The 110,953-nt window shown below is 65.4% G+C and carries 119 protein-coding genes and 2 pseudogenes (2 of these 121 only partly in view); 64 read left to right on the top strand and 57 right to left on the bottom strand.

Annotated features, from left to right (window positions below):
- The 9 genes and pseudogenes from BLU38_RS02395 to BLU38_RS31300 all read left to right on the top strand — a co-directional run.
- A protein-coding gene (locus BLU38_RS02395) for a DUF1206 domain-containing protein (RefSeq protein ID WP_091519291.1) crosses the window boundary here: on the top strand, positions 1-168 show its 3' end. The gene continues 690 nt to the left of window position 1, outside the view; 168 of the gene's 858 nt are visible here — the last part of the coding sequence; the start codon falls outside the window, past its left edge; the stop codon is at positions 166-168.
- 275 nt (positions 169-443) lie between these two features.
- Positions 444-1,706: an ergothioneine biosynthesis glutamate--cysteine ligase EgtA gene (gene egtA / locus BLU38_RS02385; RefSeq protein ID WP_091519285.1), complete on the top strand. Its 1,263-nt coding sequence runs from the start codon at positions 444-446 to the stop codon at positions 1,704-1,706.
- Positions 1,699-3,054: an ergothioneine biosynthesis protein EgtB gene (egtB, locus tag BLU38_RS02380; RefSeq protein WP_091519281.1), complete on the top strand. Its 1,356-nt coding sequence runs from the start codon at positions 1,699-1,701 to the stop codon at positions 3,052-3,054. Before egtA ends, egtB begins: the two co-directional genes overlap by 8 nt.
- Entirely contained in the window at positions 3,047-3,742 is a 696-nt protein-coding gene (egtC, locus tag BLU38_RS02375) for an ergothioneine biosynthesis protein EgtC (protein ID WP_091519278.1), read from the top strand. The genes egtB and egtC overlap by 8 nt, the downstream gene beginning before the upstream one ends.
- Positions 3,742-4,698 (top strand): L-histidine N(alpha)-methyltransferase, encoded by a 957-nt coding sequence (gene egtD, locus BLU38_RS02370; RefSeq protein ID WP_091519274.1) that lies wholly within the window; start codon positions 3,742-3,744, stop codon positions 4,696-4,698. Before egtC ends, egtD begins: the two co-directional genes overlap by 1 nt.
- 16 nt (positions 4,699-4,714) lie before the next feature.
- Positions 4,715-6,628: a potassium transporter Kup gene (locus BLU38_RS02365; protein WP_091519270.1), complete on the top strand. Its 1,914-nt coding sequence runs from the start codon at positions 4,715-4,717 to the stop codon at positions 6,626-6,628.
- Between the two features lie 127 nt (positions 6,629-6,755).
- A complete protein-coding gene (locus tag BLU38_RS02360) occupies positions 6,756-7,922 on the top strand; it encodes an AI-2E family transporter (RefSeq protein ID WP_157683170.1) in 1,167 nt (388 codons plus the stop codon).
- A pseudogene (locus BLU38_RS32255) lies at positions 7,919-8,299 on the top strand (EamA family transporter); the annotation flags it as partial. The gene BLU38_RS02360 and the pseudogene BLU38_RS32255, both read left to right, overlap by 4 nt.
- 19 nt (positions 8,300-8,318) lie before the next feature.
- Positions 8,319-8,750, top strand: a complete 432-nt coding sequence (locus BLU38_RS31300) for an EamA family transporter (RefSeq protein ID WP_197679955.1) — start codon at positions 8,319-8,321, stop codon at positions 8,748-8,750.
- A 36-nt stretch (positions 8,751-8,786) separates the two neighbouring features.
- Here the strand turns inward: BLU38_RS31300 and BLU38_RS02350 are convergent, their stop codons facing one another.
- The 11 genes from BLU38_RS02350 to BLU38_RS02300 form a co-directional block, all read right to left on the bottom strand.
- The gene (locus BLU38_RS02350; protein WP_231920147.1) at positions 8,787-9,077 is read right to left on the bottom strand and encodes a gas vesicle protein K; all 291 of its coding nucleotides are present in this window, start codon (positions 9,075-9,077) and stop codon (positions 8,787-8,789) included.
- Positions 9,067-9,309, bottom strand: a complete 243-nt coding sequence (locus BLU38_RS02345) for a gas vesicle protein (protein ID WP_091519263.1) — start codon at positions 9,307-9,309, stop codon at positions 9,067-9,069. The genes BLU38_RS02350 and BLU38_RS02345 overlap by 11 nt, the downstream gene beginning before the upstream one ends.
- A complete protein-coding gene (locus tag BLU38_RS02340; RefSeq protein WP_091519260.1) occupies positions 9,306-10,178 on the bottom strand; it encodes a GvpL/GvpF family gas vesicle protein in 873 nt (290 codons plus the stop codon). Before BLU38_RS02340 ends, BLU38_RS02345 begins: the two co-directional genes overlap by 4 nt.
- Positions 10,171-10,596 (bottom strand): gas vesicle protein, encoded by a 426-nt coding sequence (locus tag BLU38_RS02335; RefSeq protein ID WP_091531701.1) that lies wholly within the window; start codon positions 10,594-10,596, stop codon positions 10,171-10,173. Before BLU38_RS02335 ends, BLU38_RS02340 begins: the two co-directional genes overlap by 8 nt.
- Positions 10,580-10,900: a gas vesicle protein GvpO gene (gene gvpO, locus BLU38_RS02330; protein ID WP_091531697.1), complete on the bottom strand. Its 321-nt coding sequence runs from the start codon at positions 10,898-10,900 to the stop codon at positions 10,580-10,582. Before gvpO ends, BLU38_RS02335 begins: the two co-directional genes overlap by 17 nt.
- Positions 10,901-10,905: 5 nt before the next feature.
- Positions 10,906-11,136 carry a gas vesicle protein GvpG gene (locus BLU38_RS02325; protein WP_091519256.1) on the bottom strand — a complete coding sequence of 77 codons (231 nt, stop codon included), beginning with the start codon at positions 11,134-11,136 and terminating at the stop codon, positions 10,906-10,908.
- Positions 11,137-11,142: 6 nt separating this feature from the next.
- Positions 11,143-11,919, bottom strand: coding sequence for a GvpL/GvpF family gas vesicle protein (locus BLU38_RS02320; protein ID WP_157683169.1), 777 nt, complete (start codon positions 11,917-11,919; stop codon positions 11,143-11,145).
- Entirely contained in the window at positions 11,916-12,392 is a 477-nt protein-coding gene (gene gvpJ / locus BLU38_RS02315) for a gas vesicle protein GvpJ (RefSeq protein WP_091519249.1), read from the bottom strand. The genes BLU38_RS02320 and gvpJ overlap by 4 nt, the downstream gene beginning before the upstream one ends.
- A 35-nt stretch (positions 12,393-12,427) precedes the next feature.
- Positions 12,428-13,483 carry an SRPBCC family protein gene (locus BLU38_RS02310; RefSeq protein ID WP_091519245.1) on the bottom strand — a complete coding sequence of 352 codons (1,056 nt, stop codon included), beginning with the start codon at positions 13,481-13,483 and terminating at the stop codon, positions 12,428-12,430.
- A gap of 2 nt (positions 13,484-13,485) precedes the next feature.
- Positions 13,486-14,070: a hypothetical protein gene (locus BLU38_RS02305; RefSeq protein WP_091519241.1), complete on the bottom strand. Its 585-nt coding sequence runs from the start codon at positions 14,068-14,070 to the stop codon at positions 13,486-13,488.
- Positions 14,071-14,235: 165 nt separating this feature from the next.
- Positions 14,236-14,457, bottom strand: a complete 222-nt coding sequence (locus BLU38_RS02300; RefSeq protein WP_091519238.1) for a DUF2188 domain-containing protein — start codon at positions 14,455-14,457, stop codon at positions 14,236-14,238.
- A gap of 126 nt (positions 14,458-14,583) precedes the next feature.
- Between BLU38_RS02300 and BLU38_RS02295 the strand changes: the two genes are divergently transcribed.
- A complete protein-coding gene (locus tag BLU38_RS02295; protein WP_091519234.1) occupies positions 14,584-15,474 on the top strand; it encodes an SDR family oxidoreductase in 891 nt (296 codons plus the stop codon).
- Between the two features lie 103 nt (positions 15,475-15,577).
- Entirely contained in the window at positions 15,578-15,769 is a 192-nt protein-coding gene (locus BLU38_RS02290; RefSeq protein WP_091519230.1) for a hypothetical protein, read from the top strand.
- 77 nt (positions 15,770-15,846) lie between these two features.
- Here BLU38_RS02290 and BLU38_RS02285 read toward each other — a convergent pair whose 3' ends face one another.
- The 5 genes from BLU38_RS02285 to BLU38_RS02265 all read right to left on the bottom strand — a co-directional run bounded on the left by BLU38_RS02285 (position 15,847) and on the right by BLU38_RS02265 (position 20,597).
- Positions 15,847-16,173, bottom strand: coding sequence for a plasmid stabilization protein (locus BLU38_RS02285; RefSeq protein WP_091519226.1), 327 nt, complete (start codon positions 16,171-16,173; stop codon positions 15,847-15,849).
- Between the two features lie 136 nt (positions 16,174-16,309).
- Positions 16,310-18,496, bottom strand: coding sequence for a catalase (locus BLU38_RS02280; RefSeq protein WP_172836049.1), 2,187 nt, complete (start codon positions 18,494-18,496; stop codon positions 16,310-16,312).
- Positions 18,497-18,597: 101 nt separating this feature from the next.
- Complete coding sequence (locus BLU38_RS02275; protein WP_091519220.1) at positions 18,598-19,602, bottom strand: DNA topoisomerase IB; 1,005 nt, start codon at positions 19,600-19,602, stop codon at positions 18,598-18,600.
- Between the two features lie 14 nt (positions 19,603-19,616).
- Positions 19,617-20,066 carry an SRPBCC family protein gene (locus tag BLU38_RS02270; RefSeq protein ID WP_091519216.1) on the bottom strand — a complete coding sequence of 150 codons (450 nt, stop codon included), beginning with the start codon at positions 20,064-20,066 and terminating at the stop codon, positions 19,617-19,619.
- Between the two features lie 66 nt (positions 20,067-20,132).
- Entirely contained in the window at positions 20,133-20,597 is a 465-nt protein-coding gene (locus tag BLU38_RS02265; RefSeq protein ID WP_157683168.1) for an ANTAR domain-containing protein, read from the bottom strand.
- 279 nt (positions 20,598-20,876) lie between these two features.
- Between BLU38_RS02265 and BLU38_RS02260 the strand changes: the two genes are divergently transcribed.
- Positions 20,877-21,518 (top strand): response regulator transcription factor, encoded by a 642-nt coding sequence (locus tag BLU38_RS02260; protein WP_091519208.1) that lies wholly within the window; start codon positions 20,877-20,879, stop codon positions 21,516-21,518.
- A gap of 419 nt (positions 21,519-21,937) precedes the next feature.
- A complete protein-coding gene (locus BLU38_RS30715; protein WP_157683167.1) occupies positions 21,938-22,102 on the top strand; it encodes a hypothetical protein in 165 nt (54 codons plus the stop codon).
- Between the two features lie 39 nt (positions 22,103-22,141).
- Here the strand turns inward: BLU38_RS30715 and BLU38_RS30710 are convergent, their stop codons facing one another.
- From BLU38_RS30710 to BLU38_RS02225, 8 genes are all read right to left on the bottom strand, one after another.
- A complete protein-coding gene (locus BLU38_RS30710; protein WP_157683166.1) occupies positions 22,142-22,285 on the bottom strand; it encodes a hypothetical protein in 144 nt (47 codons plus the stop codon).
- Positions 22,286-22,532: 247 nt separating this feature from the next.
- A complete protein-coding gene (locus BLU38_RS02255; protein WP_231920144.1) occupies positions 22,533-23,054 on the bottom strand; it encodes a DUF5709 domain-containing protein in 522 nt (173 codons plus the stop codon).
- Between the two features lie 79 nt (positions 23,055-23,133).
- Complete coding sequence (locus BLU38_RS02250) at positions 23,134-24,036, bottom strand: DMT family transporter (RefSeq protein WP_091519204.1); 903 nt, start codon at positions 24,034-24,036, stop codon at positions 23,134-23,136.
- An 11-nt stretch (positions 24,037-24,047) separates the two neighbouring features.
- Entirely contained in the window at positions 24,048-24,281 is a 234-nt protein-coding gene (locus tag BLU38_RS02245) for a hypothetical protein (protein ID WP_091519202.1), read from the bottom strand.
- A gap of 183 nt (positions 24,282-24,464) precedes the next feature.
- Entirely contained in the window at positions 24,465-24,719 is a 255-nt protein-coding gene (locus BLU38_RS02240) for a hypothetical protein (RefSeq protein WP_091519199.1), read from the bottom strand.
- A 163-nt stretch (positions 24,720-24,882) separates the two neighbouring features.
- A complete protein-coding gene (locus BLU38_RS02235) occupies positions 24,883-25,515 on the bottom strand; it encodes a carbonic anhydrase (protein ID WP_091519195.1) in 633 nt (210 codons plus the stop codon).
- A 48-nt stretch (positions 25,516-25,563) separates the two neighbouring features.
- Positions 25,564-25,728 (bottom strand): hypothetical protein, encoded by a 165-nt coding sequence (locus BLU38_RS02230; RefSeq protein WP_157683165.1) that lies wholly within the window; start codon positions 25,726-25,728, stop codon positions 25,564-25,566.
- A gap of 106 nt (positions 25,729-25,834) precedes the next feature.
- Positions 25,835-26,377, bottom strand: a complete 543-nt coding sequence (locus BLU38_RS02225; RefSeq protein WP_091519189.1) for a cysteine hydrolase family protein — start codon at positions 26,375-26,377, stop codon at positions 25,835-25,837.
- A 212-nt stretch (positions 26,378-26,589) separates the two neighbouring features.
- Here BLU38_RS02225 and ligD (BLU38_RS02220) point away from each other — a divergent pair, with 212 nt between their 5' ends.
- Together ligD (BLU38_RS02220) and ligD (BLU38_RS02215) are read left to right on the top strand one after the other, a co-directional pair.
- On the top strand, positions 26,590-27,558 hold the full coding sequence (ligD, locus tag BLU38_RS02220; protein ID WP_091519185.1) for a non-homologous end-joining DNA ligase: 969 nt from the start codon (positions 26,590-26,592) through the stop codon (positions 27,556-27,558).
- Positions 27,555-28,439, top strand: coding sequence for a non-homologous end-joining DNA ligase (gene ligD / locus BLU38_RS02215; protein ID WP_157683164.1), 885 nt, complete (start codon positions 27,555-27,557; stop codon positions 28,437-28,439). The genes ligD (BLU38_RS02220) and ligD (BLU38_RS02215) overlap by 4 nt, the downstream gene beginning before the upstream one ends.
- A gap of 4 nt (positions 28,440-28,443) precedes the next feature.
- Here the strand turns inward: ligD (BLU38_RS02215) and BLU38_RS02210 are convergent, their stop codons facing one another.
- The 5 genes from BLU38_RS02210 to BLU38_RS02180 all read right to left on the bottom strand — a co-directional run bounded on the left by BLU38_RS02210 (position 28,444) and on the right by BLU38_RS02180 (position 33,762).
- A complete protein-coding gene (locus BLU38_RS02210; RefSeq protein ID WP_091519178.1) occupies positions 28,444-29,061 on the bottom strand; it encodes a DNA polymerase ligase N-terminal domain-containing protein in 618 nt (205 codons plus the stop codon).
- Positions 29,062-29,377: 316 nt separating this feature from the next.
- Positions 29,378-29,698, bottom strand: coding sequence for a hypothetical protein (locus tag BLU38_RS02200; RefSeq protein ID WP_157683163.1), 321 nt, complete (start codon positions 29,696-29,698; stop codon positions 29,378-29,380).
- Between the two features lie 834 nt (positions 29,699-30,532).
- Positions 30,533-31,117: a hypothetical protein gene (locus BLU38_RS02190; protein WP_091519163.1), complete on the bottom strand. Its 585-nt coding sequence runs from the start codon at positions 31,115-31,117 to the stop codon at positions 30,533-30,535.
- 397 nt (positions 31,118-31,514) lie between these two features.
- The gene (locus tag BLU38_RS02185) at positions 31,515-32,741 is read right to left on the bottom strand and encodes an IS256 family transposase (RefSeq protein WP_091519160.1); all 1,227 of its coding nucleotides are present in this window, start codon (positions 32,739-32,741) and stop codon (positions 31,515-31,517) included.
- A gap of 319 nt (positions 32,742-33,060) precedes the next feature.
- Complete coding sequence (locus BLU38_RS02180) at positions 33,061-33,762, bottom strand: GAF and ANTAR domain-containing protein (RefSeq protein ID WP_091531690.1); 702 nt, start codon at positions 33,760-33,762, stop codon at positions 33,061-33,063.
- A 534-nt stretch (positions 33,763-34,296) separates the two neighbouring features.
- Here BLU38_RS02180 and BLU38_RS02175 point away from each other — a divergent pair.
- The 11 genes from BLU38_RS02175 (at position 34,297) to BLU38_RS30690 (ending at position 40,599) form a co-directional block, all read left to right on the top strand.
- A complete protein-coding gene (locus BLU38_RS02175; RefSeq protein ID WP_231920143.1) occupies positions 34,297-34,848 on the top strand; it encodes a DUF4383 domain-containing protein in 552 nt (183 codons plus the stop codon).
- Positions 34,849-36,008: 1,160 nt separating this feature from the next.
- Positions 36,009-36,449, top strand: a complete 441-nt coding sequence (locus tag BLU38_RS32250; protein WP_407939639.1) for an ANTAR domain-containing protein — start codon at positions 36,009-36,011, stop codon at positions 36,447-36,449.
- Positions 36,450-36,692: 243 nt separating this feature from the next.
- Positions 36,693-37,019, top strand: a complete 327-nt coding sequence (locus BLU38_RS02165) for a hypothetical protein (RefSeq protein WP_172836048.1) — start codon at positions 36,693-36,695, stop codon at positions 37,017-37,019.
- 63 nt (positions 37,020-37,082) lie between these two features.
- Entirely contained in the window at positions 37,083-37,400 is a 318-nt protein-coding gene (locus BLU38_RS31535; protein ID WP_231920142.1) for an SDR family NAD(P)-dependent oxidoreductase, read from the top strand.
- On the top strand, positions 37,397-37,618 hold the full coding sequence (locus tag BLU38_RS31530; RefSeq protein WP_231920141.1) for an SDR family oxidoreductase: 222 nt from the start codon (positions 37,397-37,399) through the stop codon (positions 37,616-37,618). The genes BLU38_RS31535 and BLU38_RS31530 overlap by 4 nt, the downstream gene beginning before the upstream one ends.
- Before the next feature lie 41 nt (positions 37,619-37,659).
- Positions 37,660-37,893, top strand: coding sequence for a hypothetical protein (locus BLU38_RS02155; protein ID WP_091531686.1), 234 nt, complete (start codon positions 37,660-37,662; stop codon positions 37,891-37,893).
- 38 nt (positions 37,894-37,931) lie between these two features.
- Positions 37,932-38,432 carry a DUF4383 domain-containing protein gene (locus BLU38_RS02150; RefSeq protein ID WP_231920140.1) on the top strand — a complete coding sequence of 167 codons (501 nt, stop codon included), beginning with the start codon at positions 37,932-37,934 and terminating at the stop codon, positions 38,430-38,432.
- Between the two features lie 416 nt (positions 38,433-38,848).
- Complete coding sequence (locus BLU38_RS31980; protein WP_269458152.1) at positions 38,849-38,977, top strand: hypothetical protein; 129 nt, start codon at positions 38,849-38,851, stop codon at positions 38,975-38,977.
- A gap of 1,042 nt (positions 38,978-40,019) precedes the next feature.
- The gene (locus BLU38_RS32245) at positions 40,020-40,154 is read left to right on the top strand and encodes a DUF1264 domain-containing protein (RefSeq protein WP_407939728.1); all 135 of its coding nucleotides are present in this window, start codon (positions 40,020-40,022) and stop codon (positions 40,152-40,154) included.
- The gene (locus BLU38_RS32240) at positions 40,094-40,438 is read left to right on the top strand and encodes a DUF3072 domain-containing protein (RefSeq protein WP_407939727.1); all 345 of its coding nucleotides are present in this window, start codon (positions 40,094-40,096) and stop codon (positions 40,436-40,438) included. Before BLU38_RS32245 ends, BLU38_RS32240 begins: the two co-directional genes overlap by 61 nt.
- Positions 40,435-40,599 carry a hypothetical protein gene (locus BLU38_RS30690; protein ID WP_172836047.1) on the top strand — a complete coding sequence of 55 codons (165 nt, stop codon included), beginning with the start codon at positions 40,435-40,437 and terminating at the stop codon, positions 40,597-40,599. The genes BLU38_RS32240 and BLU38_RS30690 overlap by 4 nt, the downstream gene beginning before the upstream one ends.
- Positions 40,600-40,651: 52 nt before the next feature.
- On the opposite strand, the gene BLU38_RS02135 is transcribed toward BLU38_RS30690, so the two are convergent.
- Entirely contained in the window at positions 40,652-41,197 is a 546-nt protein-coding gene (locus tag BLU38_RS02135) for a hypothetical protein (protein ID WP_091519142.1), read from the bottom strand.
- A gap of 581 nt (positions 41,198-41,778) precedes the next feature.
- Between BLU38_RS02135 and BLU38_RS02130 the strand changes: the two genes are divergently transcribed.
- The 5 genes from BLU38_RS02130 (at position 41,779) to BLU38_RS32235 (ending at position 46,671) form a co-directional block, all read left to right on the top strand.
- Complete coding sequence (locus BLU38_RS02130) at positions 41,779-42,819, top strand: SDR family oxidoreductase (protein WP_091519138.1); 1,041 nt, start codon at positions 41,779-41,781, stop codon at positions 42,817-42,819.
- Between the two features lie 498 nt (positions 42,820-43,317).
- Entirely contained in the window at positions 43,318-44,310 is a 993-nt protein-coding gene (locus BLU38_RS02125; protein WP_091519136.1) for an IS481 family transposase, read from the top strand.
- Between the two features lie 202 nt (positions 44,311-44,512).
- Positions 44,513-44,932: a hypothetical protein gene (locus BLU38_RS30685; RefSeq protein ID WP_157683158.1), complete on the top strand. Its 420-nt coding sequence runs from the start codon at positions 44,513-44,515 to the stop codon at positions 44,930-44,932.
- Positions 44,933-45,060: 128 nt separating this feature from the next.
- A complete protein-coding gene (locus tag BLU38_RS02120) occupies positions 45,061-45,735 on the top strand; it encodes a DUF6766 family protein (RefSeq protein ID WP_091519132.1) in 675 nt (224 codons plus the stop codon).
- A 609-nt stretch (positions 45,736-46,344) separates the two neighbouring features.
- Positions 46,345-46,671 (top strand): DUF2188 domain-containing protein, encoded by a 327-nt coding sequence (locus tag BLU38_RS32235; RefSeq protein ID WP_091519129.1) that lies wholly within the window; start codon positions 46,345-46,347, stop codon positions 46,669-46,671.
- Between the two features lie 131 nt (positions 46,672-46,802).
- Here the strand turns inward: BLU38_RS32235 and BLU38_RS02110 are convergent.
- Positions 46,803-47,973: pseudogene (locus BLU38_RS02110) on the bottom strand (IS3 family transposase).
- 464 nt (positions 47,974-48,437) lie between these two features.
- Here BLU38_RS02110 and BLU38_RS02105 point away from each other — a divergent pair.
- From BLU38_RS02105 to BLU38_RS02090, 4 genes are all read left to right on the top strand, one after another.
- Positions 48,438-48,659: a DUF2188 domain-containing protein gene (locus BLU38_RS02105; RefSeq protein WP_091519125.1), complete on the top strand. Its 222-nt coding sequence runs from the start codon at positions 48,438-48,440 to the stop codon at positions 48,657-48,659.
- 2 nt (positions 48,660-48,661) lie between these two features.
- Entirely contained in the window at positions 48,662-49,675 is a 1,014-nt protein-coding gene (locus BLU38_RS02100) for an ATP-dependent DNA ligase (RefSeq protein ID WP_157683156.1), read from the top strand.
- 13 nt (positions 49,676-49,688) lie between these two features.
- Complete coding sequence (locus BLU38_RS02095; RefSeq protein WP_091519119.1) at positions 49,689-49,874, top strand: hypothetical protein; 186 nt, start codon at positions 49,689-49,691, stop codon at positions 49,872-49,874.
- A 1,052-nt stretch (positions 49,875-50,926) separates the two neighbouring features.
- On the top strand, positions 50,927-53,647 hold the full coding sequence (locus tag BLU38_RS02090) for a phosphoenolpyruvate carboxylase (protein ID WP_231920139.1): 2,721 nt from the start codon (positions 50,927-50,929) through the stop codon (positions 53,645-53,647).
- Positions 53,648-53,720: 73 nt separating this feature from the next.
- Here BLU38_RS02090 and BLU38_RS02085 read toward each other — a convergent pair whose 3' ends face one another.
- Positions 53,721-54,485, bottom strand: coding sequence for a GAF and ANTAR domain-containing protein (locus BLU38_RS02085; protein ID WP_157683155.1), 765 nt, complete (start codon positions 54,483-54,485; stop codon positions 53,721-53,723).
- Between the two features lie 676 nt (positions 54,486-55,161).
- On the opposite strand from BLU38_RS02085, the gene BLU38_RS02080 reads away from it, so the two are divergent.
- On the top strand, positions 55,162-55,842 hold the full coding sequence (locus BLU38_RS02080) for an esterase/lipase family protein (RefSeq protein WP_157683154.1): 681 nt from the start codon (positions 55,162-55,164) through the stop codon (positions 55,840-55,842).
- 1,109 nt (positions 55,843-56,951) lie between these two features.
- On the opposite strand, the gene BLU38_RS02070 is transcribed toward BLU38_RS02080, so the two are convergent.
- Positions 56,952-57,941, bottom strand: coding sequence for an L-threonylcarbamoyladenylate synthase (locus tag BLU38_RS02070; protein WP_091531676.1), 990 nt, complete (start codon positions 57,939-57,941; stop codon positions 56,952-56,954).
- Positions 57,942-58,395: 454 nt separating this feature from the next.
- On the opposite strand from BLU38_RS02070, the gene BLU38_RS02065 reads away from it, so the two are divergent.
- Together BLU38_RS02065 and BLU38_RS02060 are read left to right on the top strand one after the other, a co-directional pair.
- The gene (locus BLU38_RS02065; protein WP_172836046.1) at positions 58,396-59,088 is read left to right on the top strand and encodes a GAF and ANTAR domain-containing protein; all 693 of its coding nucleotides are present in this window, start codon (positions 58,396-58,398) and stop codon (positions 59,086-59,088) included.
- Positions 59,085-59,468: a hypothetical protein gene (locus BLU38_RS02060; protein ID WP_091519100.1), complete on the top strand. Its 384-nt coding sequence runs from the start codon at positions 59,085-59,087 to the stop codon at positions 59,466-59,468. The genes BLU38_RS02065 and BLU38_RS02060 overlap by 4 nt, the downstream gene beginning before the upstream one ends.
- 7 nt (positions 59,469-59,475) lie before the next feature.
- On the opposite strand, the gene BLU38_RS02055 is transcribed toward BLU38_RS02060, so the two are convergent.
- A complete protein-coding gene (locus tag BLU38_RS02055; RefSeq protein WP_091519097.1) occupies positions 59,476-60,951 on the bottom strand; it encodes an MFS transporter in 1,476 nt (491 codons plus the stop codon).
- 116 nt (positions 60,952-61,067) lie between these two features.
- Between BLU38_RS02055 and BLU38_RS02050 the strand changes: the two genes are divergently transcribed.
- From BLU38_RS02050 to BLU38_RS02000, 11 genes are all read left to right on the top strand, one after another.
- Positions 61,068-61,676: a flavodoxin family protein gene (locus BLU38_RS02050; RefSeq protein ID WP_091519094.1), complete on the top strand. Its 609-nt coding sequence runs from the start codon at positions 61,068-61,070 to the stop codon at positions 61,674-61,676.
- Positions 61,677-61,726: 50 nt separating this feature from the next.
- A complete protein-coding gene (locus tag BLU38_RS02045) occupies positions 61,727-61,924 on the top strand; it encodes a hypothetical protein (protein ID WP_091519091.1) in 198 nt (65 codons plus the stop codon).
- Between the two features lie 217 nt (positions 61,925-62,141).
- Complete coding sequence (locus BLU38_RS02040) at positions 62,142-62,678, top strand: hypothetical protein (protein WP_091519087.1); 537 nt, start codon at positions 62,142-62,144, stop codon at positions 62,676-62,678.
- A gap of 132 nt (positions 62,679-62,810) precedes the next feature.
- A complete protein-coding gene (locus BLU38_RS02035; protein WP_091519084.1) occupies positions 62,811-63,392 on the top strand; it encodes a hemerythrin domain-containing protein in 582 nt (193 codons plus the stop codon).
- Positions 63,393-63,432: 40 nt separating this feature from the next.
- Positions 63,433-63,795: a YtxH domain-containing protein gene (locus BLU38_RS02030; RefSeq protein ID WP_091519081.1), complete on the top strand. Its 363-nt coding sequence runs from the start codon at positions 63,433-63,435 to the stop codon at positions 63,793-63,795.
- Positions 63,792-64,250, top strand: coding sequence for a phage holin family protein (locus tag BLU38_RS02025; protein ID WP_197679954.1), 459 nt, complete (start codon positions 63,792-63,794; stop codon positions 64,248-64,250). Before BLU38_RS02030 ends, BLU38_RS02025 begins: the two co-directional genes overlap by 4 nt.
- Complete coding sequence (locus tag BLU38_RS32230; RefSeq protein WP_091519079.1) at positions 64,228-64,650, top strand: DUF3618 domain-containing protein; 423 nt, start codon at positions 64,228-64,230, stop codon at positions 64,648-64,650. Before BLU38_RS02025 ends, BLU38_RS32230 begins: the two co-directional genes overlap by 23 nt.
- Positions 64,651-64,669: 19 nt before the next feature.
- Positions 64,670-64,924 (top strand): hypothetical protein, encoded by a 255-nt coding sequence (locus BLU38_RS02015; protein WP_091519076.1) that lies wholly within the window; start codon positions 64,670-64,672, stop codon positions 64,922-64,924.
- A gap of 11 nt (positions 64,925-64,935) precedes the next feature.
- Positions 64,936-65,838, top strand: a complete 903-nt coding sequence (locus BLU38_RS02010) for an SDR family oxidoreductase (protein ID WP_091519073.1) — start codon at positions 64,936-64,938, stop codon at positions 65,836-65,838.
- A gap of 11 nt (positions 65,839-65,849) precedes the next feature.
- The gene (locus BLU38_RS02005; protein ID WP_091519070.1) at positions 65,850-66,230 is read left to right on the top strand and encodes a VOC family protein; all 381 of its coding nucleotides are present in this window, start codon (positions 65,850-65,852) and stop codon (positions 66,228-66,230) included.
- Between the two features lie 56 nt (positions 66,231-66,286).
- Positions 66,287-66,469 (top strand): hypothetical protein, encoded by a 183-nt coding sequence (locus BLU38_RS02000; protein WP_091519066.1) that lies wholly within the window; start codon positions 66,287-66,289, stop codon positions 66,467-66,469.
- 103 nt (positions 66,470-66,572) lie between these two features.
- Here the strand turns inward: BLU38_RS02000 and BLU38_RS01995 are convergent, their stop codons facing one another.
- Positions 66,573-66,848 (bottom strand): GlsB/YeaQ/YmgE family stress response membrane protein, encoded by a 276-nt coding sequence (locus BLU38_RS01995; RefSeq protein WP_091519061.1) that lies wholly within the window; start codon positions 66,846-66,848, stop codon positions 66,573-66,575.
- 25 nt (positions 66,849-66,873) lie between these two features.
- Entirely contained in the window at positions 66,874-67,350 is a 477-nt protein-coding gene (locus tag BLU38_RS01990) for a DUF6789 family protein (protein ID WP_157683153.1), read from the bottom strand.
- A 124-nt stretch (positions 67,351-67,474) separates the two neighbouring features.
- Here BLU38_RS01990 and BLU38_RS01985 point away from each other — a divergent pair, with 124 nt between their 5' ends.
- Entirely contained in the window at positions 67,475-68,845 is a 1,371-nt protein-coding gene (locus tag BLU38_RS01985) for an APC family permease (protein WP_091519053.1), read from the top strand.
- On the opposite strand, the gene BLU38_RS01980 is transcribed toward BLU38_RS01985, so the two are convergent.
- Together BLU38_RS01980 and BLU38_RS01975 are read right to left on the bottom strand one after the other, a co-directional pair.
- Positions 68,842-70,062: a metal-dependent hydrolase family protein gene (locus tag BLU38_RS01980; protein ID WP_091519049.1), complete on the bottom strand. Its 1,221-nt coding sequence runs from the start codon at positions 70,060-70,062 to the stop codon at positions 68,842-68,844. The genes BLU38_RS01985 and BLU38_RS01980 overlap by 4 nt on opposite strands.
- Complete coding sequence (locus BLU38_RS01975) at positions 70,059-71,567, bottom strand: peptide MFS transporter (protein ID WP_091519044.1); 1,509 nt, start codon at positions 71,565-71,567, stop codon at positions 70,059-70,061. Before BLU38_RS01975 ends, BLU38_RS01980 begins: the two co-directional genes overlap by 4 nt.
- A 152-nt stretch (positions 71,568-71,719) precedes the next feature.
- Here BLU38_RS01975 and BLU38_RS01970 point away from each other — a divergent pair, with 152 nt between their 5' ends.
- Positions 71,720-72,631, top strand: a complete 912-nt coding sequence (locus BLU38_RS01970) for an Lrp/AsnC family transcriptional regulator (RefSeq protein ID WP_091519041.1) — start codon at positions 71,720-71,722, stop codon at positions 72,629-72,631.
- Between the two features lie 63 nt (positions 72,632-72,694).
- Here BLU38_RS01970 and BLU38_RS01965 read toward each other — a convergent pair whose 3' ends face one another.
- The 5 genes from BLU38_RS01965 to BLU38_RS01945 form a co-directional block, all read right to left on the bottom strand.
- A complete protein-coding gene (locus BLU38_RS01965; protein WP_197679952.1) occupies positions 72,695-73,153 on the bottom strand; it encodes a hypothetical protein in 459 nt (152 codons plus the stop codon).
- Positions 73,150-75,504: a molybdopterin oxidoreductase family protein gene (locus BLU38_RS01960; RefSeq protein ID WP_091519037.1), complete on the bottom strand. Its 2,355-nt coding sequence runs from the start codon at positions 75,502-75,504 to the stop codon at positions 73,150-73,152. Before BLU38_RS01960 ends, BLU38_RS01965 begins: the two co-directional genes overlap by 4 nt.
- A gap of 7 nt (positions 75,505-75,511) precedes the next feature.
- Positions 75,512-76,942 carry an aminotransferase class I/II-fold pyridoxal phosphate-dependent enzyme gene (locus BLU38_RS01955; RefSeq protein WP_231920459.1) on the bottom strand — a complete coding sequence of 477 codons (1,431 nt, stop codon included), beginning with the start codon at positions 76,940-76,942 and terminating at the stop codon, positions 75,512-75,514.
- A 91-nt stretch (positions 76,943-77,033) separates the two neighbouring features.
- Positions 77,034-77,234 (bottom strand): CDGSH iron-sulfur domain-containing protein, encoded by a 201-nt coding sequence (locus tag BLU38_RS01950; RefSeq protein ID WP_091531665.1) that lies wholly within the window; start codon positions 77,232-77,234, stop codon positions 77,034-77,036.
- A 65-nt stretch (positions 77,235-77,299) separates the two neighbouring features.
- Positions 77,300-78,709 carry an iron-containing redox enzyme family protein gene (locus BLU38_RS01945; protein ID WP_231920138.1) on the bottom strand — a complete coding sequence of 470 codons (1,410 nt, stop codon included), beginning with the start codon at positions 78,707-78,709 and terminating at the stop codon, positions 77,300-77,302.
- Between BLU38_RS01945 and BLU38_RS32225 the strand changes: the two genes are divergently transcribed.
- The 4 genes from BLU38_RS32225 (at position 78,599) to BLU38_RS01920 (ending at position 81,018) form a co-directional block, all read left to right on the top strand.
- Positions 78,599-79,093 carry a class I SAM-dependent methyltransferase gene (locus BLU38_RS32225; RefSeq protein ID WP_407939726.1) on the top strand — a complete coding sequence of 165 codons (495 nt, stop codon included), beginning with the start codon at positions 78,599-78,601 and terminating at the stop codon, positions 79,091-79,093. The genes BLU38_RS01945 and BLU38_RS32225 overlap by 111 nt on opposite strands.
- Before the next feature lie 42 nt (positions 79,094-79,135).
- Positions 79,136-79,453, top strand: coding sequence for a hypothetical protein (locus BLU38_RS30680; RefSeq protein ID WP_157683151.1), 318 nt, complete (start codon positions 79,136-79,138; stop codon positions 79,451-79,453).
- An 89-nt stretch (positions 79,454-79,542) separates the two neighbouring features.
- A complete protein-coding gene (locus BLU38_RS01930) occupies positions 79,543-80,385 on the top strand; it encodes a DUF2231 domain-containing protein (RefSeq protein WP_091519021.1) in 843 nt (280 codons plus the stop codon).
- 450 nt (positions 80,386-80,835) lie between these two features.
- Entirely contained in the window at positions 80,836-81,018 is a 183-nt protein-coding gene (locus BLU38_RS01920; protein ID WP_091519016.1) for a hypothetical protein, read from the top strand.
- 121 nt (positions 81,019-81,139) lie between these two features.
- Here the strand turns inward: BLU38_RS01920 and BLU38_RS01915 are convergent, their stop codons facing one another.
- Complete coding sequence (locus BLU38_RS01915; RefSeq protein WP_197679951.1) at positions 81,140-81,997, bottom strand: DMT family transporter; 858 nt, start codon at positions 81,995-81,997, stop codon at positions 81,140-81,142.
- Positions 81,998-82,041: 44 nt separating this feature from the next.
- Positions 82,042-83,808, bottom strand: coding sequence for an aa3-type cytochrome oxidase subunit I (gene ctaD, locus BLU38_RS01910; protein ID WP_091519009.1), 1,767 nt, complete (start codon positions 83,806-83,808; stop codon positions 82,042-82,044).
- A gap of 191 nt (positions 83,809-83,999) precedes the next feature.
- Between ctaD and BLU38_RS01905 the strand changes: the two genes are divergently transcribed.
- Both BLU38_RS01905 and BLU38_RS01900 read left to right on the top strand, forming a co-directional pair.
- Positions 84,000-85,373: a sugar porter family MFS transporter gene (locus tag BLU38_RS01905; RefSeq protein WP_091519006.1), complete on the top strand. Its 1,374-nt coding sequence runs from the start codon at positions 84,000-84,002 to the stop codon at positions 85,371-85,373.
- A gap of 28 nt (positions 85,374-85,401) precedes the next feature.
- Positions 85,402-86,016, top strand: a complete 615-nt coding sequence (locus tag BLU38_RS01900) for a hypothetical protein (RefSeq protein ID WP_091519003.1) — start codon at positions 85,402-85,404, stop codon at positions 86,014-86,016.
- A gap of 10 nt (positions 86,017-86,026) precedes the next feature.
- On the opposite strand, the gene BLU38_RS01895 is transcribed toward BLU38_RS01900, so the two are convergent.
- From BLU38_RS01895 to BLU38_RS01885, 3 genes are read right to left on the bottom strand one after another with little or no spacing between them, the layout of a single operon-like run.
- A complete protein-coding gene (locus BLU38_RS01895) occupies positions 86,027-89,002 on the bottom strand; it encodes an FAD-binding and (Fe-S)-binding domain-containing protein (protein WP_091519000.1) in 2,976 nt (991 codons plus the stop codon).
- 54 nt (positions 89,003-89,056) lie between these two features.
- Positions 89,057-90,181 carry an enolase C-terminal domain-like protein gene (locus BLU38_RS01890; RefSeq protein ID WP_091518996.1) on the bottom strand — a complete coding sequence of 375 codons (1,125 nt, stop codon included), beginning with the start codon at positions 90,179-90,181 and terminating at the stop codon, positions 89,057-89,059.
- Positions 90,178-91,974, bottom strand: a complete 1,797-nt coding sequence (locus BLU38_RS01885; protein ID WP_091518992.1) for a thiamine pyrophosphate-requiring protein — start codon at positions 91,972-91,974, stop codon at positions 90,178-90,180. Before BLU38_RS01885 ends, BLU38_RS01890 begins: the two co-directional genes overlap by 4 nt.
- A 162-nt stretch (positions 91,975-92,136) precedes the next feature.
- Here BLU38_RS01885 and BLU38_RS01880 point away from each other — a divergent pair, with 162 nt between their 5' ends.
- Genes BLU38_RS01880 through BLU38_RS01870 form a run of 3 tightly spaced genes read left to right on the top strand, consistent with a single transcriptional unit; the run spans position 92,137 to position 96,150 of the window.
- Positions 92,137-93,945 carry a glycoside hydrolase family 15 protein gene (locus BLU38_RS01880; protein WP_231920136.1) on the top strand — a complete coding sequence of 603 codons (1,809 nt, stop codon included), beginning with the start codon at positions 92,137-92,139 and terminating at the stop codon, positions 93,943-93,945.
- A 44-nt stretch (positions 93,946-93,989) separates the two neighbouring features.
- A complete protein-coding gene (locus BLU38_RS01875) occupies positions 93,990-95,024 on the top strand; it encodes an SDR family oxidoreductase (RefSeq protein WP_091518990.1) in 1,035 nt (344 codons plus the stop codon).
- Between the two features lie 16 nt (positions 95,025-95,040).
- Positions 95,041-96,150 carry a carboxylate-amine ligase gene (locus BLU38_RS01870; RefSeq protein ID WP_091518984.1) on the top strand — a complete coding sequence of 370 codons (1,110 nt, stop codon included), beginning with the start codon at positions 95,041-95,043 and terminating at the stop codon, positions 96,148-96,150.
- 11 nt (positions 96,151-96,161) lie between these two features.
- Here the strand turns inward: BLU38_RS01870 and BLU38_RS01865 are convergent, their stop codons facing one another.
- The 3 genes from BLU38_RS01865 to BLU38_RS01855 are packed head-to-tail and all read right to left on the bottom strand — an operon-like array spanning position 96,162 to position 99,325.
- Positions 96,162-97,064 (bottom strand): carbohydrate ABC transporter permease, encoded by a 903-nt coding sequence (locus BLU38_RS01865; protein ID WP_091518981.1) that lies wholly within the window; start codon positions 97,062-97,064, stop codon positions 96,162-96,164.
- A complete protein-coding gene (locus BLU38_RS01860; protein ID WP_091518978.1) occupies positions 97,061-97,993 on the bottom strand; it encodes a carbohydrate ABC transporter permease in 933 nt (310 codons plus the stop codon). Before BLU38_RS01860 ends, BLU38_RS01865 begins: the two co-directional genes overlap by 4 nt.
- A 3-nt stretch (positions 97,994-97,996) precedes the next feature.
- Positions 97,997-99,325, bottom strand: coding sequence for an extracellular solute-binding protein (locus tag BLU38_RS01855; protein WP_091518976.1), 1,329 nt, complete (start codon positions 99,323-99,325; stop codon positions 97,997-97,999).
- A 269-nt stretch (positions 99,326-99,594) separates the two neighbouring features.
- On the opposite strand from BLU38_RS01855, the gene BLU38_RS01850 reads away from it, so the two are divergent.
- A complete protein-coding gene (locus BLU38_RS01850; RefSeq protein WP_091518972.1) occupies positions 99,595-100,212 on the top strand; it encodes an endonuclease in 618 nt (205 codons plus the stop codon).
- Between the two features lie 7 nt (positions 100,213-100,219).
- On the opposite strand, the gene BLU38_RS01845 is transcribed toward BLU38_RS01850, so the two are convergent.
- From BLU38_RS01845 to ku, 6 genes are all read right to left on the bottom strand, one after another.
- The gene (locus BLU38_RS01845) at positions 100,220-100,423 is read right to left on the bottom strand and encodes a DUF2188 domain-containing protein (RefSeq protein ID WP_157683150.1); all 204 of its coding nucleotides are present in this window, start codon (positions 100,421-100,423) and stop codon (positions 100,220-100,222) included.
- A 148-nt stretch (positions 100,424-100,571) separates the two neighbouring features.
- Entirely contained in the window at positions 100,572-101,693 is a 1,122-nt protein-coding gene (locus BLU38_RS01840) for a hypothetical protein (RefSeq protein ID WP_091518966.1), read from the bottom strand.
- Positions 101,690-104,062, bottom strand: coding sequence for a phosphoketolase family protein (locus tag BLU38_RS01835; protein ID WP_091518962.1), 2,373 nt, complete (start codon positions 104,060-104,062; stop codon positions 101,690-101,692). The genes BLU38_RS01840 and BLU38_RS01835 overlap by 4 nt, the downstream gene beginning before the upstream one ends.
- Before the next feature lie 13 nt (positions 104,063-104,075).
- Complete coding sequence (locus BLU38_RS01830; protein ID WP_231920135.1) at positions 104,076-105,305, bottom strand: NAD(P)/FAD-dependent oxidoreductase; 1,230 nt, start codon at positions 105,303-105,305, stop codon at positions 104,076-104,078.
- 16 nt (positions 105,306-105,321) lie between these two features.
- Positions 105,322-106,122 carry an SDR family NAD(P)-dependent oxidoreductase gene (locus tag BLU38_RS01825; protein WP_091518959.1) on the bottom strand — a complete coding sequence of 267 codons (801 nt, stop codon included), beginning with the start codon at positions 106,120-106,122 and terminating at the stop codon, positions 105,322-105,324.
- Positions 106,123-106,169: 47 nt separating this feature from the next.
- Complete coding sequence (gene ku, locus BLU38_RS01820) at positions 106,170-107,156, bottom strand: non-homologous end joining protein Ku (protein ID WP_091531655.1); 987 nt, start codon at positions 107,154-107,156, stop codon at positions 106,170-106,172.
- A 239-nt stretch (positions 107,157-107,395) separates the two neighbouring features.
- Between ku and BLU38_RS01815 the strand changes: the two genes are divergently transcribed.
- The 3 genes from BLU38_RS01815 to BLU38_RS01805 all read left to right on the top strand — a co-directional run.
- On the top strand, positions 107,396-108,802 hold the full coding sequence (locus BLU38_RS01815) for a hypothetical protein (protein WP_091518956.1): 1,407 nt from the start codon (positions 107,396-107,398) through the stop codon (positions 108,800-108,802).
- Positions 108,790-109,458, top strand: coding sequence for an alpha/beta fold hydrolase (locus tag BLU38_RS01810; RefSeq protein WP_091518951.1), 669 nt, complete (start codon positions 108,790-108,792; stop codon positions 109,456-109,458). The genes BLU38_RS01815 and BLU38_RS01810 overlap by 13 nt, the downstream gene beginning before the upstream one ends.
- A 183-nt stretch (positions 109,459-109,641) precedes the next feature.
- Positions 109,642-110,953 carry the 5' portion of a DUF222 domain-containing protein gene (locus BLU38_RS01805; RefSeq protein ID WP_091518948.1) on the top strand. Its footprint extends 350 nt past the window's final position, so only the first 1,312 of its 1,662 coding nucleotides appear in the window; the start codon lies at positions 109,642-109,644; the stop codon falls past the right edge of the window.

The raw sequence follows: 110,953 nt of genomic DNA, 5'->3' as shown, positions 1-110,953 counted from the left end.
GGCTGGGCGGCCCTGACCTTCGACCCCCGACGCGCCGGTGGCCTGGACGAGGCGCTCCGGCTGGTCCGCAACCAGCCGGCCGGCCCGGTGCTGCTCACCGTGCTCGCCGGAGGACTGGCGTGCTTCGGTCTGTTCTGCTTCGTCTGGGCCAAGAACGCCAAGACCTGAGTCGGGCCTGAACTGCGGTGATCGTCGACCTCACCGAGCGGTTACCGATCGGCTACCGACGCCCCGAGGTCTTCACCGCGGGATCCGGGCCGGGTACGTTTGACCTCGACGGCGACCGGGTATGGACTGGTCGCAGCATGACCTCGGCGTCGCAGCTCGGCTGTGGCATCGACGCAGGACGAGGACGAGCGTTCAGTTGAGCGATCGCCCCGCACCGACCCGCGGTTCTGTGCTCCTCACGGGGATCCAGGACCGGTCCGGACCTGGAGGGGTGAATGGCCACAGTCATTCCGATCGTCGACCAGCCGCTGCCTGCAGCAGCGCCCTTGGACTCGATCGAGACGGCGCGTCGATGGGTCGAATCCACCGCCCTGACCGATTCCGTCGTCGGCCCGGTCGGCCTGGAGCTGGAGGCCCATCTGATCGACACCGCCGACCGGCGACGGCGCCCGGAATGGGAAGAGATCACCGACCTGGTGGACGGGCTGCCGCCGATGTCCGGAGGCAGCAAGGTCACCGTCGAGCCCGGCGGGCAGCTGGAGTTGTCGACGCCGCCCTTGGACGGTGCGGTGACGGCGATCCGCGCGCTGCAGGCCGACCGGAGGACACTGACAGCGGCGCTTGCCGTACGCGGTCTGGCGGCCGTGCCGCTCGGTGCCGATCCGCTCCGACCGCCGCGCCGCGTCTCTCCCGGGCCTCGCTACGCGGCAATGGAGGAGCACTTCAGAGCCGTCGGCAGCGGCGCAGCCGGTACGGCGATGATGACCGCGACCGCTGCGCTGCAGATCAACCTGGAAGCCGGTCCCCGGGCGGGGTGGCCGGCGAGGTTCCGGTTGATCACCGCACTGGCACCGCTGCTGATCGCGGTCTCCGCAGCCTCACCGGCGCTGGGCGGCCGACGCTCGGGCTGGTCCTCGATGCGGCAGCAGGCCTGGTCCGGCCTCGATCCGCGACGTTCCGGCCCGGTGCCCGCCGATGATCATCCGGCAGCAGCCTGGGCGGACTACGCGCTGGCCGCCCCGGTGATGCAGATCCGCGACGATGATCGGATCCGGGCGGTGACGGATCGGATCCCGTTCTCGGGTTGGGTCGAGGGTGCCGGCCCGGTCGATCGACCGCCGACCAGGTCCGATCTTGATCATCATCTCAGCACGCTGTTCCCACCGATCCGGCCCCGCGGCTACCTCGAGCTTCGGTGCCTGGACGCCGTCGGCGACCGCTGGTGGCCCGGATTGGCCGCCTTCGTCGTCACCTTGATCGATGTTCCGGCGGCGGCAGCATCGGCAGCCCGGCAGCTGGCACCGGTCCGGGGGCGCTGGCATCAGGCGGCCCGGTACGGGCTGGCCGATCCACCGCTGGCACGGGCCGCCCGAGGCTGCGCCGAGATCGCCGTCCGGCACGCCCCGGACGAATTGCGTGCCGAGTTCAGGGAGTTCTGCGACCTGATCATTGCCGGCCGGTCGCCGGCCGGTGACTTTGCAGCACGCGTCGAACGCGACGGCCCGGCCGCCGCCTTGGAGGAGGAGATCCATGCCTGACACCCGGCAGCTTCCGGAACCGGTCCCACAGCAGCTGAACACCGAGCAGCTGGCCCGGAGTCTGGAGTCGGCCCGGCAACGGACGACGGCTCTGACCGCGTTCGACGATGCCGAGCTGACCCGGCAGCACAGCCCGTTGATGAGTCCGTTGGTCTGGGACCTGGCACACATCGGTCAGCAGGAGGACCTGTGGCTGTTACGGAACGGGAAGTCAACCCTGCAAGGATTGTTGCCGCCCCAGATCGAGAGTCTGTACGACGCCTTCGAGCATCCACGAGCGACCCGGCCGTCACTGCCGCTGCTCAAACCGGGGGCCGCCCGTACGTTCATCGCCGACGTCCGCGGACGCGTGCTTGATCGACTCGAACAGCTCGAGCGTCGTGGACAGCTGGACCAGGACGCGGAGCTGTTTCCGTATCTGATGGTCTCCCAGCACGAGCAGATGCATGTCGAGACGATGTTGGCGACCCACCAACTGCGTGAGGGTGAGCCGCTGTTCGGGACCGGCACCGCACTGCCGGCCGGACGCGCCACCGCCGACGATGTCGTGTTGGTGCCCGGCGGTCCGTTCGTGCTCGGTGTGGACGGCGCCGACGAGCCGTTCTCGCTGGACAACGAGCGACCGGCCCACAGGGTGCAGGTGCCGGCGTTCAAGATCGCCCGCTTCCCGGTGACCAACGCCGAATACGCCCGCTTCGTCGACGCCGGCGGCTACCGGCAACGGCAGTGGTGGTCCGAGGCCGGTTGGGCACACCGCCAGCAGGCAGGGCTCGAACGGCCGCAATTCTGGACCGGCGACGGGTCTCGTCGCCGGTTCGGTGTGCTGGAGGAGATCCCCGCCGACCAACCGGTGCAGCACGTCTGCTTCTTCGAGGCCGAGGCCTATGCTGCCTGGATCGGTGCCCGGCTCCCCACCGAGGCCGAGTGGGAGAAGGCTGCGGTCTGGGACCCGTCGACCGGGCGCCGACGGCGCTGGCCGTGGGGATCCTCGGCTCCGACGCCGGCATTGGCCAACCTGGGTGGTGGGGCGTTGCAGCCGGCCCCGGTCGGTGCCTATCCGGGAGGCGCCTCGGCCTACGGTGTCGAGCAGCTGATCGGTGATGTCTGGGAGTGGACCTCTTCGGGCTTCGAAGCTTGGCCCGGTTTTCGGCCGATGCTCTACCGCCAGTACAGCGAGCCCTTCTTCGGCGGCGACTTCCGAGTCCTCCGCGGTGGATCCTGGGCAGTCGGTGACGGCGCGATCCGGCCGTCCTTCCGCAACTGGGACCTGCCGATCCGGCGGCAGATCTTCACCGGTTTCCGGCTGGCCTGGGATGTCGAACCGACAGCGGGAGATGATCATGTGTAGGCATCTGGCCTGGCTCGGCGCACCCCGGACCCTGTCCTCGTTGATCACCGAACCCGAGTACGGCCTGTTGCGGCAGTCCTACGCGCCACGGCAGCAACGGCACGGACTGTTGAACGCCGACGGCTGGGGCGTCGGCTTCCTCGACGACACCGGCACCGTACGGCGCTGGCGCTCGCCCCGTCCGTTGTGGAACGACGCGTCGTTTGCCTCGATCGCACCGGTGCTCAGCTCCGGCTGTGTGCTCGCCGCCGTCCGGTCGGCCACCGTCGGGATGCCGCCGGACGAGACCGCGGCGGCACCGTTCACCGACGGCCGTTGGCTGTTCTCCCACAACGGCCGGGTCGCGTTGGACGCGGTGCCGACCTCGTCGGCCGCCGAGTCGATCGGTGACTCCGCCCAACTGGCGGCGCACATCTTCGATACCGGTGTCGAACACCTCGCCGAGACATTGGCCAAGGTTGCCGCCGCCGATCCGGACGCCCGGCTGACAGTGCTGCTGACCGACGGCAGCAGGATCCTCGGCGTCGCCTGGGACAACGAGCTGTGCTATCGGCAGCTGCCCGACGGTGTCGTCGTCGCCAGCGAACCCTACGACGACGAGCGGGGCTGGGTCAGCCTGGCCGATCACCACATGATCGAGGTGTCGGACGCCGGCATCATGATCACCGACCTGGAGAGTGCAAACTGATGGACCTCGTCCTGAACCATGATCAACGCCTTGATCAACTCGCCCGCGACGTCCGGGACGGACTCACCGGCAGCCCGAAAACCCTTCCATCGAAGTACTTCTACGACGCGCACGGCTCCGACCTCTTCGATCAGATCACCCGCCTGCCCGAGTATTACCCGACCAGACGCGAGCGGGAGATCCTGGCCGACAACGCCGCCCGGATCGCGCGGCTCAGCGGCGCCGAGACGTTGATCGAGTTGGGCAGCGGCACCTCGGACAAGACCCGGCTGCTGCTGGACGCGTTGCAGGCGGCCGGCTCGTTGCGGCGCTTCGTCCCGTTCGACGTCGATCCCGCGGTGCTGCACTCGGCCGCGAGAGCATTGTCCACGGAATATCCGCACCTGCAGGTCTCGCCGATCGTCGGCGACTTCGAAGCCGATCTTGACCGACTTCCGGCAGGGTCACGACGGCTGTTGGCGTTCCTGGGTTCGACCATCGGCAATCTGGTGCCGGCCGAACGAGCCGACTTCCTGGGCAGCGTCCGCGCCGTGCTGGACGTCGGTGACGCCCTGTTGTTGGGCACCGATCTGGTGAAGGATCCGGACCGTCTGGTGGCCGCCTACGACGACGCTGCCGGCGTGACCGCCGCCTTCAACAAGAACGTGCTGGCGGTGCTGAATCGTGATCTTGCTGCCGACTTCGACCTGGCCGGCTTCGACCACGTCGCAGTGTGGGATCGGGAGCAGGAGTGGATCGAGATGCGGCTGCGGTCACGGAGTCGGCAACGTGTCCGGATCGCGTCCTGTGAACTGACCGTCGAATTCGCCGAGGGTGACGAGATCCGGACCGAGATCTCGGCGAAGTTCAGGCTCGAAGGGATCCGTGCCGAGCTGGCGGCCGCGGGCCTGCGAGCCGACCAGATCTGGACCGACCGGGCCGGTGACTTCGCGGTGTCACTCGCGCTGCCGGTCTGAACGGTCGCGTGATGAGATGAGAGCCGTCGGTATGAACGCCGACTCGGCGCGCAGACCGGCGGTGGTGATGATGATCGCCGCCCTGGGTGTTGTCTTCGGCGATATCGGCACCAGTCCGTTGTATGCGATGCAGACCGTGTTCGCCCTTGACCACGGTGCGGTCCGACCGACGCCGGACGACGTCTACGGCGTCATCTCGCTGATGTTCTGGAGCGCAACGCTGATCGTGTCGATCAAGTACGTGACCGTGACGATGCGGGCGAGCAACGAAGGGGAGGGCGGGGTGCTGGCCCTGGCCGCACTGGCACAGCGGCTGTACGCCCGCAGCCGGCGGGTCGCCGTGCTGCTGGTGATCGGGATCGTCGGAGTGTCGTTGTTCTACGGCGATTCGGTGATCACACCGGCGATCAGCGTGCTGTCGTCGGTGGAAGGTCTGGAGATCGCGGCGCCGGGCATCAGCCATCTCGTGGTCCCGATCGCCGCCGTGATCTTGGTCCTGTTGTTCGCCGTGCAGCGCTTCGGCACCGGGAAGGTCGGCCGGTTCTTCGGGCCGATCATGCTGCTCTGGTTCGTCGCGCTCGCCGCTGCCGGGTTGTCGATGGTGGTGCAGCATCCAGGCGTGTTGCGGGGACTCTCCCCGACCTATGCCGTGGGGTTCGTGATCGCCCACCCGTTCATCGCCTTCGTCGCGATGGGGGCGATCGTGCTGGTGATCACCGGCGCTGAGGCACTGTATGCCGACATGGGGCATTTCGGGCGCAGCCCGATCAGGAGATCCTGGTTCATCGTCGTCTTTCCGGCGTTGTATCTGAACTACCTCGGGCAGGCAGCATTGATCCTGGACGACCCGAATGCCGTCGGCAATCCGTTCTTCCTGCTGTTGCCGCCGTGGGCACGGATCCCGATGGTGGTGCTGGCGACCGCCGCGACCGTGATCGCCAGCCAGGCAGTGATCTCGGGAGCGTTCTCGCTGTCCCGCCAGGCGATGCAGCTCGGCCTGGTCCCGCCGCTGACTGTCCGGCAGACCTCCGAACGGGAAGGTGGCCAGATCTATCTCCCCGTGGTGAACGCGCTGCTGTTCGTGGGCGTGCTGGCCGTCGTGTTGGCCTTTCGATCATCTCAGGCGTTGGCCACCGCGTACGGCGTATCGGTGACCGGTGCGCTGGTCGTCGACACGGTGTTGTTGGTCGTGGTCGCCCGTCGACTCTGGCACTGGCGCGGGTGGCAGTTGATCATGACGGCGATCCTCTTCGGAGGATTGGAGGTGATCTTTCTCGCCGCCAACCTGTCGAAGGTGCTGAGCGGTGGTTGGGTGCCCCTGCTGATCGCTGCCGCAGTGCTGGTGACGATGACCACCTGGCGTACGGGACGTCAACTGGTGCTCGCCGCCCGCCGCGACATCGAGGGCAGGTTGTCGGACTTTGTCGAGGAGGTCCGCGACGACGACGTCCGTCGTGTCCCGGGGCTGGCGGTGTTCCCGCACATCGGCAAGGACACCACTCCGCTCGCCCTGCGGGCCAACGTCGATCACAATCGTGTACTGCACGAGCATGTCCTGATCGTCTCGGTTGAGGCCGTGCAGGTGCCACATGTGCGCGATTCCGACGCCTACAGTTTCGACGATCTGGGCTACGCCGACGACGGCATCCAGCACCTGACGATCCGGGCGGGCTTCTCCGACGACGCCGATATCCCGACGGCGATCCGTGCTGCCTGTGCGATGCAGGCGCTCCCTGGCGTGCTCGCGGAGGCGCAGCCGGTCTCCTACTTCGTGTCCCATGGCAACATCACGCCGACCCGTGCCCCGGGGATGCGACGGTGGCGGAAGCGGTTCTTCGTCGTGTTGGCGCACAACGCCGCTGACCCTGCTGCTCGATTCCGGCTTCCCAGCCGGCAGACCGTCACCATGGGCGGCGACGTGGACATCTGAGGTCCGTCCGGCCGCGAGCCGACCGACCGCACCGATCGGGAGGCCGCATCGGGAGAGTGGACGCATCGGTTGAGGGGGCGGGATCCGGGTAGCAACTGGGTGTCGACCCGCTAATCGAAGGGACCCTGTGGCTTCCGAAGACCGTTCGACCGGCCAGGAGGTGCCGAGGACAGTACGTGATCTTCTGCCGCGGCGCTTCCTGGTCGCGGTCGCTTGGGTGCTCGGGCTCGCCGTCCTCGGCGGTGGTGTGCGTCTGCTGCTGTGGCTGCTCGATCAATTGGCTGTCGTGATCGTCCCGTGTGCCGTCGCGCTGCTGTTCGTCGCGTTGCTCGCACCACTGGATCAGTTGTTCCGCCGGCGGCTGCCGCGCTCGCTGTCGGCAGGTCTGACGGTGCTGATCCTGCTGGCGGTGCTGGGCGGGGTTTCCACTCTGGCCGGTTCCGGTATCGCCAGCCGATCAGGCCGCCTGGTCGCACAGTTCAGGCTGTCGCTCACCGATATCCGGCACCGACTGCTCACCGGGCCGCTGCCGATCGATCAGCACGCGCTGGATTGGCTGCAGCATCGGGTCACTCGATCGCTGCAGTCGGCGGGCAGCGGAACGGCGTCCGCGGCTCTCGGGATCACCGAGGGCACTGCCCATCTGGTCGCCGGAGTCCTGCTCGCCCTGTTCGTCGTGCTCTTCCTGCTGCACGACGGAGATCGGGTCTGGAACTGGTTCGTCGAGCTGTTCCCACAACGAGCGTCGGACCGGGTCCGGGAGGCCGGTCGTGCTGCCTGGGTTGCGTTGACCGGTTTCATCCAAGGCACCTTCGTGATCGCCTGTATCCATGCGCTGGTGATCGGGACTGCCTTGTGGTTGCTGGGCGTGCCGATCGTGCTACCGCTGGCGATCTTGGTCTTCGTCGGCAGTTTCATCCCGGTCGTCGGTGCGTTCGTCGCCGGTGCGGTTGCCGTCGTCATCACGCTCGGTACCGCCGGCCTCGGCGCCGCTGTGCCGCTACTGGTGATCTTGGTCGTGGAGAATGAGATCGAGGCCCACCTGCTGCAGCCGTTCGTGGTCGGCCGGTTCGTCCGACTGCATCCGCTGGCGATCATCGTGGTGCTCGCGCTGGGAACCTTCGTCGCCGGCTTTGCCGGTGCCCTGTTCGTGGTCCCGTTGACCGGTGTGCTGCGGGCCGTCTGGGGCCCGCTGAACGGTCGGCCGTCCGTCGTCCCGGTCGGTCGACCCTCTCGGCTCAGCCGACTGTGGCAGTGGTTCCGCCGGCGAGCCGGGTCGGCTGCTAGCCGGTGATCTGCGGACCGCTGCTGGCATTGGCCTCAGCCCTCGTGTACGGGGCGGTAGATTTTGCCGGGGGAGTGCTGTCCCGCCGGCTCCACTTCGCTTCGGTCGCGCTGATCGGCCAGCTCGGAGCATTGATCATCGCTGTCGTCGGCAGCATCGCCTTCCGCGCCCCGGAGCTGCGAGCGAGTGACCTGGCGTGGGGAGCCGTGTCCGGTCTCGGCAGCGGCGTCACGATGCTGTTCATCAATCGGGGTGTGGGCCGTGGGTCGGTGAGCGTTGTGGTGCCGATCAGTGCGGTGACGGGTGTTGCGTTGTCCGTGGTCTGCGGCGTGGTCCTGTTGGGCGATCGACCGAGCCCAGCCGTGTGGGCAGGGATCGTCCTGGTGGTGCCGGCCTTGTGGTGGGGTGTCCGGTGGCAGCGTCAGAAGCTGGTCTCCGGCGATCATCGACGGACTGATCGCCAGTGTCGGTGTCGCGGTGCAGTACCTGGCTCTGGCCCAGGCGTCACCGAGCAGTGGTTTCTGGCCGGTCGCCGCAGGTCGGTTGTCCGCCGTGGCCCTGATCCTCGTCCCGGTGATCAAGGCCGCACCAGCCCGACCGTCGGTGGTCGATCAGCTGCGCGCGGCCGTCGTCGGCGCCGGCGCGACCGTTGGCCTGGTTCTCTATCTGCTTGCCACTCGGCAGCAACTGCTCACCGTAGCCGTCGTGCTGGCCTCGCTGTATCCGGCACTACCCGTCCTCCTCGGCGTCACGCTGTTGCACGAGTCGGTGACGCGCCGTCAGCGCGTCGGATTGGTCGGCGCCGGTGCGGCGGTCGTTCTGCTCAGCATCGGGTGATCGTCGTGGCGGTCAGGCCCGGCTCAGCAGCCGGATTCAGTCGCCGAGGAGTTGTCCCAGCGGCCCGAGGTCAAGATCGAGATCTTCGGGCCGAAGGTCGTATCGGCTGCGGAGATCGGTCATCGCCGACTCCAGCCGCATCAGTGCCGTACCGATCTCCTCGACCTGTTCATCGCTGAGATCGCCTTCGTCGACCCGGCGGATCGCCTGTCGTTCCATCAGGTCGCGGACCAGTTCGATGATCGTCAGGACCAGCTTGAACAGGTCCCGCTCGACGGAGTCCTTGTCGGTCTCCAGCCGCTGGGCCAACGTCGTGTCAGACATCATCCTGCTCCCGCTCCGCAGTGCTGCTGCTCCGCATCTCGGCGCGGACCGAGGTGAGAAGCGCGTGCAGCCGGATCTCGACCAGGTCGACACCCGCGATCGAGACGGTGATGTCACCACTGAGGACGACGCCGCTGCCGAGTAGCCGGTCCAGCAGGTCGACCAGCGCGACCGGTTCCCGCCGTGCCGGCCCGGCCGGCTGGTGCCGTGGTTCGAACGTCGCGATATCGGTCATGGCTGTCCTGCCATCCTCGTCCCTTCATGCCTGTCGCCGCGGGATTCCACCGTGGCAAAGGAATACGGCGGCCATGGTCCGTTCAGGTCCACCGTCAGCTCGGGATGCTCGGCGGCCAGCCGCTCGACCTCCTGGGTGAAGCCCTCGGCGTGCGCGCGCTCGACGAGATAAGCGGCGTTCAGGATCATCTCGCCCTGGTGGCCACTCAGTTTGCGGTCCTGCGCCGCGAGCCGTCGGCTGGCGACCGTCCGTTCGGCGAGGTTGTGGTGCGTACGATCGGCCATTGCGGTCAATGCCTCGGAGAGCGCCGACGAGCGCTGCAGCTCGGCCCGTCGGCGCTGTAGGTAGGACGCACCACTGGTCGGCTGGTCCGCGTCACCGACCGATGCTGCAGCGGGACGGGGATCGGTGACCAGTTTGACGCTCCATTCCCAGCAGCCCTGGACGCGGTCCAGCGCGGCGGTCAGTTCGGTGCCCCACTCGGAGAGCAGCGAGCCGACCCGAAAATCGTTGTACAAGATCGTTGCCAGCCTCAGTGGGGCGACCGTCGTCAGCTCGCTGACCCGGCCGACCACCCGATCGTGTTCCGCAGCGATCCGGCCGAGCCAATCAAGATCTTCCAGATTGTGGCGCAGTGCCTCCTCGCCGAACTCCGCACGGTCGACGGTGCTCACCACTGCCGTCAGACCTGCGCTGGTCACCAGTCGAACGGGAACATCGCCGATCCCGGTCAGCGTCGCTACCTGCTCCGATCCAAGATCACGGGTTGCCAGGTAGACGTAGCTAGCCGTACCGTCGCCGGCCGGTTGGTCATCGACCGCATCGTCCTGTTCCACAGCGAAGGCGGCATCATCGGTGGCCTCAGCCATCACGACGTCCTTCGACCGCAGATACGTTCTCCTCGTTCAAGGCGGCTATGCCGTCGCTGGCGGCAGCCGGTCGATCCCATGCTTCCAGCCGCTCGCGAAGCTCGGCGTTCTCCTGCTGCAGGGCGTCCTGCTCCCGTTTGGCCTGTGAGCTGAGCATCGGATCGGTGCGCCACCAGTCGATGCCCATTTCCTCGGCCTTGTCGACCGACACCAACAGCAGTCGGATCTTGATCGTCAGCAGTTCGATGTCGAGCAAGTTGACGCGGATGTCGCCGGCCAGCACGACACCCTTGTCCAATACTCGTTCCAGCAGGTCTGCCAGGTTGGTCGGTTGGGGTCGATCGCCGGCTCCGTAACGGGTGGCGGAACCATTCTGTCGGGTGGTGACTGGAGTTGGTGTGTCAGCTGGCTCTGTCATCGCCATGTCCCCTGCTGTAGCGACGACCTCGCCGGTAGCCGGTCAGATCGCCTTGGCGGTCCACCTGAACGTCGTACAGGCCCAGGATGTCTGTCGAGTTGGGGATCCGGTGGGTCTCCACGACCTCGATCTGCACCGTCCAGCCGTCGTCGTTCCGCTCGATCCCGACGACCTGTTCGATGTCGCGATCAAGCAGCGCGGTCAGCTGTTCGCGGGCAGTTGTCGCTGCAGACACCGCGGACGTGGTCGGCTGGGACCGGCCCTTCTGCCTGGACTTCTCGTGTTCTTCTTGGTTCTCTGCCATCTCCATCACCCAGGTCCTTCCATCAGCCGAGCGATCAACTCCTCCTCGTAGGACTCGGCGGCTTCCGGGTCGAGATCACCATCGCGGCGGAGTTGATCGATCTCGTCGAACTCTCGGCGGATCCGTTCGGGGTCGTAGAACTGCCGTTCGGCCTCCTCGTACACCCGCTCGGCGACCCACACGGTGCCCTTGACCGGCGCGAGGGGAAGGCCGACCAGGCTCGACAGCAATCCCATCGGGGATCATCCCTCCGGCAGGAAGTCGAACGCGGCGAGCGGACCCTGAAGCTCAAGCCCAGCACGGTTCTGCATCTGCTCGGCACAGGCCTCGGCGATCTCTTCGAACGCGTGCTGCTGGTCCCGTCGGACCAAGAACGCCAGCGTCATCGAGGGCGTCGACGGTGACCGACCGTTGAGGTGGACCTCGACACTCTGCGCTGCCAGCTGCGACGTCAACCATTCGGTGTCGACCGTCATCCGGTCCTCGACGGCCCGACTGACCAGCTCGCCGAGTCGGACCTTCTCACCATGATCCACACCGGCAGGCAGGTCCCGGGTACGGTTCCGCAGCGCGGCGATGCCGGCGTCCGACGCCACGATCTCCGCGAGCAGATCGTCCATCGAGTAGCGGACCCGGAGCAGCAGCTCGACGTAATCGGCGAGGTCGTCCAGCATCGACGTCAATTGCACATACTGCGGGACCAGTAGCTCCTCGACGACCTGCAGCCGTCCGGCGAAAGCGGAGCCGAACGCGACGGGGATGACCGGGACATCCTGCACCAACGCACTCAACAGTTCGCTGTGCGCCAGCAGATCACGTCGACCGGCTCGTCGCTCCGGGTCGATCGGCTCGATCACGGCGGCGATCTTCTGATGGCCCAGCAGTTCCAACGTACGGCTCTTCAGGCCTCCTTCACCGTCGGGCAGCGCGGGCAGTTCTGCGTCGCCGGGGACGATTCCGTAGACCCGCCAGGCAACGGCCTGCTGGGTACCGACATCATGATCGACTGCGGTGCTCACGATGAGGACCGCCGATGCGCGTGCGACGAGCCGCGTCCCGCACTGCTGCGCGACGGCCGCGAGGCCTCGGCTCGTTCGTCCCGGTCCTCGTCGGCGTCCTCCCGATCACCGTCATCGTCCTTCTTGTCGCCGGTAACGGCCTTCTTGATGCCTTGGATCGCGCCGCTGGTCTTGCCCTTCGCACCGTTCTCGGCAGAGTCACCCACAACCTCGGTGATGTCCTTGCCGCCCTTCTCGTACAGGTCCAGACGGTTCGTCGCCTCAGCGAAGCGCAGGTAGGTGTCGACACTGGCGATGACCACGCGGGCATCGATGGTCAGGATCTCGATGCCGACCAGGGAGACCCGGACATAGGCATCCAACACCAGGCCCTTGTCCAAGATGATCTCGACAACATCGGCCAGACTGCTGGAACGGGGCCGGTCGAGGTAGCCGCCGCCCCCGCGTTGTTGGGACTGCGTCGTCACTGTCATGTCAGCGTTCCCTTCCTCTCGGGTCGAGGCCCGGACTACCTGCGGCCACTCTCTGTAGCATCTTCTTCTTCGTCCTGCTCGCCGTCTTCGTCCTCGTCCTGCTGCTCTTCGTCTTCGTCCTGCTGCTCTTCGTCTTCGTCCTGCTGCTCTTCGTCTTCGTCCTGCTGCTCTTCGTCTTCGTCCTGCTGGCCGTCGTCTTCGTCCTGCACGCCGTCGTCGGAGCCGGCGTCTTGATCGTCCTCCTGCTCCGCGTCGGCCCTGCGGTCGTCCTCGAGGCCCTCCTCGTGGGTCCGGATCACCTCTTCGTTCTCGATCTCGCCGCGCCAGCCTTCGACCTCGTCCGGATTGAGAATGGTGTTCATCATCACGTGGCGCCGGAAGTGCTTGATCTCCAAGCGCGCTCGACGGCCCTGGGCTCGCCACAGGTTCCCGGTCCGTTCGAAGAGGCCCTGCGGGTAGTACTCGAGAGTGATCAGGATGCGGGTCAGCCGCGGACCGATCTCGTGGAACGTCACGCAACCGTCGACATGGCCCTTCTGACCTGTCGATCGCCAGATGATCCGCTCATCGGGGATCTGATCGATGATGGTCGAGTCCCAGGTCCGGTGCGACCAGAACACCTGGCCTTTCATGGTGACCTTCGGTTGGTCCTTCTCCTGCTCGGCGTGTTCGAGCTTCTTCATGAAGCCGGGCCAGTCCTCGTACTGGGTCCACTGGTTGTAGGCAACACGGACCGGGACCCCGACATCGATGCTCTCGACGAAGTTCATCGCCTTCGTGGCAGCTGGCACCTGATTCTTCCCGCCACCGGACCCGCCGCTACCGGGCAGCGCCTCCTTGGCCTTGTCGGCAACGGCAGATACGCCGCCCTTCAATGCTCCCTTCACCGGTGAGCCGCCCTGAGCAGCCTCTTCTGCGCCCTTGGCCGCGGCCTTCTTGGCTGCGCCGCCACCGTCGGCGATATCGGTCAACCTGTCGGTCAGCCCGCTGACCTGATCCTGGATCTTCTGCATGGCGCGGTCACCCAAGGCGTTCAACGCGTCTTGCAGAGCACCCTTCAGCCCGCCGGAGTCCGTTGCACTCGCAGCCATCTTCAGCTCTCCTTTGCCGACTGTTTGGTTGACGAGGACTTCCGCCTGCTGGAGGGCTTCTTCGCGGTGGACCCTCCGCTCTGATGGCTTCTGGCTGATCCCGTCTTCGCGGATGATGATCTTGAGCGACCACTCTGGTCGGAGTCGGAATCCGAATCGTCGTCATCCTGATTCGAGTCCGTCATGTCATCCTCGGACTGATTGACGTCCTCCTGACTCTGATCGGTGTCGTCGTCCTCCGCGCCGGCGTCCTGATCGTCAGCTTCGTCCTCTTCGGACTCGCTCTCCGAGCTGGGTGTCCCATCACGGAGGCGGTCGGTCATCTTTCCCAGCCATTGCTCCGCCGAATGGCTGGCGGCACGCTTGCCGGCATCGGCGAGACTGCCGGTGACCTGCTCCCGCAAACCGGCGAACTGATCACTCTGCTGCAGTGTCTTGAGCCCCTGACCGGCCAACTCCAACGGATCCTTCGGCAGCTTGCGTCCAGCAAGGATCAAGCCCACAGCGATCGCGAGCTTGAGCTTTTTCGTGCGCCCCAGCAGATAACCTGCCGAAACGGCGGCCGCCACCTTCGCTCCGGTGTTCATAGTGCCCCTTCCCGACTTCCGCATCTCCTCATCGGACCTGCCGCCCGGCGAGTAGTTGCCTCGATTGGCTGTACGGCGTCTTGTGCCGGCCGATACCCGGACGACGATGGTTCTAAACCCCGTTGCCGAACTCGCCCTCCGGTTGTCGTCAGGTGCACATGCGGTTCAACCGCTCGGCGGAAACGGCTCGGTGTCGTAGGTCTGCTGCCGGTCGATGTGACCGTCGTGGCCATGGATGATCACCTGGGAGGGCCGGACCAGGTCGGCTTCGGCCTCCGCCGCCTTGATCGCGGCTGCCGGTGAGTTGTGATCGGTCGACGACCGTCCATTGCTTTCGACCTTCCACAGGTCGCTCTCCGGCACAACGTGAAACTGTGCGTACCCCATTGTCAGCTCCTTGGCTCGCTACGCGCTACCACGGCTCGTTACCCGCTGCGACCACCGCCAACCCTCGGCCGAGTGCTTCGACTGGTAGCTCCGTGGGTACTGGGTCACCGAGGAAGAGGAGTAGCGATGCCGACAGAGCAGACCGACGATCCGCGAAACCGAAGCGGCCGGCCCGAGCCGCACAGTGATCAACTGGAACATCCGGGCCTCACCGAACAGATGACCGAGGAGCCCGACCACGGTGAGCAGAGCTATCGGGGTAACGCACGACTGGTCGGCAAACGCGCGCTGATCACCGGCGGTGACTCCGGGATCGGTCGTGCCGTCGCACTCGCGTTCGCCCGTGAAGGTGCCGATGTGGCGATCAACTACCTTCCCGAGGAAGTGACCGACGCCCGACGTACCGCCGAGCTGATCGAGTCGGCCGGGCGGCGGGCGGTCCGACATCCGGGCGACATCACCTCGGAGTCGACCTGTCAGCAGCTCGTCGACGACGTGATCGACCAGTTGGGTGGCATCGACATCCTGGTCAACAACGCTGCCCATCAGATGGCACAACCGGGTGGCATCAAGGACATCAGCAGCGAGCAGTTCGATCGGGTGATGAAGACGAATCTGTACGCGATGTTCTGGCTGTGCAAGATGGTGGTGCCGCAGATGGCACCGGGCTCGGTGATCATCAACACCGCGTCGGTGCAGGCGGTGGCCCCATCCGCGCAACTGCTGGACTACGCCACCACCAAGGCAGGGATCCACAACTTCACCCGCGGCCTCGCCGCCGAGCTCGCCGACCGCGGAATCCGAGTGAACGGGGTCGCGCCGGGGCCGATCTGGACGCCCTTGATCCCGGCGACGATGCCACCGTCCCAGGCCGAGCAGCACGGCGAGTCGACACCGCTGCGACGTCCGGGGCAGCCGGCGGAAGTCGCACCCGTGTACGTCTTCTTCGCATCAACCGACTCGTCCTACATCACCGGCGAGATGCTCGGTGTCACCGGCGGAACGCCCGTCTCCTGATCTTGCGTGCGGTAGCACCACAGAACACCGAAGACGAGGGGCCAATGCCGGTGACGAAGGCGAGCAGCTGGAAGGAGTCGAGGGATTCGATGAAAGGAGACCGATGCCCTGGCAGGGAATACAGGTCGGAATCGTGATCGTCGTGTTGGCGCTGATCTTCGCCGGTGGCGTCGGTATAGCGACCGGGCGCTGGTGGATGATGATCAGCGCCGGCGTCGTGCTGCTGGCGGTCGCGGCGGGGCAGGTGTACCTGGCCCGCCACCGCCGCGAGTGGACGAAGAAGCATGACACCTGATGATCATCTGCGTAGCGAGCCGGAGGCTGATACCTACGGCTCGCTACCCTACGCCTCAGTGACCTGATCGATGCCGATCAGCGTCCGACGGCCTTCTCCAACTGTGCCTTGTTCATCTTGGACCGGCCCTTGACGCCCTGCTTCTTGGCGTCGTTGTACAGCTGGTCCCGGGTACGGCCACGAGGTCCCGACCCGGACTGCTTGCCGCCACGCCGGTAGGCCGAGGTGTCCTCGGTCGACGTCTTGCTCCGCTGCCGGGACTCACCGGCCTGGGCGCGCTGCTTGTTCACCGTGCGAGCGGCAATCTCTTCGGCGCGGTCGGTCGAGCGGCCTTCCTTCTTCTGACCGGCCTTGATGTGCTCGTACTGCCGCTCCTGCTTCTTGGTCCACGCTTCTTGCGGCATCTCAACTCCTCGATGCGGTTGACCTGACTGGGGGACCGCTACCGGCCCTCCAGTGCTCCGGTACCCGATCGCTGCCAACCGAACCACCCATCAGCACGGCTCGGACTCACCTGGGACAGCCACGATGCAGACGAGTTCAGGCAGGGACAGCCGGGAAACGATCCCAGGCACGGTGGGTTCCCAGCAGCCGCCGGACTTCGTTCAGCACGGCCCCCGGCGCGGGGTCGGTGACGATGCCGACCCCGGAGTAGTCGCCGGCAATTCGCAGCGCATCCGTGCCTGGGCCCCAGGCGCCGATGATCTTGGCCTGGCGGAAGCACTCCGCGATCAGCAGCATCACCCGTGGATCCAGCTGATCGTCGCCGGTTGCACCGGCCTTGGAGTCCCGGCTGACCTGGGCATCGGGTGCGGGCGCCGGGCAGCCAGCCAGCAGCACCGCATCGAATTCGACCGACCGGGTGTTGCTGAACGTCCGCTGGATGGGGATGTCCTCGATGCTGCCGCCGTGCGCCGCGATGATCAACGGCACCATCCCGGTCGAGCTGATCTCCTCTCGCAGCTCTCGGAGCTGCGCTGCGTCGGGGTCGGCATCGGTGACGATGCCGACCAACCGGCCGTCGAGCGGCCACTCCCGTCCGACCTGGGACAGCGCCGGGCTCGGCGACATCTCCACCGGCTGCTCGGTGGCTTTCGGCACGCCCAGGCCGAGTCCGGCGGCGACCTCTGCGCAGAGGGTCGCATCGATGTTGGCCAGCGCGATCAGTTGGCGTTCCTTGATCGCCTGCTCGTACACCTTGCTCAGCTCGAAGGTGTAGGCGCCGATGATGTGCTGCTGCTCCACCGGACTCATGCTCTGCCAGAACAGTCGCGGCTGGCTGAAATGATCATCGAAGGAGGCCGGTTGGGCGCGAACCTTCGCCGAACCGTCGGGGATCGTGACCGCGGCATCGACGAACGGCTTGTCCGCTGTGCCGGCGAAGAACGGGCAGCCGCCGTCCAGCGAATTGGGTTTGTACGGTGCGACTCCGTTGTGGACGGCGTCCTGGTGGAAGCCGTCGCGGAGCATGTCGTTGACCGGAGCATGCGCTCTGTTGATCGGGATCTGGTTGAAGTTGGGTCCACCGAGCCGTGTGATCTGGGTGTCGATGTAGGAGAACAGTCGCGCCTGCAGCAGGGGGTCGTCGGTGACGTCGATGCCGGGCGGCAGGTGGCCGGGGTGGAAGGCGACCTGTTCGGTCTCGGCGAAGTAGTTGCTGACATTCTTGTTCAGGGTCAGCAATCCGATCGGCTGAACCGGCACCAGCTCCTCCGGAACGATCTTGGTCGGGTCGAGCAGGTCGATGCCCTGGAAGGTCTGCTCCGGGGTGTCGGGGAATGTCTGGATGCCGAGCTCCCACTGCGGGTAGCCGCCGGCTTCGATCGCGTCGGCGAGATCTCGTCGATGGAAGTCCGGGTCGATCCCGTTGATCAGTTGGGCCTCCTCCCAGGTCACCGAGTGCACGCCCAAGCGCGGCTTCCAGTGGAACTTGACCAGCGTCGAATCGCCATCGGCGTTGATCATCCGGAAGGTGTGCACGCCGAAGCCCTCCATCATCCGAAACGAGCGGGGGATGCCGCGATCGGACATGTTCCAGATGGTGTGGTGCTGTGCCTCGGTGTGCAGTGAGACGAAGTCCCAGAACGTGTCGTGCGCACTCTGGGCCTGCGGAATCTCCCGATCGGGGTGCGGTTTGGCTGCGTGGACCACGTCGGGGAACTTGATGCCGTCCTGGATGAAGAAGACCGGAATGTTGTTGCCGACCAAGTCGAAGGTTCCCTCGTCGGTGTAGAACTTCGTGGCGAACCCGCGGGTGTCGCGTACGGTATCGGCGGACCCGCGGGAGCCCAGCACCGTGGAGAACCGGGTGAAGACCGGAGTCTGTTTGCCCTTGGCCAGGAACCCGGCCATGGTGATCGGCTCCGCAGTCCCGTATCCCTCGAAGACACCGTGTGCTGCGGCGCCGCGGGCATGCACCACCCGCTCCGGGATCCGTTCATGATCAAAATGGGTGATCTTCTCTCGCAGATGATGATCTTGCAAGAGGCTCGGTCCTCGCTCGCCGGCCTTCAGCGAGTGATCGCTGTCCCGCAGTCGAGCACCCTGGGACGTGGTGAGATGCGCACCCTGTTGGCGGCCGGCCTCGGGCGTTCCGGCCGGAATTCCGGTGGGCGTGCGTGCCTCCGGTGTGTCCTGGTCGGGTTTGGAGTCGGCCGGCTCAATCGGCTCGGTCGGCTCGTCGACCGGTGGAGTCACACTGCTCGGGCGTCCGGGAATCATGGTCATGGCGTGTCCTTCGCTGGCTGAGGCGTTCCTGGCCGCTTGAGCTATACCCGGTTCGTGATGGTCAACGCAGAAGGCCAGCGAGGACAGCAGTCCCGGTGTGCTCATCCCTGTAACAGGCGCAGGACTGACCGTTCCGCCCTGTCTCGGACCGTGGCGTCGCTCTCGTCGATCGGGCCGGGACGTTGCGGGCCGGCCGCGATCGTCTCGCCACGCTCGAAGAAGTCGAATAGGCGCGGGTCCACGTACGACTTGCGTGCGGTTGTGGGTGTGTTGCCGAGGTGATCTGCTACGTCGTCCAACACCGAACGCTCGATCGCCCGGGAAGCCCGCAACGAGCGTGGCGGGTCTGCCTTAGCCAGTTCGACCGCCGCCAGCACGGTTGCGCTCCAGGTCCGCAGGTCCTTTACGGAGAACTGTTCACCGGCGAGTTCCTGGAACCGCTCGTTCAGGTCCGCCGACCTGAGCTGGTGAACGGCACCGCGCGATCGATACACCAGCAGCCGGTCTGTGTCGCTACGGATCCGTCGGAGTCGGGTGACTGCGTGGGCCAATGCGGGATCACGCAGACTCATCGTTCTGTCGATACCGCCCTTGGCGGTGTAGGAGAACGAGAGCATCGAACCGTTCACTCGAACCTGGGATCTGAGCAGCGTGGCGACGCCGTAGGAGCCGTTCTGTTCGAGGTATTCCTCTCCGCCGGTGCGGAACACTCCATGATCAAGCATTCTCAGCGCTACCGCGAGGGTCCGCTGCCGCGGCCAACCGTGTCCATCAAGTTGTTCTTCGATCGACCGCCGAATCCGTGGAAGCATTGTGGCGAGCTCAATCGCACGGGCGTGTTTCTCTGTATCGCGCCGCCGACGCCAGTCCGGGTGATACAGATATTGGCGTCGGCCGGCAGCGTCGGTGCCCTCGGCTTGCAAGTGGCCGTTGTCCCACGGGCAGATCCAGACCTCCTGCCATGCAGGGGGGATCGCCAGTCCGCGGACCCGTTCTGCTTCTCCGGCAGCAATCCGGGAGCCGTCCGGGCGGTGGTAGCTGAATCCCGCGCCGCGTCGTCGTCGTGTCCACCCCGGCTGCGACGGGTCGCTACGTCGCAGCCGCACGTCTCACCACCCGTTCAGTGGATCTCGTCGCGCCAAGCGCCGGTCTCCGGCTCTGGAGACTCGATGAACTTCTTGAATCGCGCGAGATCGCTGCTCAACTGGCGTTCCGGTGCATTAACGGCATCGGCGAGCTTCTCGGTCGCGCCCTCGGTGGAGTAACCGATCGCCGCCGTCACCTTGGTGGTGGTGTCGTCGAGTTGTTCGAACGTGACCGTGCCGGAATGATCGTTGTCACCGGATGACTGCCAGGCGATCACCTCGTCCGGACGTTGTTCGGTGATCTCCGCGTCGTACTCGCGGGATGCTCCGGCAACAGAGATCTTCCAGTGCAGATGCTTGTCATCGAGCTGCTCGACGCTCTTGACACCGTTCATGAATTGCGGGAATGACTCGAACTGCGTCCACTGGTTGTACGCCTTCTGGATCGGGACGTTGACATCAATACTGTCCTGGGCGATACCCATGTCTCCTCCTGCGGTGTCGATCGATGAACAGCTGTCGGTTGTTCTCTTACCCGGTCGCTCGGATCGCTACCGGGAACGTCGTGCGTTCTGGGTCGCCTCGGTTGCGGCGGCGCCATCACGATCATGTTGGCTCGAAGGATTCGACCGATCGGTGACTGTTCGGGTCCGGCCGTTCGAGGCCTGCGGTCCGCTCCAGACGGGGTCCTGGTCGGCGAGCTTTCCCTCGGCGACGAGTTCTGCGGCAAGGTCTCGCAGCTTGCGATTGTTGTCCTGACTGAGACGCTTCAGGTAGTCGAAGGCGACGTCGGGACCGATGCCGTACCGCTCGGCCACGATCCCGACGGCGATGCCGATGCTTCGGTTGCTGTGTACGGCTTCGGTGAGGGTGGCGATTTGCTTCTCGGCCTCGGTCAAGGCCTGTCGGTAGCCCTCGAGCAGCTGTTGACTCCCGATGACGTTGCGGACCCGATCGAGAATGTCGTCCCCGTCCACACCGAGCGCCGGCCCCCGGTTGTCGCCCCCTGCTGTCATCACCTCTCCTACCGTTCGTCGCTCCCCGCACTGCCGGGCGTCACGGGACAAGAAACAGGTCCTCATGGGTCGGGGGTTCCATGAGGACCGATTCCTTGCGAGCAACGCCTGAGTTGGTCAGGCACGCGTGCAATGCGGCCGACGCCGTAAGCATGCTGCGACGACCGGTGGCGCCGGTCCGCTGCCGTGCCTGCCGCGGACCGACAGCAACCAAGCTAGGTTTCTCGAGGCGGTCGATCTTCACCCCAAGGGGTGAAATTGACCGCCTAGGGTGGTCAGATGGTCATCAGGGTGGCGTTGGTGAACGACTACGAGGTCGTCGTCCATGGTCTCGACACGATGCTCCGGTCCTACCGCGACACGGTGGCGGTCGTGGAACTGGATGCGGGCACCACCGTCGGTGAAAGCGTCGACATCGCAATGTATGACACCTTCGCCAACCCTCGCGGCGATCGCGAGGAGATTCGCCGACTGACGGCGAATCCGCGAGTGGGCAAGGTGGCGGTCTACTCCTGGAATCTCGACCCCTCGTTGGTCACGGCGGCGCTGAGCAGCGGTGCCAGCGGCTATCTTTCCAAGGCGCTGCCAGCCGGGGAGCTCGCGGCGGCGCTGACCGCCGTGCATGACGGTGTGCAGGTGCGCCCAGCCCGTGCCGAAGGGCGGACATCGGCGATCGTCGGTGGTGACTGGCCGGGACGGGAGGAGGGCCTGAGTGCTCGCGAGGCAGAGGTTCTCGCGCTGATCACCCGGGGGCTGAGCAATCAACAGATCGCTGATCGGGCTCACCTGTCGATCAATTCGGTGAAGACCTACATTCGCAGCTGCTACCGGAGGATCGGGGTGTCGAACCGGACCCACGCGGTGCTCTGGGGTATCGAGCACGGCTTCCGGCCGACCCGGCAGCCCGGCTCGGAACGGTGAACCGGCTTCGCCTCTGAAGGGAAGATTCGATGTGTCCGAAACCGGAAATGTCCGTTTTAGGACAAATGAGGATTTTGGTGCTAGCGTTCTGCCAGGAAGTACGCCGAGCCCGCAGAAGCCCGGGAGACCTCTGCGGTTCGGTGAATGGGACTGGCAACGCCGTGATTCGGGGGAGTCGCGGCGTCGAGTGTGGGCAGGGCAGCTCCAATGTCGGGGGATACGGGCTGCAGCAACCTGCCGGAGAGCGATCCACCGTCGGTGGGTGAACTCACGCACGCGGGCCAGGACTTGAAGCGGTGCGCCGCCGCCATCAGCTGGCGGCGCACCGTTCTTCCGGCCCGCGTCCATCCGGACGGTGGCCAGGTCGTGACGAAGTCACCGCGAGGCGTCGGGTCTTTCGGTGGCAGGCAAGGTGGGTAGTGATCAATCAATGGGGGCTCTACGCGGGTCTCGACAGCAATGAGGCCTCGGTCGCTCAGCCGGCGGAACCGGAGCCCTCTCGGCTGCTGACCATGGTGGTGGCCTGCATTGTGGCGATCGCTGCAGTACTGGCAGCCACCGTGGTGTTGTACCGCATCGGCTGAGCTTGACGCGTTGGCGCCGTTGGACAACCACACGATGCGTCAGCCCGGAAGCAGCGGCTCCGGTTCGGCGAAGTAATCCGGCGTATAGGAATCGGGGAGGTCATCGACCTCCTCGTCGTCCTCCCACGCGTCGACGAAGGCCGGGTCAGGTTCGAAACTGCCTTCAACGTCGGCGCTTGTCACGGCAGCCACGCTCCCATCGGGTCACACCGGCGATCTCCGGTGACTCAGGTCTACCCGGTCGGAGGACAATAAACCAGGCAATCCAAGCTCGGGTTTGGGTTTCTCGACCGCCCCGACGCCCGCTGAGCCGTTGGCCGGAACCCGGCTCGGGGTTTCGACCCCAGCCACACACCCTTTGAGCTGGGGCTCTGCTGACCTCCTCGCAGAGACTCCGGGAACTGCCGTCACGGAGGGGCCGTTCGGCATCTCACGCCGAACCGTCGCGTTCGGCCGGCTCGTCGTCGGTCAGATGGACGGCGGCCTCCTCGGCACTGGCTGCTGCGCCGTCAACGCCGACGTCCTCACCGAACAGTTCCGGTTCCCGGCCCTCGCCGATCCCGTGGTCTGGGCTGACCAACCGGCCGGCCCGCTCGTCGCCGACAGCTGCCGCCGAGGCCGCACTGTCCAGCTCGTCGGTCGCATCGCCGGATCCTCGGTCCGCAGTAATCGGTGGCTCGCCGATCGGAACGGTGTCGTCCGACCGCTCTTCGTCCAGTCGTTGGTCCATCGTCTCGTCCGGTCCGTTGCGTATCAGCCCCGACCATCCTTCGGGCGTCGTCAGACCTTCGTCCAGGACGTCGTCGACGTCGCCGTCGTCGAATCCGACGTCGGGCTGGAACGGATCCTGATCGAGTTGCTCGGACGGCTCGGGGATCTCGGCGTATTCACTGGGATCCAGAGCATCGTCCGGGGCGTCGTTCTGCTCCACGGCGTCGTCGTACTCCGTCATGTCATCACCTCCATGGTCGCTGTTGCCGTCCTGTCCATCGGAGAAGCGGCATCTGCTCACCCGACCGTCTGTGTGCTGCTTACCCTGTGACGGTGGGACTATCGGCCGTCCTCCTGGTCGGATGATCGTCGGGCGAAGATCTCGCCAACGCGATGACCCCGATGCTGATCATGATCAATCCGCCGCCCTGGGCTGCCATCAGGAGCGCCGATTCGGCCGGCCGTTCGGCAAAGACGACCCAGCCGAAGACCAGACCGACCGCAAGCTGACAGAGGTTGAGGATCGGCACCGTCATGGTCACTCTGGCGGTCTGGTAAGCGCGCTGATTCAACAGCACCGCCCAGGCGCCGAATCCGAGGAGAGTCCACAGCGACCAACGGCCCAGCAGGTTGTCAGGCAGCAGCAACGACCCGCCGACCACCTTCGAGTTGTCGGACAAGGTCAGCTTGACCAGACCGGCGACCAGTCCGAACAGTACCCCGGCGGCGCCGCCCAGCAGCAGCGCTCGGCGACGTCCTCGGGTGAAGGCGGTCGCAAGCAGCACGGCGGCCAGGGCCAGCAGGCTTCCGATGATCGCGATCGCGATCGCTCGCGAAACTGTCGGCGGGCGTGCGGGGCGCGGGTGCAGGGCAACCACAACAAACGACAGACCCGCCCAGGTGATCAACGACCACGTCACGTCGTGGCGGGACGGCAGCCGATGCGCCAGTCCGGAACGAGCGATCACGGTAAAGACGATGCCGCTCAAGATCACCGGTTGAACAACTGCGAGTTCGCCCAGGTGCAAGGCGGTGGCGTGCAGGGCAAAGGCTCCGGCGCTCAGCAGCGCACCGAACAACCAGCTCGGTCGGGTCAGCAGGCGGCGCAGCATCCGTCGCTTGGATGCCGACGGCGCATCACCCGCCGCCCGGTGCTGGAGTGCACTGCCGGTCGCGAACAATGCCGAGGACGCCAACGCTGCGAACACGGCTGATTGCTGCACGGCACAACCACTCAGCCGGTTTCCTGGCCACCGCGAAAGAGAGCCTGGGTGTCGATGCGCAACGCCTCGACCATGCCGAGCAACGTCCAACTGGTGCCGTCGGTGGAGTGCGCGGTGAACAGCCGCGGGCGGCCGTTCTGGTCGTACAACTCGGCGGCGATGACGAAGGCGCCGGTCATCCCTCCGGCGGAATGCTCCGCCAGTGCAGCGTGAACATCATCGATGATCGATTCGGGCTCTCGCACGCTCGCTCCTCGGGCTGCTCGTTCGGCCGCGCCGCGGCGCGGCCTGGCCACCCATCGGCTGTACCCCGCCATGGACGGGCGAACCGCGATCCGGGTGCTGATAGCTGGCTCTGGTGCTGTACCACAACCAGATGTGCCGACAACCATCTGTCGTGCTGTATCCGGCCACGCTGGTCACCAAGATCAACTACGGCATGTCAGCGCATCGGCCAGGAGGGCGCCGAAGTCCGGAGCGATGTGCTCCAGGGCAACCTGACGCGTGACCCCCAGGAGTTCCGCAACATCACGCAGATGACCGTTGATCGCCGAGTCGACGAGCGCTGGCTGAATGGTCAGTCCGCGCCGCCGGCAGCGGCATTCGACGTCGTCGGCGAACATGGCGAATACCGCAGATTCCCGTGTGACGGCGGCTGGTCCGCGGACGGGCGCATCGGTCATGTCGTCTCCTGCTCGGTATCGGGTGTCCGACCTGGCGTCGCGGCTCCGATGACGGGCCCATACCCGCTGGTCCGCAGCATTCACAGCAAAAGCCGCGCAGGTCGACGCCGAGGTACTGGGACGCCCGAAACGGTGCTGACCACCCGACCGACAGCAGACGAGCTCAGCCGATCGACGGCGTGCGAGCCAGACCGCGTTCGGCAACGAGGTCGACCGTGCCGTCGTCCAACTGATAACAAAACCCGACGACACCGACGGTGCCGGCTTCTACCTGCTGGCTGAGCGATCGCGACCGTTCGAGCAGCAGATCGGCAGTGCGACTGACGTGTTCGGCAAGGACCTCGTCCGGCGACGAACGGCCGGCGGCCCGCGCTGTCAGCACGCTCGGGGCGACGTGTTCGACCAGATCGCGGACGTATCCGCCGGGCACCGACCCGCCGTCCAGCAGTGCGGTTGCCGCGGCAACGGCTCCGCAGCCCTGGTGGCCCAGGACGACGATCAGCCGGCAGCCGAGGACGTCGACCCCGTATTCGATGCTGCCCAACACTTCATCCCCGAGGACCTGTCCTGCGGTGCGGACGACGAACAGGTCACCCAGACCTCGATCGAAGAGGATCTCCGCAGCCAACCGCGAGTCCGAGCATCCCAACAGGACGGCGAACGGACGCTGCGACTCGGCCAGTTCCGCTCGCCGTGCGGCGTCCTGATTCGGATGCTCGGCCGCTCCGGCGATGAAGCGCTGGTTGCCGGCAAGCAGCAGATCGAGAGCTTCCTGGACGGTAGGCGTATCGGTCACGGCTGCCAGCCTAGACACCCAGCCGAGACATTCGAGAACCGGGCCCGATCACCGATCGGTGATCAGCCGATCCAGATACTCTTCGACGTCGGCAAGTCGTGGGCTCACGAACTCGGGGTGCTCGACGTCGGGTGTTCCGGAGTGGATCTGGTATTCCTCGCCGACCTGGGTCAGGATCAGCCCCAGCGCGTCGGCCTTCTTGCCCACGGCCATGCGTTCTTCCTCGTTGGCGTCCATCGCTGCGCCGCTCCCATCTGGTCGACCGGTAACGCTGGATGCGTACCCACCCATCGTCAGGTCAACCGTCGGCGCAGCCGGTTCAGGTCAGGAATTCGATCAGGTCATCGGTGTCGCGGACCGTGGCGGCCATGTTGCGCTCCATCATCGTCAGCGCGGCATCGCCCAACTCAGGGTGGATGTGGGCAACTGCGTCGCGCGGCACCGCGACGTCGAAGTGCCGGATGTGGGCGTCCAAGGTGGAGTACAGGATGCATTGCTCGGTAACCTGACCGGTCAGCACGATGCGTTCGACCGCACGGGATCGAAGCAGATACTCCAATTGGGTCGCGTAGAAGGCTGAGTGCCGAGCCTTGAGCAGCAGGGGGACATCGGATGCCGGTGCGATCGGCTCGACGAGTTCGGGTTGCTCACCGTCCAGCGCCCATCTGATCAACTCGTCGCGTCCCGCTGCCCAGTCGTCGTGGTTGTCATTGACGTAGACGACGAGTGCGTCCTGGGTAGCGGCGGCATCGACCAACCGCCGGATGTTCGGCACGACCCCAGCGACCGATTCGGCGAGCGAACCGGCATCTTCGTGTTCGTACCGATTGAGCATGTCGATGACCAGTAGCGCAGTCCTCAATGGTGCTCCTCGGCCGGCCGCTCGGTGATCTGCCGGCCCATAGCTTCGCAACGTACCCCAAGATGACCGTTCCGTGACGACTGGATTCGGGAACCGCCGACACGCAAACTCACTGGGGTCGTGTCGACGCGCGGGCGCTGGGTACCACGCAACGAGACGAACCTCATCGCGACAAACACGCGCGGTGTTGACTTGGGAAGGATGGCGTATCGGTGTCGGCGACCAGCAATCCGCACGGTGTACGGCCGGCTCTGGCGATCTTGAGTCGTGAACGCCGCTATGGTCCGGGTCGGCTGTACGAACGCAAGCTGGACGGCGAACGCTGCGTGGCACGATGTGATGGCAACCGGGCGATCCTGCTCTCCCGCAGCAGCCGGGACGTCACCGACAGCTTTCCCGAGGTCGCCGACGCCGTCGCAGCGCAACCGGCAGACGATCTGCTGTTGGACGGCGAGGTCGTCGCCGTCGAGGGACATCGAACGAGTTTTGCGCGACTGCAGGGAAGAATGCAGAGCCACCGTCCCGAGCCGGCGCGGGAATCCAGCGTGAGGATCTTCTACTACGTCTTCGATCTGCTCCGGCACGACGGAGAGGACGTCACAGCTGTTCCGCTGCGGGATCGCAAACAACTGTTGCGTTCGGCAGTGCGATTCGCCGACCCGATCCGTTATGTGCCGCACCGCAATCAAGCCCACGAGGACTACTTCTCCCGGATCTGTCACCGGGGGTGGGAGGGTCTGATCGTCAAGCGCGCCGATGACGGCTATCCCTCCGGCCGGACCTCCAGCTGGCTGAAGTTCAAGTGCGAGGCCGGCCAAGAGTTGATCATCGTCGGTGGGACCGACCCAACAGGCTCCCGAGCCGGGCTGGGAGCACTCCTGCTCGGCTACAACGCTGGTGATGATCTTGTCTATGCCGGCAAGGTGGGGACCGGGTTCTCCGAGCAGGTGCTTCGGGATCTCGCCGATCGACTGGCTGATCTCGAGGTGCCGACTTCGCCCTGTACGTCCGGTCGGCTACCGAGCCGCGGCGCGCACTGGGCTCGTGCGGAGCTGGTCGCCGAGGTTGCCTTCACCGAATGGACCAGAGCCGATCAATTGCGGCATCCGCGTTACCTCGGGCTCCGCCGGGACAAGCCGGCCCGAGACGTGGTCCGGGAAGGACAGGAGATGTACCGATGACGCCGAAGGTGGACGTGGCCGGGGTGGAGATACCCCGACCCGACAAGATCATGTACCCCACGGAACGGCTGACCAAGACGGATGTCGCGACCTACTACTCCGAGATTGCCGCGGTGATGCTGCCGCATCTTCGGCGCCGGCCGATCTCGATGCAACGGTTTCCCGATGGCATCGCATCCGACGGATTCTTCGAGAAGCGCCGCCCGGACCACTTTCCCGACTGGGTCGATACGGTTCGGGTGCAGACCGAGAACGGCGCGCAAGATCAGATCAGCGTCGACTCACCCGAAACGCTGGTCTACCTGGTTGGGCAAGGATGCCTCGTCCCACACACCTGGCTGTCCCGGGCCCAACATCTGGGCCGCCCCGATCAGATGATCTTCGATCTGGATCCGAGCACCGATGATCTTGCTCTGCTGCGACGAGCGGCCCGCGCGATCCGGAGTGTGTTGGACGAGCTTCAGCTGTACAGCATGCTGAAGACGAGTGGATCACGCGGCTACCACGTGACCGTGCCGTTACAACCCGACCAAGACTATGACGTGGTCCGAGCCGTGGCCCGGCACATCGCGCAGCTGGTCTCGGAGCAGGATCCCGATCGGTTCACCGTCGAGATGCGGAAGGACAAGCGGGGGGATCGGGTGTTCATCGATTGGCTCCGCAACGGGTACGGGCAGACTGCGGTTCCACCGTATGCATTGCGAGCGCGCCCGGGGGCCCCGGTGGCGACCCCGATCGAGTGGGACGAATTGTCCCGGGTGGAGCCGGACCATTTCGATCACGGTTCGGTGCGCCGGCGGCTGGCGCAGCGCGACGATCCGTGGCAGGACTTCGAACGACGGGCTCAGCGGCTCGATCAGGTGGTCGACCAACTGCAGTGAGGCGTCAGTCCTTGAGATCATCGTTCGTCCGGCCACTGAGCACCGACTCGGGCTGAGTGCGTTCAGGCTTACGACGCCGGTCGGCATCGTCGTCATCCACCTTCACCAACAGCCAGTTCCGATCATTGCCTCGGATCCGGGTCTGCGTGAGGGAGAACTGTCCGGTCAGTTTCTCACCGAACAGTTCGACCCGGAGATGTCCAGCGACAAGCGCGTCCTCCAAGCTGATGTCCTGCTCATCGTGTCGGGTCCGGTTCTGCAGGGGGCCACGATCCCAGACGACAACGGTGCCGGCTCCGTACTCGCCGGGGGGAATGCTGCCTTCGAAGTCGGCGTAGGCTAGCGGATGATCATCGGTGCGGGTCGCCAGTCGCTTCTCCCGTGGGTCCAATGAGGGGCCCTTGGGTACCGCCCAGGACACGAGGACATCGCCGATCTGCAGCCGGAAGTCGAAGTGTAGAGACGATGCGTCATGGCGCTGGACCACGAATTGTGGTTCGTCACCGATGGCCCCGGAACCGGTAGGTTCGCCGGAGCGGTCTACGTCGCGTCGCCGACGGTACTCGGTCAATTCGGCCTGGTCGCGCCCGTCCTTGGCTCGCCGGTTGCCGTCGCGTGTCATGACCAGTAGATCCCCTCAGTCCTGCCGGCTTCGTCGTGCCGGTCGACGAGAAAGGCGTGCACTTGGGACGCGGAGTGGAAGCGGAGTCGACGTTCGGTCCGACGATCAGTGGCGTGATCAACATGCAGGTCGGCAGTACCCGTAACCGCGCGTGCCCAAACGGTCATTGGATCGAGAAGGTCGCTGTGCTTGTCGCAGGGTCGGCAGTCGGCCATCGGCTGCTCGTGCTTCAACAGGGTCAATACCCAGGCGAGGCGCTGTTACGGTATCAAGAACGCTAAACAAGTCCTGGCTACTCTGCTAAGAGACTGAATCTTCAGGTCCGGACCGGTATCGAGCTGGCGACATCGTCGACGACGTCGATGATGTTGATCAAGTTGGAGATCAGCGCTCCGTAGGTGGGCCACAGCAGACCCGTCAGTTCCTCACCTGACAGTTCGTGGGCGAGCCGTTCGGCCCGCCGCCGAAGGGGAGCGACGTCGGCGTCCGGGTCGGCGATGCGGCGTCCGGATTCGGTCATCAGCTCAAGCCACGGCTCGCGGAAGCGACGATCCCACTCGGTCGCCGTCCTGGTGGATGCGTCCACGGTCCGAGCGATCGCCCGAGTCTCCGCAATGCCGTCTTCCAGCCTGATCAACACATCACGCAAGTTGCTGGGCCGACCGCTCGCCGCGACAGTCGATACCGGACGTTGAAGTGGCGGGACTCGTGGGCTGACCGGACCACCTGCCATGCCTCCCCGAGATCCTGATCGATCGGCCGGGTACGTTCAACCCAGGAACGGGATCGTTCCTCCGCTTGCTCGGATCGGAGCTGTCCCGCCATCGTGGTCAGCAGCTGGCCAAGTTGTCATTGATGTCATCGACTCGCTGCTGAGCGCTCCGATTGTTCAAGAGTGGAAGGACGATCAGGTTGACGAGCACACCGACCCCGACACCCAGACCCGTGTCGAAAATCCGTTCCAGCAGCATGATCGGGGAGCCGGTTCCAATGGTGGTCAGCACAAAGAGTGCCGTGGTGGCGACCGTGATGCCCTCGGCGCGGAGGACTCCGAGCCGAGCGATGCTGAGGCCGACGAGCAGCGCGACCGCGATCGCGGCTGTACCGTTGCCCCGAGCCAGCGCAGCCAGGAGGACACCAGGATTCCCATCCCGGTGGACAGCACCGACTGCACGCCCCGAGACAAGGTGCGGTAGGCGGTTGCGTGCACAGCCAACAGAGCGGTCCACGGTGCAAGGAAGGGTTGGCTCAGGCCGAAGACCTCGGTGGCGAGCAACCAGGCGGCAGCGGCGGCGCCCGCCGATTTCACCAGCTGCTGCAGATCGGTTTGCGTGCTCGGTTCAGCAAGCCGGCGGTTGTACTTGAACCGCCTTCCGGCTGTCGCGATGCACGTTCCCCTTGCCTCCCCTCTCGGCCGTCGATCCACCGTCGACGAAGCCGCACGCCCTCACGGCGGTCCACTTCGGTGCGGTCAGCCGACCTTCGCAACCGTCCGGTGCGCCCGGGAACGCAAGCCTTGAGCGGCGTACTCCATCAGGCCGGCGGGACCGCGCTGCTGCTCGCCGTGTGCCGCGGCCAGTGCGATCGCTGTCCCGGTCAGCGCAGGAGTGATCCACTGCAGTGCTCTCAGCCGCCGCTGCGCGGCCTGCAGTTCCGCATCGGCGGTTGCGTCGGCCTCGGTGGGGCCCTCCGCTCCTTGGTCCTGGTGTGCCTTGACCTGCGCGCCGAGATATCCCGACCACGCCGTACTGCCCGCCGCCAGTCCGGTGACCGCGAGCTTCGTTATGGTCAGCGGCAATGCGCCAGATTGTCTCTTCAGCCGGGTCCGGCTAGTGATGAGGAGGCCGACACCGCCGATCGTGTGGGCACCGATGGCCGCGATCTGCCAGGGGAGCCAGCGCGCCCAGCCACTGGTGGACAGCCGTAGCCGTTCCGTCGGGTCGTCGGCATCGGAGGCCGCGCCGTTGAGACCGGTTGCCCCCATCAGCGAGCCACCGAACCACGCCGCCAGACCAAGATCATGCAAACTCCGCACGAGGGTGTTCCGCTCAGCCATGTTCCCACTCCTGTCATCGTCGATGCCCGTCCTGTACCCGGTTGCGACCATCGGTCACTGACCACGCGAACCGAATTGGACGTCGAGCGTCGTCTCGGTCTGCAGGCGGCGCGATGCTCGATCCCAGAAGCGCGGTGTGTCCAGCTTCCGGGGGTGCATCGGTGGGTAAGGCCAAGCATGGAGAGAGATGCTTCGTGGACCGATCCGCCCTGATCAACATCAGACAGTCTGCAAATCAGCCTCTGAGAGGGAGCCGGAAGATGAGGACTGAATTTCAAGTTTCTCAGATCAGGAAGGCTCGCACGATCGACGCCGGCGGTGAGAACGGGATCATCGTTGCGAGAAGGCGACGATAGAGCCCCGCTGAGTGGTGGGTTTTCGAGTTGATTCTCGGTGTCTAGTTGCCGGTCTCGATCGCGGCAACGGGTCCAGTATCGCTGTCGGGACGGAGTTTGGCCATGCTGGTTTCGGAGAGGTAGCGGCGTTCGGCGACTTGCCATTCGTCGTGGAGGTCGTTGACCACGGCGCCGACGAGGCGGATGACGCTGGCCTCGTTGGGGAAGATTCCGACGACGCGGGCGCGGCGTTTGATCTCGCGGTTGATCCGTTCGATCGGGTTGGTCGACCAGATCTTGGCCCAGTGACTACGGGGGAACGTGGTGAAGGCAAGGACTTCGGCTTTCGCGTCGTCCATCAGCGGACCGATCTTGGGAAAGGTTTGCGCGAGTTGGTCTCGGACTTGGTCCCAGACCGCTGCAGCTGCTGTTGCGTCGGGTTGGGCGAACGCGGTTCGGAACACCGAGGCGACCATGTCCTTGTGGGACTTGGGCACCAGCGCGAGCAGGTTGCGAGCGAAGTGGACCCGGCAGCGTTGATGCGCCACCCCTTGAAACTGCCGGTCCAGAGCGGCGACCAGACCGGCGTGTTGGTCGGAGATGAGCAGTTGGACTCCGGACAGGCCACGCTCGCGCAGGGTGCGGAGGAAACCGCGCCAGAACACCTCGTCCTCGCTGTCGCCGACGTCGATACCGAGGATCTCCCGGCCGCCGCTGGCGGTCACCCCGGTCGCCACCACCACGGCCATCGAGGTGACCTGTCCGGTGCGTCGGACATGCAGGTAGGTCGCGTCGAGGAACACATACGGGAAGCTGGTGTGGTGCAAGGGCCGGGTCCGGAACGCGGTGACTTGCTCGTCCAGACCGGCACAGATCCGCGACACCTCCGACTTGGAGATGCCGGTTCCGATGCCCAGAGCGACGACAAGATCGTCGACTGCACGGGTCGAGACGCCGTTCACCCAGGCCTCCATCACCACCGCATGCAAGGCCTGATCGATCCGCCGTCGGCGTTCCAAGATCACCGGGAAGAACGATCCCTGCCGCAGCTTCGGGATCTGGAGCTGAACATCACCGGCCTGGGTGGAGACCAGCCGCGGACGAGATCCGTTGCGCTGAGTCGTGCGTGTGTCGGTGCGTTCATAAGGGCCGGCGCCGATCTGTTCGGTCGCTTCGGTCTCGATCAATTCCTGCATCACCATCCGAACCGACTCCCGGATCAGGTCAACGCCTTCACCGGCACGAAACGCTGCAAGCAGCTCAGATGCGACAGACTGGGACAACGCCATCGGTGGGACCATCCTTCAGTGAGTACTTGGCGGTACACACCGAGAATCCCGCCGGTGGCGCCCTCAACAGCGACGACTCACCGAACCCCGAAACCCCACCACTCCAAGGGACTCACACAAGGCGACGAAGAGGACTGCCGAATTGAGCAGATGACTGCTACTCAATCGCCGCAAACTCTGCGCGGCGGTCGTGAAGTAGCACGACAGTTGTGATGTCAATTGTGTGCGGCACAGTCGCTCGTCGAGGTCTCGTGCGGGCGACGGGCATTTCGGTGTCAGCTAAAAGCCGTCCGGTGGCTACAGCAGCGGTTGCCCCGGCTCAGTTCGATGCAGATGACTCGCCGGGTGTGTGGCGGGTCTTGACGAAGTCCTCGGCGATTCGGACGAGTCGACGGTTCTCCTGTCGAGAAACCCTGACCAGAAAGGCGAATGCGCGTTCAGCTGACAGGCCGTAGCGCTCCATCAGGATGCCTTCGGCCTGACCGATCACTGTCCGGTTAGCCAGCGCGACAGTCAGCCCTTCTATCTCTTGGCTGGAGGCGATTGCTACGGCGGCATGGGCCGCCAAGGCCAGGCCCATCGTCTGATCATGGGTGTCGAATCCGTTGACGTGATCGGAATAGAGGTTCAAACCACCGTAAGAGTGTTCGCTGGTGAAGAGTTGGAAACAGAGCATGCTTTCCACGCCGAGATTGTCGTGCACCCAGGGAGCCCAGCGGGGCCACCGCGACTCATCCATCAGATGGTTCGAGCGAACTGTTTCCTCGTCACGGATCGCGTCGAGACACGGACCCTCGTCGAACTGGTACTGCTGCTCGTCGCCCTTGGCGACGACGTCGTCACTGGCCGCGACGGTCTCGATTCGACGATGCTGGATGAAACTGATTCCAGCATGGTCACACCCGCGAATCGATTCCACCGCCACCGCAAAGATGCGATCAAGGGTTGCTGTCGGGGAGGGCTGACTCAACAGTTCACGCGCGATTGCCGCGAACCGGTCGCCCGGAGCTTGAGCACGCATGATTCCTACGATGCAACGAAAGCTCGCCGTCGTCCAGACCACGACGAATCGTCCGAGTGAGGCCGCCAAGATGCGTTGCGACGAGACCACGGCCCCGACGCGCCGCCGAGTCCAGCCAGTCGACGGTTTGGCCGGCGCGCCTCAAACGCTTCCGGCACTCGACGACAGTAATCCGGAAATAGGTCGTAGGTGAGTTCGTTGCGGGTATAAGGGGACCAGGCAGCCTCCGAGGCCCAGGGGCGGATGTCTGCCGAGGCCCGGTGAGTTCAAACCACGCGCTCGCCGGGCCGCCCTCCGTGCTGCTGCCGGCTACACATCCGAGTCGGCCGTCGCAGGCGGCACAGTCAAAAGTGGCGTGCCCATCTCGAATCGTTCGTCCCGCCACGTCATGAATGCCGGGTACCCGGGAGGTCACGGCACAATCAACTGGCGAGATCAGGCCAGGATCTTGTTATCGGGTCGTGGGTTGGGTACTCGCATCGACAGGCCGCGCTGTGCGCCGTCTCCAACGATTCCCCGGAGAGGGGAGAGAACATGTCAGCATCGAACGGGGATCCCGACAACGATCCAAATCCAACCATGACGACCCCCGACTTGACGGCCGGCAACGGCCGTCAGAGTTCGACGCGGACCCCGGGTTCATCGTCGGCAAGCACGACGGTGCAGAAGGCTGCCGTGGCTGTTGGGTTGGTTTTCCTGCTCGTCGGTGTGCTGGGGTTCGTCCCCGGGATCACCACCAACTATGGCGCGATGTCGTTCGCCAGCCATATGTCCCAGGCCAAGCTTCTGGGCCTGTTCCAGGTGTCGGTGTTGCATAACGTCGTGCATCTGTTGTTCGGCATGGCCGGACTGTTCGCCGCCCGCGGTCCGAGGAGTGCCCGGCTGTACTTCTTGATCAGCGGAGCCGTCTACCTCGTGTTGTTCATCTACGGCATTGTTGTGGTCGGCACGGCGATGAGCTCGATGGCCAACTTCGTCCCCGTGAACGGCGCGGACAACTGGCTCCATCTCGTCCTTGGCGGCGGCATGTCAATCGTTGGGATCGTCCTTGGCCGGGCGGCCATCAGCGGCGCCGCTGCTACCTGACGCGCGTCACAAGACTTGATGACCGGTGATCATGTTGGTTGAGTTGGCCGGTGGGTCGAGAAGCGAGATCTCGTGCGGGTCGCAGACTGGCTAGCAGCTCGACCCGAAAGCCGGGAGCGAGCGCTGGACACACGAGACGTCGCGGCCGTCCGTCATGGCGACGTCCCTCGATGTCGCGACGTGTTGTCGCGGGTCGGTCCGAGGGCTGTCGGTAGTGGCTGATCAACCGGCAATCGGGCCCGGGCACGCCCGACCTGGGCCGCACAGCGTGCACCGGTGTCGCTGTCCTACAGCGGTTACGTGTTGTCGGTTCCACCCGGCTGGCGGAGGAAGTCGTGGCATTGATGGGCTCGTGTCGAATGTTCAGCCATGCACGCTCGGAGAACTCAGCGATCTGATGCTGGCCGGCGTTCCGGGCATCACGCACATACTGGCCGTAGTCATGGCCGGCCTCAACGCGTGATACTGCACGGACAGCAGGTCGTAGGTGACATCATCCAAACCTGTTTCACCCCTCGCCATCGAGTGCATGGCTTCTGCCGATCATGAAAGCCGCCGTTGTGGCCGGGAAAATGCAGTACTCCCGCCCGCTGACGTGACACGCCGCCAGTCAGACCGAGGAGTGAAGACCGGCGGAGCGAACTCGACCGTTGCACGATGCCGAGGGCGCGGCCAGGGCCGAAGAAGGACGTGGCCACCGCGGGCAGCTGGCTGTGGATCTCCGGGCGTTGAAAAGCCGGGATCGGGTAGCTGTCAGGGCACGGATGCTGCTCGGGCCGCTCACCACAAAAATCGACCCGCGAGGAGGAACGGTGGAGACGCGGAACAGCACCCGGCTTTACAAGCGACCAGGCGATGCACCGAGGCGCCGCAAGGATGTCGGCCTCCACCGAGTCTCTGCGGGGCCGACGCCTTGCTTCATCACTACACGGCCAACAACGCTCGCGCGGGCTCGACAAGGGCGAAGTTGAACGACTCGCGGTCGGCCAGCGTCGGACGCAGGGCGGCCGACCACGGGCATCAAGCTCGGGCCCACTCACCGCGCGACCGGGCCGGCTCCTTCCCACCTTCCTTTGTCGTCCGATCAGTGTGACCGGCCAGTCGACGATCATGGAGCCGGTGACGTCCTTCCGACTAGAGACCTCAGGGCGCTTCGTTTCATGGCTTTTCGGAAAGGACTGGTTTCGTTTGGTGTGTGGCTGAATGATCGTTCGCGTGACAACGTGAATGTGCACAGCGCTGCTGACCGCTCTTGCAGCCGACTACCGGACAGAACGGCGGACTTTGAACGAGATCGTGGGCGATTCCGTCAGCACCGACAACGCTGCCGTTGTGGCTGGCGCGGCCGCTGTCCAACTTGCGGAGGCGCGCCGCGAGGTGAGGAGGCCGCGGGCCGGGTTGTCGTCCAACCGGACGATCGCGATGGCGATCGGGCGATTGATCGAACGTTATGTGTTGTGCCGGAGGCAGCGTTCGAGGTGTTGCGCCGAGCCAGCCGGAACTCCAATCGTACGTTGCACGATATCGCCGCCGATTTGATCGTTTCCGGCGATCTGTTGGCGCCGCCGCCGAGATCAAATCATTGCCGCCCGAATTACTAGTTGCGGCGCACAGTTGGGTGGGCTCGCCCGAGGCGGGACATGACGTCGGGACTCCAGCGGGGACAGGTCGTGCGGCGCATAGCCGTACGGATCGTCGGTGCCGTAGAGCGCGCGATCAGGTGACATGTTGGATCGGCAGAGATCTGGGTACCACATCAGGAACGCCGCTGATGGCGGGCGAAGTCCGCCGCAGCGCGCTCGCCGTGAACCGAGGGTTCGAAGACGATCACGAAGGAAGGCTCCATGTCTGCCACACATGCGCATTCGTCACCGCTCTCCCGGCGAGGGGCCGCGAGCACTAGCCGCGCGAAGCTGCAAAAGCGGCATCGAGCGGACTTGATCTTGTTGGCGATCGGGGTGCTGCTGCTGATGATCCTTGTGGCCGGAATCATTGGGCTCGTGGCCACCGCGGAACCGACGTCGACGGGCGGAACCGTCGGCTACACGGCCGACGGGGCCGCTTGGGTCAATCCGCCACGCATGGCCATCTTCTGGCTGTGGGTCACGATGATGGATGTCGCGGCCATCCTTGGCTTTGGTGTCGCCGCGGCGGCCATGCATCAGAGCTAGACCATCAGCGGGACTGAACATCTGGGGCTGTTTAGCCCGCTGCTCCGGGGGCAAGAACGGGTCATGGTTTTCATACCGCACCATGCCATCGTCACAGCCTCAGATTCCGGTATCGGCGGCGCCACAGCCGTAGCGCTGGCCAAGGTTGGACTCGATATCGGCGTCACGTGGCATAGCGATGAGCAAGGCGCCGCCCAAACCGCTGACGAAGTCCGCGCAGCGGGGCAGCGGGCTGAGGTGGCTGAACTCGATGCCGCCGACTTGGACAACTGCGGCGCCGCTATTCACGATCGTGCCAGCAGGCTTGGCGGTGTCGACGTGTTTGTGAACAGTGCCGGCACCGGAAGCAGACAGTCAACTAACGATCGCCAACGCCGATGACCGGCCAAGACGACGAAGAGCCGAGCGCCAAGCGCCGCCCAGGTCGTCCGCTCAACCGATCCGGCAAGTGCCTGGGGATCGCGGCAGTCATCGCCTTCCTGAGCAGCGAACGAGCTGGCTACGTCACCGGCGCCAGCTGGCCGGTCGACGGCGGAAGACTACAGATGGGGCCGCAAGCCGGCTCCCACCTGCGAATCGATGACTGGCGCCTGATCTGAACGTGACAACAGACATCAGAAACCGGGATAGGAGATCCGAAATGAGCAGCAACGCTGAAACAGGCAACGTTACAGGGACCAAGGACAAGATCTACAACCTCTTGTGGTTCACCGAAGCATGCCTGAGCAATGCGCTCCGGCTCGAGGAGTACATCCATGATGCCGACCGGGACGGCGACAGCGAGGTCGCCGAGCTTTTCCGCAAGGCGCAGGCCGAGAGCCGGAAGGGTGCCGAGCAGGGCAAGCAGCTCCTGGCGGGGCGCCTCCAGGGTTGACTCTCTCAGCATCCCGTGCGGAATGACAGGAGAAGCTGATGGCGGACACCGGCAACGACCCAAGAGAAAGAACCAGCATCCCCAACCGCGCCAGTGTGCCCGACATGACCCGGGCGCAGCTCGTCACACTGGCTATGTCGGGCATCTTCCTGCTCGTCGGTGTGCTCGGGTTCATTCCTGGCATCACCAGCAACTACGGCCGGCTGGCGTTCGCGTCGCATCACTCGGGTGCCCTACTCCTCGGTCTCTTTCAGGTATCGGTGCTCCACAATCTGGTCCACTTGATCTTCGGATTGTTCGGACTGGGCGCGGTGCGTCACCACCATCGAGCTTGGCGCTACCTTCTTCTCGGCGGTTGCGTCTACTTTGCCCTCGCCGGATACGGGCTGATCGTCAAACTGGCTTCGACAGCCAATGTCATACCCGTCAACGCCGCCGACAACTGGCTGCACCTCGGGCTCGCGACGATCATGATCATCAGCGGGCTCGTCACCAGACGCGTGCCCGCCGAGCCTCCGCGTGAAACGAGCGCCGAATAGCGCCCGGGACGCTGGCAGTTCGTCCCGGGAGTGGCGCTCTACCCTCGCAACATTCATGCATCAGCAATCGGCGTAAGCAGGGCGGCGACGAAAGTTGGGGCGGTCGGCCTTTCGCCGCCCATTCAGCGAAAAGGGCTTGGCGAGGCCGCGGTGAGGTGGCGCTCGGTGCGACTGGGCGTTGCTACGACTGGCGTGCGGCCCGGAGTTGTCTCGAATCTCGGCTGGGTCGTGAACCACCGAGCTCGAGTTCAGCTACATCCAGAGACCCCCGTGCACGGGCAGAGCGGCGGTCTTTGCGGGTCGCGCCCGACGAACAGAATCGTGCTTGACCAGCACTAGCGCTTTACCTTCCCATGGGGTAGAACTAGTGTGCCAGCATTCGCCGGTATCCCCTGTGAAGGGAAGTGTGGCTCGCTGTGACTAGCGTCAGCATCGAGGGTGAGTTCGAACAATTTCCGGTGTTCGACGATGTTTGGGATGACGACGAAGAGGTCGACGATCTCCCCGACTCCTACAAGGATCCAGAGCCGCTGGTGCCAAGCTGAATCTGCTTGGGAGAACCAGAATCGGGCCCCCACCCTGGCGTTTGGGGTGGGGCGCCCGATCTAACGTGCCCGCTAACCACGGTGACGTCGGCAGCGGAGCCACCAGGAGCACATCGTTGCGACCAACCCCATTACTCGGTCCACTGATCTCTTCCGGCTTTGCCGGGGACCGACCTGGTTGCGCAGCGCCACTCGGACAGGTTAGGCAGAGTCATTGCGGCCCGGCTGGGCATCGGCGTCGGCGCCGTCACCTTCGCAGGAGCGGCGCCGAGATGCGCTGCGGCAGTGCGCCAACCGATCGAGCTTTCGCTGACCCTTGAGAGCTCCGGCACCGCGACGCTCCTGGCTTTGCTGGCCGCCGACTGCTGTGTCACGCGGCCGTGATCTGGGCCGCATGTCCATCTGGGGCCAACCAATCGAGATTGAACAGAAGCGTCGACTGCATAAGGGCACGGGTTGACTAGTCGGCCGACCTTGTGATTTCGAAGCAGCAGCAAGCCGGTCCGTTGCCGCGCAGCTGCACGCTTCCCTCCTCCCAATTGGGGTAAAGAGCCGCCATGGGTGTACACGGTTCGCGTCTCGCCATGCATGGTCGCAAGTTCAATCGGAGCGATCGGGGTCGGTGTCGCCGCTGGCGTGGCCGGTGCTGCCGGCATGGCGTTTGGGCGCAAAGCCGTGGCTACAGGGACACTGAGGGCCGGGCATCGGCTCAAATGTCCGGTGCTCGATCTGGGATTAGCTGTGCTGCGGCGAAAGCAACCACTGGATGCGATGAGCACCCGTCGTGACGGCATCCGCGTGTACGCCGACGTCACCGGCCGGCGGGTGGAAGATCGCGGCCTGATCGTCGGTGGCGATGGGAGCAACACGCTTCGGTACCCTCTGCGGCACGATCGGCATCAGCGTGTGAGATTCGACAGGAAGCTCCCGACGTCCGGCGGATCGGGGATCGAGTACATCTTCAGCAAGTACCGGCTCGAGACGTGCCGGAGGAGAGAAGCGGTTGTGGCACAGCTACCAATAAGAGGTAAAGAACTTAGGCATCTGGCCGCACCCGGTGGCGCAGACCGTCGAACACGCCTTTCTGGCGGATCCGGCGCTGGCCTACGGCAAGACGTGCCACACCTGGCAGTTCGACCGCAGCGACTTTCCCTTCGGGGCTCCGCGCCGACAATAAGGATCGTTGCCAGCCTTCAAGGTTGGCGTGAAGGGCTGGAACGCGATCCGGACGACAGGGCAAGGTGGAACGGGCCGATGGCCGGTGCTCAGCGCAGCTGTTTGGACACCCTGCCCAAGGAAGCCGGTGAACAGATACCTGCCAACCTCAGCAGAGCTGATGCATCCAGCACATCGATCGGCTGCAGAACCGCTATGTCAGCACAGTCGGCTAACCCGGCGGAGGTTGATGTGTCGGTGTTCAAGGTCAGGACTTCTGATCCAGGGACGAGGCACGTGGGATGAGGACCGAGTACAAGGTCGTCCAGATGAGGAAGCCGGGCAAGATTGATTCACGCAATGAGAGCGGCATCATCTTCGACAAGACCTACGCCAAGAGAGTTGCCGAAGAGACCGAGGGCATCCTGCTCACTCGAATGATCTCTCCGTGGACGGTCGTGAAGTGATCGAAATGCTCATGCCCACCCCGGCATCGGCGACCGAGTTAGACGACATGATTTAGGTCGCCTGACCGAGTGAGAGACTTCCGAGCCCCCAGGCTTGGACTTCGTTGAGCCGGACCCGATACGGCATACCTGTGCTCGGGGCGGGTGTTCCGGCGCTGAGCATCACGTAGGCGTCGACGAGGTGCACGTGGGGGATGGCTGCCCACCGGGCGTCAATGGCGTCGTTGGTCAGAGCGGCATCCTCGGTCTCCCAGGCCTGTCGGTAGGCGTCGGACCGCTCTTGGAACTCGTCGGCCCACCCGGTGAGGAGGGTGCTGGTGGCGCCGGCTCCCGATTCGTGGATGTCGTTCAGTGCGATGGCCCACTCGCGGGCGGAGCAGACCGTGCCGCACACCAGTGTGCCGCCGACGAGCAGGTTGACCGTGGGCCCCTGGCCGTCGCGATCTTGGTACGGATCGATGATCTGGTAGAGCCGGTGGTCGCAAGTCTCTTTGACGTACTGACGGATCCGTTTGCGCTCGCGCTTGCTGGGCCCGGTGTTGTCCACGTAGGACGAGGGCGCCTCGTCTCGCGCTTCCTCCGCAGGCTGCTCCACCATGCGCCGGACGATATCAGCACCACTCTCGCGTCTGGCATGCCGACACCATGGCCCTGAACCAAGATCAACAATCATGCCGAAGTCTCGCCTCGGTGCAGCGCCGACGCAGCCCATCCGTTTCGAGATCTGCACGGAGGCGGGGGAGGGCCCCGCACCGTTGCACGGGCCGCCCCGCGACAGCCAAGAGAGTTGAAACGGTCGTGACGCGAATCCACAACAGATCCAGGTGCACTCGCGCGGACGGGGGTGCAGCTGGAGGTTCGCTGCGCATCAGCCCGAGCTTTCGGGCCGAACCGTCGCGCCGCCACAAGGTCTGCCAGTCGGCGCTGTTCCGCTCGTGCTCGTGGCTGGTCGTCAGGTCCAGCGCTGAAGACCAAACTCAACGGCTCGAGAAAGGTCTGTCACTCCGACCACCGGGATACCAAGAGTGAGCATCGAGCAATTTTTGAGCCTTCGGTCTCATTCGGGTCGGCTCGACCTGTCTGGGTTGTTCAGGACTTCTTGCGTTGCTCAGACTTCGATGGCTCGGCGGTCTGGTACCTGCGTGAGGTGGCCACAGGTCGGGTACGGCATGGACGGTGATGCGCCGGCGGCGGCGCACGAAAGGAGATGCCGTGTCGTCCGTTGTGGTGGTTACCGGTGCTTCCGGCGGTATTGGTCGCGCGTGCGCGGTGGCGTTCGCTGAGCGTGGTGCTGCGATTGTCTTGATCGCGCGGGGCGAGCAGGGCCTGCAAGGGGCTGCCGATGATGTGCGGCGACACGGCGGCACACCGTTCGTCCTTCCAGTCGATGTTTCCGATGCCGACGCGGTCGAAGCAGCAGTGGACCGTGTCGAGAACGAAATCGGCCCGATCAGCGTTTGGGTCAATACCGCGTTCACATCGGTGTTCGCCCCGTTCTGGAAGATGACGACCGATGAGTTCCGCCGAGCCACCGAGGTCAGCTATCTGGGCTTCGTGTACGGCACGTGGTCGGTGCTGCGCAGGATGATGGAACGAGATCGGGGGACGATCATCCAGGTCGGCTCGGCGCTGGCCTACCGGTCGATTCCGTTGCAGTCGGCCTACTGCGGCGCCAAACACGGCATCCGCGGATTCCATGAGTCGTTGCGCGTGGAGTTGCTCCATCAGAAGAGCAACGTCAACGTCACCATGGTCCACATGCCTGGTGTGAACACGCCACAATTCCGCTGGGTGCTGTCGCGGATGCCGGACAAGGCCCAGCCCGTGCCGCCGATCTACCAACCAGAGATTGCTGCCGAGGCAGTGATGTTCGCCGCTGATCATCCGCGCCAGCGTGAGTACTGGGTCGGCTCGAGCACGGTGGGGACGATCCTGGGCAACAAGATCGCACCGGCACTACTGGATCACTATCTCGCCATCACCGGTTTCAAGAGTCAGCAGACCAAGGAGCCGAGCGACCCTGACGCGCCGGTGAACCTGTGGGAGCCGGCCGATGGAACCGACGGGAAGGATTTCGGATCTCACGGCGTCTTTGACCAGCGCGCCAAGACTCGAGCGCCGCAGCTGTGGCTGGCGCACCACAAGTACAAGCTCGCTGCCGCAGCGACAGCGGCAGTGGCGGCAGGTGTTGCTGGGATCATCCGCAGGGCCGCTCGGTGAGCCGGCAACGCAACGGCTCGCTGCGACCAACCGGCGCACTGGGAATCGGCTGGGGCACAGTCCTGCTGGCAAAAGGCCCGGTCCTGTTCTCCCGGCTGGAGGGCCGCAGCCCTGACCGGGCCGAACGAGCCGCCGTCCATCTCCTCGGCGTCCGGCACCTACTACAAGGCAGCCTGCAACTTGCTTCACCTACCAGATTCGTTGGTTTGCATACGGTGGTTGACATCGTCCACGCCGCGACCATGATCATCGACGCGGCGATGCACCCTCAGCGTCGTCGAGCAGCAGTCCTCAGCGGCGCTATCGCTCTGGTATCGGCACCCAATCTAGGACGCTCAATTCATGGTCGTCTCCGCCGAGCATGACCGCCCGCCAGTCTAGGTGTGATGTCCAGGGAGGTTGTACCGCTTTGGTTCGGTGAGTCGGCGGGACAAGTGAAGGCCTCCGGTTGTGAAGTGGAGCTGTCTAGTTCACCGCTTCACTGACCAGGAGGCCTTCGTGTCCCACGCTAACGCTGCTTTGACCCCGCGCGCTCGTCTGCGGCTGGCCCGACTCGTTGTCGATGCCGGTTGGACGTATACGACGGCGGCCAAGATGTTCATGGTCGCCCCGAAGACGGCGAAGAAGTGGGCCGATCGCTACCGGGCGGAGGGGACCGCGGGGATGTCGGACCGTAGTTCTCGTCCACACAAGAGTCCGACCCGGACCAGCCCGGACACGGTTCGTCAGATCGTGCGGGCGCGTTGGCGGCACCGGCTCGGACCGGTCCAGATCGCCGGCCGCCTCAACATGCCAGCCTCGACGGTGCACGCGGTGCTGGTCCGCTGTCGGATTAACCGGCTCTCCCACATCGACCGAGTCACCGGTGAGCCCCTCCGCCGCTATGAGCATGATCATCCCGGGTCGTTGATCCATGTCGATGTGACCAAGTTCGGCAACATCCCTGACGGCGGCGGGCACCGGTTCGTCGGGCGCCAACAGGGTCTGAAGAACCGTGCCGGCACGCCAGACAGGCCCCAGAGCAAGCACCGCAACCCACTGCTGGGCACCTGTTATCTCCACACCGTCATCGACGATCATTCCCGCGTCGCCTATGCCGAGATCTGCACCGACGAAAAGGCGATCACCGCGATCGGTGTGCTCCGCCGGGCGGTTGACTGGTTCAACGACTGCGGGGTCACGGTAGAACGAGTGCTGTCCGACAACGGGTCGGCCTATGTCTCCCGTGCCTGGCGGAATGCGTGCGGCGAGCTCGGCATCGTCCACAAACGGACTCGGCCGTACCGGCCCCAGACCAACGGCAAGATCGAACGCTTCCACCGCACCCTGGCCGATGGTTGGGCCTACGCCCGTCTCTACACCTCAGAAACCGAACGCCGCGCCGCACTCCCGGGCTGGCTGCACTTCTACAATCACCACCGAGCCCACTCCGCCATCGGAGGCAAACCACCACTCACCCGGCTGACCAACCTCCCTGGACATCACATCTAGGGGCCCCGCGCTGACTCGTCTTCTGCCGGACCGAACTGCCGAAATGCTACTGAAGGTGTGAGCCGCCCGTTGTGGGGTATACACAACGTAGGAGGCACTCCAAGCGGACATCGCATCGGTGCGATTGCGATTGGCAGCTGGCGCGCCCAATGGGTCGTCTGAGTTCACGCGCGGACAACGCCGCTCGGGAAGGAAGGCAAGCATGACTTGGCTCGCAAAGCCCGGCCTGCGATGCGGGCTCCTGTCCAGTGCTGTCATTGTGCCGTCGTTATTGCTGCTGTCAGGGTGCGCTTCTTCGGCTCAGCTCCCTGCACAGCATGCCGCAGCAAATTTTCAAGCCGCCGTTCACAATCACGACACCGAAGCGGCCTGCAACCTGTTGTCGCAGGAATCACGCAGCGCGCTGGAACAGACCAGCACGCAGCCCTGCGCCGTGGCGCTAAAGGCACTGGATCTGACGACGGGAGCCCCGCGCACCGTTGAAGTGTGGGGTGACAACGCGCAGGCCCGGCTGCCGGACGGTGTCTTGTTCTTGGCCAAGTTCCCCGCTGGCTGGAAAATCACCGGGGCCGAGTGCGAGGCCGAACCGGAGGATCGCTACTCGTGTGCGGTGCGGAGCTGACATGCGCATCGTGTTCACCTTCACAGTGTCGTTCATCGCCGCCGGGCTGGCCTACATGATCATCATCGGATTGTTGCAACGATGATCACGCCACGCCAACTCATTGGGTTGAGAGGGGAGGGTCGTGGATGAGAACTTTCCTGCGGGAGAACAGTCTGAGCCTGTTCTTCGGGACCATTCTTATCCTTGCTCTGGCCGGGCAGGCGATCGCCGGGTTGGCCGAGATCAACCAGCAGCAACTCACCTCCGGTCTGCACCCCGTGACCTTGGGGGACTATCTCCTGAGCTCGGACTTCGCAGTCGATGTCGCTGAGAACTGGCAGTCGGAGTTCCTGCAGTTCCTGCTCTACATCTATGCAACCGTGTGGCTGTACCAGCGCGGATCGAGCGAGTCAAAGGAGCTCGGCAAGTCTGGACCCGAATCAGACCAAGATCAGCAGGTCGGCCGCTACGCCACGGATCGGTCGCCGGCATGGGCGCGAGCGGGCGGCTGGCGGCTGGGCCTCTACTCTCGGTCGTTGACACTGGTGATGGGGACCATCTTCCTCCTGTCCTGGCTGGCGCAGTCGGTTGCCGGCCGCGCCGCCTACAACGCCCAACAGCTGAGTGAGTACGAAGATCCCGAGAGCTGGCTGGGCTATGTCAGCTCTGCTGACTTTTGGAGCCGCACCTTGCAGAATTGGCAGTCAGAGTTCCTGGCAGTAGCAGCGATGGCAGTATTCGCGATCTTCCTTCGTCACCGCGGTTCCCCCGAGTCAAAGCCTGTCGGAGCACCGCATGACAGCACTGGCGTAGAAGGCTAGTGTCGCGTCAAGCTCGTCGCATCATTGGTCTGTGCTGGCGGCTGCTGGGCTATCGCCCGATGCTCGGTGTCGGCGGCGCGCCCCAAGATGCCAAATCTTGAGCTGTCGATCGGCACCCACTGACCGTCGGGCTGCTGTTGCGCTGGTGATACGTCCGCCGCGCTTCCAGACTCGATCGATACGAGCCGCCGCGCTCAGGCAGATCGTGTTGGAGATCGAGAATGGACCTTTTACGCCACGTCTTCGGACGGTGTGGCCGTCATGCCGGGGTCGAGCAGCGATACTTGGGGCTGGGTCAAGTTCTGCCGCAGCGCGTCGCTGAGAGCGATACGGGCCACCACAAAAGACGGTCCGACGCCCATCCAGGGGATGTGCGCCGGACCGTCATCTCGCGGTAGCCGTTGAGGCTGCGTGCGATCAACTCTCAAGACCTCTTCGTTGCTTGAGCGCTATTCCCTCCGTACCCAGCCAAGAGAAGGAACAACGCCCCCAGCCCAGCACTCCCCGCATGCTCTCCCCGCGGTCGTAGCTACCGTGCTCGGGCTGGTCGTCCGCCGAGCGCTGCGTACCTTCATCCGGCTGCGACGCTTTTGAACTTGCCCACTGGGTATGGCGATGGCGTGGGCCGGGGATGGTCAAGTTGACGACGGAGGCAGGGGAGGCGACGGGCCGATGGCGGGTCGAAAGTTCCACGTAACGCAGGCGGGACAACGCTGGCAGATTGAGGTCGACGGCGTAATGATCAGCGAACACGACACGCAAACTGGAGCGGTGAGCTTAGCCAGGCAGCGTGCCCAGGCTGAGGTGCCATCGGAGGTCTTGGTGCATGGTGCAGATGGCCAGATTTACGACACGGCCAGTTACTCAGGCGATCGGTTCGGACACAGCCACAGCCAACAGCCCGGCCCGAATGAGGCCCGCCGCTGTCAGGGGTGACCACAAGAGGACACGGACATGGCCACCCAAAGGCCAGTCGGGATGAATGTTCAGGTGAGCGTGGACATCGTTGCTCGCCCACGGGCTCAGGGGCGGCGGGGGGACTGCTGCACGAACTGGTGACAGTTGGGTTAGGCCGCCTGTGTGGCGGGTGTGTTCATGATCAGCTCGCGTTCGATGGGTGTCAACCCGTGGAGTCGGTCTTGGCGTCGTCGGCGGTGGTAGGTGCGTTCGATCCAGGTGATGATCGCGATCCGCAACTGGACACGGCTTGTCCAGATGTGGCGGTCAGGACGTTCTTTTGCAGCAGGGCGAAGAACGATTCCATCGCCGCGTTGTCGCCGGCGGCTCCGACCTGACCCATCGATCCGGCCAGGTCATGACGGCGCAACGCTCGAACGAACTTCCGGCTACGGAATTGCGATCCTCGGTCCGAATGCAGAACGCAGCCGGCCACGTCGTCACCGTCACGTTGGCGTCGTCGGACCGCTGACTCCAGCGCCTGAATGGCTAGTCGGGACCTCATCCGGTCGCTGATGGAATAGCCGACGATCCGGTTGGAGTAGACGTCCTTGACCGCGCACAGATACACCTTGCCCTCACCGGTGGGATGTTCGGTGATATCGGTCAACCACAACTGGTTCGGCCCGGCAGCGGTGAAGTCGCGGTGGACCAGGTCGTCGTGGACCGGTGGGCCAGGCTTCTTGCCGTTCTTGCCGCGTTTCTTACCGAACACCGACCACCACTGCTGATCTCGACAGATCCGCCACACCGTCCGGTCACAACCGGCTTGTCCGACGGCGCGGGCTTCGTCGGCCAACAGGCGATGCCCGAACTCCGGGTCGTCTCGGTGAGCATCGAAAACGGCGTCGGCCAGATAGGCCCGGGACAGTTCTTGGTCGGTGATCGGATCGGCCAGCCACCGGTAATAGGGCTGGCGGGCGATCTTGAGGACCCGGCACGTCACCGTGACGGGGATGCCGTCGACGGCCAACTCGCGGACGAGCGGGTACATCATTTCCCCGGCAGGTTCGCCTGGGACAGATACGCCGCGGCCCGACGCAACACCTCGTTCTCCTGCTCCAGCAGCCGATTCCGACGCCGCAACTCCTTCAACTCAGATGACTCCGCCGAACTCGTCCCGGGCCGGCGGCCGTCCTCGATATCGGCTTTAGCCAGCCAGTTCCGCAGGCAGGAATCACTGATGCCGAAGTCCTTCGCGACCTGACTGATCGGAGCATCACCCTTGCGGGCGACGGCCACGACATCATCGCGGAACTCTCGTGGATGGGGTTTGGGCACGATCAACATCCTTCCAGTGATGCCCACAGACATCACAGATCAGATGTCACCTACTCGTGCAGCAGTCCCCTCGGCTCGAATCCTCCGTCGAGATCGACGAAGCGATCTCTCCGACTAGCGGCTCCGCGCTCGTCCGGATGTGCTCGACGCAGTGCTCGCCGAAGGTGCCGTTCTGGCTTGACTCATTTAGGTGCATCCTCTTGCTCCGCAGGCACTGTCGGTCATGCTTCTGACCACTTCCGCAGCGGTGCCTGCCAGAATGCCGGTCGGGACCATGGTGGCGATGAGGTTCGCTCCAGACCGTCATCTGAACGCAACATGCGACGCTTCGGGATTTGTCGGACAGCGCTCGGCGCTAGCCGTGGGCTGTTGTACGCGTGCAACATTGAGCGGTGCGGTCGCCCGTTCCCGCATCCTCAGAGTGGGTAACGCGTGGTCGATGGATCCGACTGGGAGGGAAGGTCATGGCGCACGCGCAGTTTCACGTCGTTCCCGACGATGGTGTTTGGAGGGTTGAGGAGAACGGACAGGAGTTGAGCACGCATCAGACCCAGCAGGAAGCGATCGATGATGCCCGACATCGTGCGCAGACGGTGCGACCGTCGCAGGTGATCATCCATGGCCGCGATGGGCGGATTCAGGACGAGTCGACCTACGGTGACGATCCGTTCCCGCCACGCGGATGACGATGGCGGCCCGGCCCGTGGTGTCGCCGGCCGATACCCGGCCGATGTTGGCGGCGATGGTAGGTCGGCTTCCGGCGGGGAAGGGGTGGCTGTTCGAGCCGAAGTGGGACGGCTTCCGCTGCATCGCCGCGACCGACTCCGAAGGCAATCCTGGTTTGTGGTCACGCCGGGGAACCAGCTTGACCGCGGCCTTCCCCGAGATTGCCGGCGCGGTGGCCGACCAGCTGCCGCCGACAAGTGTGCTCGACGGTGAGATCGTGCGTTGGGCGGACGAGGGATATCTCGACTTCGAGGCCCTACAACGGCGGAATCGGACCACCCCCGTCGGCGCCGCGCGGCTGTCTCGTCGCGAACCCTGCCACCTGATCGCCTTCGACCTGCTGCAGACCGCAGGTGTCGCACAGATCCGATTGCCGTTGCGTCACCGCCGTCGTGGATTGGAAGAACTGATCTCCCCGGATTCCAAGATGATCATGGTCGGCATGCAGACCGATGACCGAGACACTGCTCTGCAGTGGTTGGACAGGCTGGCGTCGGTTGGGGTCGAAGGCATCGTGGCCAAACGTGCCGATGAACTGTACCGACCGGGGCAGCGTGGCTGGGAAAAGATCAAACACTACGACACCACCGACGTGATCATCGGCGCCATTACCGGCCCTCTCGAGGCTCCCGACGGGCTGGTCTTCGGCCGCATCCACACCACCGACGGCGAGCTCCACATCGCCGGCCGCAGTGTCGATCTGCAACCAGCCGAGGCATCGGCTGTCGCAGCGGCGATCCGGACAGCGGCTGATGACCATCCCTGGCCGGCGCAGCTGCCGCCGTCATGGCAGGAGCGGACCGCCCGCGACTACCAGCGCGTCGTGCCGGACGTCGTTGCTGAAATTCGCGTCGACGTTGCCGCCGCCTATGCCGACGGCCGCCCCGATCATTGGCGCCATAGGCTGCGCTACCTGCGGCTACGCACCGACCTGGCCGTCGAGGAGGTCCCCACCGATCTCGACCTCTCCACCTAACAAGAAGACCGACGTGGACGAAGCGCCCTGGAATCTCGCAGAGCGGTTTGATACCGGTGACAGGCTGGTGGGCGTGGAAATGGTTTGGCTCGAGCCCGGTGACCTCGTTGCACGTCTCTCGTCGGACGTGTCGCGCGAGGTGGCGATGGCGCTGTCCGAGCGACATCAGGTTTTCTGGGATCTGCTGGGACATCGGTAGTCCGAGCAGCGCAAGGATCAGGACGTGTCGCTCGGTGCACAGGATCGGACGTTTGACCGCCTGACGTGGGCATGCTAAAAGGCGATTGCCCACGAGCTGGAACGTCTTGATGTGCGGCACGACGCTTCATACGGTCGCCAAAACGAGGGCATCCGGTGATCGTGAATGCCAAGGAGAATATCAAGATCAACATCGTGAGAGTCGGAGTTCTCTCGCTCAACAAGACAGGCCGGAGAAGGACAGCGATCATGGTCTGCGGTCTGCGACTCGAATTGCTCAACGGCGCGGCTGGCTTGAAGGCCGGGGCTATGACCATCGCCGGTACTCCAACGCCGGAGGAGCACCCATTTGAGCACCGCCACGTCCGGGCCCCAGTGGCCGTCCGGAAGCAAGACGTCTCTCATGACCCAGCGAAATCTCCAAGCCGCTCCGAAATGATCATGGTCGAGCAGCGAGTCCGCTGTCTGTGGTTGGCGAGACGCCACAGGAACAGCGGGTGCACAGCGAGTCGCTCGTGGAAACGCCATTCAGGCCCCAACGGGGTGAGTCAGAACGGCTTGGCTAGAATTTCCCATGGCCCTGATCGGCCCATGGCGGACGGTCTCGTCTCGTCGAAACGAGACGGGACCGTCCAACCTATTCCGACCTGTTCGTCTCGCACACGCATGTTTGATACCGGTGAAGCCGGCGGCGGCGACCTCGCCGAGGATCGCGTAAAGCTCCGGACGTTAACTCGCGACGACGTCGGTAACTTCTGAGAGGAAACGGAACATATTCTTGCTCCCTTGCTGCTCCGATCGAGGGATTGACTGCACCCGCGGAGCTGAGCCTGCATCCTGCCCTTGTGGCAAGGTCAACTACATTATCGAGAACCCACAGAAGCCTTGACCATTCACCCCACACGACGGCGAACCGTGCGCACCAAGCAGATGTGGATCCGGATCGGACGCGGATTTGTCGCCGGCTGCGTTCGCGTCGCGCGCGCAGGTCAGGCCCGGGCTCTGGCGAGACACCTGAGCGGTTCCGCGGATGCCCCCGATATTCTCCAGGCCGTGTTTGAATCACGCGACGACCATGAGCAGGTCGACACCGAAGAGCCACTGGACGCCGACGACACCGCATCGCACCGGATCTCGACCGGATCGCGCTCCGATGCGGTCTCAGAGATGCCAGAGGCGCTGCGGCAGGATGTGCATCTGCTGGGAGAGCTGCTGGGAACGGTGATCGCCGAGAGCGGCGGGCCGGACCTGCTCGCTGATGTCGAGCGTCTGCGCGAACTGGCCATCCGCGCCTACACCGAAGCCGGTTCTGCGGCGTTCGACGCAGCGGAGGCCTTTGTCGGCGGGCTGTCAATGGATCGAGCCGAAGCAGTGGCGAGGGCGTTCACCTGCTACTTCCATCTGGTCAATCTGGCAGAGGAGTACCACAGAATTCGCGTGTTGCGTGCTCGAGCCACATCCGGCAACGGTTCGGGCCAGGAGGACTCGACCGCCGCCGCGATCGCCAAGCTGCGTGCAGAATTGGGCAACCGGGAGACACTCAACCGGGTCGCTGCGCTGGAGTTCCGTCCGGTGTTCACGGCCCATCCGACCGAAGCGCGTCGTCGTGCGGTTGCCGCCTGCATTCGGCGGATCAGCGAGCTGATCGCCAGACGCGACGACCCGAGGACCGGTGGTCCGGCACTGGCGGTCAACACTCGCGACCTGCTGTCGGAGATCGACACGCTTTGGCGAACGTCACCGCTGCGACTGGACAAGCCGACTCCGCTGGACGAGGTGCGTACGGCGATGGGCATTTTCGACGAGACGTTGTTCACCGCACTGCCGAGAATCTATCGGGCGCTGGACGACCTGGTCGCCGACGATCCGACCGTCCCGCATCCGCCGGTGGTACCCGCGTTTCTGCGGCTGGGGTCATGGATCGGTGCAGACCGGGACGGTAACCCCAACGTCACCGCGACCATCACCCGTAGTGCAGCAGCCATCGGCGCCGAGCATGTGCTGTTGGGGCTGGAACGGGCCGCGACTCGGATCGGTCGATCGTTGACGCTCGAGGCCGCGACCACGCCTCCGTCGGATGGACTCTCTAGGCTCTGGTCGCGGCAGCGGCGGATGGCGGGCGACATCACCGACGAGATCGCCAGCCGATCACCCGACGAACCACATCGTCGAGTTCTGCTGGCTATTGCTGAACGAATCGCTGCTACCCGGAGGCGGGATGCTGATCTCGCCTACGCGTCGGTCGAGGAGTTGTTGTCGGATCTGCATGTGGTTCAGGATTCGTTGGCCTCGAGTGACGTCCGGAGAGCCTACGGCGATGTGCAGGATCTGATCTGGCAGGTCGAGACCTTCGGCTTCCACTTGGCGGAGCTCGAGGTCCGGCAGCATTCGGCCGTCCACGCCGCAGCCTTGGCCGAGATCGCCGGTGGCGATTCGCTGTCGGATCAGAGCGAAGAGGTCCTGGAGACCTTCCGCGCGATCGCCGCGGTCCAGGATCGGTACGGTCCGTCGGCAGCGAGGCGGTACATCGTCTCCTTCACTCGCAGCGCCGAGGATCTCGCGAACGTGTACCGGTTGGCCGACGTCGCGCTCGGGTCGGCCGCCGAGGCTCCGGTGCTGGACGTGGTTCCTCTGTTCGAGACGTTTGCAGACCTGCAGAACGCGACGACGGTTCTCGACGGCCTGATCGAGTTGCCGCAGGTGCGGGACCGACTGGCCGCGACCGGCCGCCGGCTTGAGGTGATGTTGGGCTATTCCGACTCCAGCAAGGACGTCGGCCCAGTGTCGGCAACATTGGCCCTGTACGACGCGCAAAGCAGGATTGCGGCCTGGGCCAAGGAACACGAGATCGTCCTGACCCTCTTCCATGGCCGTGGCGGCGCGCTCGGTCGTGGTGGTGGCCCAGCCAACCGCGCTGTCCTGGCACAGCCGCCGGGCTCGGTCGACGGCCGGTTCAAGTTGACCGAGCAGGGCGAGGTGATCTTCGCCCGGTACGGCGACCCGACGATCGCAGCTCGCCACATCGAGCAGGTCGTCGCGGCGACGCTGCTGCAGTCGACGCCGTCGATCTCAGAGCGCAATGCGACCGCCTCGAACGACTTCGCCGACATCGCCGCGATCATGGACGAAAGCTCGCGGCGGCGTTTCTTCGAGCTGGTCAGAGCAGACGGATTCCCGCAGTGGTTCGCCACCGTCACACCTCAGGAAGAGATCGGGTGGCTGGCCATCGGTTCGCGCCCTGCACGGCGAGGGCTTTCCATGGAGTCGCTGGAGGACTTGCGGGCGATTCCGTGGGTGTTCGCCTGGACGCAGGCACGCATCAATCTCACTGGCTGGTTCGGACTGGGGACGGCATTGGAGAGCGTCGGCGATAGTCAACGGCTGCGGGATGCATACAGGCGCTGGCCCCTCTTCTCGACCATGATCGACAACGTCGAGATGTCCTTGGCCAAGACCGACAGCAGAATCGCTGAACGCTATCTCGCGCTCGGTGAGCGCCCCGACCTCGCCCAGCTCGTCCTCGACGAAATGGAACTCACTCGGAACTGGATCGTTGAGATCACCGGTCAAGAGCGGTTGCTGGCGGGACACAGGACACTTGGGCGGGCTGTGCAGCTGAGGTCCCCCTACGTGGATGCACTCTCATTGATCCAGCTGCGAGCACTGCGGGGACTCAGGGCTGGGTCGAGCAACGACTCCGAGGAGGCCAAATGGCGCCGGATCCTTCTGCTCAGCGTCAATGGCGTCGCTGCCGGTCTGCAGAACACCGGGTAGAAGCCGGCGCTGCGACCGGCTCACGGACCATCACATCGTGATCACGGCACCTGGGCGGATCGGCGGGCAGTTGTCAGGCAGGGTCGCGGTCGGGTGGGCGGAGTCCGAAGGCCTGTTCCAGGCTGTCGGAGGCGTTGCCGACGGTGGGAATGCCTCCAGTGTCGGCGAGTCGTTCGGCCAGGACGCGGAGTTTGATGTTGCGGTCGGCGGAGTAGCGGCGGAGAAGTTCGAAGGACTGGTCGATGGTGAGCCCGAAGCGTTGCATCAGTAGTCCTTGGGCGATGCCGATGGTTTGTCGGGACAGCGCCGCTGCCCGGAGTCCTTCTTCGTGGCGTGCGGTGTTGATCGCCGTCGCGGCCAGGCGGGCGAAGATGCCGGCCACGGCGAGGTCGGTGGCGTCGAATGCATGGGGTTTCTCTGCGAACAGGTTCAGAGTTGCCGTTGGTGTCGGCCGGGCGGTCTCGAGGTGGATGCCCAGCATCGATCCCACGCCGAGGCCGGCGGCCGTGGGTCCCCACTGTGACCAGCGGTGGTCTCCGGCCACGTCATCGATGTTGAGGATGCCCAGCGCAGGTGTGGTGTCCAGTCCCGGTCCCTCGTTGAGGTCGTTATGGAGTGTCATGGCTTGTTCGGCGATGGGTCCAGTTGAGGCGGGCACGGTGAGGTTGCCATCGGTGTCGTGCAGGCTGATGCTGCAGTAGTCGCAGGCGTCGACGGTCTGTACTGCGGATGTGACGATGCGGGCCAGGGTGGGTTGTTCCTGCTGTTCGGCCAGTAGCTGCGCCGCGAGTTGGGCGAAGTCGTCGGCCTGGCTCAGCGAGAACTCCTGGAATGTCATCTCAGCCTCGTTCCGGGCCGAGAACGTGCCGGCCGCAGTCACCAGACCCGATGAAAACAGCGCATGATCATCCGGCAGTCGCAGTGCCGCCACTGCCGAATCGAGCCAGTTCGCTTCTCAACGGGACTTGTTACCGGTCGCGCATGCGCCTTCTTGACACGCGGATAGCAGCAAGTATGCCAGTCGGACCGCACTGTCGCACGGTGGCCACTGACCTCAGGTCAGATCGGGTGTCGTGAGCCAAAGGTTCTGTCGCGATCTGCCTCGAGTCCTCAGGACTACGGCTTTCTCCGGCGGGCCTATCGGACCGGCCGACTGGCCGAAATCCAGAATCGCCCAGCTCGACAACCCGGCAGGTCGAGAACAGTAGCGCGTGCCAGCGTGCGAGGCACCGGATCCATGGGTACAGATACGGCGGAGCGCACAGGCCAGGAATCAACACCACTTCGGAAGGTTCATCCGTCGACCGATCGACAACGACCGCAGCGACCGCCCGTCCACCATGTCGTGGTCTCGACACACGCGTTCGGCGGCGAACGGAAGCCCGCCGAAGGTTCCTCGACGGCCGACCATGGCGACACCGACGGCGTCGGCGGCGCAAGCTTCGCCGACACGCACCGCCGGTCGCGTCGCGTGGTCCGGTGCGGTGCGCGGTCGATCGAGGAAGGACTCGCAGATGGCTAAGGTGACGACGGCTTCGTCCCCGACAATCGGGCAGAAGTTGTCCGGTTGGCTGATGGACTACGGCTACGCGGCCTACTGGATGTTTCGTGCGGTCGCGGGGCGAGGAAAGCCGGACCTGCGTCTGCATCCCCTGACGGCACCGCGATCGCCGGTACTGCTGATTCCAGGCGTTTTCGAGAGCTGGCGATTCATGCAGCCCGTCGCCGAACACCTGTTCCGGGATGGGCGACCGGTCCATGTGCTGGACAAGCTGGGTTACAACACCGGAGCGATTCCTGACATGGCTGCGATCGCTGGCGACTACATCGAGCGCGAGAAACTCCGCGACCTGACCGTCATCGCTCACAGCAAGGGCGGATTGATCGCCAAGCAGGTCCTGGGCCAAACCGATGCGCTTGACCGGATCCGGCACGTGATCACCATCAACACACCCTTCTCCGGGTCCCGGTATGCGAACCTGTTTCTGCTTTCCAGTGTCCGGATGTTCGGTCCGAGCGCTCCGATCATCCAGGCGCTGAGCTCGGAAACCGCTGTCAACGGCCGGATCAGTTCGCTCTACAGCGTGTTCGATCCGCACGTCCCCGAGACCGGCCGGCTGGCCGGAGCACGCAACATCGTCCTGCCCACGGTCGGCCACTTCCGCCCGCTCAGACCGAGCACACCCTGCGGCTGATCAGCGCGATCGTGCAGGAGAACGAGCATGTCACGGATGAGGACGAATTTCTCTGATCATCGCCTGGAACGGCTGGTGGTTCGATCGAGGGCACTGCGAATGCCCTGGGCCCACGTCGGCCCTGCTTCGGCAGCACGGTCCGCGCATCGGTGTCGGCCGATGTGTCCAGCGACGCGAGGTTCTGAGCGCGGTCGGCGGTGGCTGCCGGCGCGACGATCTGCGGTCCGACGCGTTTGCATAGGGGGTCGAAGGTGACCAGTGCATCCCCGGTGACCAGTACGTCGCGATCTGCACGGTGCGGGCCGATATGCCCTGCCGGACCCGGTCAGACGAGAGGTCTCCGGCCGTTGCCGACAACACCGGGAACTCGGTGCCGGCCTGGTGAGAGGGCGTCCCGGGACGTGACCGACATACATCTGCTCGATCAACGCGTTGGCCTCGTCCGGGTCGCGTGTAGAGACCCCGGTACGTTCGATGGCTGTGGAATTCGTCATCACCGACAACCTTCCCGTGCGCCGAAGCACAACACCAAGCGACTGGCGCGATGCTATGCGCGGATTATGGAGAGCTGTCAATCTCGCAGTCTTCGACGCCACTCGATGCAGCCGTCTACGGATGTAAGAACGGCTCGGTGTGGCGCCACGACATGCGGCAGGTGACGGTTTCGGTGGACGGTTCCGTCACGGTCTCACGGAGACGGAACCGTCCGGCACGGGCCGATCCGGCCCACCGGAACAGTACCTGACCTGTCGACGGTCCATCCGGTCGTCGGCCCCCTCTTCCACGTTCCTTCATTGGTGTGCACCGATGGTCTCACCAGATCTTGGTAGGTGGGCGGTCGACAGGTTTACCGCCGAGCCGAGATCGCGATCACCGAACTCCGGGACACCCTCCGTGTCGAAGAAGTTGATCTTGAGCTTGTCGCCTGCGGGTATCGTCTTCGCTGTGGCACTGGTCCTGCCACAGAGCGGCCTCGTCATCTCCTTGATCATCTGGCGGGGCCGTTCGTTTGTCGGGATGCTGCAGGTTCCTGTGCGCCCTGATCGGCCCGTGTCGGAGGGGCCCGCCCCAGACAGCCGAGGAGTCGGGCAGTCGGGCAGCGTAACCCGTTAGAGATCGGTCGCCGGTCCGTGGTCGTTCCGGGGGCCGGCGGCGCGGGTGAGGCGGTTGGCGATCGCCAATCCGAGGCCGCGAGACTGGGGGAGTGAGGCGATGATCAGGTCACACCCCTGATGGTCGAACTCGCGCAGGAATCGGTAGAGCTCGTGGGCGTAGGTCTGCATCGATTCGGGGACCGTGATCTGTGCATGTGCCGTGGTGAGGGCAGTGTCGGAAACGTCGGGTGGGATCAGGACGCCGACGCGATGGCCCTGCTGGTGGGCTCGGACGGCTGCGCTGATCAGCTGCCCGGCTTTGACCAGGACGACCTTGGCCCGGGGTGCGTAGTGTGTTGGGTGCTGTCCGGGCACCGGGGTCGGGCTGGTTGCCGGGACCGCGACCGGTTCACCCAAGATCGCTTCGAGCTGTTCTCGGCTGACTCCGCCCGGCCGCAGGATGCTGGGTGTGTGGTCGACGATCTGGACGATGGTTGATTCGACCCCGACCTGGCAGGGGCCGCCGTCGAGAACGAAATCGATGGCGTCGCCGAGTTCGGTCCGAACGTCGTCGGCTGTGGTTGGGCTGATCGATCCGAACCGGTTGGCCGATGGTGCGGCGATCCCGCCGCCGAAGGCGGTCAGAAGCGCTTGCGCGAGCGGATGGTCAGGAGCCCGAATCGCCACCGTCGCCAGGCCGCCGGCGGTCTCGGCCGGGACACGTTCGCCACGCGGGAGGATGAGGGTCAACGGCCCGGGCCAGAAGCGTTCGGCAAGCCGTCGGGCGGTCGGTGGCACCTCGGTGACCCAGTCGGCCAGCTGGTCGGCGCCGCTGATGTGGACGATCAGCGGATGGGACGCTGGCCGCTGTTTGGCCTCGAAGATTCGTCGGACCGCGGCGATATTGGTGGCGTCAGCAGCCAACCCGTACACGGTCTCGGTCGGCAACGCGACCAAACCACCGGCGCGCAGCACTGCCACGGCCTCTGCAATCTCGTCGGTCATCACCAGACCATTGAACCAGGACGGCTCACGGTGTCCTGTTGATGGCGTCGCCTCTCGGGGCGAGGCAGCGACGAACACCTGGCCACGGCTCCCGGTGAACACCCATCCCCAGGCGCCACCAAGGATGCCGATAGCCGCATCCTTTCGAAGATCAACTTCGGACACCGGAGTCGTCGGGAATGCAGGATGATGGCCCCTGGTGAGAAACGCCATGACAGGTCCCCGGTTTGACCGGCTGAGGAGCGGGTAACAATCTGCATGTCGCCGGCCGAATGCGGTTCGCGGCAACCGGGTCAGACAGCAGAGAGGCACCCGATGGCCGAGCACTTCGCCACGTCGGGGCGTGGTGGAGTGAAGGAGTCATCAGACAATGAGTGTGCCTGCCCAGGAACCCGAGGCAACCGCCGTTGCAGCGGATGGACTGGCGACGGAGTTGGCTGCGGTCCTAGCTCGGATGGGCGGGGTGCTGCTGTCCGCCGAAACAGTCGAGACGGCGTTGAATCTGGTTGCCAGACTCGCGGCGCAGACGGTCCCCGCCAGTGTGGGCGCGGGTGTCACCATTGCCGATCAGCGAGGGCGACGGACGACCGCTGCGACCGACGCTGTCGTGGAGCAGGCCGACGCGTTGCAGTACCGATTCGACGCCGGCCCGTGCTTGACGGCGTGGCGTGATCATGAGCTTGTCCGGATCGACGACGTGGTGACCGAATCACGTTGGCCGCAGTGGTGCGGTTCTGTACGGGAATTGGGCGTTCTGTCGGTGCTCAGCGCCCCGATGTTGGCTGGCCAGGATGCGATCGGCGCCATCAAGGTCTACTCCGATGAAGTCGGAGCCTTCGACGCCCGGTCGGCGGCTTTGTTGGCCCTGTTCGCTGATCAAGCGGCGATCTTGCTGGCCAACACCCAGACGGTGACGCAGACGCGTGAGCTGGCCGAGCAAATGACGCTGGCCTTGGAGAATCGTGACGTGATCGGCCAGGCCAAGGGGATTCTGCTTGCCCAAGGTGCCGGCAGCGCCGACGCGGCGTTCCGAATGCTTGTTGCGGTGTCGCGGCGCACGAATCGCCGAGTTGCCGAGGTCGCCAAGCGGCTCGTCGCCTCGGTTGATGCACAACGGCAGCTCGAGAACGATGCGGCAGAGGAATGACTGCAGACGGGCAGGACGCGGAGCGATTCGATGCCGCGATCCGGCTGAGTGGCCTGTCGTTGCGACAGTTGTGGCTGCGATACGTGGCGCTGGGTGGAAATGCCGACGTCTTCGACGTGGAGGCGTTCCTGCAAGGCCTGGGCACGTTGGCGTCGTTCGAGCGGGACGTCCTTGCTCACGCTGTGAACGAACGCTTGCAGGAAGTTCTTGTTGAGACAGAACTCCCGTACCTAGATCCAGGACCCGACCTGCCTGGGCGTGAGGACGATCCGGTTGATGTGCTGACCGACCTTCTCGAACCGGATCAAGATCAAGAGCCCGGCCGGGGTAGCAACCCCGACCCGAAACGGGGAACCGACCAAGACCGCAGCCCCGATTAGGAATCCGTCACGAACGGGCTCGCTCATCGGAGGGGACCGCGTCGGCGGCAGTGAGCGGTTTGGCGATGTCCTCCAGTGCAGTCTGCTCGGCACGCACACCCAGGGTCACCTCGGCGAGGCCGCCGAGTGCCATCACGCCGGCCGAGATCAGGAAACCGATCGCGACCGGGCCGCGCTCTCCGGTGTCGATCAGTGAGCCGAACAGCAGCGGTCCGACGATGCCGCCCAGGCCAGTGCCGATCGCATAGAAGAAGGCGATCGCCAGAGCCCGAGTCTCCATTGGGAAGATCTCGCTGACGGTCAGGTACGCAGCACTGGCGCCCGAGGAGGCGAGGAAGAACGTCAATGAGAGCGCGGCGACGAAGGCCGGCTCGCCGCCCCACTGGAAGTAGAAGACGGCGGCTAGTGGGAGCGTGAGCAGCGCCGAACCGAAGTACGCAATGCTGATCATCGGCTTCCGGCCGATCGTGTCGAAGAGCCTGCCGAGCAGCAGCGGTCCCAGCAGGTTGCCGACGGCATAGATCACCAGGAAGACCGGAACGACGTCCGACGATGTCCCGAAGAAGCCGCTGAACAGCGTTCCGAGGTTGAACGTGATGCCGTTGTAGATGAACGCCTGACCGACGAACAGAGCCAATCCCAGCACGGTCCGCTTGGGATACAGCGTGACCGCGGTCCGGGCGATCTCGATGAAGGAGATGCTGCGCCGCTGTCGGATGGCGATCTCCTGCTCCGGCACGGAAAGCGGCTGCCCGGAGTGCTCGGCGACGTCATGCTCGATGTCGTCCACGATCCGCTCGGCCTCGTCCTTGCGACCGTGGATGAACAGCCAGCGCGGACTCTCCGGAACGTGACGGCGGACCACCAGAATCAGCAGGGCGAGTACAGCACCGATGCCGAAGGCCAACCGCCAGCCGAGATCGACGGGAAAGATCGAGGACAGCAGGAAGACGACCAGCCCCGAGCCGGCGGCGGCGCCGAGCCAGTACGTTCCGTTGATCACCAGGTCGACCCGGCCCCGGACGCGTGCGGGGATCAGCTCGTCGATGGCGGAGTTGATCGCGGCGTATTCACCGCCGATTCCTGCGCCGGTGAAGAACCGGACGAGGTAGAAGTACCAAGCGGAGAAGGAGAACGCCGTCGCCACCGTCGCCAACAGATACAGACCCAGAGTGATCAGGAACAGCTTCTTGCGGCCGAAGCGATCGGTGAGTTGGCCGAAGACGAGTGCGCCGAGGCAGGAGCCGACGATGTAGACGGCCGCGGCGACCCCCACCTGTCCGGCCGTAAGACCTAGACCGCTGCCCTTCTCGGTGAGCCGGGAGGCAACCGACCCGACCATGGTCACCTCGAGTCCGTCCAGGATCCACACGGTTCCCAAGCCGACCAGCACCCGTCGATGGAACTGCGACCAGGGCAGTCGATCAAGCCGAGCAGGGACCTTCGTCCGGATTGTTGCCGTGGCCGCCGGTTCATCGCTCATGCCGGCTGTTTACCCAACCAGGTCGTCGGGCACCGGTTCTGGACGGCCCGCTGAGGCGATTGGCTCCAGGTGATCGGGGTAGCAGAGATTCGCGACGATCCAAGGAGCAAACTCTGATGTCTATCACTGCACTGGCGCTGAATTGCACGCTCAACCCGTCACCCACCCCATCGAGTACCGAGCTGATCGCCCAGCAGGTGCTCGATGCGCTGGCCGAACACGATGTCAACGGGTCGATGATCCGCGTCGTCGATCATGATGTCCGACCAGGGGTCGAGGCCGACATGGGCGACGGTGATGCCTGGCCGGAGATCCGTCGGCGGCTGTTGGCTGCCGACATCCTGGTCCTCGCCACACCGACCTGGCTGGGGCAGCACAGCAGTGTCTGCCAGCGGGTGTTCGAGAGGCTGGATGCCGAATTGTCCGAGACCGACGATCACGGTAGGCCGCTGACCTACGGCAAGGTCGCCGTCGTCGCAGTGGTGGGAAACGAGGACGGTGCGCACCACATCATCGCGATCGCCCTGCAGGCGCTGAACGACGTAGGCTTCACCGTGCCCGCGCAGTCCGGCGTGTATTGGAATGGTGAGGCGATGCACACCACCGACTTCAAGGATCTGGCGGCGGTACCGGAGAAGGTGGCCACCACGACCGGGACGCTCGCCGCGAATGCGGCACACCTTGTCTCGATCCTGCAACCCAACGAGTATCCCGCGGTCAGCTGACCCGTCTCGAACACGCGGTTACAGACTCCGACGACGGGTACTGGCCGCTTATGAGTACTCCACGCGAGGAGCCGAAGAAGCGTGAACGACAGGTGTCGGAACTCTCCGACATCGAAGAGGTCCAACGTGGCGGCGCGGATTCAACGGACAAGTCGACCGGCACCGCGCCCCATCGGGCCGATGAGCCGGCGGTCGACGAGGCTACCGATCGAGCCGGTGACCGAGACACGGACGACGGCTGGAAGTAGGGGCCAGGTCATGATCAACAAAATCCAGTGCGAAGCAGCAGCGCTTCGGGCCACGGGGTTCGAAGGGCACTGAACTATGAGCACAGCAGGGCACGAGCAGGGACCGCGATCTCACCCCATCGCGGCCGAGGAGCACGGGGCTACGCGCACCGGTGGTGAGCACTTTGACAGCGGGCGTCGAACGGTCGTCGGGCTTCAGCGTGCAGCCTACGGTGGAATGAAATTCGGTAGCGCCTTCTTCGGTTGGTTGACCGCGACCGGGGCCTCACTCTTGCTGACTGCGATCATCGGCGCGACCGGGGCGGCGATCGGACTGGGAAGTGATCTTCGACAGGACGCGACGAAGAATCCTGGCACCGTTGGGCTGGCCGGAGGTGCCGTTCTGCTGGTGGTGCTGTTCGTGGCCTACTTCGCCGGTGGCTACGTCGCCGGCCGGATGGCCCGATTCAGCGGGGTCAAGCAGGGTTTCGGGGTCTGGCTGTGGGCGATCTTGGTGGCCGTTGTGATCGCCGTTGTCGGGCTGATCGCGGGCGCGAAGTTCGACATTCTGGCCAAGATCAACAGTTTTCCGCGGATCCCGCTCAACGAGGGCACTCTGACGACTGCGGGCACCATCGTCGCCACCGGCCTGGCAGCAGTCAGCCTGGCTGGTGCGGTGCTCGGTGGGCTGGCCGGGATGCACTACCACCGCAAGGTCGATCGCGCCGGCATCGATCCGACTCTGGATGCGGGGGCACGGCCTGCATCACCGTGAGCAACGTCCTCGGAATCCTCTCGCGCCGAGTACGGTCTCGGATTTCGGACGACGGCTCCACCCGCCGCACGTTTCGTCCCTCCTGACCGGGTACCTGTCCCGTCAGAGATTTGATTGACAGAGGAGCATCCGATGGACAACGCCGCCGAAGATCGCCGCAAGGCTGGCCAGCTGCCTGACGGCGATGTGATCACCATCCTGCTGAACCAGCATGCGACAATCCATGATCTTCTGGACGAGGTGCGGCTATCACATGGCGAACAGCGACAGCAGGCGTTCGAGGAACTGCGTGGCCTGTTGGCGGTGCACGAGACCGCCGGGGAGATGGTGCTGCGTCCGGTGACGGAGACGATCGCTGCCTCCGGCATCGCCGATGCACGCAATGCCGAGGAGCAGGAGGCCAATGCCGTCCTGGAGCAGTTGGAGTCGTTGAAGCTGGAGAGCCCGGAGTTTGATCGAGATTCCCAGCAGTTCGCCGGCGCAGTCGCTGCGCATGCGGAGAGCGAGGAGAACGAGGAATTTCCGCCGGTGCTGGAAGCGCTCGATCTCCAGCAGCGCCGGACGTTGGGCCGCCGGATCGAGGCGGTCGAGAAGATCGCGCCCACTCGCCCCCATCCCGGCACAGCCGGGTCGCCGGCCAGGCAATGGACGATCGGCCCGTTCGTTGCCCTGGTCGATCGGGCCAAGGACGCGCTGGCCAGGGCACGCGAATAGGCCGCAGACAACAGCACGATCCGAAGAAGGTGGAGGCACCATGTGGGGCAAGATTCTCATCGGCGTTGCGGGTGGAGTGATCGGCTATCTGCTCGGCGCGAGAGCCGGCCGGGAACGCTACGACCAGATCAAGGGACAAGTGAGCCGGGTCTGGAACGATCCGCGGGTTCAGGACACGGCTTCGCAGGCGGCGGACACCGTCAAGGACGGTGCGGCCCACGCGGCCAGTAAGGCCAAGGACACTGCCAGCCAAGCCGTGCACAGAGCATCCGACAGAGTTCCGGAAAGCAAGCAGGAAGGCACTGCCGACCAGAGCTACTTCACCGAGGAGGACGGCACCCCCCGAGCGCCCGAGCCGGACCCCGATGACAGCACAGTCACCTCGAATGGGGGTCGAACGTGACCGCCGATGCCAGCCCGGCACGGCGCGGCGCCACCGGCGGCGAACCACTGACGAGAGGTGATCAATCGGTGGGCCGGCTGATGACCGACCTGTCCGACCAGCTGGTGCGGCTGATCCGAGACGAGCTGCAATTGGCCAAGGTGGACCTGGCCGATTCCGCCCGGCACGCCGGCCTCGGCATCGGAATGTTCGGGGCTGCAGGGATTCTGGCGTTGTTCGGGCTTGGAGGCCTGATCGCCACTGCGATGATCGCCTTGGCACTGGTGGCGCCATGGTGGCTGGCGGCCTTGATCATCTCGCTTGCGGTGCTTGTGGTGGCCGGAATCCTCGCCTTGATCGGCAGGGGGCAAGCTCTGAAGGCGCCACCTCCGGCGGGACAGCTGATCGCCAGTATGAAGGCCGACGTCGACGCGGTCAAGGAGGGAAGGCACCATGACGACAAGCCCAGCAAATGATCATCCAGGTCAATTGGATCGTCCAGGCCCCGAGGCCGATGCCGACGAGTTGAACGCCGATATCACCGCAACTCGTGAACGGTTGACTGAGAGCGTCGAGGCGTTGTCGGAGAAGCTGGATGTGAAGGCTCAGGCGCAACACGCCGCCCATCAGATCAGGCATCAGTCCGGCGACGGCCTCGCCGTGTTGGGCGCGGCTGCGACCTGGGCATCGTCGGTGGCGGCAGACGGCCAGGGCCGTCCGCGGCTATGGGTTGTCGCGGCGGGCCTTCTCACGCTCGCTGTTCCGGTCGTCGTCGTTCGGCAGCGACGTCGGGGTCGAGCCAAAGCCCAATCCCAGCGACCCCGGGCAGGCAGAAAACCAGGGATCCGCCAGGTCTCGAACGCTTCGACACCGTAAACGGGAAGGACACAAGACCATGACACGCTGCGACACCTGCGGGAATGACTACGTCGGCGGCTTTCAACTCGTGACGTCTACCGGCGAGACCTATTCCTTCGACTCGTTCGAGTGTGCCATCACCAAGGTCGCGCCGCATTGTGCCCATTGCGGCTGCCGCATTCTCGGCCACGGCATCGAAGGTCAGAACACTCTGTATTGCTGCGCGCACTGTGCACGGTTGGCCGGCGCAGGCGAAGCGGTCGACAACCTGATGCACGACCAACTCGGCTGACGGGAGCAACCATGGCATCAACGAGCGACGTCGCCGCCGCGGCGGCGCGGAAGGTGAATGAGAACGGCGGGTTCCCAACACAGGAACAGACGCCGCCGGGCCTGACCGGCGAGATGAACCCACGCCCTGATCATGGTGAGCAAAGCTACGTGGGGCACGGACGTCTCCGAGGCCTTCGGGCGTTGATCACCGGTGGCGACTCCGGGATCGGCCGGGCCGTCGCCATCGCTTTTGCCCGCGAAGGTGCGAGTGTGGCGCTTTCCTACCTGGACTCCGAGGAAGAGGACGCACGGGAGACCGCCGAATTGGTCAGGGCCGCCGACGAAGAGGTCGCGCTGCTGCCCGGTGACCTCATGCAGCGTACGGTGTGCGGCGAGTTGCCAGGGCGTGCTGTGCAGGCGCTCGGCGGTGTGGACGTCTTGATCAACAACGCCGGTTTCCAGATGGCACGGACACCGGGAATCGAAGAACTGCGCGACGAGGACCTGAACCGGGTGCTGACGACGAACCTGCAGGCCCTGTTTTGGCTGACCCGGGCAACGGTGCCGTTGCTGCAGCGCGGGTCGAGCATCATCAACACCACCTCGATCCAGGCCTACGAGCCGTCCACCACCTTGTTGGACTACGCAGCGACCAAGGCCGCGATCAACAACTTCACGGTCAATCTTGCGGGTGAGCTGGGATCGCGGGGTATCCGGGTCAACGCCGTCGCGCCGGGCCCGATCTGGACGCCGCTGCAGCCGGCCACCCAAGAGGGCGAGCACCTGGAGACCTTCGGTGGCGATACCCCGCTCGGCCGAGCCGGCCAGCCTGCCGAGGTTGCTCCCGCGTACGTCTTCCTTGCCTCACCGGCGGAGGCCAGCTACGTGTCCGGAACCGTGATCGGCGTCACCGGCGGCAAGGCCGTCTTCTGAGGAGGAGCACCATGCACAAGAGTCGGATCGGCGGAATCTTCATCGATCATCCCGCGACGTCATTCGAAGCCAGTCGCGCGTTCTGGGCTGCTGCGATGGGCAGAACGGGTGAACAGGACTGCGACCCGTACTTCTCCCTCGGCACGTTCTCCGGACAGATCGTGATCGAACTGCAGCGACTGGAGGACGACACCGGACCGCGCGTCCACCTCGATGTCGATACAGACGACGTCGACGCAGAGGCCGATCGGTTGGAGACGCTCGGCGCCAGGCGTCTGCGAAGCTGCGATGCAGGACGCTATTGGCAGATGGTCGATCCCGGCGGACTCGTATTCTGCGTGATCCCGCCGCACACTACGGATTTCGACGAGCAGGCGACGCGCTGGGACTGAACAGCAGTAGAAGGATCGCGAACAACGACGGCCGCGTTCCCAACAAGGAGGCTGAGATGACCGAGCACCCCGACATTCCGGAAGCAGACAGGGCCGAACAGGAACAGGAAGCCTGGCCTGCGCAGCCGACGAACGATCCTGATCGCGAGATCGATTCATCGGCAGCCGACGTCGCCGACCAACTCGACCAGGCACACGAGGTACCGCCAGACGAGGATCAGGAGATCGGCGAAGCATGATCATCATCCGGATGTCCGGGCTGACGCTCCGTCGGCCGAGAAGGAGCGTGGCTCCGATACGACCGTAGGCACCCACGCCCTTCGTTCGGCTGGCGTCATATCATCAGGCGGCCCGCCGCGCCGTACGGCCGCGGATCAGGCCGTAGATCAGCAGCACGATCAGCGCTCCGATGATCGAGGTGATCAGACCCGACCAGCTCCAGATCGAGCTGTACTTGACGTGGAAGATCAGTCCGCCGAGAAAGCCGCCGAGGAGCGCCCCGACGATCCCCAGCAACATGGTGACGATGATGCCTCCCGGCTGCTTGCCCGGGATGATCAGCTTGGCGATGACGCCGCCCAGCAGACCGATGACGATGTAGCCGATGATCGTTCCCATGGTTCCTCCTTGATTACGTGCTGGATCAGCTGTCGGTATCAGAGTGCAAGTCGACTGACCGCTCGCGTTGTGAGATCCGCCGTTGCAGGGTCACTCCGTACACGATGTGCGCGAGCACCATTGCCGCGATCTCTCGTCGGTCATCGGCGTGCAAAGGTGGCCTGATCTTCAATGCGGGCAGCAGTGCCTCGTAGTTGCCGGCGCAGATCGCAAGGCCGAAGATCACTCCGAACGTGGTGGAACGGCGACCCGGGAGGAATGCGTAGCCGGCGCCGAAGAAGGCGCCGTAACCGGTATGGCTGATTACGGTCGCGATCCGTCGGGTGTGCTCGGAGGAACCGGGGAGTAGCCGTTCGATGATCTGCCGTGGTGGTAGCCGCCCGAGCCAACCGAGCAGATCAAACGCGGCGAAGGCCGCTGTCATGGCCCCGGTCGCCTCGGCGCCGTTGCGTGCGCCCCGCAGACCACGCGACAGGAATTCCCTTCGTTTGGTGTCGAGCACCGCGTCCACCTCCGTCCTCCCGTTCGGCAGCGACACCTGCTGATCAGAGGGTTACCCCGTCGGTGGGCGGTGAATCTTCGGGGCAGTGGTTTGCCGCCGAACCGTCCGGGGTATCTGCTCGCACATGGGTGACCTGAGGGAGACAGAGATTGCAGCCAACGGCAGCAGTTCGGCGTCGAGCCAAGGCTCGGCGCTGCGGCGTACCGTTACCGGTCCACTGCTCTTCACGTTCATTCTCGGTGACGTCCTCGGCGCAGGGATCTATGCCCTGATGGGTGTCCTGTCCGACGAGGTCGGTGGAGCGCTGTGGGTCCCGTTGATCGTCGCACTCGGCTTGGCGCTGCTGACCGCCAGCTCGTACGCCGAGTTGGTCACCAAGTATCCACGCGCCGGTGGGTCGTCGGTGTTCGCGCAGAAGGCGTTCGGTTCACCGCTCATCGCGTTTCTGGTCGGGTTCGCGATGTTGGCCGCCGGGGTGGTGAGCGCAGCAGGCCTGGCACTAGCCTTCGCCGGCGACTACTTGCGGACATTGGTTGACATCCCCAGCGTTCCGGCGGCGATGCTGTTCCTGATCTTGGTGGCGGCATTGAACGCTCGCGGGATCAGTGAGTCGGTGCGGTCCAATCTGGTGATGACCGCGGTCGAGGTCGGCGGACTGCTCGTGGTTATCGTCGCCGGTCTGATCTTCGTTGGACGCGGCGACGGTGATTTGCTCCGTGTCGTGGATTTTCCGTCCCAGGTGAATCCGGCGACCGCCGTGCTCGGTGGGGCGATCATCGCCTACTACTCCTTCGTCGGCTTCGAGACCTCGGCCAACGTCGCCGAGGAGGTCCGTGAGCCGACCCGTGTCTACCCGCGGGCGCTGTTCGGAGCGTTGGCTGCCGCCGGAGCCGTGTACGTCGGTGTGGCCCTGATCAGCAGCTGGGTCCTGCCACCCGAGCGGCTGGCTGCCTCGTCCGGCCCGTTGCTGGAAGTGGTGAAGGCCGCCGGGGTCGGCATCCCGGCCTGGGGGTTCAGCCTAGTGGCGTTGGTGGCGGTGGCGAACGGAGCCCTGCTGACCATGATCATGGCCAGCAGGATGGCCTACGGAATGGCCGAGCAGCGACTCCTCCCCGGACTGCTCAGCCGGGTGCTGCCCCGTCGACGAACGCCCTGGGTGGCAATCGTGGCGACAACGGTCATCGCGATGGCGTTGACTATCGTGAACGATCTGGACACCTTGGCTTCGACTGTGGTGTTGCTGCTCCTATTCGTGTTCCTGAGCACCAACCTGGCTGTCCTCGTGCTCCGCCGTGACCGGGTCGGCCATCGGCACTTCCGCACCTGGACCCCGTTGCCCATTCTCGGTATCGCCTCGTGCATTCTGCTGCTGACCCAGCAGGAACCGATCGTCTGGCTGTTCGGGGGCATCGCCGTTGCCGTCGGAGTCGTGCTTTTCCTGCTGACCATGATCGGGAGCCGCTCGGACACCACAGCATCGGTGGATGACGGCTAGCGGTCGACGACCACTGATCCCGTGCGGTCGATTCCGTCCTGATAGACAGCGCGGACGCGGTCCTGCAGCCGGGCGACGTCCAGGGCGTCGCCCTCGATGATCACCAGGTCCGCGCGACATCCCGGGCGGAGAGACCCCCTATCTTCCTCCACGCCCAACAATTCGGCGGCCGATGCGGTCGCGGCGTACAGTGCGTCGGCCGCACTCATGCCGTGCTGCGTCATCAACGTGATCTCGTCGAGATTGCGACCGTGCGGATACAGCGGAGCGTCGGTGCCCATCGCGATCCGGACTCCCGCGTCGATCGCACGACGAAGATCGTCTTCGGCCTGTGCCGCAGTCTCCTCGATCTTGGCGATCACGACGGCCGGAAGGTTTGCTCCGCCGGCGATCGCGTTCTGGAGGCCGAGCCCCGAGGACAGTGTGGGGACCAACCACGTCCCGTGGTCGACCATCATCGAGAGGGTTTCATCGTCCAACCCGTGGCCGTGCTCGATCGACCGAACACCATTGCGGACCGCAGCTTTCGCACCTGGCCCGCTGGCATGCGCCATCACGAACAAGCCGGCAGACGCTGCCTCGGTCACCATCATCGTGATCTCGTCATCGCGGAAGTGGGCGATGTTCGGGCCCGCGCCGCCTGACACCAGCCCGCCGCTGGTTGCGACCTTGATCACATCGGCGCCGGCCCGGACGAGTTCTCTGACCTTGTGCCGGATCTGCTCCGGGCCGTCGACGACGATCGCCGGCCGTCCGGGGTGCGGCGGCAGCAGGTCCATCGTGCAGGTCGAGGGCCACCACGGATCCCCATGCCCACCGGTTTGGCTCAGCATGTTGAGTGAGACCTGCATCCGTGGACCGAGGATCAGACCACGTTGTTGTGCGACACGCATTCCTTGGTCGGCGCCGGCCGCGTCCCGGACGGTGGTGACACCGGCCGCAAGCGTTCGTGCCATGTTGCGGGCACCCTCGTAGAACTGCAGGGAGAAGGGCTGCTGCACGGTCTCGAACAGGTCGGTGGTGGACATGGTCAGATGAACGTGACAGTCGATCATGCCGGGAACGACCGTTAGTCCTGCGCAGTCGATCTCGACGTCGCCGTCGAGTCCGGCGCCGATCTCGACGATCTGGTCGCCGTCGATCGCCACGTCCGCCTGATACGTCGACCGCGCCGACGAGTCGAAGATCATTCCGTTGCTGAAGACGGTGCGACTCATTGATGTCCTTCCTGAGGCTCGTCCGATCGTTGGTGCGAGGTGTCGCCGCCGTCGTCCTCCTCGGTATGCCGCCGCAGCAACGGGACGGCTGCCAGCAGCAGGACGGCGGCTATCACGGCACCAGCACCGACCGCAGCGAAGTAGCCGGCGGCGTGGTCCGGGTGATAGAACCTGACGATCTGCGCCGAGACGCCCTGACCGGCCGCGTTCGAAGCCAGCCACAACCCCATCGTCTGAGTCGCGAACGCGGCCGGGGCCAGTCGGCTGGTCGCTGCCAAGCCGATCGGCGAGAGGCACATCTCGCCGACGGTCACCACTGCCAGACTGGCCACCAACCATCCGGGGCTGCTCTTCCCTGCTTGCAAGGACGGGATCACCAGCAACAGGTAGGACAGACCGGCGATGGCGAGACCGGCGGCGAACTTCGTTCCGGTTGTCGGGGGCCGCCGCAGACGGCCGAGCCGCACCCACAGGACCGCAGCGGCCGGGGTCAAGATGATCAACGTCAGTGACCCGACCGATTGGAACCAAGAGGCGGGCATGGAGAACCCGAGGGCCTGGAGATCGGCGCTCTGTTCGGCATACTGAGCGATCACCGTGGCGCCCTGTTCCTGGATGACCCAGAAGACCATCGCGGCGACGAACAGGGGAATGTAGGCCCGCACCCTGGCGCGTTCAGCTCTCGAAGTCCGCCGACTGCGCAACATCACGACGAAGTACGCGATCGGCAGGACGATGGACAGCGCACTCACCAGATCGACCACCCGGTCGGCGGTCAGCGCACCGGACACGGCGGCAATCAGAACCGCTGCGACAACTGCGCAACCGGCCGCACCGACGATGACCTTGCGTCCCGCCGGGACCGCTTGCAGTTCGATCGGGTTCTTCGGTGACCGACTCACCGGACTCAGATGTCGCGAGGTCACCAGATAGACGACCAGTCCGATCGCCATCCCGACGGCCGCCAAACTGAATCCGAGGTGATAGTTCCACCGTTGTCCCACCGTGCCGACGGCAAACGGTGCAACCACCGCGCCGACGCTGATGCCCATGTAGTAGATGCTGAAGCCGGCGTCGCGCCGAGCGGTGTCGTCGGAATAGAGGTCACCGACCGATGAGGAGATCGTCGGTTTCAGCAGTCCGGTGCCGAGAACGATGAAGATCATCGAGGCGAACAGCGCGGGACGTCCGGCCGGCAGCGCCAAGCACACGTGGCCACACATGATCAGCAGGCCGCCGAGCAGGGTCGAGCGGCGAGCCCCCAACAGCCGATCGCTGACCCAGCCGCCGGCGATCGCCGCGAGATAGATCGCCGACCCGTAGACCGCGATCAGTGACTTCGCCGTGTCGCTGGGGAAGCCGAGCCCACCTTCGGAGATCCGGCCGTACATGTAATAGAGCAGGATCGCCCGCATCCCGTAGTAGGAGAACCTCTCCCAGGCTTCGGTGAAGAACAGTCCTCCGAGTCCACGGGGATGCCCGGCGAACAACGGTGCTCGTCTCATGCGCGGCGACGATACAGTTCCTATTGCCGCATGACAAGACAGGAATCGGCGGCTATCTGGCAGAATAGGCGCCGAATAATGGGTAATTGGCGATCAGGTGCGTCGTGTCGGGCGGTGCGGGGACCGTTCGGTCGAGGTGCTACAACTTGAGCGTGGACGGCGTTGACGACGTTGATGAACGATTGGTCCGGGAGCTGCAGCGGGACGGCCGGGTGTCTTTCGAGACCCTTGCCCGCCACGTCGGGCTCGCCCGGTCGAGCGTTCGAACCAGGGTGCAGCGCCTGGTGGACGCTCGTCAGGTGCGCGTGATCGGAGCGATTCACCCCTCGGTCTTCGGGCTCGAACAGCTCGGGCACGTCACTGTCCGGGCCGACGGCCCGGTGCAGGAGATCGCCGCCGCGGTGGCGGCGATGCCCGAATCGTCATTCGTCACCACGACCACCGGCCGCTTCGCCCTGACAGCGGAACTCCGGACGGTTGACCTGCCGAGTTTCGCTGTCGCGGTGTCCGAGATCCAGGGCATCGCCGGCGTCCACACCGTTCAGGTCCTGAACTACCTCCACATCTGGAAGGACCCGTACTTCCCTCCGGGAACGCTGCAGTCGATCGACCTCGATGCCGCCGACCACGCCCTGCTGACGGCGCTGCGGCGCGACGGTCGCGCCTCCTTCACCGAGCTCGCCGCAGCGACCGGAATCACTGCAGGTACGGCGAGGAGTCGTGTCCTCCGACTCCTGGATTCCGGCCTGGTGCACATCGGTGCGTTGGTTCGACTCGATCCGCTGGGTGACGGCAGAACGGTCGGCTTCGCCCTCCAGCTGCACGGCGAGGCCGGCCCCGTTGCGGACAAGATCTGCGGATTCGAGGAGGTCGACTCGCTGGTCGTCGGAGTCGGCTGGTGCAATGCCATCGGCACTATTCGGGTCGGCAATGACGATGAGGTCTTTGCAACACTCGAACGCATCCGCGCGCTGCCCGGAGTCAGGACCGTCGAGTCATGGTCCCACCTACGAGCGATCAAGGAGGAGAACGATCTGGCGCGTCGCGACGCGTCGACGGGTTGAACGACCTCCCCTTCCCCCGACAGTCAGGCCGAGTGGTCGCCAGCTGGTCCTGCCAGGGGTGTGTCACAGCGAGCTGAGGATCTGCGGGGACAAGATCTTGATCATGCTGTTCGCCCAGCGCAGCTGGCGCAGGTTCTGCGGATGGCAGCTCTCGGTGAGGCCGAGCAGCTCTGATCGGCGGGTGGCTTGTGCGAGCTGGCCGAGGAGTTCCCAACTCACGGAGTTGTCGGCGGCTTGGAGATGAACAGCGACAAGATCATTGAGCAGCCGGAGCCCCGGTTCGTCACTGTCGTCGAGGAGCTGTTCGGTGTCCGGTGAGTCGTCTGCGACCTCGATCCCCAGACGTCGGGCTTGTTCGTTGATCAGCTGGAGATGTCGGGTCGACCAGCGTGCCAGATCACCGCAGACATGATAGACCTCGTGCTCGTCGGGGTGCTGGCGGCGAATCGTCGTGAACAGGGCGAGCAGTCGATGCTCTCCGTGGTGGACGCGTCCCAGGGCGAATTCCGGTCCGGAGGTCATGGTTTCTGCTTCCGTACAACGCGGACCTGTGCCGCCGATGTCTTGTAGAGAGGTTGTTTGGATGCGGGATCCCAGTCGGTGATGGTGAGTTCGTTGGCAGCCGAGCCCGGCTCGTCGGCTGCCGGTGGACCGTCGGTGTCCCAATAGCCGTAGTGGAACGGGATGAACACGGTGTCGTCCGCGATCTCGCGGACCCGCAGTGTTGCCTGCAGTCGCCCCCGAGCCGAGGTGACCTCCAACAGGTCTCCCGGCTCGGCGCCCAACCGCGCTGCGGATCGAGGAGACAGCTCGGCCCAGACTCGTGGGGCCGCGGCATTCAGCTCGGGAGAGCGTCCGGTCTTGGTCCGGGTATGGAAGTGGTAGACGGTCCGACCGGTGATCAGCTGATACGGATGGCGCGGACCGACGTCCTCGTGTGGCGGCAGGTACTCGGCGGCTTTGATGATCGCCTTGCCATGCGGGTTGAGCGCACGGTACTCGACGTCTTCGACCGGTGCGCCGGTGATCAGATCGCGGCCGTAGCTCTCGCAGTCGTCCGGGCCGGCGCGGAAGTCGCCGTCGGTGTAGAGGCGTTCGGTGCCACCGGGAGCCAGCTCGGTGCAGGGCCACTGGATGCCGCTGGGACCCCGCAGGCCTTGGTAGCTGATGCCGGTGTAGTCGCAGGGTCGGCCGGCGCTGCATCGCTTCCAGGCTTCGAATGCCGACTCCGGATCGTGCCAGTGCACCAGTGGCCGGTCGTCCTGGTCGCGGAAGTCCATCCGGCGGGCGTAGTCCAGGAAGATGGCCAGGTCGGACCGTGCCTCGCCGGGCGGTTCGATCGCCTGCTCGGACAGGTGCACGGTCCGATCGGCGTTGGTGAACGTTCCGGTCTTCTCACCCCAGGTAGCGGCAGGAAGCACGACATCGGCGAGCTCGGCGGTCTCGGTCAGGAACAGGTCCTGCACGATCACGAAGAGTCCTTGCTGCTTGAGGATCGAGCGCACTCGGGCAAGCTCCGGCAGCGAGACGGCCGGATTGGTGCCGCTGATCCAGAGGAACTTCAGACTGCCCTGTTCGGCGTAGCGGAACATCTGCATCGCGTGGGTCGGCGGGCCGAAATGGGGGATCTGTTCGACGGCTACATTCCAGATGTCGGCGAGCTCGGCTACGTGCTGCGGGTTGTTCCAGTTCCGGAACCCCGGCAGATCGCCGTCGGCTCCGCATTCGCGGGTGTTCTCGGCCGTCGGCTGACCGTTCATCTGCAGTACTCCACAGCCGGGCCGGCCGAGCATCCCGCGGATCAGGACGAGGTTGTTCACCTGGACCGCCGCTGCCGTCGCCTGATGTGATTGATAGACGCCCTGCAGCACCGTGCAGAGCAACCGTCGGGACGATCCGAGCAACTCGGCGGCCGCTCGGATGCTGTCGGCCGGTACACCACAGATCTGCGCTGCCCAGGCAGCGGTGCACCCCTGGAGGCGACTTTGGAGCTCGTCGAAGCCGACGGTGTGCCGGTCGATGTAGTCGTGGTCGATCAGATCGCGCGAGATCAGTTCGTGCAGGAGGGCATTGAGCAGCGCCAGGTTGGTGCCGGGACGGATGGCCAGATGGATGGCTGCCTGCTCGGCGGTCGGCGTACGCCGCGGATCGACGACCAGCAGCCGCGGAGGGCGGGTGCCGGCAAGGCGGTCGAGGATGCGCATCCAGAGCACGGATTGGGTCTCGGCGACATTGTGTCCGAAGAGCGCGATCACGTCAGCATGATCGACATCGGCGTACGACGCGGGCTGCCCGTCGCAGCCGAAACTCTCCTTCAGAGCCTCGCCAGCGGTCGCCGTACACAGCCGGGTGTTGCCGTCGAGGTGGTTGGTGCCGATCCCAGCCCGTGCGATCGTGGTCAGCGTCCAGTAGTCCTCGGCGAACAGCTGCCCGCTGGTGTAGAAGCCGATCGCCCCAGGACCATGTTCGCGCAGCAGCGCCCGGGACCGATCGACGATCCGGCTCACGGCGGTGTCCCAGTCGCTGCCGACCAACGTCGCGTTCTCTCGGATCAGCGGTTGGGTGAGCCGATCGGCGGCGTGGTTGGCTTGCCAGCCGTAGCGATCCTTGATGTCCAGCCGGCCGCGATTCACTCGGTCGGTCGTGCGTCCGCGGACACCGACGATCTTCCCGCCGGCGACGGCGATGTCCATCGCGTCACCGTTGGAATGCAACAAGGACGCCGACCGCACCCACTGTTCGACGGTGGACGGATCGACGCTCAGTAAGGCGTCCTGACGAGCCGGCCAGAACTCGCCTGCGTCGTAGGGTCGCCGATCACCCCACAGGTCGTCGACACGGTCTGCGATGCGGTTCCCGTGAGTGTTGATCATGTTCGACTCAGCCGTTGCGAACGACCCGGAACGTGTCCAGCGACGGGTCGGAGGCATCCGGGATCGTCATGCCGGCCCTGCGGCCAGCCCGCAGGTACTCGGTGACCGCGGCGTTGATGCGTTCGCCGGGAAGGATGGTCGGGACACCCGGTGGATAGGGGCTGACCATCTCGGCGGCGATCCTGCCGACCGGATCGGTCGCCTGCTCGGTCGAAGAGAAGAAGGCATCACGCGGAGCGAGTACTTGTTCCAGCTCCAACTGCCCCAACGGTGGCAGCACCGGCAAGGCTTCCGTGTCGGGTGTCGGAGGATCGGACGCCAGTCGCTCGATCAGGTCGACGAACGCGTCGAGATCACCGTCCTCGTCGGCGTAGGTCATGGACAGTAGGACCCTTCGTGCGTCGGACAGCTGCACGGCGATCCGGCCCTGGTCCAGCAACCATTTTTCGGCGCTGTAACCGGTCACTCCGAGGGCTGATACGTCGACAGACAGCTTGAGCGGATCCCACTCGGCGACCCCCTCAGTCTGGTGGATCGCTTCGTCGATCACGGTGATGTCGGCGATCTTGTCCAGCCGACCGCGGACCGATTCGGCGCGGACAAGTGCCTTGTCGATCAACCGTTCGCCGTCGAGCGCGAACTGGCGCCGCCAACCGTCGATCGAACCGAACAGGAGCGCCGCGGGACTGGTGGTCGTCATCAGGTCGAGCCGGAGCCGGACATCGACCGGATCGATGAGGTCACCACCGATCAGAATCACCGATGCCTGGCACAGGCCTCCGCCGGCCTTGTGCAGACTCTGCACCGCAAGGTCGGCACCGGCAGCGATGGCCTCAGTCGGCGGGTCGGGATGGAATCCGAAGTGGCCGCCCCAGGCTTCATCGACTAGCAGTGGAAGGCCGCGCGCATGGCTCAGCTCCGCTATCCCGGCGACGTCGGCACCGGTCCCGTACTCGGTCGGCGTGATCATGATCACCGCCTTAACATCGGGGTCGCGCTCCAAGGCGGCGGCGACCATGTCCCGGGTCGCCGGGTGGGCGATCTGGTTCTCGTGGTCCCAGGACGGCGCCAACCACACCGGAACGCCGCCGGCGATGATCAGACCGGCAACCACCGATTTGTGGACGTTCCGGTCGACGAGGACCTTGTCGCCGGGCCCGATCAGCGTCAGCACGGCGGTGTGAATCGATGTCGTCGATCCACACGTGGAGAAGATGGCAGCACGAGCGCCGAGCGCCTCGGCATACAGACCCTCGGAATCGGGCACGGCGGATTTGGCCATCATCACGTCGGCTCCGTACGCCTCGCGCGGGAGCACGGCTGCCGTCCGGTCATCAACTCCGCGTCCGAACCGGTGTCCCGGTAGCGCGAAGGATTGGATCCCTTCATCCCGGATTCGTGTTATCGCGTCAAGGATCGGGGTTGCGCTCTGGTCCATATCGATGCCGTACCCCGGTTGATCATCGCCTACCATCTGCGCGATCGAGCACCCAGAAGCTGTGATCCGACGGTCATCCGACGGTTGGCGGTCAGCGGTCTGCTCGGTCGTTCTGTCGTTGCCGATCTCGGTTCTGGAGAAGTTTGTGCATGCCGTCACACCACGGCGGCCGGGTCGAGGTGCCGCAGCGGCACACTGCGACGACCGGTCGTTGCACCCGATGATCGTCCCCGTCGTCGTCCACCACACGGGTAGCCCCACGGACCAGCAGCGGTCCGTCGGGTGTCGGCATCGTCTCGATGGTTGCCGGTCCGATGCAGCGGACGCTGTATCCGTCAACGTCGACACCGATCTGCGTCATGACGCCGGCACCGCTCGGTCCAGGTGTGCCGTCTCAGTGGGAGGGAGGACCAGGTGTCGATCATGCTTCCAGGCCTCCAGCAGCGGAGCTGCGGCGCGAGCATCGAGCGCCAGACAGGCCACCGCACCGACGGCAACATCGCGTTGCAGCCGGGGGTCTTCGGCGATCAGAGCGCCGCAGATCCGGCGGACCGCGAGCTGCTCGTGGACGGCGTCCGCTTCGACGTGTTCGTCGAAATACTGGGCCACCTCGTCGCCAAGGCCAACCCGGCGGATACCTGCGGCATATCTACGACACGGAACCGAACTGCTGGCTTCGAATGCAGCCAGATGGCCCATCGCCGCTGCACGGCGGGCGCGATGAAGGCCATACAGCGACATCACGTTGCTGATCGCCAGGACTTCGGCAGGGACGACGTCGGCATAGCTGCCGTATTCGGCATCAAGCCCGGCGGCTCGTAACGCCCGAGCAAACAGGTCCTGGTGGACACGATCGGCCACGCCGTCGCCGTATTCGTCGTACTGCAGTTCGACCAGGCCAGCTTTCGCAGCCCCGGTCAGCCGCGGGATGGCGAAGCTGTGCGGATCGGCTTCCTTGAGGTGGTAGACGCTGCGATGCAACAGCATCTCGCGGACTTGGTCACGGTCGGCGCGCCGCTGCACGTATTCGGCCAGCGACGGGCCGGGGAAGGTCTCCACCAGCTCGAACAGCCGATCCGGGAAGTCGTCCGGCTCGACATCGATCAGCGGTGCGACGTGTTTGGCAGAAACGTCTTCCACTCCGTCATTGAAGGCCTCCTCCAGCACTCGTCGCACCGACAGGAGCGCGGGGGACCAGTCGGCAGCGGGATCGGCATCGTCGAATGATCGGTAGTGAAGTTCGTAGAGCAGCCACAGCGACAACTGAAGATCGACATCGTTCAACGCGTCGGCGGGTAGCGGCAGTGCACCACATTCGGCGACCGACTGCGGATCGCGGATTCCGGAAACGACAAGGTCGCTCAACTCGCCTCGTGGACGCGGTAACAGCATGGCGACTCCTCGGCGTGCGGCAAACGGAACGATCATCGAGTACCCGTCGCACCGGCGGACAAACGTCATAACCGGAGTCGCGTGGCGTGCTATACAACACAGGTGTCTGTGCAGTCCATGACTTTCGGCGGCTTGACGATCCGCTTCGATGAGTACGTCTTGAAGCCGCGCTCCTGGACGATGGCTCAGGCAGTGTGGGCGGCCGATCTTGCTGATCAGGCGCCTGCGGGTCGATTGCTCGAGCTGTGCAGTGGCGTCGGGCAGATCGGTCTTCTGCTGGCGCGGCTGTGCGCGGAGCGAGGGAGGCCACGCGACCTGCTGATGGTTGACGCCGATGATCATGCCTGCGAGCTCGCCCGGCAGAACGCCGATCATGCCGATCTACAGGCACCGGTCGAGATCCGTCGATCCTTGCTGCAGTCGGCGTTATCGCCATCCGAGTCGTTTCCGATCATCGTGGCCGACCCTCCCTGGGTGCCCCGCAACGCGACGTCTCGCTATCCGGAGGATCCGCTCTGGGCCATCGACGGCGGCGACGACGGGTTGATCGTTGCCCGACACTGCCTGACGACGATCGCCCGTCATCTGATGCCGGACGGATTCGTCGTGTTACAGCTGGGTACCGAGGCGCAGATCGACGATCTCGCCGGCGAGTATGTCGACCAACTCGAGCTCGTCACACGCCGGCGTATAGCCGAGGCCAACGGAGCTCTGGCCGTGCTGCGCTGCCGTAGCCGTTCCGCCGACGACCGGAGGTAGCGGGCATCCCGAACTCATGGCGGGATCAATCGGCAGCCGATCTTGGGCAGTGTCGTCAACCGGAGGACCATCTCGGCATCGCTGCTTGGAACCCAGCGACTGACAGCCACCGACGGAGCCCGCTCACTCGCGGTGGTCAGGCGTCTGCGCGTATCGCCGCCGCGCACCGTGTGGGTCCCGGATGCGTTCGTCGGAGTCCTCCAAGACGGCCTCCGCCTGCGCCTCGGCGTCATCGCTACCGACTACCTGTTCCTCTGGCAGCAATTGGGCACGCTGGGTGATTCGCTCATCGGGCTTGTCGTGGTCCGGCTGATCGGCACCGGGCGGTTCTGCGGATTCGCCGTTAGTTGCCATACCTGATCGTTACCCAGCGGCACGGGCTTGCGTCGGTCCGATGTGGGTACATCGGCGATAGGTCGCCGTTCGGCGACTCGAAAGGTGGAACGACGATGCCTGAAGCACGACAACGCGAACCGCGGCTGGTCCGCTGGATGAAGCGGCTGGAATCTGCCCGCCTTCTGGATCCGGTTGTCGACCGGTTCTCCCGGCTGACGCGGCCGTTGACGACAAACGCCACAGCAAGGGCGCTATTGCGCGGACGGTGGTTGGGGCATGCCGTGCACCCCGTGTTGACCGACCTCCCGCTGGGGGCGTGGGCCTCGGCCGGAGTGCTTGATCTCGTCGGCGGCCGTGACGCACGGCCTGCGGCTCAGCGGCTCGTCGGCCTGGGCATCGTGATGGCAGCGCCGACGATCGTCACGGGCTGGGCAGAATGGGCGGCGGCAGACCGTCCGGCCCAGCGGGTGGGTGTCGTCCATGCTGTCTCCAACAGCGCGGCCCTCGGTCTCTACACCCTTTCCTGGCTGGCCCGACGCCGCGGCGGACACAAGACCGGGATGCTGCTCGGACTTGCGGCCGGCGCAGCTGCAGGCACGGGCGGCTACCTCGGCTCACATCTCACCGAGGTACGTCAGGTCGCCAGCTATCACCCCGCCTTCGATACCGGTGAGTCGCGGGGCCTCGATGCTGAGGAGCGACGCGGCAATCCTGCGCCGCCCCAGGCGCCGCGCGCCGAGTTCCATGTCTCTGTCGAGAACGAGATCTGGAAGGTGGAGCGCTACGGTCACGACTCCAGTGAGCACAGCACCCAGCGAGCAGCGATCGCAGCGGCGCGGGAGCAGGCGGCTGCTGCGCGTCCGTCCCGCGTCGTCGTGCACGGTGCGGACGGTTTCGCCCGTGATGAAGTGAGCTACGACGTCGACGTCACACCTGATGGTTCGGCGAGGACGTAGTCGACAGCCATCATGAGCGTCTCGATCTCCGATGTCTGCACGGATTCGGGACCGTAGGCCCGTTCGATCGACAGCCCGTTGATCACCGTCACCAGGAATCGGCACGTCGCGCGATCGTCTGCGGGTAGCACACGGCCAGCACGTTCAGGTCAGCCATTGTTCGACGCGGTGCTGCACCGCGCTGAATGGCGATGTACGTCGTGCGAGTAACCGGGGTCGACTCGTTTTCGATGTAGTGCTGGAAGGACTTCCGCCTGATCTCCGACGCCGGTGGGCGCCGGCACTTCGCCGAGGCAGGCCAGCAGCCGATCTCGCGCGGGCACCGATCCTCGCTGGTGATTCCGTTCGCCGGGATCGTCATCTTGACGCTCAACGCGATCCGGCTGGGCAGCATGCTCGCACCAGCGAACACCGCATCGGCGGTGACCCTGATCCCCGCACTCGCTCACCATGCTCATCGAGTTCCAGGGCTCCGTCCTGGTGATGCTCGGGGCGCATCTCCTCGGTCGGTCCTGGATCCACCCTGCGCGCGTGAACGCCGCGACCCATCGCCGCGGATATCTCCGCGGGCCGGCACGGCTCGGTCTGCTGCGGTCGCCCGCCCTGGTTCTCTTCGCGGTCGGCCATCTATGAGGTGCTGGAGATCTACTTCCTCGTCCCGCTCGTCCGCGGCGGCTGAGCGCCGACAGAGCTGCGTGATCAGGAGCGTTCGGCACCGTCTCCCGGCGTCTGTCGGGTGCGGACCGGCACCCGCTCAGTCCTGCTGTGCCTCGGCAGTCCGGCCGACAGTGGATGCTACGTAGGCGCCGGCAAGGACCGACGCGGCTCCGGCGAGTTGGATCGGACTGGGCCGCTCCCCGGTCACGAGCGCCGAGAACAGCAGGGCGCCGACGGGTGTGAACAGCAGAAGTGCGGCGCTGACCGTACTGGGAAGTCGGGGAGAGACGATCGCGACCAGCAGCCACCCGACGGACTGTCCGAGCAGTGCCGTCAACACCAACCACCCGAACGGTTCCCAGCCGGGGGTGAGGTCGACACCACGCCAGGCTGCGCCGAGCAGGAGCCCGACGATCCCGGCGGAAGCGATGACCCAGAGGTAGGGCTGGATGACGAGTCCGCCGGCACCCCCGCGGCGTAAGAGATAGAGGAAACCCGAGTAGCACAGGGCCGCAGCAACCGCGTGAGCGGTGCCGAGAACGGGATCGCTGCTGGTCCCGGCTCTTCCGATGGCGCCGGCCGTCAGAGCGATACCGATGATCATCAGCGGCAGGGCGTAGAGGTACCGTCTGCCGATGGCCTCGCGATCCAGGATCCAGGCCAGCAACGGAAGTATCACGACCTGCGCGTTGACCACAACGGTCGACAGCCCGGCCCCGAGTTCGTAGATGGCGGCGGTCCACAGCAGCGCGTCGCCGGCGAACAATGCACCGGCGAGCAGCGCCATCGCCACACCCCGATGACTCAACGGCCCACCCGATCGCCGTTCGCGCACGGCCAAGATCGCGACGACCGGGATCGCCAGCAGACACCGGTAGAAGGTGGAGGTCCCCGGGCTCGTTCCGGACAGGTCGATGAAGACAGATGACGTCGCCACCGCAAGAGCGCCGGTCACGATCGCAACCCGCGGGGTACGCACCGGACCGGGCGGCCTCGTTGTCACCCGGGCCCGTCAGCCGTCCGGGACTGCTCAGCCAGCTGATCCCGGCGGCCCGTGTGATCCGCGGAGTCGAGGCCCTCGTCCTCGTCGATCATGGTGTCGTCGTACTCGCGGAGCGCGACCTCGGGGTGGTGCAGGTCGAAGGCCGGTGACTCCGAACGGATCCGCGGCAGCGAGTCGAAGTTGTGCCGCGGCGGCGGGCAGGACGTTGCCCACTCCAGCGAACGTCCCCAGCCCCACGGATCGTCCCGATCAACCGTCGGTGTTCGGCGTGAGATCCACAGGTTGTAGAAGAACGGCAGCATCGAGACACCGAGCAGCAGGGCACCGAACGACGAGATCTGGTTGAGCAGGGTGAAGCCCTCTCCCGGCAGGTAGTCGGCATAGCGGCGCGGCATACCCTCCACACCCAGCCAGTGCTGCACCAGGAAGGTGGTGTGGAAGCCGACGAACAGTAACCAGAAATGCATCTTTCCCCATCGTTCGTCGAGCATCCGACCCGTCAGCTTGGGCCACCAGAAGTAGAAGCCGGCGAACATCGCGAACACCACCGTGCCGAACACCACGTAATGGAAGTGCGCCACCACGAAATAGGAGTCCGACACCTGGAAGTCCAGCGGCGGGCTGGCCAGGATGACTCCGGTCAGACCACCGAACAGGAACGTGACCAGGAAGCCGATCGACCAGAGCATCGGGGTGTCGAAGGTGAGACTGCCGCCCCACATGGTGCCGATCCAGTCGAAGAACTTCACCCCGGTCGGGACCGCGATCAGGAACGTCATGAACGAGAAGAACGGCAGGTTCACCGCGCCAGTGACAAACATGTGGTGCGCCCAGACCGCCACCGAGAGCGCCGCGATCGACAAGGTGGCCGCGACCAGCGTCAGGTAGCCGAACAGCGGCTTGCAGCTGAACACCGGCAGGATCTCGGTGATGATCCCGAAGAACGGCAGCGCGATGATGTAGACCTCGGGGTGGCCGAAGAACCAGAACAGGTGCTGCCACAGCATCGCGCCGCCGTTGGCGGAGTCATAGATGTGGGCGCCGAACTTGCGATCGGCCTCCAACATCAACAGGGCGGCTGACAGGATCGGGAACGCGATCAGCACCAGCAAGGAGGTAGCCAGTGTGTTCCAGGTGAAGATCGGCATCCGGAACATCGTCATCCCCGGCGCCCGCATCGTCATGATCGTGGTGACGAAGTTGACTGAGCCCAGGATCGAGGACAGGCCGACCAGGTAGAGCCCGACGATCCACAGGTCACCACCGATACCGGGTGAGTTGATCGAGTTGCTCAGCGGGGAGTAGGCGAACCAGCCGAAGCTGGCGGCGCCGCCGGGGGTGAGGAACCCGGAGATCACGATCAGGCCGCCGAACAGGAAGAACCAGTAGGACAGCATGTTCAGCCGCGGGAAGGCGACGTCCGGTGCGCCGATCTGCAACGGCATGATCGCGTTGGCGAACGCGGAGAACAACGGCGTCGCGAACAGCAACAGCATGATCGTGCCGTGCATGGTGAAGAACTGGTTGTAGCTCTGGTAGTTCAGGAACTGCAAGCCCGGGTAGGCCAACTCGGCGCGCATCGCCAATGCCAGCACCCCACCGAACAGGAAGAATCCGAACGAGGTGACGAAGTAGAAGTTGCCGATGGTCTTGTGGTCGGTGGTGGTCAGCCAACGCCAGGCTCGCAGACCGAACCGTCCTGGGTCCACCGCGGACGATGTCCGCGCCGTCGAGTGAGTCACTGTTGCGCGTTCGCTGACCATGATCAGGATCTCATCTCCGTGGGCTCAGCCCGATTCACCGTGGCCGCTTACCCAGCTCGGTGGCCACTATTCACCCGAATACCCGGGGAGCCGCCCACCAGCGGTGATCCTGAGGACGTCCTGAGCAACCCCGGTCGAATGAGTTCCCGACCGGAAACCGGGTACCGGGACGACATCGAGGAGGAGGAGCAATGTCGTCGGGATTCATCGCCGAGATCAGACGTGGCAATACCGCTTTCCTACTGCGGATCGCGCTGATTGCGGCGATCGGTGGGTTCCTGTTCGGCTACGACACCGGCATCATCTCCGGCGCGCAGCTCTACATCACCAAGGACCTCCAAGCCTCGACACCGGAACAGCAGTGGCTGGTGGGTTCGTTGTTGATCGGTGCAGTCGTCGGAGCGATGTTGTCGGCCTATTCGTCCGATCGGATCGGTCGGAAGCGGACCAAGATCATCGCCGGCACGGTGTATCTGGTCGGCGGCCTGGCATCCGGGCTCGCACCGTCGGTGGGCTTCCTGCTGGGCGCACGATTCGTGCTCGGCCTGGCCGTCGGCACGGCCTCGTTCGTGTCGGTCGAATACATCTCCGAGCAGGCACCGAAACGACTGCGCGGCGGTGTCACCAGCTTCAATCAACTCATGGTGACCTTCGGGATCCTGGTCTCCTACCTGATCGCAGCGGGATTTCAGAACGTCGGCGGCACCTGGCGGTGGATGCTCGGCCTCTCCGCACTACCTGGGGTGGCACTGGCGATCGGCATGATCACGGTGCCCGAATCGCCACGCTGGTTGGTGTCGCACGCCCGGGTCCGCGAAGCGCGCGCCGTGCTCCGTCGCACCAGGGCCGCTGACGAGGTGGAGGACGAGCTCGCCGAGATCCAGGAGACGACCAGGAAGGAATCCCGGCAGCGGATCGGTGATCTGTTCCGGACTCCGCTGCGGCCACTGATGATCGTCGGTCTGATCCTTGCCGCCGGTCAGCAGTTGATCGGCGTCAATACCGTCATCTACTACTCGGCCACCATCCTGCACTACACCGGCCTGAGCGCCAACGACTCCGTGCTGCAGGCCATCTCGGTCGGCGTGACGAACGTGATCTTCACCGTGATCGCCGTGCTGCTGCTGGACCGGGTCGGCCGTCGGCCACTTCTGCTGATCGGTACGGCCGCTGCAGTGGTCGCTCTGGTCGGGCTGGGCTTGTGGTTCCTGCTCGGATCCTGGCAGCAGCAGGGCTGGCTGGCGCTGGCGTTCCTGTTGTTGTTCATGGCGGGGTTCGCCATCGGTCTCGGTCCCGTCTTCTGGCTGATGATCAGCGAGATCTACCCACTGGCGATCCGGAGCAAGGCGATGAGTATCGCCACCGTGACGAACTGGGCTGCCAACTTCGCCGTCTCCTACCTCTTCCTGCAGCTGGTCGGTGCGGTTGGAAAACCGGTGACCTTCTGGATCTACGCCGGGTTCGGCGTGTTGTCGTTCGCGTTCTTCTTCTGGCGGCTCCCGGAGACCAGGCATCGTTCCCTGGAAGAGATCGAGCGCGAACTCGGCGTGCCGGCCGGGCACTGAAGCGATCGGACGTAGCGAGGACGAACAGATGCACATTTACCGCAAGATCTGGTCGGTCCTGGTCGGCGTGTTGGCCGGGATCGGGTGCCTCGTCGTCGTCTTCCGACTGTCTGTGATTCCGGTTCTGGTCACGGCCTCGGTGGTCGCGGTCTTGTCGATCGTGATGACCGTTCTACTGCGGGACCGGCAACGGCCGCGGAGCGGACGCCAGATCGCCGCTTCGGCCGGCCGTCGCACCGGGTGCGCCGTCGGGGTGCTGGGACTGTGGACCTTGGCCGGTGGCGGTGCCACCATCCTGATCGCGGCCACGTTGTTCCTCTTGTCGCCGTGGCTGGTCGGCCGAATCGTCGGCAAGGTCCGGCCACAGGCTGCGGCGGCCGCCGACACCGTTGCCGACCTCGTTCCCGCTCCGAACGCGACCGTCGGTGACCTCACTGATCGGCAGCTCTGCGAGGCGTGGCAGCAGAGCAGCGATCTGTTCGACGCGTCGAGCCGCACCAGGCAGCGCGCCGAGCTCGCCAGTCGGCGGCAGTCCTACCTCGACGAACTCGAACGGCGGCACCCGGCCGAGTTCGCCTGTTGGCTCTACAACAGCCCGGGACCCGGCGACGACCCCGGCCCGTTCCTGACCTCAGCCAGCTGAACCCGTTCGATCATCGTCGATGTTGATCATCGTCGGCGTCGGCCAGCAGCTCGGCGAGATGAACGGCGTGGCGTCCGTTGCCGGCGAGCTCGTGGATCTGCGTCCGGCAGCTGAAGCCGTCGGCCAGCACGGCCGTCGTGGCGTCGGCGTCGCGGACCCGGGGGAGCAGGACCCGCTCGGCCGCACCCTTGCTGACTTCTTCGTGGCCCCGTTCGAAGCCGAAGTTGCCGGCCAGTCCGCAGCAGCCCGATTCCAGCTGTTCGACGTCGACGCCGGCCGCCTGCAGAAGTTCATGATCGGCGGCCCAGCCCATCACCGCGTGCTGATGACAATGCACCTGGGCGATCGCCGACCGATCGACCTGAGGCGGCTGGTAGCCGGGGGAATGCTCGGTCAGCAGCTCGGCCAGGGTGACGGTCTGATCCTGCAGTTTGCGGACGTCGCGATCGGTCGGGAACAGCTCGCCGGCGTCGGACCGGAAGACCGCGGTACAACTCGGCTCCAGACCGAGCACCAGGCCACCGGCACGGACATGCGGCGCCAGCTGTCGGACCGTCCGGGACAGCACCCGGCGCGCAACGCCCAGTTGTCCGGTGGAGATCCACGTCAGGCCGCAGCACACCGGACCGGACGGCATGCTGATGCGCCAACCGGCCTGCTCCAACAGGCGGACGGCCGCTCGGCCGACCTGCGGGTGGAAGTTGTTGGTGAACGTGTCCGGCCAGAGCAGGATGTTGCCACGGTGGCCGTCGCCGGTCGCCCGTCGATCGGTGAACCATTGCTGCAGCGTCTGCTCAGCGAACGGCGGGACCTCCCGGTCGGCCAACGCGGCCAGCCGGATCGCCACTGCGTGCAGGGCAGCGGTGTGACTGAGCCGATTCACCAACGGGGCGATCCGGAGTCGGCTGACCAGCTGCGCAACCGCAGGCACCCAGCCGATGGCGTAGTCCGACCGTGGCCGCTTCCACGGGCGGCCCCGGTAGTAGTGGCTCATGAACTCGACCTTGTAGCTGGCCATGTCGACGTTGGCCGGGCAGTCGGTCTTGCAACCCTTGCAGGCCAGGCACAGATCGAGCGCATCGTGTACCGCGTCGGAGCGCCACCCGTCGGTGACCGGGGAATCGCCGTGCCCGTTCAGCATCTCGAACAACAGCCGGGCGCGCCCGCGGGTGGAGTGTTCCTCCTCTCCGGTGACCTGATAGGACGGACACATCACTTCACCGCCGGAGTTGCTGTGCTGGCGGCAACGGCCGACACCGACGCAACGGTTGGCCGCCTCGGCGAGGGAGCCGCTGTCGTCGGGATAGGAGAAGTAGAGGTGCTGCGGGTCCCACGGCCCCCAGTCGCCACCCAGCCGAAGATTCTCGTCCAGCCTGTACGGTGCCACCACCTTGCCCGGATTCATCCGATCCTGCGGATCGAAGATCGCCTTCAGCCGACCGAAGGCGTCGACGATCCGATCACCGAACATCCGCGTCAGCAGTTCGCCGCGGCTCTGGCCGTCGCCGTGTTCGCCGGAGAACGAGCCGCCGAATTCGGCGACCAGGTCGGCGGCTCGTTCCATGAAGCGGCGATAGGCCCGGACACCGTGGGCGGTGTAGAGGTCGAACGGGATTCGGGTGTGCACGCAGCCCTGACCGAAGTGCCCGTACAGGCTCGGACCGGTGTCACTGGCATAGCCGAATTCCTCGTACAAGCCACGCAGCCGGCGAAGATAGTCACCCAGCCGGTCCGGTGGCACGGCGGAGTCCTCCCAGCCCTCGAAGGTGTCCGGCCGGTGCGGTACGTGCGCGGTCGCACCGAGACCGGCCTCGCGGACCTGCCACAGCTCGGCCTCCCGCTCTGCGTCATCGACGAAGGCGACCGACGGTTCGTGTTCGGACCCGCGCAACTCCCGGATCAGCTGCTCGGCGCGACGATCCGCCTCGTCCTGATCGTCGCCGCCGAACTGCACCATCAGGAACGCCCGCCCCTGCGGCAGCTCGGATAGCGCCTGCGGATTGAGATTCTTCAGCTGCTCGTCACGGATCAGCTTGTGATCAACGCCTTCCAACGCGATCGGCTGATGCGGCAGGACCGCGGGGACAGCATCGCCGGCGGCGCCGATGTCGGGATAACCCAGCACCACCAGGGATTTCTCCTTGATCACCGGTACCAGCTTCAGCTCGGCTCGCAGGACGGTCACCAGGGTGGATTCGCTGCCGGTCAACAGCCCGGCGACGTCGAACTCGTGTTCGGGCAGCAGCGAGTCGAGGTTGTAGCCGGAGACCCGGCGCGGGATGTCGGGGAAGCGGCGGCGGATCTCCTCGGCATAGCCGTCCCGGATCTGCCGGAGCTGACGGTAGATGCTGGAGCGGAGATCACCACGCCGTTCGATCTCGGCGTACTCCTCGTCGCTGGTCGGGCCGCACCAGAATCGTGTCCCGTCGTAGAGCAACACCTCCAGTCGGGCCAGGTTGTCCACCACCTTGCCGGTCCGTTGCGCCGTGGCACCGCAGGAGTTGTTGCCGATCATGCCGCCGAGGGTGCAGTTCATGTGGGTGGCCGGTTCCGGTCCGAAGCGCAAGCCGGTGTCGGCCAACTGGCGGTTGAGCTCGTCCAGCACGATGCCGGGCTGGACGACGCAGCTGCGGTTGCCGGCATCGACCGTCTCCACACGATGGCAGTACTTTGACCAGTCGATCACCACCGCCGTATTGGTGCACTGTCCGGCGAGACTCGTGCCGCCACCTCGGGACAACACCGGTGCGCCGAACCTGCGGGCGACCGCGATCGCGTCGACGGCCGCATCGGGGGTGCGCGGCACGACCACGCCGATCGGCACCTGTCGGAAGTTCGACGCGTCGGTGGAGTAGGCGCCCCGGGTGCCGGCGTCGAATCGGACCTCGCCGTCGACCCGATCGCGGAGCGCTCCGGACAACGCATCGACATCGATCGGCTGTTCGCGGGGGCGTTGCTGCACCGGCGCCGGAAGATCGATCACCATGGAGGGATTCCTTCCTCGGAATTGTCGCTTCGTCCTGGAGTTGGCACTCGGCTGTCAGACCGCATAGACCGCAGCGGCTTCTTCGCGCAGGCTCAGTCCGTGGCCGATCGCCGACCTCGGCGCGACTTCGCCGCCGGTGGGATCCAGGCAGCCGTCGAAGAGTTCGGACTCGATCCGTTCGTGATCGACGAACCACTCGATGTGACGGAAGTTCTGGGTGCTGGCAGCTACCGGCACCGACAGGTTGGGGGCGCAATGGGCCGACACCTCACGATTGGCAGCGGCGGCCACGGCGGCGGCACGGCGCCATTCGGTGTAGCCACCACAGCGGGTGACGTCGATCTGCAGACAGTCCACCACCGGCACCATGGAGGCGAAGTAGGCAAGATCGTAGCCGTACTCGCCGGCTGCGATGTCGGCCGCACAGCACTGCCGGAGCAAGCCGAGGCCGTCATGGTCATCACTGCTCACCGGCTCTTCGAACCAGGTCACCCCGAGGTCGTCCAATCGGTGGCCGACACGTCGAGCCTGGCCGACGCTGTAGCCGCCGTTGGCGTCGACCAGCAGGTCGACGACATCGCCGATCGTGTCCCGGGCAAGCCGTATCCGGTCCAGATCGCGGTCGATCCGTTTCCCCCGGTCCTCACCGATCTTGATCTTCACCCGCGGCAGCCGCAGCTCCACCACCCAGCGTCGCAACTGGGCGATCAGCTCGTCCTCGGTCTGACTGGTGAAGCCACCGCTGCCGTACACCGGCACCTGATCATGACAGCGTCCGAGCAGGTCGCTCAGTGGCAGTTCGAGGGTGCGTGCGGCCGCGTCCCACAGCGCGATGTCGACTGCGGACAAGGCGCAGGAAGCCATCCCAGGACGACCGACGTTGCGCAGCTCGTGCTGCATGATCATCCAGGACCGCGGTACGTCCAACAGTGGCTGACCGACCACCGCGGCCGCCAGTTTGTCGTTGATCAGGGCGACACAGCCGGTGTCGTCGTAGGTCCAGCCGAGGCCATGGACGGCTCCGGCGTCCACGTCGACCACGACCAAGGTCGTCGCGTCCCAGGACAGCGTGGCGTCGGACTCGGTCCCATCGGTCGGGATCCGGAAGGCGCGTGCCCGGACGGATCCGATCAGAGGTGTTCGATCAGTGTCGGGAGGCTCCGACTCACCGGGTGTCATCCGTCCCGCCTGCCGGGAACGAACTCCTGCAGCTTGGTCTTGGCCCCCTCGAACATCACGTGCAAGGCGTTCGGATCACCTTTCAGTACGGACTGGGCGGTCTTCTTCATCTGATCGAACGTCGCGTGCGGCGGGATCGGCGGGATCTCCGGGTCGCAGCGGATGTCCAGCACCGTCGGCCCGGTAGCAGCCAGTGCTTCGTCCCAGGCCGACCCGATCGCGTTCGGATCGTCGACCGCGATCGCGGTCATTCCGAACAGCCGGGCAACACCGGCGTAGTCGACCTCCGGCAGGCTCTGCGACTGCTCGAACTTCGGGGCACCACCCATCGCCCGAAGCTCCCAGGTGACCTGGTTCAGATCGTTGTTGTGGAAGACGCAGACAATCAGCCGGCGGTCCTGCCACAGTTCCTGATAGCGGCCGATGGTGATCAACTCCGCCAGACCGTTCATCTGCATGGCGCCATCGCCGACCAGGGCGATGACCGGGCGGTCGGGATGGGCGAACTTGGCCCCGATGGCGTACGGCACACCGGGACCCATGGTGGCCAGGGTGCCGGACAACGAGGACCGGATGCCGGTCTTGATCTTGAGATTGCGGGCGTACCAGTTGGTCGAGGAGCCCGAGTCGGCTGTCACGATCGCGTCGTCCGGGATCCGGTCGGAGAGCTCGGAGACGATCCGCATCGGATTGATCGGATCGGCTTCGACGAGCGCCTCGTTGTGCACCGTCTCCCACCAACTGGCCACATTCTTCTCCACCTGCTGCTGCCAGGAGCGGTCCTGCTGATGCTCCAATTGCGGCAACAGCGCTTGCAACGTTGTGGCGCTGTCGCCGACCAGATTGATCTCGGTGGGGTAGCGCATCCCGATGAAACGTCCGTCGACGTCGATCTGCACGGCTCGTGCTTGCTCCAGTTCCGGCAGGAACTGGGTGTACGGGAAGTTGGAGCCGATGATGATCAAGGTGTCGCAGTCGCGCATCAGTTCGTAACTCGGGCGGGTGCCGAGCAGGCCGAGTGAGCCGGTGACATAGGGCAGGTCGTCGGGCAGCACATCCTTGCCCAGTAGGGCCTTCGCGACCCCTGCGCCGGTTGCTTCGGCGAGATCCTTGATCTCGGTGGCAGCGTTGCGCGCCCCCTGGCCGGCGAGGATCGCCACCTTCTTGCCTGCGTTGATCAACTCGGCGGCGGCCGTGACCGCTTCGGCCGGTGGGACCGGCGCGCCCCATGACGTTCCCGGAGGGCTGGACGGCACCTGTTTGAAGGCATGCTGCGGCGGCGTGTACTCCTCCTCCTGCAGATCACCAGGAATGATCAGTGCGGTCACCGACCTGCTCGATCGAGCCGTTCTGATCGCTCGGTCGAGTGCGTTCGGCAGCTGGGAGGCGACGTTGACTTCGACCAGGTATTCGGAGGCGACGTCCTTGTACAGCGCTTGAAGATCGACTTCCTGCTGATAGCTGCCACCCATCGCGCTGCGGGCGGTCTGACCGACGATGGCGACCACCGGCGCATGATCGAGTTTGGCGTCGTAGAGCCCGTTCAGCAGGTGGATCGCTCCCGGGCCGGAGGTGGCCATGCAGACGGCGACCTCGCCGCTGAACTTCGCATAGCCGACGGCTTCGAAGGCGGCCATCTCCTCGTGTCGGGCCTGTACGAATCGGGGCTGGTTGTCGGCTTTGCCGAAGGAGGCGACCAGGCCGTTGATGCCGTCGCCGGGGTAGCCGAAGACCTGCTCCACACCCCACTCCCGCAACCGTTGCAGTAGGTAGTCACCAACTGTCTGAGCCATCGGAGCACCCTTTCGGAGATCATCGCGTACGTGCAGACCGGTTTCATCGAGGCCGTACCCACGCCGTACGCGTTGACACGGCCGGCGGCCGTGGACTGAATCCAGGCTGAGGGTGGCGGCCGGATTCGGCCGCTTCGGGCCGGGTATCTGATGAACACATTGATGTCCGACGAGGTCTGGGGACGGCAAGGGATGGATCGTCATCGTTCGGGTGCAGACTCGCCGAACTCTCCGCCACATGTCCTGCGGGAGTATGCGTTCATCGCCGACGGCGAGCGCGGCGGCCTGCTCGGGCCGGGTGGCGACATCGCCTGGCTCTGTGCCCCGCGATGGGACTCCGCGGCGGTCTTCAGTTCGCTGATCGGTGGCGCCGGCACCTACACCGTGGAGCCGACCGAACGCTACGTGTGGGGCGGCTACTACGAGGACGGCACCCTGATCTGGCACAACCGGTGGACGACGGAGAGCGGCGTCCTCGAATGCCGCGAGGCGCTGTCGTTCCCGGGGGAGGCCTCCCGGCTGGTGCTGCTACGGCGGATCTCGGCCGTGCAGAACGAGGCGCGTGTCGCAGTCACCCTCGATCTCCGCGCCGGCTTCGGCAGCGACCCGATGGAAGATCTCCGGCACGTCGCGGGGACCTGGCAGGGACGTTCCGGACCGTTGCGGTTCCGTTGGTCAGGAGCGGGCCGGGCTCGTCGGGTGGAGCGGCACGGACTGATCATGGAGTTGCAGCTCCAGCCGGGCGACCACCATGACCTGGTCCTCGAGGTGTCGGACCGTTCGCTGCCGCAACGACCACCGGATCCGCAACGGTCCTGGACCGAGACCGAGCAGGCCTGGTGTGCGGCCGTGCCGACGATCGAGGCCTCGTTGGCCCCTTCCGACGCCCGGCGGTCCTACGCCGTGCTCCGCGGCCTGACGAGCAGCACCGGTGGCATGGTGGCGGCTGCCACCACCAGCCTGCCCGAGCAGGCGCAGCAGGGCCGCAACTACGACTATCGCTACGTCTGGATCCGGGACCAGGCCCTCGCCGGGCAGGCGGTTGCCGCCTTCGGAGCACCGCCGTTGTTGGACGATGCGGTCGGCTTCGTCTCTGATCGTCTGCTGGCCGACGGGCCGAGGCTGGCCCCCGGCTACACCGTCGACGGCGGGGAGATCCCTGATCAGCAGTCCCTCGACCTGCCCGGCTATCCGGGCGGCTACGACCGGATCGGCAATCACGTCAACGCCCAGTTCCAGCTGGACGTCTTCGGTGAATCGCTGCTGCTCCTCGCCGCCGCTGCCGACCATGATCATCTCGACGCGAACGGCTGGCGCGCGGCGGAGATCGCGGTGCGCAGCATCGCCGAGCGCCGGCGGCAGCCCGACGCCGGCATTTGGGAGCTCGATCCGCGTCGCTGGACGCAGAGTCGACTGATCTGCGCAGCCGGTCTGCGCGCCATCGGTGACGGTGCGCCACCGAAGCAGGCTCGCGCGTGGGCGTCCTTGGCCGACACGCTGTTGGCCGAGGTCGAGGTCGACAGCATCCATCGGTCGGGGCGGTGGCAACGTGCCCCCGACGACGAGGGACTGGATGCGGCGCTGCTGTTGCCGTTGGTACGTGGCCTGCCCGACGCCGCCGCCCAGCGCGGAGTCGACACGATGCGGGCTCTGCTCGATGAGTTCGCCGATGATCATTATCTCTATCGGTTCCGGCATCAGCCGGGACCCCTCAGCGATGCCGAGGGAGCGTTTCTGCTCTGCGGATTCGTGATGGCAATGGCTCAGCATCAGTACGGCGATCCCGTCGAAGCCGCCCGGTGGTTCGAACGCAACCGTGCGGCCTGCGGGCCGGCCGGGCTGTACGCCGAGGAGTACGACGTCGATCAGCGTCAACTGCGCGGCAACCTGCCGCAGGGCTTCGTGCACGCCGTGATGATGGAGAGCTCGATACGACTCGGCCAGTCGCCCCGCCGAGCGCCGCCCGGCTGACGGCGCGGTGCCCGACCGATGATCGGAAGGATCGAGGATTGCAGATGGCGAAGACGAAGGACGCGAATGTGGCGGTGGTGACCGGTGGTACCGGTGGCATCGGACGGGCCACGGTACGCAGGTTGGCCGCGGCCGGCTACGACGTGGCCGTGTTGGCCCGCGGGCAGGTCGGTCTCGACGGTGCGGTCGCCGACGTCCGTGCCCAGGGGCGGCGAGCGATCGGAATCGTCGTCGACGTTGTTGATCATCAGGCGGTGGCGGCCGCCGCGGACCGGGCGGAGACCGCCCTCGGCCCGATCGACTGCTGGGTGAACGCCGCCTTCACCTCGGTCTTCGCCCGGTTCGTCGACATCGAACCGGCGGAGTACCGGCGCGTGACCGAGGTGAACTATCTCGGATTCGTGCACGGCACCCGGGCGGCCCTGGACAAGATGCTGCCGCGTGATCATGGAACGATCGTCCAGGTGGGCTCGGCACTGGCCTACCGCGGAATCCCGCTGCAGTCGGCGTACTGCGGCTCCAAGCACGCGATCCAAGGCTTCCACGAAGCACTGCGCTGCGAATTGCTGCACGAGCACAGCAACGTCCACGTGACGATGGTGCAGATGCCCGGCATGAACACACCCCAGTTCGACTGGGTGCTGTCCCGACTGCCGAAGCGGGCTCAACCGGTGCCGCCGATCTACCAGCCCGAGATCGCTGCCGATGCCGTGCTGCATGCGGTCAGGCATCCGCGGCGGCGGGAGTATTGGGTCGGCGGTTCCACGGTGGGAACCATGATCGGCGACAAGTTCGCCCCTTGGCTGCTGGATCGCTACCTGGCCAGGACCGGATTTGCCGCCCAGCAGAGCGACGCGGACCAGCCGCCCGGACAGGCGAACAATCTCTGGGAACCGCTGGACGGACCGGACGGGTTCGACCGCGGCCCCCACGGCCGTTTCGATGATCGGGCGAAGTCGCGGAGTTATCAGAGCTGGGCGTCGGAGCATCACGCCTCGATCGCGGTGGGAACAGCGGGGGTGGTGGCCGGCGGGGTGCTGCTGCTGACCCGCCGGCTGACCCGTGGGGCAGCGCGGTAGTCGAAGGTCGTCGCAGATGTCCGAACACAGAGGTCCGCGGACCGTCGGGGTCGAAGAGGAGTTGCTGCTCGTCGATCCGTTGACCGGCGTTCCTCGTGCGGTGGCGGCCAGCATGCTGCGACGAGCCGCCGCCGACCCGGTGACCGATGCCTCACCGAGCGACGGTGACATCGAGGCCGAACTCCAACAACAACAGATCGAGGTAGAGACCAGTCCGTGCACGCGAATGGACGACCTGGAACGACAGATCCGTGACTGGCGACGCTACGCCGATGATCTTGCCCGGCGCAGCGATGCGCGGATCGCGGCGCTGGCGACGTCCCCGCTGCCGGTCGCGCCGCAGACGATGGTGAAACCCCGCTACCGGCGGATGGTCGAGCGATTCGGCCTGACCACGATGGAGCAGTTGACGTGTGGTTGTCACGTCCACGTCGGCGTCCGCGACGACGACGAAGGAGTCGCGGTGATAGACGGCCTCCAACGATGGCTTCCCGCCGTCCTTGCGCTGTCATCGAATTCACCCTTCTGGCAGGGACGTGATAGTGGATATGCGAGCTATCGCTCCCAGGTGTGGTCGCGACTGCCCTGCACAGGTGCGACGGCTGCCTTCGGTGACGCCGAGTCGTATCGGGACCAGGTCGAGCGGCTCGTTGCCTCGGGCGTCCTACTGGACGCCGACATGGTCTACTTCAATGCACGACTGTCCCGGCACTATCCGACGGTGGAGATTCGGATCGCCGATGTCTGCCTGCGCGCCGAAGACACCATCATGATCGCTGCTCTGGCCCGCGCACTGGTCGACGTCGAGGCGGCTATCGGTCGCTCGACCGTGCCGGTCGACCGCGAGCTCGTCCGGCTGGCGCATTGGCAGGCGAGTAGGGACGGGCTTCGCGGTCGACTCCTCTGCCCCGTCGAGTCACGGCCGCTGCCGGCCGCTGACGTGATCACGGCACTCGTCGATCATGTCGACGATGCCTTGGAACGCAATGGTGATCGTGAACGGGTTCGGGCCGGCATCGCGCGGGTGCTCGGACGCGGAACGGGTGCAGACCTGCAACGTGAGCTCCTGCAGCGGGGCGGTGCGGAGCAGGCGATGCGATCCATGATCGACATGACGCTCGACTGAAGATGCTTGGCTCAGGCCTTCAGCCCACCGCCGGCGGCGAATCCGGAATTGAGCCGGCGTCCGAGCAGCAGGTAGAGCGCCACCACCGGCAGCGAGTAGAAGATCGAGAACGCGGCCAGCTGACCGTAGGCGACCTGGCCGTACTGGGAGGAGAAGGTGTAGAGCGTAACGGCGGCCGGCAGCTTCTCCGGCGACAGCAGCAACATGAAGGGGACGAAGAAGTTGCCCCACATGCTGACGAAAGTGAAGATCGTCACGACGGCCGTGCCCGGGCGCATCAACGGCAGCACGATCGACCACAGGGCACGGGTCGTGCTCGCCCCCTCGGTCCAGGCGCTCTCCTCGATTTCGGTGGGCACGTCGTCCATGAAGTTCTTCATCAGGAAGATCGCGTACGGCAGCGACGACGTTGCCAGGAAGAGGATCGCGCCGGGCATCGAATCCACCAGATTGACCCGGACGAACAGCGCATAGACCGGAATCATCACGGCGGTGATGGGCAGTCCGGTGGCGAAGATGATCGTCAGCAGAAAGGGGCGCTTGGCCCGTGAGTTGTAACGGGACAAGGGATAGGCCGCCAGCGCCGCGGCGACGACACTGAGCAGCGTCGCGCCGCCGCAGAGGATGATCGAATTCGCCAGCGGGCGGAACAGGGTCTCGGCGTTCCAGATCGCCCGATAGTTGTCCAGGCCGGGATCGGTCGGCCAGCTCACCGACAGCGTCGCCGCTGGGTTGAACGAGGCCAGGATCACCCAGATCATCGGGATCGCGAAGAAGACCGCGACCACCAGCAGGGCAAGATCGGACAGCGACCGGACGGTCAGGCTCCGCTTGCGCGAACCGGTCCATCGGCGCTCCGTGCGCACCGTCGTCTGCTCGGCGGCCGGAGCCCGGGTGGCGACGTCGGTACTCATGACTTGTCCTCCGCAGGTAGCAGCCGCAGGTAGGCGATCGAGGCCAGGCCTCCGATCAGCAACAGCAACAGCGCGATGGCGGTGCCGTAGCCGAGCTGGCCGTAGCTGAAGGCCCGCTCGTACATGTAGAGCGGCAGCGTTTGGCTGTCGTTGGCCGGGCCGCCGGCCGTCATGATGTAGATCAAACCGAACACCGACAGCGTCTGCAGGGTGATCAACATCAGATTGGTAGCGATCGACTGTCGGATCATCGGCACCGTCATGGACAGGAACCGGCGCCACACTCCGGCACCGTCGAGTTCGGCGGATTCCTTGATGTCGGGGGAGATCCCGGCCAACGCGGCGGTGTAGATCAACATCGAGAAGGCCGCTCCACGCCAGATGTTCGCGAACGCGACCGCCCAGATCGGCAACGACACCAGCCAATCCTGCTGGGGCAGATGCAGCACCTTCATGATCGCGTTGAACGAACCGTCACCGTCCAGGAACGTCACCCACAGGTAGCCGGCGACCACCTCGGGAAGGATCCAGGCCGCGATCACCACGGCACCGGTCACCGAGCGGATGATCTTGCTGGAGCGGCGCATGATGATCGCCAGCAACAGGCCGAGCAGATTCTGACCGATGACCGCCGACAGCATGGTGAAGGCGAGCGTCAGACCGACCGACTTCCAGAACTCCGGTTCGGCGAGTGCGGTGCCGAAGTTCTCCAGGCCGACGAAGTCGGTGGTGTTCGCGCCCTCGCCACGGATCGAGGAGTTGGTGAAGGCCAGGTAGATGCTGTAGATCACCGGGCCGGCCATGAACAACAGCAGCAGCGCCACAGCGGGAACGAGAGGGACGCCGCGACGTGCGGTTCGACCCCACCGACGTTGCTGCCGGCCGGGACGGATGCGCTGGTCGGCGATGGATTCTGCGCTCGAGGTCATCGGTCACCCCTTCGTCGTGCGCCGAGCGCCGACCAGTTCGGTCACTGCTCGGTCGTAGTCGGCAGCCGCCTGCTCGGGCCGGGACTTTCCGGTCATCACCACGCCCATCGCCTGCTGGATCTCCGAGGAGACCTGCGGGTAGGCAGGTAGCGCCGGCCGGTAGACGGCGTGTTTGCCGAGCTCGGTGAAAAACTCGATGGTCGGGGAGTACCCGCGATAGGTGGCGCTTGCGGCGATGTCGTCGCGGATCGTGACCTGGTTGTCGGCGACCGCAAGATCAACCATGTTGCGGGTCTGCATGATCTGCCGCAGCACTCTCCAGGACAACCGGCGTTTGTCCGAACGCTTCGGGATCGCCCAGCACCAGCCGCCGGCCAAGGTGACCCAACCGCGGCCCTGCCCGTGCTGGGTCGGCATGGTGGCCAGCTGCATGTCCTTCGACCACCGTGGCCAGGCGCCCGGCGCTCCCTCGACCCAGTTCTGACTGATCCAGCTTCCGTCCAGATTGATCGCCAGCCGACCCCTCGGCGTCCAGTCGTTGTAGATCGTCTCGGTCAGGTTCGGGTTCAGCGCATCGGAGACCGACGGCGTCAGCTTCTCGGAGAACACCGCGTCCAGGAAACGCAACGCATCAAGGAAACCTTGGCTGCCGACGACCCATTTGCCGCTGGACTCCTCGTACAGGGTGGAGCCGGTGCCGTAGAGCAGCATTTCGAAGCCCTGCATGCTGGCCTTCTCACCCTGTGGCTTGCCGGAGAAGATGTTGAACGGGATGACCTCGGGTGTCCGGGACTTGATCCGGCGCAGACCGTCCAGCAGCTCGTCCCAGGTCTTCGGCTGCCACGATGCCGGCAGTCCGGCCGCCTCCAGCGACGGGCCGTGGCACCACAGGGCGCGGGTGTCGGTGTGGGTCGGAACGGCATAGATCCGTCCGTCATCGGCGGTGACTGCCTGGCGGGACTGCTCGGTGAAGTCCTGCCACCGCGGCCAGTCCTTGATCAGGTCGTCGATCGGCTGCAGGTAGCCGGCACCGACATCGGACTTGAGGATGAAGGTGTCCTCGTAGACCAGATCGGGCGTGGTGTTCGGCGACGACATCATCAACTCGTTCTTGGTGAAGTAGTCGTCCTCCGACGCCACCAACGGGACCAGTTTGAGCGGATGCTCGGCGCCGAGTTGATCACCGATGGTGTGCAGGAAGTCGCGCATCACGGTGCCGGATCCGAACTGCTGGTACTGCACCTTTGTGGTGCGCGGAGAGGCATCGGCGCCACAACCGGCAAGCAGTGGTACGCCGGTCAGCGAGGCCGCGCCCAGACCGGCGCGCGTCATCAGCGCCCGCCTCGAGATCCGGTGGGTTCGTGGACGGTCAGCTGGCACAGGCGTCACCGATCCGGAACTCGCAACGCAACCTCGGGCACCTCCATCGGTCTTGGGATCCGACCTCGGCGCCGGAATCTCGGCCCCCCATGATGCATGCCGACCGGCTGCCGATCAAAAGGGCCTGTTGAACGGCATGGGTACCCCACTGCATCCCGCCGAATCGTGGCTGATGTCCACAGGTCGTTTCGACGCCGGGCCCGGTGGGGTAATGCACGGGCATGACCGACAACGACACCATCGTTCGGACGTTGCTGGCTGAGCATGGCCGGACGTACTGCGACGAATCCGGCTTCACCCTGAAGGACAAGCCGAGTCCGCTTTTCCAGCTCCTTGTGCTGACCATCCTGTTGGCCAAGCCGATCTCGGCCGACATCGCCGCCGCGGCGAACGCCGAACTACGCCGGATCGGGGTCCGCACTGCGAGAGGTACGCTGCGGACCGACTGGCAGCAGCGGGTCGACGCCCTCGGCCGGGCGCACTACAAGCGCTATGACGAAAGCACCGCGACGCGCCTGGAGCAGGCGGCGCAGCTGGTGCTCGACCGCTGGCACGGTGATCTTCGCAAGCTGGCCGCAGAATCTGATCATGATCCCGAGGCCGCCGCCGATCTGCTGACCGAGATTCCTGGGATCGGCCCGGCAGGGGCCGACATCTTCCTCCGCGAAGCGCAGGCCGTCTGGCACTGGTGCCGGCCCTACCTCGATGCACGGGTCCTGGACGGTGCGCGGCAAGCAGGGCTGCCCTACTCCCGCCGCGGGCTGGCAGCAGTGTTCGAGGGGCGTGATGCCGTCCGGCTCGGAGCGGCACTGGTCCGGATCACGACGCAAGAAGACTGACCGCCGGTCACTCGGCCGTCGTGACGGTCGTGCCCTGGACGTGACCGTCAGGATCATGTACGACGATGGCCGACAGCTCCTCGGTCTGGGCGAGATCACAGGCGGCTTCGATCGCTTCCTGTTTGGTCGCGAAGAGCGCTGTCCGGCGGCCGTTGCGGCTGAGTTGCCACTGCTCGGCGTGAGGCAACACGTGGAATTCGATCGTCGGCATACGGGCCTGCTTCCTCATCGAGTCGCGACACGGGCCGGCGACATCCGGAACGGGCGGCGGGGCGCCGTCCGCTGATCGGTCAGTACCCGCTCGGTCCGCCGGCACTCGCCGGTGTTCGGGACAGCCTGCTCAGACGCCGCACTCGGGCTCACCGGCGCGGCTGCAGGAACTGCCGGGCGAGCCGGGCGAGCTCGGCAGCTTCGCCGGTCTCGATGGTGAGAACGGCAGGGTGTGCGCCGGCCGGGCTGATGATCCGATCGCCGGGCTCCGGTTGCTTGAGCGCGGTCGGCACGCCGAGCATTCCGAGACCGCCGCAGACCGCGTCGCGGACCTCGGGTTGGTCGTAGCCGATCTCGCCGGTGAAGACGATCGCGTCGAGGCCGGGGAGCATCGTGGCCGCGGCCGCGACGTTCCGGCGGACGCTGTCGGTGAAGATCTCCATCGCGAGCGCGGCATCGCTGTCACCGTCGGCGGCGGCCGCGACCAGGTCCCGGGTGTCGGCGCTGCGTCCTGCGGACAGCGCCAGCAGGCCGCTGTCGCGCTGCAGGGCGTCCCTGATCTCGTCCGCCGACAACCCGTGCGTGGACTGCAACCAGAGCAGTAGACCGGGATCGACGGCCCCGCTGCGGCGCGTCATCACCAACCCGTCCGCGGGCGTCATGCCCATCGTGGTCCAGATGCTCCGGCCGTTGTGCGTCGCACAGACCGAGCAGCCACCGCCCAGGTGGGTGATGATCAGGTTCAGCGAGTCGGGGTTCGCCGCGAGGAGTTGCGCTGCTCGCTGCACGGCCCAGCCGTAGGAGACACCGTGGAATCCGTACCGCCGGGCGCCGTAGCGGTCCCGCCAGTGCCGGGGGACGGCCAAGGTCGTTGCCCGGGGTGGCATCGAGCTGTGGAATGCGGTGTCGGGGCAGATCAGGTGGACGGCTGAGCCATGCGTCGTGCGGGCCTGGTCGATGCAGGCCAGAGTCGCCGGGTTGTGCCCCGGCGCGAGCGGGGTGAACCGATCGAGGTCACGGCGCAGACGATCGTCGATCGCGGTCGGCTCGGTGATCAGATCGCCACCGTGCACCAGGCGATAACTGATCACGTCGATGGGGCCGTCGGCAGCGGCGTCGGCCAGGAAGTCCGAGAGCGCTGTGCCGGCCGCAGTGCCGGTCGGGTCGTCGTCGATCTCGTCGGAGCGTTCTGTCCGTTCCCCGGCGAAGAGGCCGAGCTGCAGAGAATGCGATCCCGGATTGACGGTGACGATCCGTGCCGGCGCGCTCATGCCCAGGTCCAATCGGTGATCTCCGGCGGGTCGACGCCGGTGCGGCGGAGGTCACGGCGGATCCGCTCCCGTTCGGTGGCGTACCGGTCGGCGAGTTCCCCGGCGCGGCTGGACCATCCGGGGGCGCGATGCAGCGCCTCGATGGCCAGATCGTGACGACTGACGCCGTTGCTGATCAGGAGATCGTACGGCGTGGTGGTGGTCCCTTCCTCGCGGTAGCCGCGGACATGGAACCGGTCGGAGTCGGGGCGACCGTGGAGGCACTCGTGGACCGCGGAGGGATAGCCGTGGAAGTCCAGGACGACCGGTGCCCTGCGGCCGAACCAGTCGACGAAGTCACTCGACGGGGCCCCGTGTGGATGACGGTCGGGCGGCGCCAGGGTCAGCAGATCGACGATGTTGACCACCCTGACCCGCAGACCCGGCGCGTCCCGGCGCAGCATCGAAGCCGCGGCGAGCGTTTCGACGGTCGGGATGTTGCCGGCGCAGGCGAGCACGATGTCGGGCTCGTCACCGTCGTCGTTGGACGCCCAGTTCCAGACACCCGCGCCGGCGCGGCAGTGTTCCCGCGCCGCCGACAACGACATCCATTGCGGTGCCGGCTGCTTGCCCGCAACAACGACGTTGATCTTGTCCGTGGTCCGCAGGCAACGGTCCATGATCACCAACAGCGAATTGGCATCCGGTGGCAGATAGATTCGGCTGATCCATTCCTTCTTGGTCAGCATCGTGTTGATGAATCCCGGACCTTGATGACTGTAGCCGTTGTGTTCCTGTCGCCAGCCTTCGCTGGTGAGCAGGTAGTTGAGTGCGGAGACGGGTGCCCGCCATCCGACCTCGGCGGCCATCTTCAGGAACTTCGCATACTGGTTGACCATGCCGTCGACGATCGACACGAACGCTTCGTAGCTGGGGAAGACTCCGTGTCTGCCGGTCAGCAGATAGCCTTGCAGCCAGCCTTGGCAGTTGTGTTCGGAGAGCACCTCGAGCACTCGACCGTGCGGGCCGAGATGTTCGGCGTAGCCCGGCGGTTGTCGTTGGCAGAGTCGGTCGGTGGCCTCCAGGACGGCCTCGAGCCGATTGGACTCGAGTTCGTCGGGGCTGACGATGCAGAAGTCCCGGCGTTCGTTGCTGCGGCGCATCACGTCGGCCAACCACGGTCCGAGAACCGGTGTCGCGCCGGCGGTCGCCGCCCCCGGCTCGGGTACTTCGATCGCGTAGGGCGTCAGTTCCGGCAGGTCGAGTTCTCGGCGCAGCACACCGCCGTTGGTCGCCGGATCGGTGCCCATCCGCTGGTCGGCGGGTGGGCAGGCGGCCAGCACGTCTGCGCACGGTTCGCCGTCGGGGAACAGTGCGTCGGGTCGATAGCTACGCAACCACTGTTCCAGCGCAGTCAGGTCGTCCTGGTCGTGTTGGGGGTCGCTGATCGGCACCTGATGGGCATGGAAGGTGCCCTCCAACGGGGTGCCGTCGATGGACGCGGGCAGCCCCCATCCCTTGCGGGTGCGGAGGATCAGCATCGGCCAGGGCGGCGTGGCGTCTGCGGTATCGTCCGCGCCCCGGGCACGCCGTTGGATCTCGCGGATCCGGGCCAGCGCAGCGTCCAGACCCGTTGCCAGCAGGCGATCGGGCTCGGCGTCGACCTCGTCGTAGTCGATGGCGGACAGATCGACGATCAGCGGAGACCATCCGTAGCCGCGGTAGAGGTCGGTCAGTTCGGAGTCCGACATCAGGGCGGACCGGGTGGGGGAGGCGATCTTGTATCCGTTCAGATGCAGGATCGGCAGCACGACGCCGCCGGTGGCCGGATCGGCGTAGCTGTTCAGCTGCCAGGCGGCTGCTGTCGGTCCGGTCTCTGCTTCGCCGTCGCCGACAATGCAGGCGACGATCCGGTCCGGCGCGTCGGCGGCCGCGCCGAAGGCGGTCGCGAGTGCGTAACCCAGTTCGCCGCCTTCATGGATGACACCGGGAACTTCCGGGGACAGATGGCTAGGAAAGCCGTCCGGCCAGGAGAATCGGCGGACGAGTTCGGCCAGGCCGCCGCCGGTCCGCGCCAACACAGGGTCTCGTTCGGCATGGGATTCCTCCAGCCACAGGTTCGCGTGGATTGCCGGGGCGCCGTGGCCCGGGCCGGTGACCAGCATGATCGACACGTGCTGCTGTCGGATCAGTCGGTTGAGTCCGGCATAGATCATGGTGATTCCGGGACACGTTCCCCAATGGCCGAGCAGCCGCGGCTTCAGATGCTCGGGTCGCAACGGCTCGGTCAGCAGGACGTTGTCGCGCAGATAGATCTGGGCAGCGGCGAGATAGTCCGCTGCCGCGCGGTAGCGACGCATCTGACGGAACTCAGTGGCGGTATCCGGCATCCGGCTTCCTTGATCAGTGGGTGGAAATCGCGGTGGTGAGATCATCGGGGGCGAGGTCGCCGGAGCTCGAGCGCGCGATCACCGAACGTGCGTCGTCGGTCCGGCCGTCGACATTCCACAGCAGAACGCCCTGTACGACTCCGCTCCGCCCGTCCCGGTAGTACACGACACCCTGCTGATGATCATCGGACCAGTTCTCGACGAGCTCCGCCGACGGATCGAGGGTGCCGATGGCTTCGTACCGGTTGCCGAACAACACCGAATAGAAGTACGGGGTATAGGTGTACGGCTCGCCGGCTCCCGCGAGGTTCCGCCCCGCCTGCCGGCCCATCTGTTCGGCGTTGTCGACATGCTCGACCCGCTGCCGGCCGAGCAGCCGGTCCGGGTACCGCGCGACATCGCCGGCGGCCAGGATCGCGGGATCGCTGGTGGTCAGGTAGGAGTCGACGACCACGCCGTCGTCGACGCTCAAACCGGCCTGTTCGGCCAGTTCGGTGTTCGGTGTGATGCCGACACCGATCACGGCGGCATCGGCATCGATCTGATCACCGGCGTCGGTCGTCAGCTGGATGCCGGCCGGACCGGCGCTGCCACCGGTGATCATGGTGCCGGACCGAAGGCTGACTCCCTTCTGCTGGTAGAGATCGGTCAGCTGCCGGGCGAGATGACTGGGGAACGAGTCCTCGTAGATCAACTTCTGCGGGTGGATGAACTCGACCTCGGTGTCGTTGGCGACCAGGGCCGCTGCCAGTTCGCTGCCGATGTAGCCGCCGCCGACCACGGCGATGCGATGCCGGTTGCCGGCCAATCGGCGGAGCCGTTGGTAGTCGGCGAAGGTTCGGAAGGTGAGGATCCGATCGTCGTCGGGCAGGTCGAGTCGTTTCGGCTCGCCACCGGTGGCCAGCAGCAGCCGGCGATAGCCGATGGCCCGGCCAGCTGCCTCGATCTGATGCGCGGCGCGATCGATCGCGTCGACCTGCACGCCGCAGACCAGGTCGGCGCCGGTCTGCTCGACCGTCTTCAGCCAGACCTGGTCGACGGTGAACTCGGGATCGGTCCACAGCTTCTTGGTCAGGGCCGGTCTGGTCACCGGTTCATCCGGGTCGGATCCGACGATGCCGATGGCGCCGTTGGGATCGACCTGTTGGATGGCCTTGGCCGCGCTGTCGGCGACCATCCCGCCGCCGACGATCAGGTAGTCGTAGGAATCCTTGGGCCTGGTCAGCGTGGTTGGCATGTTCATACTGGTCCTTTGAGGGTCAGTTGATCGTCGCCACCGAGCCTGCGTCGACCCGGTAGTTGGATCCGTTCACGAAACTCGCCCGATCCGAGCACAGGAAGGCGATCACGGCCGCCACCTCTTCGGGACGGCCGCGGCGTCGCAGGGCAATCCCGGGGCGCATCTCCTGCAGGAACCCGGCAATCGCCTCGTCAGTGGTGACCCCGAGTTCAGCTGCTCGTTGGTCCATCATCGCGTCCGTCATCGGGGTCGCGATGAAGGCCGGCGAAACACAGTTGACCAGCAGCCCCTCGGAGCCGTACGCCTTGGACAATGCCTTGGCCGTCGCCAGCAGCGCGGCCTTGGCGGCGTCGTAGGGAATCTCTTCGGGATAGGGCTGGACGGCGTTCTCCGAGGTCAGGAAGATCAGACGACCGTTCGCCGAGCTGCGCAAGTCGTCCAGGAAGGCACGTGTGACGCGCACTGGCCCCATCAGATCGACCGATAGGGTTTCCGCCCAGCCGTCGTCGTCGATCGACTCGAAGGCGCCGGTTGCGCCCGTGATACCGGCGGAATTGATCAAGATGTCGATCCGTCCGATGCGACGGACCTGTTCGCGCAGTCGGCCCACCGAGGCCCGATCGGTGACGTCGGCGGCGACGGCATGGAGCCGGTTGTCGTCAACGTCCAGAGCGGCGGCTGCGCGGTCCAAGATCGTCTGGTCATGGTCACTGATCACCACCATGGCGCCCTCGGCCAGCAGCAACTGTGCGGCGTGCCAGCCGATGCCGGAATCGGCGCCGGTGATCAGGGCCGTTCGTCCGGCCAGTCCGAGATCCATACCCGAACAGTTCCCAGCCCGGCCGCGATGAAACGGTGTGGGGTGCGTCAGCCTGCCCGCTGACGTGGCGTCGACGTGGAGCGCCCGGACCCGGTCGTCGTGGACTTGCCGCCCTTGGAGCCGGCCTTCTTCGTCGCCGCCTTCTTTGCACCGGTCTTCTTGGCTGCTGTCGTCTTCTTTGCCCGCGTCTTCTTCGACGCTGTCTCCTTCGCCCCTGACTTCTGTGCCGTGGATTTGCCTGAGCCGGATCGCTCGACGCTTCGGCGGAGTGCCTCGGTGAGATCGACAACCTTGCCGTCGTCACCCTCGTCCTCACCCTCCGGCTGCTCGCCGAAGGTCTCCTCGGTGTCCATCGAGTCACCCTTCTCCAGCTTGGCTTCGACCAGCTGTTTCAGCTCTTCGGCGTATTCGTCGGTGAACCGCTCGGGAGTGAAATCGCTGCTCAGGCTCTCGACCAGGGTGGCGGCGCTGTCGCGTTCGGCCTTGGACAGTCGCGGGCTCTGGTCGAGCTCGGGGAAGTCCGGCGTGCGGATCTCGTCGTCCCAGCGAAGCGCCTGGAGCACCAGCACCTTGTCCCGGGTCCGCAACACCCCGAGCCGGGTCTTGTTGCGGAGCGTAAACCGGACGACCGCCGTGCGATCGGTGTCGTCCAGCGTACGGCGCAGCAGGTGGTAGGCCTTGACGGCGCGTTCGTCGGGCGCCAGGTAGTAGCTGCGGGACAACATCACCGGGTCGATCTGATCATTGGGCACGAACTCGAGGACGGAGACCTCACGGTTGCGTTCGGTCGGCAGCGACTCCAGTTCGTCCTCGGTGATCACCACCGTCTGGTCCCGATCGGCATAGGCCCGGTCGACATGCTCGTACTTCACCTCGCGACCGCACACCTCGCACCGCCGCTGATACCGGATCCGTCCGCCATCGGCGTCATGGATCTGATGCAGCGTGATGTTGTGGTCCTCGGTGGCACTGAACACCCGGATGCCGATCGTCACCAGTCCGAATGCGATACTCCCGCTCCAGATCGCCCGCATCGCCATCTCCTCCCTGTCCGAACGACGGTCCTCTCGATTGTTACCCGCATTCCGGTCACAGCCCCGTCGATCAAGCGGCGACAAGCGTTTCTTGACGAGCGTCTGGGTAAGGCATCGGCAGGCCGCTGCAGCAACCCGGGCCGCGGCGGTGGCTCAGGCTCGGCGGGTTGAGCAAACTGCCCGTCGGGCCGCCGCCGTCGAACGACAGCCGCGTCACCCGAGGGAGGTACGTTTCGACCATGAGTCTGTCGCCGCAGCAAGTCGTGGCCTCCTTCGACTCGGCGTCGGTGCTGCACGCATCGACGGCGGCAGCGCTGCGCGGAACGCCGTTCTCCAACCTGGGAAATCCGGAGGCGGTCGGTCGATTGGTCCGAGTCGCCACTCGGCTGCCGTGGCCGATCCTGCGGGAGATCTATCGACGTGTCGGTGGGGCGGAAGGCATCCGACCCGAGCAGCTGTCCGACGTCGACCTCGGCGCCGTGGCAGCCAGTTTCGCCGACGGATATCCGAGGCGTCGCTACCCGGCGGCGTTCATCGGGTCCAGTAACGGCGCGCTCACCCAGCTTGCCGCTGCGATGCAGGTGCCGTGGCTACCGCAGACGGTGCTGGTCCCGGTGCATCGGCTGGGCGATCCCGAACGCCCCGACCAGGCGCTGGAGTTCGGTCGGAGATGGGGGCCGGAGCTGCTCGGCGGCAATCCCGACGTCACACTGCACCAGATGCATGACGCGGCACAGGACCGGTTGATGACGGCGCGGATGGCCTACTTCCGGGTGAAATGGCGGCGGTTGCCGGACGCCTTCGCTCGCTTTCTCGATGATCAACTGCTGCCCGGTGCGCCGGTCCTCCTGGTCGATGATCAAATCCGCTGGCCGGTGACGCGGGTGGCGGAACGGCACTGGTTCCAGACCGGCGGGCTCGGCGGTCTGTCGGCACAAGATCATCTGTCCGGTCCACACGCGCCGACGGCCGATGCCGAAGCTCCGGAGGCTGAGTGGGGTGCCGACCCGGACTACATCGCCTCGATCCGCGACTGGTGTGCCGCTCATGGTCATCCGGTGATCCTGATCCGCTATCGGGGCCCGCAGCAAGCGGCTCATCCGGTCGCCGCGGTGCTGCGGGACTGGATGCGAACACGAGGTGAGCCGGCTGATGAACTGATCGTTCCCTCATTCATCCTCGGTGACCCCTGGCGGGTGCTGAATCACGCCTTGGTGCCGTTCTGGACCTACTTTCCAGTAAGGGACGCGCTGGATTCCCTTGATCGGCATCTGCAGCGGTCGTCCCGCTACCGCTCGGTGTACGTCCTCGGATTCCAACACGGTGTCCGGTCACCCGGCGTCGCCATGCCCGAGGATTTCGTCAGCACGATCGAGCGACACGGCGCAGCGGCGGAACTGCTTGCGGTGCGTGCACAGGACTGGCCGCACGACATCGGCTCGATGGCTCGCTACGGGGCGGCACTGGACGCCCTGCCCGCCGCTGGACAGCCGTGGCTTCCCGTGGACGTCTGGGCCGCAGCACGTGCGCTGCGGAAGACACCCGGCGAGGACGGGCACCCGCTGGTCGCCGACGTACCCGACAGCACAGCGGCCCCGTCGGACGCCGCATCGACGCGGGCGGGGGACAACCGATGGCTCGCGTGATCATGATTCCCGGGCTCGCCGTCCGCCGCTACCTCGAACCCTCCGTGGAGGCGCTGTGCAAGGACGGCCACCAGGTCGAACTCCTGCAACCCTTGGGATGGCGGTCGACCGGCACGGATCTCCGGCGGTACGCGCGCCGGTTCGCCCGGCAGAGCCGTGACCCGGTCGACCTGCTGGTCGGTTGCTCGATCGGCACCCAGGCTGCGGTGCTTGCCGCCGGCGAGATGGATGTCCGACAGCTGTTGTTGATCAGCCCGACGCTGGATCCTGCCCGGCGCAGCCTGCGGACGGCACTCGCCGCCTGGCTCGGCGGCGAAGGACATCGCCACTCCCCGCGGCTTGGGGTCCAGTCCCAGGATTGGTTGCGCGCAGGGCTGTTCGGCATCGAACGGGGTCTGCGGTCAGCCATCGATGTGCGATTGGAGGACGAGTTGCCGAATGTGTCGGTGCCGTTCACGATCGTGCACGGCGACACCGACCGGATCAGCCCGCTGCCGTTCGCCGCTGACCTTGCCGTCGGGTGCGGTGGCCGGCTGATGATCATGCCGGACGCACCGCACTCCTGGCCGGTCGGCGATGGCGATCGTTATCGGTCCCTGGTTGATCGACTGATCAGCTCGCACAGGGACGATGCGCCACCGATCGCGCCCGGTTGACAGCCACAACGGCTGTGATCGCCGAGCTTGTCGAAGGGCTGTGATTTCTATCGGGGGTCCCTGAGCTGGTCGAAGGGCCGTCGACCCGCCCGATGACGGCTCCAGCAAATCTGTGGATATTCGTTGTCTGCTTGGGATTCGCACGGGCGTAAAGTGTCAGGCCCTCGCCATAGTGTTGGTCACATGATCGATGGCAGCGGGTTGATGCGCACCGCCCTCACGGGGGTGGGTGTCGATCCGACGTGCCTGACCACCGATCAACTCGCGGACCAGGTGACCGCGTCGGACTGGCTGGTCCGCGTCGGACTCAACTCCCGGCTGATCAGCATCGCCAGTTGGGCCGACCGGTTCGCCGCCGACGGCATCGCACCGCACCAGTTGGCCATTCCCGGTGGTGACCGGCCGATCCGGCCCGGCGGTGACGGCACTCCCGAGGTCACCCGGTTCTGTGTCACCGACCTGGCCGCCCAGCTGCACAAGTCCACCGGCACCGCGGAGCGGATGATCGCCGATGCTCTCGACCTCCGCCACCGGCTGCCGCGTGTCTGGGCGCGGTTGTGTCGCTACGAGATCGATGGACCGGACGGTCAGACCATCGCCCGGCAGACCCGACACCTCACCCTGGAACAAGCCCGGGAGGTCGACCGGTCGATCGCCGACCTGGTCGGCCGGTTCAGCTACGGCCGACTACTGAGCCAACTCGAAGCGATCATCATCGGCGTCGATGCGGTCAACATCGCCAAGCTCGCCGAGCAGGCTGCGGAGGAGGTCGGCGTCTGGATCAATCAGAGCAACGACCATGGGAACAAGGGGATGTTCATCAAGGCCAAGACCCCGGCAGTGATCCGGTTCTACGCTCAGGTGACCCGGATCGCCGACATCCTGGCCCGCCGCGGCCATCCCGGCAGCAAGGACGAGCGGATGGCCGCCGCGGTCGATGTGCTGGCCAACCCGCTGGATGCGGTCCGGATGATCGCCGAAGACACCGAGCCGACCCTGTTCGATCCGGATCCCGACGACGATTCTTTGCTCCCGCGGCCGATGGGCGGCGCTGCGAGCGGGCGGGATGGTGCAGATGACGGTGTTGCCGCCGCGGGCTCTGCCGACAACGATTCTGCCGCCGCGGATTCGGAATCACCTCAGCCGACCATCGGCCAGCATGAAGATCACGATGATCAGCTGCCACCCGACCCAGCCAACGACACCGTTGATCAGGAGGACTCGCCGTCCCGGTTCCCGCGTGTTGATCAGGATCGACGGCTCGCCGAGCTCGCGATCGCTGCGATCGGCCAGATCGACCCGGCGAAGTTCCGGCCCGACGCGACCTTGTGTGTCCACATCGCGCAGGAGACCTTGCAGTCCGGGCTCGGTGTCACTCGGGTCGAAGACATCGGCCCGACGATCTCCACCCTGGTCGCCGACTGGCTCCAAGGCTGCAACCTCACCGTCAAACCCGTCATCGATCTGTCGGTGGACCTGACACCGGTGGATTCGT

Origin of the sequence: Microlunatus soli, from assembly GCF_900105385.1 — a bacterium.
GTDB classification, from domain to species: Bacteria; Actinomycetota; Actinomycetes; order Propionibacteriales; family Propionibacteriaceae; genus Microlunatus; species Microlunatus soli.
The sequence above is the reverse complement of the archived record's forward strand: the minus strand, read 5'-3'. Positions and strand labels throughout refer to the sequence as shown.

Coding starts and splice junctions, on each gene's coding strand:
- BLU38_RS02350 (WP_231920147.1), bottom strand. CDS start 9,077: ATGATGTCTGACACGACGTTGGCCCAGCGGCTGGAGACCGACAAGGAC.
- BLU38_RS01815 (WP_091518956.1), top strand. CDS start 107,396: ATGAGTCTGTCGCCGCAGCAAGTCGTGGCCTCCTTCGACTCGGCGTCG.
- BLU38_RS02175 (WP_231920143.1), top strand. CDS start 34,297: ATGTCAGCATCGAACGGGGATCCCGACAACGATCCAAATCCAACCATG.
- BLU38_RS01870 (WP_091518984.1), top strand. CDS start 95,041: ATGTCCGAACACAGAGGTCCGCGGACCGTCGGGGTCGAAGAGGAGTTG.
- BLU38_RS02240 (WP_091519199.1), bottom strand. CDS start 24,719: ATGACCGATGCGCCCGTCCGCGGACCAGCCGCCGTCACACGGGAATCT.
- BLU38_RS31530 (WP_231920141.1), top strand. CDS start 37,397: ATGACCGGCCAAGACGACGAAGAGCCGAGCGCCAAGCGCCGCCCAGGT.
- BLU38_RS01945 (WP_231920138.1), bottom strand. CDS start 78,709: ATGATCGGCGTTCTGCCGGGCGAGCTCGCAGGCATGATCATCGGCGTC.
- BLU38_RS02085 (WP_157683155.1), bottom strand. CDS start 54,485: ATGACATTCCAGGAGTTCTCGCTGAGCCAGGCCGACGACTTCGCCCAA.
- BLU38_RS02035 (WP_091519084.1), top strand. CDS start 62,811: ATGGACAACGCCGCCGAAGATCGCCGCAAGGCTGGCCAGCTGCCTGAC.
- BLU38_RS02065 (WP_172836046.1), top strand. CDS start 58,396: ATGGGCGGGGTGCTGCTGTCCGCCGAAACAGTCGAGACGGCGTTGAAT.
- BLU38_RS01975 (WP_091519044.1), bottom strand. CDS start 71,567: ATGAGACGAGCACCGTTGTTCGCCGGGCATCCCCGTGGACTCGGAGGA.
- BLU38_RS02190 (WP_091519163.1), bottom strand. CDS start 31,117: ATGGCTGAGCGGAACACCCTCGTGCGGAGTTTGCATGATCTTGGTCTG.
- BLU38_RS02045 (WP_091519091.1), top strand. CDS start 61,727: ATGAGTACTCCACGCGAGGAGCCGAAGAAGCGTGAACGACAGGTGTCG.
- BLU38_RS01895 (WP_091519000.1), bottom strand. CDS start 89,002: ATGGTGATCGATCTTCCGGCGCCGGTGCAGCAACGCCCCCGCGAACAG.
- BLU38_RS01850 (WP_091518972.1), top strand. CDS start 99,595: ATGACCGACAACGACACCATCGTTCGGACGTTGCTGGCTGAGCATGGC.
- ctaD (WP_091519009.1), bottom strand. CDS start 83,808: ATGGTCAGCGAACGCGCAACAGTGACTCACTCGACGGCGCGGACATCG.
- BLU38_RS02070 (WP_091531676.1), bottom strand. CDS start 57,941: ATGACCGACGAGATTGCAGAGGCCGTGGCAGTGCTGCGCGCCGGTGGT.
- BLU38_RS01855 (WP_091518976.1), bottom strand. CDS start 99,325: ATGACGCGCGCCGGTCTGGGCGCGGCCTCGCTGACCGGCGTACCACTG.
- egtC (WP_091519278.1), top strand. CDS start 3,047: ATGTGTAGGCATCTGGCCTGGCTCGGCGCACCCCGGACCCTGTCCTCG.
- egtD (WP_091519274.1), top strand. CDS start 3,742: ATGGACCTCGTCCTGAACCATGATCAACGCCTTGATCAACTCGCCCGC.
- BLU38_RS01865 (WP_091518981.1), bottom strand. CDS start 97,064: ATGAGTACCGACGTCGCCACCCGGGCTCCGGCCGCCGAGCAGACGACG.
- BLU38_RS02165 (WP_172836048.1), top strand. CDS start 36,693: ATGTCTGCCACACATGCGCATTCGTCACCGCTCTCCCGGCGAGGGGCC.
- BLU38_RS02230 (WP_157683165.1), bottom strand. CDS start 25,728: ATGGCCGTGGGCAAGAAGGCCGACGCGCTGGGGCTGATCCTGACCCAG.
- BLU38_RS02155 (WP_091531686.1), top strand. CDS start 37,660: ATGAGCAGCAACGCTGAAACAGGCAACGTTACAGGGACCAAGGACAAG.
- BLU38_RS01965 (WP_197679952.1), bottom strand. CDS start 73,153: ATGACCTCCGGACCGGAATTCGCCCTGGGACGCGTCCACCACGGAGAG.
- BLU38_RS01995 (WP_091519061.1), bottom strand. CDS start 66,848: ATGGGAACGATCATCGGCTACATCGTCATCGGTCTGCTGGGCGGCGTC.
- BLU38_RS30690 (WP_172836047.1), top strand. CDS start 40,435: ATGAGGACCGAGTACAAGGTCGTCCAGATGAGGAAGCCGGGCAAGATT.
- BLU38_RS02150 (WP_231920140.1), top strand. CDS start 37,932: ATGGCGGACACCGGCAACGACCCAAGAGAAAGAACCAGCATCCCCAAC.
- gvpO (WP_091531697.1), bottom strand. CDS start 10,900: ATGGCAGAGAACCAAGAAGAACACGAGAAGTCCAGGCAGAAGGGCCGG.
- BLU38_RS01845 (WP_157683150.1), bottom strand. CDS start 100,423: ATGCCGACGATCGAATTCCACGTGTTGCCTCACGCCGAGCAGTGGCAA.
- ligD (WP_157683164.1), top strand. CDS start 27,555: ATGACGCCGAAGGTGGACGTGGCCGGGGTGGAGATACCCCGACCCGAC.
- ku (WP_091531655.1), bottom strand. CDS start 107,156: ATGCGGGCGATCTGGAGCGGGAGTATCGCATTCGGACTGGTGACGATC.
- egtA (WP_091519285.1), top strand. CDS start 444: ATGGCCACAGTCATTCCGATCGTCGACCAGCCGCTGCCTGCAGCAGCG.
- BLU38_RS30685 (WP_157683158.1), top strand. CDS start 44,513: ATGACTTGGCTCGCAAAGCCCGGCCTGCGATGCGGGCTCCTGTCCAGT.
- BLU38_RS02255 (WP_231920144.1), bottom strand. CDS start 23,054: ATGACGGAGTACGACGACGCCGTGGAGCAGAACGACGCCCCGGACGAT.
- BLU38_RS02000 (WP_091519066.1), top strand. CDS start 66,287: ATGACCGAGCACCCCGACATTCCGGAAGCAGACAGGGCCGAACAGGAA.
- BLU38_RS02260 (WP_091519208.1), top strand. CDS start 20,877: ATGGTCATCAGGGTGGCGTTGGTGAACGACTACGAGGTCGTCGTCCAT.
- BLU38_RS01985 (WP_091519053.1), top strand. CDS start 67,475: ATGGGTGACCTGAGGGAGACAGAGATTGCAGCCAACGGCAGCAGTTCG.
- BLU38_RS01900 (WP_091519003.1), top strand. CDS start 85,402: ATGCACATTTACCGCAAGATCTGGTCGGTCCTGGTCGGCGTGTTGGCC.
- BLU38_RS02010 (WP_091519073.1), top strand. CDS start 64,936: ATGGCATCAACGAGCGACGTCGCCGCCGCGGCGGCGCGGAAGGTGAAT.
- BLU38_RS02040 (WP_091519087.1), top strand. CDS start 62,142: ATGAAATTCGGTAGCGCCTTCTTCGGTTGGTTGACCGCGACCGGGGCC.
- egtB (WP_091519281.1), top strand. CDS start 1,699: ATGCCTGACACCCGGCAGCTTCCGGAACCGGTCCCACAGCAGCTGAAC.
- BLU38_RS01955 (WP_231920459.1), bottom strand. CDS start 76,942: ATGGACCAGAGCGCAACCCCGATCCTTGACGCGATAACACGAATCCGG.
- BLU38_RS02180 (WP_091531690.1), bottom strand. CDS start 33,762: ATGCGTGCTCAAGCTCCGGGCGACCGGTTCGCGGCAATCGCGCGTGAA.
- BLU38_RS02105 (WP_091519125.1), top strand. CDS start 48,438: ATGGCGCACGCGCAGTTTCACGTCGTTCCCGACGATGGTGTTTGGAGG.
- BLU38_RS02310 (WP_091519245.1), bottom strand. CDS start 13,483: ATGGCTGCGAGTGCAACGGACTCCGGCGGGCTGAAGGGTGCTCTGCAA.
- BLU38_RS02080 (WP_157683154.1), top strand. CDS start 55,162: ATGGCTAAGGTGACGACGGCTTCGTCCCCGACAATCGGGCAGAAGTTG.
- BLU38_RS01830 (WP_231920135.1), bottom strand. CDS start 105,305: ATGAACATGCCAACCACGCTGACCAGGCCCAAGGATTCCTACGACTAC.
- BLU38_RS02300 (WP_091519238.1), bottom strand. CDS start 14,457: ATGGGGTACGCACAGTTTCACGTTGTGCCGGAGAGCGACCTGTGGAAG.
- BLU38_RS02340 (WP_091519260.1), bottom strand. CDS start 10,178: ATGGCTGAGGCCACCGATGATGCCGCCTTCGCTGTGGAACAGGACGAT.
- BLU38_RS01905 (WP_091519006.1), top strand. CDS start 84,000: ATGTCGTCGGGATTCATCGCCGAGATCAGACGTGGCAATACCGCTTTC.
- BLU38_RS02015 (WP_091519076.1), top strand. CDS start 64,670: ATGACACGCTGCGACACCTGCGGGAATGACTACGTCGGCGGCTTTCAA.
- BLU38_RS02270 (WP_091519216.1), bottom strand. CDS start 20,066: ATGGGTATCGCCCAGGACAGTATTGATGTCAACGTCCCGATCCAGAAG.
- BLU38_RS01980 (WP_091519049.1), bottom strand. CDS start 70,062: ATGAGTCGCACCGTCTTCAGCAACGGAATGATCTTCGACTCGTCGGCG.
- BLU38_RS02210 (WP_091519178.1), bottom strand. CDS start 29,061: ATGACACGCGACGGCAACCGGCGAGCCAAGGACGGGCGCGACCAGGCC.
- BLU38_RS01960 (WP_091519037.1), bottom strand. CDS start 75,504: ATGATCAACACTCACGGGAACCGCATCGCAGACCGTGTCGACGACCTG.
- BLU38_RS01825 (WP_091518959.1), bottom strand. CDS start 106,122: ATGGATCTCGGACTGGCCGGACGAACGGCCCTGATCACCGGCGCCGAT.
- BLU38_RS01860 (WP_091518978.1), bottom strand. CDS start 97,993: ATGACCTCGAGCGCAGAATCCATCGCCGACCAGCGCATCCGTCCCGGC.
- BLU38_RS02185 (WP_091519160.1), bottom strand. CDS start 32,741: ATGGCGTTGTCCCAGTCTGTCGCATCTGAGCTGCTTGCAGCGTTTCGT.
- BLU38_RS02130 (WP_091519138.1), top strand. CDS start 41,779: ATGCGCCGGCGGCGGCGCACGAAAGGAGATGCCGTGTCGTCCGTTGTG.
- BLU38_RS02030 (WP_091519081.1), top strand. CDS start 63,433: ATGTGGGGCAAGATTCTCATCGGCGTTGCGGGTGGAGTGATCGGCTAT.
- BLU38_RS01885 (WP_091518992.1), bottom strand. CDS start 91,974: ATGGCTCAGACAGTTGGTGACTACCTACTGCAACGGTTGCGGGAGTGG.
- BLU38_RS31535 (WP_231920142.1), top strand. CDS start 37,083: ATGGTTTTCATACCGCACCATGCCATCGTCACAGCCTCAGATTCCGGT.
- BLU38_RS32235 (WP_091519129.1), top strand. CDS start 46,345: ATGGCGATGGCGTGGGCCGGGGATGGTCAAGTTGACGACGGAGGCAGG.
- BLU38_RS02050 (WP_091519094.1), top strand. CDS start 61,068: ATGTCTATCACTGCACTGGCGCTGAATTGCACGCTCAACCCGTCACCC.
- BLU38_RS02005 (WP_091519070.1), top strand. CDS start 65,850: ATGCACAAGAGTCGGATCGGCGGAATCTTCATCGATCATCCCGCGACG.
- BLU38_RS01880 (WP_231920136.1), top strand. CDS start 92,137: ATGTCCGACGAGGTCTGGGGACGGCAAGGGATGGATCGTCATCGTTCG.
- BLU38_RS01835 (WP_091518962.1), bottom strand. CDS start 104,062: ATGCCGGATACCGCCACTGAGTTCCGTCAGATGCGTCGCTACCGCGCG.
- BLU38_RS02060 (WP_091519100.1), top strand. CDS start 59,085: ATGACTGCAGACGGGCAGGACGCGGAGCGATTCGATGCCGCGATCCGG.
- BLU38_RS02055 (WP_091519097.1), bottom strand. CDS start 60,951: ATGAGCGATGAACCGGCGGCCACGGCAACAATCCGGACGAAGGTCCCT.
- BLU38_RS02120 (WP_091519132.1), top strand. CDS start 45,061: ATGAGAACTTTCCTGCGGGAGAACAGTCTGAGCCTGTTCTTCGGGACC.
- BLU38_RS02325 (WP_091519256.1), bottom strand. CDS start 11,136: ATGGGATTGCTGTCGAGCCTGGTCGGCCTTCCCCTCGCGCCGGTCAAG.
- BLU38_RS32230 (WP_091519079.1), top strand. CDS start 64,228: ATGACGACAAGCCCAGCAAATGATCATCCAGGTCAATTGGATCGTCCA.
- gvpJ (WP_091519249.1), bottom strand. CDS start 12,392: ATGACAGTGACGACGCAGTCCCAACAACGCGGGGGCGGCGGCTACCTC.
- BLU38_RS02295 (WP_091519234.1), top strand. CDS start 14,584: ATGCCGACAGAGCAGACCGACGATCCGCGAAACCGAAGCGGCCGGCCC.
- BLU38_RS02335 (WP_091531701.1), bottom strand. CDS start 10,596: ATGACAGAGCCAGCTGACACACCAACTCCAGTCACCACCCGACAGAAT.
- BLU38_RS02135 (WP_091519142.1), bottom strand. CDS start 41,197: ATGGTGGAGCAGCCTGCGGAGGAAGCGCGAGACGAGGCGCCCTCGTCC.
- BLU38_RS01920 (WP_091519016.1), top strand. CDS start 80,836: ATGCTCATCGAGTTCCAGGGCTCCGTCCTGGTGATGCTCGGGGCGCAT.
- BLU38_RS02285 (WP_091519226.1), bottom strand. CDS start 16,173: ATGCCGCAAGAAGCGTGGACCAAGAAGCAGGAGCGGCAGTACGAGCAC.
- BLU38_RS02100 (WP_157683156.1), top strand. CDS start 48,662: ATGGCGGCCCGGCCCGTGGTGTCGCCGGCCGATACCCGGCCGATGTTG.
- BLU38_RS32250 (WP_407939639.1), top strand. CDS start 36,009: ATGGCTTTTCGGAAAGGACTGGTTTCGTTTGGTGTGTGGCTGAATGAT.
- BLU38_RS02265 (WP_157683168.1), bottom strand. CDS start 20,597: ATGACAGCAGGGGGCGACAACCGGGGGCCGGCGCTCGGTGTGGACGGG.
- BLU38_RS01840 (WP_091518966.1), bottom strand. CDS start 101,693: ATGAGCGCGCCGGCACGGATCGTCACCGTCAATCCGGGATCGCATTCT.
- BLU38_RS01950 (WP_091531665.1), bottom strand. CDS start 77,234: ATGCCGACACCCGACGGACCGCTGCTGGTCCGTGGGGCTACCCGTGTG.
- BLU38_RS02345 (WP_091519263.1), bottom strand. CDS start 9,309: ATGACCGATATCGCGACGTTCGAACCACGGCACCAGCCGGCCGGGCCG.
- BLU38_RS01890 (WP_091518996.1), bottom strand. CDS start 90,181: ATGACACCCGGTGAGTCGGAGCCTCCCGACACTGATCGAACACCTCTG.
- BLU38_RS02280 (WP_172836049.1), bottom strand. CDS start 18,496: ATGACCATGATTCCCGGACGCCCGAGCAGTGTGACTCCACCGGTCGAC.
- BLU38_RS01810 (WP_091518951.1), top strand. CDS start 108,790: ATGGCTCGCGTGATCATGATTCCCGGGCTCGCCGTCCGCCGCTACCTC.
- BLU38_RS02365 (WP_091519270.1), top strand. CDS start 4,715: ATGAGAGCCGTCGGTATGAACGCCGACTCGGCGCGCAGACCGGCGGTG.
- BLU38_RS02305 (WP_091519241.1), bottom strand. CDS start 14,070: ATGAACACCGGAGCGAAGGTGGCGGCCGCCGTTTCGGCAGGTTATCTG.
- BLU38_RS02290 (WP_091519230.1), top strand. CDS start 15,578: ATGCCCTGGCAGGGAATACAGGTCGGAATCGTGATCGTCGTGTTGGCG.
- BLU38_RS01930 (WP_091519021.1), top strand. CDS start 79,543: ATGCCTGAAGCACGACAACGCGAACCGCGGCTGGTCCGCTGGATGAAG.
- BLU38_RS01875 (WP_091518990.1), top strand. CDS start 93,990: ATGGCGAAGACGAAGGACGCGAATGTGGCGGTGGTGACCGGTGGTACC.